Below are 107,517 nucleotides of genomic sequence, written 5' to 3' on the forward strand. Positions count from 1 at the left end.
GGCGATTTCAGCCATCAACCAGCAGAAACTCGCACCGCCTCGCTTTTCAGCCTTAACTAAACACCGCGGGAGGCGCTCGCCCGGACGCTGAAGGAGCGCTACGACGGCGTCGTCGTGTTGGAGGTGATGCCGCACGCGCAGGCCGACGCGCTCGCGCGCTTCGAGGCGGCTTAGCGCTCGACGACCCCGAGCCGGTAGTCGAAGCCCTCGACGAAACGGACGCGCTTCCCGAAGAGGGTGCGCGTGGCGTCGAGCGGGTGGCGTGTCGCGGCGTCCTCGACGTCGGCGCTGAGGAGGACGGACGCGGGACACGGTCCGAAGCGCTCGAGGCGTTCGCGGACCGGCCCGCCGTCGGGTTCGCAGAGGACGGCGTCCTGTCCGGGGAAAGCCGCGAGCGTGCCGAAGCGGTCGTCGTAGTCGCGCTCGGGCGCGGGGAGTCGATAGAGCCGAGTGAAGCGCTCGACGGCGGCCTCGAGGTCGTGGACGGCGAGGACGACGCGGCCGATGCCGGAGACGGGCGAGCCGTAGAGGGTGCTGTCGGGGACGCGGTACTCGCGGGGGGTACGGTCGGAGATGACGAACGGGAGGACGCTGTCGTCGCCGCCGAGGAAGCCGACGTCCCACTCGGCGGCGCCGTGCTCCGTCTCGCGGCGGCCGCGAACGGGTCCGTGAACGGTGACGTCGTGGCTGATGGCGCGCTGGAGTTCGCTGTGGACGCTCCCGGCGTCGACGCACCACGCGCAGGGGCCGGCGTCGGCGGCGAGGAACTCCGGCCAGTGGCCGGCCCGTGTGCCGGTATCGACGGGCGCGAGGAGTTCGAGGTAGGAGCCGTCCGGGAGGACGAGCATCGCCATCTCGGTGCCCATCGTCGGGTGCTTACCGCCGTATCGGGGCTCGAAGCCGGCGTTCTCGAAGCGCGTGACGAGCGTGTCGAGGTCGGAGCCGGCGACGGGGACGTGGTCGATGACCGGGCGCATACGTCGGGTTGCACGCGGAGGGTGATAGGCGGCGCGGCCGGGAGGATTCCGAAAGGGTACTTACGGCGGGGCGCCGCGTGTTCGGGTATGCCGACCACTTCGAGCGCTCCCGGGAAGGTCTACCTCTTCGGGGAGCACGCGGTCGTCTACGGCGAGCCGGCGGTGCCGTGCGCCATCGAGCGCCGGGCGTCGGTGACGGTCCGCGAGCGGGACGACGACCGACTGCGAGTGAGCGCGGACGACTTGACGCTGGACGGGTTCACGGTCGAGTACGGCGTCGACGGCGGGTCGCCGGACGTTGACGTCCCGACGCCGCTCATCGAGGCGGCGATGGGGTACGTGGACGCGTCGGTGGCGGCGGCGCGCGACGCGGCGGGTCGCCCGCAGGCGGGCTTCGACGTCGAGATCGAGAGCGACATCCCGCTGGGCGCGGGCCTCGGCTCGTCGGCGGCGGTCGTGGTCGCGGCCGTGGACGCGGCGACGCGCGAACTCGGCGTGGAGCTCGCGCCGGAGGAGGTCGCCGAGTACGCCTACGAGGTGGAGTACGAGGTGCAGGAGGGGGAGGCCTCGCGCGCGGACACGTTCTGCTCGGCGATGGGCGGGGCGGTCCGCGTGGAGGGCGACGCCTGCGAGACGCTGGACGCGCCCGACCTCCCGTTCGTCGTGGGGTACGACGGCGCGAGTCACGACACGGGCGCGCTCGTCGCGGGGGTGCGCGCGCTGAAGGACGAGTACGACTTCGCCGAAGACACCGTTGAGGCGATCGGCGATCTGGTGCGGCAGGGCGAGGACGCGCTCGCCGAGGGCGACGTCGCGGAGCTGGGGCGGCTGATGGACTTCAATCACGGGCTGCTGTCGGCGCTCGGCGTCTCCGCGCGCTCGCTGGACGAGATGGTGTGGGCGGCGCGGGACGCGGGCGCGAGCGGCGCGAAGCTGACGGGCGCGGGCGGTGGCGGCTGTATCGTCGCGCTCGACGCGGGCGATTCGACGGAGACCGCGCTCTCGCTGACGCCGACGTGCGCGGAGGCGTTCCGCGCGTCGCTCGCCCACGAGGGGGTGCGTGCGGAATGATGCACGCTGAACACGTCCGTCGACGGGGGTGCCGGGCGTGACGACCGTTCTGAAGCTCGGCGGGAGCGTCGTTACGGCGAAGGACGAGCCGGAGACGGTGGACGCGGACGCGCTCGCGGCGGCGGCGGACGCGCTCGCGGACGCGACGGACGCCTCGAACGACGCGGACGTCGTGCTCGTGCACGGCGGCGGGTCGTTCGGGCACCCGCACGCGGCCGAGCACGGCGTTTCGCCGACCGCGGGGACGCACGACGCGGGCGCGGTGCGGGAGATTCACGGCGCGATGCGGCGGCTGAACGAACGCGTGTGTGCGGCGCTCGGGGAGCGCGGCGTCCCGGCGGTCCCACATCACCCGCACTCGGCGGGATACGTCGACGGCGACGAGACGCTGGCGCTCCCGCCGGACGGCGTCGGCGCGAAGCTCGACGAGGGGTTCCTGCCGGTGTTGCACGGCGACGTCGTGACGCACGTCGGCGCGGGCGCGACGGTGGTGAGCGGGGACGACCTCGTGGTGACGCTCGCGCGCGGCCTCGACGCGGACCGCGTCGGCGTCTGCTCGACGGTTCCCGGCGTGCTGGACGACGGTGGCGACGTGATTCCCGAGATAACGGCGTACGCGGACGTCGCGGACGTCCTCGGTGGGAGCGATTCGACGGACGTCACCGGGGGGATGGCGGGGAAGGTCCGCGCGCTCCTCGCGCTCGACGCGCCCGTCTCGCTCTTCGGCCCGGACGCGCTCGCGGCGTTCCTCGCGGGCGATGAACCGGGGACGCTCGTCGACTGAGCCGCCAAAACACTTGCAACGGTGGGGGGTGGCCGAGAGCGCCTGAGTACGAAGCTTTAACTAGGAATCGTTGATCCACCAGACCATGCCACGACAGGACTCGCGGACGGGGCGGCGGGCGTTCCTCGGGACGCTCGGGGCGGGGATCGGTGTCGCTCTCGCCGGTTGCGGTGGTTCCGGTACGGGGGCCGATGGCCCCTACTTCAGAGATGGGTTCGAGGACGGGACCGACGCGTGGACGGCCGTCGAGGACGGCTGGGGGCGAAGCGACGAATACGCCCACGAGGGCAACTACGCCGCGAGTATCGATGCCGACGGGACCACGGAGGTTATCGCACGGGCCACGCTCGCGGAGCCGCGACAGCCGAGCGAGTTCGAGTACGCGTGGCGCGAGACCGCGGGTAGCTACGGCGGCGGCGTTCGGCTCGTGAACGAGAGCGGCGACGTCGAACTCGCGTTCGCGACCGATAACCCACAGTGGGTGGTCGGCGACGCGAACTCGACGACGCAGGTCGCGGAGGGTGTCGGCTACGAGACGTGGGTCCGGACGGCCGCGTCGTTCGACTGGAGGGCGGGGGACGCCGAGGTGACGTTTCAGGACGCGTCGTCGGAGGCGTCGTACTCGGGGCGTCACTCCCTCGCCAGCGTGGAGAACATCGCGGCGATCGAACTGTACGCCTACACGAGCGAGAACAACTGGATGAACACGTCCTGCGAGATGTGGTGGGACGATATCGTCGTGCACCGCTAGCCCGGCGTCGAGTGCGGTGTGCGTCCCACTACGACGACGCCGTGGGGGTTAGACGTCGTCGAGGGTGGCGCGCTCCTCGTCCGTGAGGTCGATGCCGCTCGCGGCGACGTTCGCCTCGAGGTGCTCGACGCTCGAGGTGCCCGGAATCGGGAGCGTGACGTCGCTGTGGTCGAGGAGCCACGCGAGCGCGATCTGGTAGACGGAGGCGTCGTGGGCGTCCGCGACGGATTCGACTGCCTCGCGCGTCTCGCCCTCGAAGCCGCTGCCCCAGCCGACGGGCGCGTAGGGGATGAAGCCGATGTCGTGTTCCTCGCAGGCCTCGAGCACGTCCTCGTGCTCGCGGTTGCCGACGTTGTACTCGTTCTGGACGGTCGCGACCTCGACGTGCTCGCGTGCGGTCTCGAGCTCCTCGACGGTGACGTTCGAGAGGCCGACGTGCTCCACGAGGCCGTCGTCCTTCAGCTCGGCGAACGCCTGCACGGACGCCTCGAACTCGGTGTCCGGGTCGGGTCGGTGGAACTGGTAGAGGTCGATCGTCTCGACGCCGAGGCGGTCGCGGCTCGCGAGCACCTGATTGCGGATGTAGTCGGGGTCGCCGTGCGCGATCCAGTCGCTCTCGCGGTTCCGGAGGAGGCCGGCCTTCGTGGCGACGACGAGGTCGTCGCGGGACGCATCAAGCGCCTCGCCGATGAGGCGCTCGGAGACGCCGGGGCCGTAGGAGTCGGCGGTGTCGATGAAGTCGACGCCGACGTCGTCCGCGCACTGGAGGACGTCGCGGGCGTTCGCCTCGTCCTCGGGCGGGCCGATGATGTCGGGGCCGCAGAGGCGCATCGCGCCGAAGCCGAGTCGGTGGACGGTCAACTCGCCGCCGATGTCGAAGGTGTCGCTCTGGTTGCTGACCATACCGCTGCTTGTAGCGGCCGCCGGTAAGTCGCTGGGAAGGCGGCAGGCCGGGCGGGCTTTCGTCACCCGCGCCGGTACTTTCCTCGGAGGCGCCACCGTTCGCGACGGCGAGGCGGAGAATCCAAACGAATTTCCTCGTACCCCGGCTATTCTCCCCTAATGGACGAGGACCTCCGCAAGCGGATCCGCCGGGAGGCCGAGGCGAACGCGCTGTTCAACGCGCTGAAACACGAGAGCGACGCCCAGGTCGGCGCGATCCTCGGGCCGCTGATGGGCGAGAACCCCGAGTTCCGCGAGCACGGCGACGAGGTCTCAGGCGTCGTCGCGCCCGTCGTGAACGAGGTGAACGGTCTCGACGAGGCGGAGAAACGCGCGCGCCTCGAGGAAATCGCGCCCGAGCGCCTCGAAGAGCTCGACGCCGAGGACGAGGGCGAGGACCACCCGCTGCCCGACCTCCCGAACGCCGAGGAGTACGAGGAGGTACGGATGCGCTGTGCGCCGAACCCGAACGGCCCGTGGCACCTCGGACACGCGCGGATGCCCTCGGTCATCGGGACGTACAAGGAGCGCTACGACGGCTGGATGCTGGTGCGCTTCGACGACACCGACCCGGAGACGAAGCGCCCCGACCTCGAGGCCTACGACGCCATCCTCGACGACATCGACTACCTCGGCTTCGAGCCGGACGAAGTGGTCACGGCCTCCGAGCGGATGGAGACCTACTACGAGCACGCCCGCGAGCTCATCGAGTTGGGCGGGGCCTACACGTGTAGCTGTTCGGGTGAGGCGTTCTCCGAGCTGAAGAACGACGGTGAGGCGTGCCCGCACCGCGAGAAGGACGTCGACACCGTCCGCGCGGAGTTCGCGGAGATGGTTGAGGGCGAGTACGAGTCCGGCGAGATGGTGCTGCGCGTGAAGACGGACATCGAGCACAAGAACCCCGCGCTGCGCGACTTCGTGGCGTTCCGCATGGTGGACACGCCGCATCCGCGCGAGGCGGCGAGCGACTATCGGTGTTGGCCGATGCTCGACTTCCAGTCCGGCATCGACGACCATCTCCTCGGTATCACGCACATCATCCGCGGCATCGACCTGCAGGACTCCGCGAAGCGCCAGCAGTTCGTCTACGACTACTTCGACTGGGAGTATCCCGAAGTGGTTCACTGGGGCCACGTCCAAGTGGACGCCTACGACGTGAAGATGAGCACGTCGACCATCAAGGAGCGAATCGACGCCGGCGACCTCGACGGCTGGGACGACCCGCGGGCGCCCACCCTGCAGTCCGTCCGCCGGCGCGGCATCCGGGGGGACGCCATCGTGGACGCGATGGTCGAACTCGGCACCTCGACGTCGGACGTCGACCTCGCGATGTCGAGCATCTACGCGAACAACCGCGACATCGTGGACGAGGAGACCCCGCGAGCGTTCCTCGTCCGCGACGGCTTCGACGCCCGCGACCCCGACGCCGAGACGGCGTACGAGGCCACCGAGGTGCCGGTCGCCGGCGGCCCTGACAGCGCGCATCCGCCCGTCCACCCGAACCACGAGGAGCGCGGGACGCGCGACATCCCCGTCGGCGACGCGGTACTCGTCGAGTCCCGCGACCTCCCCGCCGAGGGCGAGCGCGTCTGGCTGAAGGGGTACGGCCCCGTCCGCTACGACGGCGAGGGGTTCAGCTACACGGACGACGGCATCGACGTCGTTCGCGAGGAGGGCGTCGACGTCGTTCACTGGGTGCCCGCCGACGACAACGTGCCCGTCCGGATGCGCCGCATGGACGGCGACGTCCACGGCTACGCCGAACCCGGCTACGCGGCGTACGAACCCGACGACCTCGTGCAGTTCGTCCGCGTCGGCTTCGCGCGCTATGACCGCGAGAACGAGGCGGAGACGGTCGCGTACTTCGCGCACGAGTAGTCGCGGACTTGAGCGCCACGACGCACGTTCACGCGTAGTGGACGAGGAGGAGCGCGCCGAAGACGACGCCCGTGCAGAGGAGCTGGACGAGCGCGGACACGAGGATACCGGCGCTCGCCGTGAGCGCCGCCCGAACGCTCTTCTCGCCGTCGCCGTGACGGCGGTACTCGCAGACGACGATGGTGCCGACGACGCCGATGGCGATCCCGATGGGGCCGCCGAGCGGGAGCAGGAGGAGGCCGACGACGCCGGCGAGCACGGTGGTCCGCGTCGAAGCGCCGCCCGCGTAGCCGGCGAGCGCGCCACCGAACCAGTCGACGGCGGTCGCGACGACGCAGAGGGCGACGAGTACCGCGAGGACGAGCGCGCCCGGGTCGCCGGTCTGCCACCAGTAGACGGCGACGCCGGCGAGCGAGACGAGGCCGCTCGGGAGGAGCGGGAGGACGCTCCCGACCATCCCGAGCGCGAGCAGGCCGAACGCGAGGATGACGAGCGCGTCCATCAGCGGTGGCGCTCGCGCTCGCGTTCGGCGACATCGCCGCCCCACGCGTCACAGAGCGGTTGCAGCGCGTCGCCGAACGCCCGCATCGCCTGCCCCGTCGAGTGATAGCCGAGCTCCTCGGCGACGTCGTCCCACGGCCGACACTGGAGGAGCTTCAGGACGAGGAGGCGCTCGCGGCGCACGGCGTCGCGCCCCTCGGCGGCGAGCGCCGGTGCGTCCTCGCGGACGAGCGCGCAAACGGCGAGACGCCGGAAGGGTTCGGGGTCGACGCTGTACATCGCGGAGCCGTACGCGGAGCCGGCGACGACGCGCCACCGGTCGTCGGAGAGGCCGGGTTCGGGGGTGGCGTCGCAGGCGGCGAGCGCGGCGCGCGCGACGTCCGCGTCGAGGTCGGTGAGGCTGTCCGCGAGCACGCCGGCGATGCGCTCCGTGAACCACGCCTCGTGGCGCGCGGCGAGCGCCTCCCCGCGCTCGCTCAGTGGGTCGAGCATGATCGCGGAGTACTCGCCGCTCGTGTCGTTTCGCGTGGTGGAGAGGTGGACGGTCGAGAACCCGTTTCGCGCCCAGAAGGAGAGCAGGTCGGGCGTCGCGCCGTAGCCGACGCCGAGCCAGTCCGCCTCCCGGAACTCCTCTCGAACGCCGTCGAGGAGCGCGGAGCCCAGTCCCCGGGAGCGCGCGGCGTGGTGAGTGGCGATGCGGACGATGCGGTGGCCGACGGGCGCGGCGGCCGCCTCGTCGCGGAGTTGGCTCGTGAGGACGTCCGGGAGCATGTTCCCCTTCACGCGGCTCCCGGTGTACATCGCCTCGCGCGTCTCGGCGTCGAGGCCGCCCTCGCGGGCGAGGAGGCAGACGGCGACGACGTGGCCGTCGTGGCACAGCGCGCGGACGCGGAGGTTCGGCGCGTCGAGGAGGCGGGCGAGGTCGTCGGGTTCGGTCCGGTAGTGCGCGGCGACGAGCAGGCCGAACGCCTCGCGGAGTAGGTGTTCGTCGTCGGCGAGCGTCGCCTGCTCGAGGGCGACGTACTCGCAGGCTTCGGGGTCGGCGTCCGCGACGAGCGGGTCCACGGGCGGGCGGGCGTCCAGGAGGAGCGCGCGGAACGCCCACACCTCGACGGGGTCGCCGACGGCGTATCGGATGGGGTCGTCGAGCCGAACGTCCGCCACGTCGAGGTCGCTCCCCGCGAGCGTCTCCCGGAAGCGCACGTCGAAGCCGCGTCCGGCGCCCTCGTAGCCGTGGACGGTCGTGGTGAACGCGACGCGGGGGGCGTCGAGGAACGCCTCGAGGAGGCGGACGGGGAGCGCGGCGGCCTCGTCGACGAGGGCGACGTCCGGGTCGCCGGGTAGGTCGGCGGCCGCCGGCGGCTTGGCGAAGCGGACGCGGCCGCCGTCCGCGAGGGCGAGTCGCGTCGTCTCCGAGCGGTCGTACTCAGCGTCGAGGCGGTCGCAGACGTCCTCCGCGCGCGCGTAGAGTTCGCGGACGCTCCGGAACGCCGGGGCGGTGACGAGGACGTCCAGCCCCTCTTCCGCGAGGCAGGCCGCCGCGATGCCGGCCGCGCTCGACTTCCCGCGCCCGCGGTCGGCCTCCGCGACGACCGCCGATCCCGGGTCGCGGAGCGCCTCGAAGGCGTGGACCGCGTCGACCTGATCGGGAGTACGGCAGGCCTCGTAGGCCGCCCGCGGGAAGGCGTGCTCGTCGGGCGGCGACGGCTCACGGCGGGCGAGACGCGGCGCCGGATATGTGAGGCCGTCGTCCGCGACGGTTCCGGTGTCGACGTCGACGATGGCGACGCCACGGTGCGCGCGCAGCGTGGCGACGAGGCGGGCGCGAAAGCGGCCCGCGACGTCGTCGCGGTCGAACGGCGGGACGGCCATCCCCTCGTCGAAGCGGTCGCGTCGCGCCGACCATTCGTCGAGCGGCGGCGTGACGAGCACGAGGAGGCCGCCGCCGTCGACGGCACCGGTCACGCGCCCGAGGGCGTTCGGCCGGCACTCCTCGCGCGCGTCGTAGACGACGGCCTCGCGCGTGGTCCCGAGGAGGGCGCCCGCATCGCGCGGCGTCACGTGCTCGCAGGCGAGCGCGTCGCGGTGGCCGACGAGCGTCGCGTCCGCCATCGCGACGTCGGCGGCGTCCAGCGCCTCGCGCGCGGCGTCGAGGCCCGCGTCACCGGCCCCCGAGAGGACGAGCAGGCGCCGCTCGTTCGTCGCGCGGGCCTCCGCGCGGAGTCGACTGGCGACGTCCCTGACGGTCATCACGCGGGGTTGGCGCGCGAGGAGGAAGGGCGTTGCCCTCCGGGCCGCGACGCGGGCATCGTGACCGCGTCCGGTCCGTGCCTCGCGTTCGCACTCCGGCGGGCTTTGAAAGCGTTTTTAACCGAGGGGTTCGGAATACGGGGTACAGCCTTCGGGGGGTCATGATGCTCCTAGTCGCCACGGGACTTCGGTCGGCGGCGGAGCGCAAGCCCGCCCGAGGGAGTAGGTGAACGTAAAAATGCCAGTATACGTTGATTACGACGTCCCGGCCGACCTGCAGGAGCGAGCGCTCGAAGCGCTCGAGGTTGCCCGCGACACCGGTAGTGTCAAGAAAGGTACGAACGAGACGACCAAGGCCGTCGAGCGCGGCAACGCGGACCTCGTCCTCGTCGCCGAGGACGTCTCCCCCGAGGAGATCGTCCTCCACCTCCCCGAGCTCGCCGACGAGAAGGGCATCCCCTACATCTTCGTCGAGACGCAGGACGAACTCGGCGTCGCCGCCGGTCTCGAAGTCGGTTCCGCCGCCGCCGCCGTCGTCGACGCCGGCGACGCGGAGGACGACGTCGAGGACATCGGCGCGAAGATCGAGGAGCTGAAGTAACCCCATGAGTGCCGAGGAATCGGAAACCCAGGATTCCACGTCCGCCGAAGTCATCGAGGTCGTCGGCAAGACCGGGATGCACGGCGAGGCGATGCAGGTGAAGTGCCGACTTCAGGAAGGCTCCAACCAGGGCCGCATCATCACGCGGAACGTCCTCGGCCCGACGCGGGTCGGCGACGTCCTCCAGCTGCGTGAGACGGCCCGCGAAGCCGACTCCATCGGAGGTCAGTAATGCCCCAGACCCGAGAGTGTGACTACTGTGGGGCGGACATCGAGCCCGGGACGGGTACGATGTTCGTCTACAACGACGGACGCACCGTGCACTTCTGCTCGTCGAAGTGCGAGAAGAACGCCGACCTCGGCCGCGAACCCCGCGAGCTCGAGTGGACCGACGAGGGCCACGCGCAGGCCGGCGAGGGCGAATAGATGAGCCACCACGACGAGCGGACGTTCGTGATGGTCAAGCCCGACGGCGTCCAGCGCGGTCTCATCGGCGAGATCGTCGGCCGCCTCGAAGACAAGGGCCTGAAGATGGTCGGCGGGAAGTTCATGCAGATCGACGAGGAGCTCGCCCACGAGCACTACGGCGAGCACGAGGGCAAGCCCTTCTTCGAGGGCCTCGTCGAGTTCATCACCTCCGGACCGGTCTTCGCGATGGTCTGGGAGGGCGCGGACGCGACGCGACAGGTTCGCCAGATGATGGGCGCGACGGACGCGCAGGAGGCCGCTCCCGGCACCATCCGTGGTGACTTCGGGAACGACCTCGGACACAACGTCATCCACGGAAGCGACCACGAGGACGAGGGCGCGAACGAGCGCGAGATCGCCCTCTTCTTCGACGAGGACGAACTCGTCGACTGGGACGCCAACGAGGCGACCTGGGTCTACGAGGACGCGGGCGACCACTAACGGTCTCTCCTCTCCGTTCTCTCACGCCCGAGTAGCGACGCGTGGCGACACGCCGGCGCGTCATCGTCGCACGCGCTCGGGTCGACCGGCGTGCGTAAATAGTCACGAGAAGTATCTAGCCGCCGTGACGAGACGTGACGAACCGGTCGCTTTCGAGGCGGACGGTGACCGCCTTGACGTCCACGATACGGTGATGGACGCGACGTGCACCTTCACGGCGAGCGGGCCGCTCGACCCGGTCCGTGTCTCGACGGATCGGTTCCTCTTCCCCGTCGACGCCGCCGTCTCCGTGGAGACGGACGAACTCACGCTCCCGGCGCACGCGGGTCTGCGCGTCCGCTCGGAGGCCGGCGACGTCGTGGCGTCCGTCCCGGGCGAGCGCAAGTCCTTCACGCGAGGGGTCTACTACATCGAAGTGTCGTTGGGCTGTAAGCTCTATCTGAAGATGTTCGACGCCGCGTTCACGCTTCGCGGCGAACCGACGGACGGGCCGACCCCGACGACGGTCGAGTTCGAGGAGACGGCGCGCGTCGCGGTGGGTGCGCGCTCGCTCCACGAGCGGCCGGCGGCGACGATAACGATGCCGGACGAGCCGAGCGCGCTCCGGGAGGCGTTGCCGTATCTGGCGTCGGGGATAAAGGAGTGGTCGTGCGAGCGGTCGTGGCCGACGCTGCGCGGGCACCCGCCACGGCTCGAACGCGGGGACGCGCTCGCCATTCCCGACGCGCTCTCGAGGCCGGAGACGGGAGTGACGATCGCGGTGCCCGAGACGTACGCCGCGCTCTACACGGTCGCGCCCCTCGCCTACTACCTCGGTGCCGACATCGTTCCCGCCACCGACCCCGAACTCCGACTCGACAACGGATACACCGAGGCGTTCGCACAGCACGGAGAGTCGCTCGGGGAGGCCACGCGGGCGCTCCTTCGACACTGTTTCTTCCTGGACTCGCTGGTGCGCGTCGGTGGCTACTACACGATGGAGCGACAGGAGTACGAGGCCGTCGCGGGCGACCTCCCGTTCTACCCACCGAATCTCTACGAGGCTTCCATCCCCGAACAGCTGATGGAGTACCTCGAAGTCAAGGCAGAGCTCCTCTCACCCTATCTCCCGATGCATCAGTACGAGGCGACGCTTCGCGCGGCACCTACGGACGTCGAACTCCTCCCGTTCCTCCTCGACGACTTCGTGCCCGTCCGCGTCTCCGGGGCGCGACGAGCGAGCGCGAGCGACGCGCTCTACTCGGCCTACAGCACGGACCCGGTCCCGGAGGGAGCGACGAAGCTCTCCGTCGCGGGCTTCGAACACGGCCTCGACGCACCACCCCGGTCGGTCGAATCGGAACGCATCGCACTCCTCGGCGTCGGGGGTGACGTGATGGACGCGCTCGCCGCCGTCTTCATCGACCACGATGACGGGTCGTCGTACGAGGCGGCGACCATCGACCGCGCGAAGCCGACGGTGGCTGCCGTCGAGGACGCGCTCTCCTCCGACTACGACTTCGTCCACGTCGAGGCGCCCATCACCGCCGACGGAATCGAGTGCGTCGACGGCGTCCTCGATCCGGCGACACTCGATAACGTCTCGGCAGGGATCGCCTCGGTCGTCGGCCCGCTGTCCGAGGCGGGCACGGCTCTCGACGCGCTCGTCGAGCGTGGTGCGACCATGGGTGTCGCCTCCGAATCCATCACGAGCCGTGCGCTCGGCCACGTGCTCGGCCGCCTCCTCTCCGGCGCGCCGTTCGCGCAGTCCGTCGTCTGGGCCGACCACGACGGTGCGTACCGATTCGCGGGGGACGTCGTGGCGTGTCCGATAGTGCGCGAGGACGGGTCGACGCTCCCGGAGTACGTGCTTCGGTCGACGGCGCCGGACAGCCACCGGGTCTGGGTCGGGGCGTGGTCGGGGTTCGGCGGCGACAGCGGAACGGCCGTCGGGTTGGTGTCGGAGCACGTCGTCCAGCCACAGCGCCTCGCCGGAACGCTCCTCGAACAGCCTGCGTCGCTGTCGAGCGAGGAAGTCGCCGACCTCATCGAGGAGCGCGACAGCGTCTACGTACTGAACGGGGAGACCATCCAGCACGACCACGCACTCACGCCCGCCGACGTCCGCGACTCCGCGCGCCGCGCGCTCGACGACGGCGAGGCCGGGGTACGGAGTGGGTCCGAGACGACTGACCGCGAAGCGTAAATAGGCGAGCGGATTACCAGGAGGCGTGACGACGCAGGGGGAGACGCTCGTCGAGTTCGACGCTGACGGCCGGACGCTCACCGTCCGCGACGTGGTGATGGAGGCCTCGTGTACGTTCACGGCGAGCGACCCGACCGATCCGATTCGCGTATCGACCGACCGATTCCTCTTTCCGGTCGACGCAGCCGTCTCCTTCGAGACGGCATCGCTCTCCCTTCCCGCACACGCCGGCGTGTACGTCCGCGATGAGGAAGGACAGGTGCTCGGTCATCCGACCGAAACATCGACGGAGTACCTACCCGGGACGTACTACGTCGGCATCACGTCGTACTGCAAGCTCTACGTGAAGGTGTTCGACGCCGCCCTCGAAACCTCGATGGACCTTCACAACGGCACCGGCGCAGTCGACCTCGAGTTTGGCGAGCCCACTCGGGTAGCGGTGGGTGCGCGCTCGCTCCACGAGCGGCCGGCGGCGACGATAACGGTACCGGACGAGCCGAGCGCGCTCCGGGAGGCGCTGCCGTATCTGGCGTCGGGGATAAAGGAGTGGTCGTGCGAGCGGTCGTGGCCGACGCTGCGTGGGCACCCGCCACGGCTCGAACGCGGGGGCGCACTCGCCATTCCCGACGCGCTCTCGAGGCCGGAGACGGGGGTGACGATCGCGGTGCCCGAGACGTACGCCGCGCTCTACACGGTCGCGCCCCTCGTCTACTATCTCGGCGCCGACGTCGTTCCCGCCACCGACCCCGAAATCCGCCTCAAAAACGGCTATACGGAGCCACTCGGCGCTCCCGATGGCGCGCTTACGCGCCGGGTGCGTTCGCTGCTCGGTCGATGCCTCTTCTTGGATTCGCTCGTTCGAACCGCCGGGTATCACTCGGTCGATCGACAGGAGTACGAGGCCGTCGCGGGCAACCTCCCGTTCTACCCGCCGGAACTCTACGATGCCGCTATTCCCGAACAGCTGATGGAGTACCTCGAAGTCGAGGCGGAACTCCTCGAACGCTACGTCCCGGCGTGGTCCTACGATGTCGTCCTCGATGCTGAGCCAGCAGACGCCAAGCTCCTCCCGCACGTCCTCAACTCGGTCTCGCCGGTCCGGATGCGGGAAGTCGGGACGGGTGTGGAGTCGATTTGCGACGGGTACGGGTCGTCTCCTGTTCCGACTGGAGCGACGCACCTCTCTGTCGCGGGCTTCGAACACAACCTCGATGCACCGCCGCGAGAAGTGGCGTCGGAACGCGTTGCGCTCGTCGGCGTCGACGCCGAGAGCGACGCGATGGACGCGCTCTCGGCGACACTCACGGGAACGGAGCACCGCGAGGTCGAGAAACCGTTCGACGTGAAAACGGTGGAGGCGACACGCGAGGGCGTTCGAACGGCTCTCGAAACGGAGGCGTACGGGTTCGTCCACATCGGCGTCCCGCTGACCGACGCGGGGTTCGTCTGCGCGGACGGCGTGCTGCGTCCCGAAGATGTCGAGGAGGTGGCAGCACGCGTAGTGTCGGTCGTCGGCGATCTGTCTGTCACCGGGTCCGCGGTCGACGCGTTCGTCGAGCGTGGCGCGTGCCTCGCGTTCGCGACGACGGCGCTGCCGAGCCACCTCCTCGGGCACCTGCTCGGGAGACTGCTCTCGGGCGCGCCGTTCGCGAAGGCGGTGGAGTGGGGCGGCTTCGACGGGATCCGCTATCGGTTCGCCGGGGATGTGGCATCGCGTCTCGTGGCACGCGAAGGGGGGACGTGGATCCCGGAGTACGCCGTCGAGTCGATGACACCGGACGAGCACCGGCTATCGGTCATCACGTGGGGTGGTGATGTGGGGGCGGTGAGCGCCATCGAGTCGCCGTATATCGATTCCGGGCACTGGTTGGCTGGACAGCGATGCGAGCAGCCCGGGACGTTGACGAGCGAGGAGGTCGTCGATCTCGTCGACGACCAGGATGGGGTCTACGTGCTGAACGGCGAGGTCGTTCAGCGCGACGGCGTGACTGTGACGGCCGTCCGCGACTCCGCGCGCCGCGCGCTCGACGACGTCGCGTCGTCGGAGACCACCGAGTGACGTCCACTTCTGGGATGCAATCCAAAACCGATAAGCAATGGGGGCGACGAGGGTGACGTACTCGTGACGAACGCCCAGATCACTCTCGTCCAACTCGACAACTACGGACCGTGGACGGTGACGCCGGAGCCCCGCCGCGAGGCCGACCTCCAGACGATGCAGTCGCGTCTCTTCGCGGACCTCTCGCAGTTCTTCGGCACCCGCGACGGCTACGTCTTCTTCACGCGCTTCGACAACATGATCGCGGTGACGAACGGCGCCGACCTCGAGGACCACGCGCGGGTGCAGGAGTCCATCCGGAACCGCTATCCCGTCACCGTGAGCCTCGGCATCGGGACGGGCGCGAGCCCGACGGACGCGCTCGTCGACGCGACCGCACACCTCCAGGCCGCCGGGAGCGCGCAGGACGCGGAGCGCCGCGAGGTGTTGGGCGGCCAGCCGCTCGCCGACGACGAACGCGCGGACGACGACGTCCACATCGCACACTTCGACGTGAATGACGCCACCGGGAAGTACACGGACGAACTCGACGCGTTCTCGACGTTCGTCCGCATCGAACAGGGGTACGCGTCGCTGATGCGCGTCCTCCACGACGAGTACGGTGGCCTCGGGTTCTTCGTCGGCGGCGACAACGTCGTCGCGATCGTTCCCGAACTCGACCGCGCGGCGTACGAGGCGGTCATCGAGCACGTCCGCGCGGAAGCCGACATGTCGCTGAAAGTCGGTGTCGGGAGCGGCCACACCGCGACCGACGCGGGGTTGGCGGCGAAGCACGCGCTCGAACGCTGCCGCGAGGACGGGACCATCGTCGAGGGCGACGTCTGAATTAACTCAGAGCGTACTCCCTAATTTTGTACTCGTTCGGTACTCACACCACGCTTTTACTTCCCGCGCCCGTCGTCTCCGATGATGTCAATCGACGTCCCGAACACCCTGGCTACGGCGCTCGAGGAGTCCTCCGACGACGAGATCGAACGCGCGCTCTGGGACCTCGTCTACGAGCAGGGCCGCGACGCGGACCTCTAAGGCGAAGCTATTCCCTCGTCCGACCCGTAGCCTGATGTATGGCGACGGGCGAGCGACTGCCGGGCGCTCCCGACCCCACCGAGCGCATCGTCCTGCACGTGGACATGGACTGTTTTTACGCCTCCTGTGAGCGCAAGCGAGAGGCGGCGCTCCGGGGCGAACCCGTCGTCGTCGGCATGGGCTACGAGGCCGGCGAGACGGTGGGTGCGGTCGCGACGGCGAGCTACGAGGCCCGCGAGTACGGCGTCGAGAGCGCGCAAGCCATCTCGAGTGCGCTCGAGCGCCTCCCCCGTCGCGCAGCCCATCCGAACGACCCCGAGAGCGCGTTCTATCGGCCGGTCGACCTCGACTACTACGAGGACGTCGCGGCGGACGTGAAGGCCATCCTGCACGACCTCGCCGACACGGTCCGCGAAGTGAGCATCGACGAGGCCTACCTCGACGTCACCGAGCGCACCGACTGGTCGGTCGCGGAGGGGTTCGCCCGGCACGTCAAACAGCGCATCGATCGGGAGGTCGGCGTGCCCGCGAGCGTGGGCGTCGCGCCGAACATGAGCACCGCGAAGATCGCGAGCGACCACGACAAACCGGACGGTCTCGTCGTCGTCCCGCCGGAGTCGGTCGCGGCATTCCTCGCGCCGCTCGACGTCGCGGCCGTCCACGGCGTCGGGCCGATTCGGGCGCGCGAGCTCGCCGAGATGGGGATCGAGACGGCGGGCGACCTCGCGGATGCCGACCCCTACGCGCTCGTCGACCGCTTCGGCGAGCGCGGCCGCGAACTCCACGAGCGGGCGAGCGGGCGCGACGACCGCCCGGTCGAGCCGAAAGGCGACCCGAAGAGCTTCAGCCGCGAGTCCGCGTTCGATGGCGCCGTCGAGGACCACGACAGCGTCGTCGAGCGGGCGCTCGCGCTCGCGGACGCCGTCGCGGAGCGGGCGACGCACGAGAACGCCCTCTATCGGACCATCGGCGTGAAGGTCGTCGTCCCACCGTACGACATCAACACGCGTGCCCGTTCGCTCCCCGGGCCGGTGGACGAACCCGACCTCGTGCGCGACGTCGCAGCAGAACTCCTCGCGGAGTTCGACGGCGCCCCCGTTCGGAAGGTCGGCGTCCGCGTCTCCAACCTCTCCTTCACCGCGAACGAGCAGGCGAAGCTCGGCGGGTTCGCGGACGCGACGGCACGCGATGGGACCGGGAACGAGAGTGCGGACGGGGCGAGCGACGGCGGCGGGCCGGAGGACGGTGACGGCGACGCGCAGGCGTCTCTCGGCGACTTCTAGCTCGAGCGGTCGAGGACGCGCTCGCACTCGACGACGAACCCAGCGAGGCTCTGTGCGGCCTCGCGCTCGAGCGAGAGGACGACGCCGGCCGTCGCGGACTCCTTGATGACGACGAAGACGCCGTGCTCGTAGAGTTCGACGCAGGATTCGAAGTCGCCGAACGGGCTGTCGGGTTCGCGAAGCGGCTCGCGCTCGCGCGTCCGCTGGACGATATCGGCCGACCGGCGCCGCGAGCGGTCGTTCGGCAGGTCGTCGCGACGATAGATGACCGCCCAGTCGTCGGCGGTAAATCGGACGGCCGTTCGGAAGTTCTGCCGTGTTCGCTCCGCGACGAATCGCACGAGTCGCTGGTGGCGTCGCTCGACCATGAGTCCGCGTACAGCGCACGCGTTCATACGCCAACCGGAAGCGGGGGCGTGCCGACGCTCCCCTATCCATAAGTCGACAGGGCCGCCTAGGTGCGCCCATGGCCGAGAAGTACGAGCGACTCGTCCGGCTGGTCGAGAACCGAGCGGGCGACGCCTTTCGCGGCGCGATCCGCTATCACGACGGCGGCCACACAATCCTCTACTTGCGCGACGACGTCGCGACGGACGCCTTCCGTGACGCCGTCGACGGCCTCATCGAGCGAGCGCGCGCGTACGAGCCGCTGAGTCACCCGGAGAGCTACCCGAACCTCGGGGCGACGCAGGCGAGCGTCGAACTCTACGAGGTCGCGGCGGTCATCCACTTCCGCGAGGGCCCGAACACGGGCGTCCTCGTCTCGCTCGACCGGGACGTCGCACAGGGGCTCGGCGCGTTCGTCACGCGCTGTACGTCGGTGCTCGTCGAGGACGGCGGTATCGAGGGGTCCGACGGCGTCGAGTCGTCCGACTAGCGCAGCGGCGCGACGAGGTCCTCGAGGGCGGCTTTCGGGTCGTCGGCTTTCGCGACGCCGGACGCGAGGAGGACGCCGGACGCGCCGAGGTCGTCGGCGGCTGTGAGGTCGTCGCCCGTCGAGATGCCGGCGCCGCAGTAGACGTCGACGGCGTCGTCGACGGCTTCGGCGGCCGCGACGGCGTCCGTGACGATATCGGGGTCGGCGCTCGCGACGGAGACGTCGCCGCCGATGAGCTCCGGGGGTTCGACCGCCACGGAGTCGGGGCCGAGCGCGGCGACGGCGCCGATCTGTTCGGGGTTGTTCGCACAGACGCACGTCTCGAGGCCGGCGCGCTCGGCGGCCTCGACGGACGCGTCGATGTCCGCGAGCTTCATCCGGTTCTCCGAGTGGTTGAGCAGCGTCCCTTCCGCGCCCGCGGCGGCGGCGCGCTCGGCGAGCGTGCTCCCGGTGTGACTCCCGTAGCCGTTCGGGCTGACGTGCTGTGCCCACGTCTCGACGCCCGTGTCGGCGACGGCGGCGATGTCGGCGGCCTGCGGTGCGATGGCGATGCGGACGCCGGACTCCTCGGCGACGTCGTGAGCGGCTCTCGCGACCGCGACGGGGTCGCAGGGGTACGCCTTCAGGTTGACGAGAACGAACATACAGCCGGGTTTCGCCGCCGCCGCATTACCGGTTACGGAATCCGCAAAGAGAGAACTACAGGCGTAGAAAACGCTAGTCCTTGCGCTTGACCATGTCGCCGAGCGTCAGACCGCCCTCGCTGGAGCCGCTCTCCCACTCCTCGTCGCCGTCCGTGGCCTCGAGGAGGCTCACGCCGAGTTTCTTCTCGAGTTTCTTTCGGACGTCGTCGCTCGGGAGGATGTCGCCGCGCTCGAGTTTGCGCACGAGGCTCGCCTTCTCGTTGAGTTCGGAGGCGAGTTCCTCTTGGCTGAGGCCCGTGTTCTCGCGGGCCTTCCGGATGCGCTCGTCGTAGTCGCCCGCGAGCTCCTGCATCTCGTCGAACATGTCGCGGCGACGGCGCTTCGAGCCGCCCGAGGACCCCCCGGAGTTCGACCCCGAGGAGCCACCGGAGGAAGAGGAGGACGTCGAGTACTTCGTCGACGTCGAGGAGGAGGACTCCTCAGTGCGTACCTCCGTACCGAAGTCGGTACAGTCGGAACACACGTCGAGTTCTGCCCCCTCGACTTTGATGGTCTTGGGGTTCTCCGTCTCGGCCCCGCACATCTCGCACTGAACCATACCGTTGCTTACCGGGCCGCGTGTATAAAGCACACGCCGGAGGCGAGGCGGGCATACGCGCGAACGCGCGCGACGAACATGGTCGCCGTTCCGGGACGGCGCTACGCGTCTCGTAAATCCCCCCACGCGCCCCAGAAGCGCTGGAGTGCGGTGAGGTGACCGACGACAGCGAAGACGCCGAGGAGCCACGCGACGAGGCTGAACCCCCCGACGACGGGAAGTACGGCGGAGAGCACGCCGACGATCCCCACCAGAGCGAGGCGGTCCGCGCGTCCGAGCAAGCCCCCGTACTGGCGGCCGAGGCCGACCGCCTGAATCTGCGTCCCGAGGTAGGAGGTGAGGAGGACGCCCGTGACGGCGGCGAAGCCGAGGAGCCACGAGTCGATGCCGGCGGCGAGGCCGGCGAGGATAACGACGTCCGCGTAGCGGTCGAGGACGTGATCGAGGAGGTCGCCGCCCTCCGAGTCGACGCCGGTCTCGCGCGCGACCGCGCCGTCGAGGAGGTCGAACCAGCCGTTCAGGAAGACGAGGAGCGCGCCGACGACGTACCAGACGGCCGTCCCGAGGTAGAACGCGCCCGCCGCGCCGACGGCGAGGACGAACGCGAGGACGCTGATCGCGTCGGGCGTGAGGCCGAGGCGGACCGACACGGCGACGAACGGCCGGAGCAGTCGCGAGGCCAGCGGGCGGAACTGATCGAGCGTCACAGCAGGTACTCCGTGTAGTCCACCTCGCCCGCGCTCGGCTCGCGCTCGCCGCGCACGACGGCGTCGATCTCCGCCGCGACCGCCTCGGGCGTTCGGTCGGTGGTGTCGATCTCGTAGACGCGCTCCTCGCCGTGGCGACGAACCGCCTCAGAGAGGATGACGTCGAGCGCCTCGGACTCCGCGTTCTCGCGGGCCTTCGCCTCGGGCTCGCCACGCTCCGTGAGCCGCTCCTCGAGCGTCTCGGGCGCACAGCGCAACACGATCACCGCGTCGGCGTCGTCGAGGTGGTGGGCGAGGTGGCTCTCGACGAGCACGTCGTCGGCCTCGGCGTACTTCTCGACGAGCGCGTCGATGTCGGCGACGAGGCTGTCGCGCGCCTCGTCGCGCTCCGTGTACAGCTCCTCGTCTTTCACGACGTCGTTCAGGTGGACGACGTCGAGGTCGGTGTCGAGGTGCTCGCTCGCGGTGGTCTTGCCCGTTCCCGGGGTACCGGTGAGGACGACCCTCATTCGCCGATGACCTCGTTGAGCTCGCGGACGGCGCGCTTCGTCTCCGCCTTCGTCCCGCAGGTGATGCGGACGCACTCGGGGAGACCGAAGCTCGAGCAGTCTCGGACGATGACGCCGCGCTCGCGCATCGCCTCGGCGACGGCCGTCGCGTCCCCGACATCGACGAGCAGGAAGTTCCCGTGGCTCTCGTAGGTCGGCGCCGCGACGTGCTCGGCCATGTAGTCGCGACTCCAGCGCGCGGTGTCGACGGTCCGCTCGACGTGCGCGCCGTCCTCGAGCGCCGCGAGGCCCGCGCGACACGCGAGGAAGCTCGCCGCGAACGGCGTGTTCACGCGCGCGTAGGCGTCCGCCCACGCCTCGGGGACGAGCGCGTAGCCGAGGCGGAGGCCGGCGAGCCCGTACGCCTTCGAGAACGTCCGCAGGACGGCGACATCGTCACGCGGTGCGCGACTGGCCGACGAGTGTGACTCGTCGACGTCGTCGCGCTCCCCGAGGAGCGAGACGGCGCTCGGCGCCTCGGTGAACTCGCCGTACGCCTCGTCGACGACGACGAGCGTCTCCTCGGCCGTCTCGTCGGCGATGCGCTCGACGTCGTCGAGCGCGAAGCGCCCACCAGACGGGTTGTGCGGGCTCGTGAGGTAGACGACGCGCTCGCCGTCGTAGGCGTCGAGGACGCGCTCGTCGGAGAGCTCGAAGCCGTCCGGTTTCGAGACGTCGTACTCGCTCACGTCGCCGTGGTGGAAGCGCGCGCTCATCCCGTAGTAGGAGAAACCGGGCGTCGGGACGAGCACGTCGTCGCCGGGCTCGAGCGTCGCGCGGTGGAGGTAGTCGAGCGCGCCGTCGCCGCCGTTCGCGAGCCAGACCTGCTCGTCCGTGACGCCCCACTGCTCGGCGAGCGCCGCCGTGAGGTCCTGGTGGTCGGCGGTCGGGTAGTGGTGGACCTCGTCGGCGCTCGCCTCGATGGCTTCCGTGGCCGCCGGACTCGGCCCGAACATGTTCTCGTTCGACGCGAGTTTGACGAACTCCTCGGGGTCGCGGCCGAGTTCCCGCGCGACTTCCTCGATGCCGCGGCCCGCGCGGTACTCGACGTGGTCCGAGAGGTCCCGTGGTCGCATGTCCGGTGGAAGCCCCCGACGCGACTTAAACGGGCCGATGCACCGTGCGCCCGGCCATACCGAGACGGCGGGGCGAACCGTGCGAGCGCCCCGTTACCAGCCGTCCGGGGCGACGTCGTTCGCCGGCGCCTCGCCAGCGAACACGCGCGCGAGGTCGGCGGCGACCGTGGCGTTCGCCTCCCGTCTGGCTTCCTCGGAGTACCACCCCGAGTGCGGGGTCGCCACGACGTCGTCACGACCCGGGAGCGGCGAATCCGTCGGCGGTTCGTCCGCGAAGACGTCGAGGCCGGCGGCCGCGATGTCGCCCGCGTCCAGCGCCGCCCGGAGGTCGGCCTCGTCGACGACGCCGCCGCGACCGGTGTTGACGACGACGCCGCGCTCGGGGAGCGCGTCGAGCCACGCGGCGTCGACGAGCCCGCGCGTCTCCTCGGTGAGCGGCGCGTGCACGGAGAGGTGGTCGGCGGCCTCGCGGAGGCCGCCGGCGTCCGCCTTCTCCACGCCGTGCTCGGCCATCGTCTCGGCGTCCACGTACGGGTCGTAGGCGGCGACGTCCACGCCGAAGCCCCGGAGGCGCGCGGCCGTCTCGCGCGCGATGTCGCCGAAGGAGACGAGGCCGACGGTGTCCCCGCGGAGGCGGTGGAGCTCGCGGCCCGCCCACGGGTCCCACGTGCCGTCGGCGACCCGGTCGTCCTGCGCGGGGACGTCCCGGACGCACGCGAGGAGGAGGGACGCGGCGTGCGTCGCCACCTCGTCGACGCAGTAGTCGGGCGCTCGCAGGACGGTGATTCCCTCGTCCGCGGCCGCCGCGACGTCGACGTTGTCCACGCCGATGGACGTCTGGCCGAGCGCGACGAGCGAGTCGAGCCCCGCGAGGACGTCGCGCGTGACCGTGAGGCGGCCGTTCGTCACGACGGCGTCCGCTTCGCGCTCGCGGACCGCGTCGCGAAACCGCTCGACCGAGGGCATCGCGACGACGTCGACGTCGGCGTCGAGGCGGTCGCGGAAGACGGTGGGCGCGAGCTTCGGGTCGTCGTCGAGCAGGACGCGGCGCGTCATGTCGGGCGTTTCGCCCGGTCTGGACTTGGGGTTTCCGCCGGTCGGGCTCGCGGGGACCGCTACGCCTTAGGACCCACCGCCCACACGTCCACCCATGGCGACAGCACTGACGGCCGTTTACGCGATTCACCTCCTCGCCGGCGCGCTGTGGGCCGGGAGCGTCTGCTTCTTCACGTACAGCTACCTCCCGCTCGCGAAGGGCGGCGACGTCTCCGTGGACGTGCTGGCGTCCGCGACGAGCAAGCTCACGACCGTCTCGCGCGCCGGTGCCGTCCTCCAGCTCCTGACCGGCGGCTACCTCGCGAGCCCGATGGGCGTCGGGACGACGAGCGCGTACTGGTCGAGCACGAGCGGCTACCTCGTCATCGCGATGGTCGTCCTCTGGCTCCTGCTCGCGGCGTTCACCGAGATGGCGGCGTCGCGCCTCCGCGACGGCCTCGACGTCGATAAGGTCCGCACGCCCGCCCGCGAGGCGTCGGCGCTCCTCTACGCGGCGAGCGCCGTCGCCGTCCTCCTCCTCGTGGACGCCGGCCTCCTCCTCGCCTGAACCTGGCACGGTTTCGATACTTCGGCCCCGCTGTTTTTCGTCCTCCGCCGTCTCGGGGAGCACATGGCAAGTGCACTCGGCTCACTCATCCTGTTCGTCGTCAGCCTGCTCGTCGGCGGCCTCGGCATCTACGCCGGCGCGCGCGTCGTCGCCGGCGTCGAGGACTACTCGCACGCCCTCGTCACCGCCGTCATCGGCGCCGTCGCGTGGGCGGTGCTCTCGTGGGTCCCGCTCGTCGGCGGCCTCCTCGCGCTCGTCGCCTACGTCTGGGTGATCAACTGGCGCTACAAGGGCGGCTGGGTGAACGCGATACTCATCGCGCTCGTCGCATGGATCGCCACAACCGTCGTCGTCTTCGTCCTCGGCGCCCTCGGCGTCCCCGTCACCGGTATCGGCGTCGTCGGGGTCTAGTAGCAGACTTATTCCTGCTCCACGTCGACCGCGAGCGTCCCGACGCCCTCGACGTCGGCCTCGACGCGGTCGCCGTCCGCGAGCGGCCCGACGCCCTCCGGCGTCCCCGTGATGATGACGTCGCCCGCCTCGAGGGTCATGTACTGGGTGATTTCCGCGACGAGTTCGGGGACGCTGAAGATGAAGTGCCGGGTGTTCGACGACTGTCGCGTCTCGCCGTTGACGCGGAGTTCGACGTGGGCGTCGTCGGGGACGTGCTCGGGGTCGGCGGCGACGGGGCCGAGCGGGCACGACCCGTCGAAGGCCTTCCCGCGCACCCAGTTCTGCTCGCGGTCCTGATCGTCGCGGTTCGAGACGTCGATGGCGACGGTGTAACCGGCGATGACGTCCTCGGCGTCCGCCTCCGCGACGTTCCGGCACTGCTCGCCGATCACGACGCCGAGTTCCACCTCGTGCTCGACCGTCTCCTTCCCCTCCGGGAGCGAAATCGTGTCGCCGTGGCCCGCGACGGCGTTCGGCGGTTTCAGGAATAGCAGCGGCCGGTCCGGGACGTCCTCGCCGCGCTCGGCGGCGTGCTTCGCGTAGTTCCGACCGACGCAGACGACCTTGCTCGGCTCGCTCGGCGGCAGGACGTCGACCGCCGAGAGGTCGTAGTCGCGCCCACCGAAGGAGACGTGCTCGCCGTGGTGTTCGCCCTCGCGCACCGCGCCCGCCGGATCGCGGAACCTGACGTGTCGCATACGCCGGCGTTCGCCCGCCGGAGGCTAAGCGTTGGGGTTCGTCGGCGGATACCAGAAGCGAGAAACACTGACACGCCCTACTACTCCATACGACTATGGTCCGCCTCGCCACGTGGAACTGCAACATGGCGTTCCGGAAGAAGCAGGATGCAATCCTCGCGTGGGATCCCGACGTCCTCGTCGTCCCGGAGTGCGAGGACCCCGAACGGGTCGGCGAGTGGTCGGAGTTCACCGACTGGCGGTGGACCGGCGAGGACGAGCACAAGGGTCTCGCGGTGTTCACTCGGAACGATGTGACGATAGACGGCGTCGCATCCGGGCAAACAGAATCGCGGCACGTCCTCCCAGTCGAAATTGACGGCGCACCCGACATCTTCGCCATCTGGGCGATGAACGCCGAACACGACCCGAAGCGCCGCTACATTGCCCAACTGTACACGGCCCTCATCGAGTACGCGACATTCCTCGAAGGTGATACCGTCGTTGCCGGTGACTACAACTGGAACCACCAGTGGGACGACTCGCCGAACGGACCGCTCTATGGAACGCTCGAAGACGTCGTCGCTCGCCTCCACGACATGGGCCTCGAAAGCGCGTACCATCGGCTCCGCGACGTGACTTACGGCGCCGAGCCGGATCCGACGTTTTTCATGCACAAGAAACGCGACCGAGGCTATCACATCGACTACGTGTTCTCGAACCGGGGGCGCCTCAACGGGGCTGAAATACGGATCGGTGATTACGACGAGTGGGTCGATGCGAGCGACCACGTCCCACTGCTCGTCGATCTCGCGTAGTCCTTGCTACCAGCGGTGGTGGACGTACTCCTTCACGTACGCCTCGTAGACGTCGCGGGCCGCGCCGTGCTGGCGGTGGCTGAGCGGCGCGAGCTCGGCGGCGTCGACGTTCTCCGCGATGTGTTCCGGCGACGTGCTTCCGGGGATGACGGTCGACACCGCGTCGTGGTCGAGGATCCACCGGAGCGCGAACTGCGCGAGCGTCACGTCCGCGGGTGCGTACGCCTCGAGCTCGTCGGCCGCGTGCGCGCCCACGTCCTGCGGGACGCCCGCGAACGTCTCCCCGACGTCGAACGCCTCGCCCTCGCGGTTGTAGTTCCGGTGGTCGTCTTCGGGGAACGACGTCTCGGCGTCGACCGCGCCCGTCAGCAGCCCGGAGGCGAGCGGGACGCGCACGATGACGCCGACGTCCTCGCGTTTCGCCCGCTCGAAGAAGCGCTCCGCGGGGCGCTGGCGGAACGGGTTGAAGATGATCTGGACGGACTCGACGCCGTCGTACTCGATGGCCTTCAGCCCCTCCTCGACGCGCTCGACGGAGACGCCGTAGTGCGCGACGAGACCGTCGTCGACGAGCGCGTCGAGCGCCGCGAACGTCTCCGGCTCGTAGTAGACGTCCGTCGGCGGACAGTGCAGTTGGAGGAGGTCGAGCGTCTCGGTGTCGAGGTTCTCGCGCGAGCGCGCGACGAAGCGCCGCAGGTTCGCCTCCGTGTAGCCCTCGGCCTCGTGGGGGTCGAGGCGGCGGCCCGCCTTCGTCGCCACCACGGGGTCCGCCTCGCGCTCGTCGAGCACCTCCGCGATGAGGCGCTCCGAGCGGCCGTCGCCGTAGACGTCGGCCGTGTCGAGGAACGTGATCCCCTCGTCGAGCGCCGCGTGCACGGCGTCGCGCGCCTCCGCCTCGCCGACCTCGCCCCAGTCGCTCCCGATCTCCCACGTGCCGAGGCCGACCGGCGTCACGTCGAACCCGGTCGAGCCGAGCGTGCGTTCGTCCATACGCCCACTCCTCGCGCGTCGCCCCTAACCGTTCGGGTCGCGGACGCGCTCCCCCGCCGCCCCCACGGCATCCGCCCGGCCTCAAGGGTTTATACGCTCGCCGTGAGTAGCCGGTCCCGTCATGCAGATTACCTGGTACGGACACTCCACCTTCGGCATCGACGTCGACGGCGAATCGCTGCTCGTCGACCCCTTCTTCGACAACCCGAAGACCGACACCGACCCCGAAGAACTCGACCCCGACCACGTCCTCATCACGCACGGCCACGCCGACCACATCGGCGACGTCGACCGGTTCCGCGGCGCGCACTTCGTCTCCACGCCCGAGATCATCAGCTATCTCACCGACGAGTACGGCATCGAGGACGGCACCGGCATGAACCTCGGCGGCACCTTCGAGACCGAGGAGGCCTACGTCACGATGGTGCGCGCCGACCACTCGAACGGCCTCGACACCGACTACGGCGCCAGCGGCGGGATGCCCGCCGGCTACGTCGTCTCCGACACCAAGCCCACGCAGGTCGCGGACGAGGCGTCCCAGACCTTCTACCACGCCGGCGACACCAGCCTCCACACCGAGATCCGCGAGGTCATCGCGCCCTACCTCGAACCGGACGTCGCCGCCGTCCCCATCGGCGACCACTTCACCATGGGCCCGTGGCAGGCCGCCGTCGCCGCCGACTGGAGCGGTGCCGACTACGCCATCCCCATGCACTACGACTCCTTCCCCGTCATCGAGCAGGACACCGACGACTTCGTCCGCGAAGTCGACGCCGCCGGCGCGCAGGCCGACGTGGTGGTGCTCGACGGCGACGAGACCTTCGACCTCGGCGACGAACTCGGCTACTAACGGCCATTCTCTCGTTCTTTCGAGACTAGTGCGGCGATGTCGCTCGCCCAGCGGAGCAAACGCGTTAGAAAAATGAAGTGGACTCGCCGGGATTTGAACCCGGGGCCTCTCCCATGCCAAGGGAGTGATCTACCACTGATCTACGAGCCCTCGAACGCATCCTTCCGTATCCGGGGGACGTAATTGAACCCTTCGATTCGACCCCATCGAGAGTAGAAACCCTTTACCGGTCGAAGCCCACACTCACCCGTAGGGAACTGCACGGCCGCATATCTGACTCGCCGTCCGCTTGGGCGGCTCGGGAGTGTGGCAGTGCTCGGGCGTTTTCGCGCCCAGCGCCGCACAGCGGTTCGTGTCGTTCCAATTCACACTATGGCACGAATGCATACCCGCCGTCGCGGCTCGTCCGGTTCGGACAAGCCGGCGGCAGACGAACCCCCGGAGTGGAGCGACGTGGACGCGGACGCCGTCGAGGAGCGAGTCGTCGAACTGGCAGAGGAGGGCTACGACCCCAGCCAGATCGGCATGAAGCTCCGCGACGAGGGCGTCCAAGGGACGCCGATCCCCGACGTGAAGCTCGTGACGGACAAGAAGGTCACGACCATCCTCGAGGAGAACGACGCGAAGCCCGACCTCCCCGAGGACTTCCGTAACCTCCTCGAGCAGGCGGTCCGCCTCCGCGAGCACGTCGAGGAGAACGGTCAGGACCACCAGAACCGCCGCGCGCTCCAGAACACGGAGTCGAAGATCCGCCGTCTGGCGGACTACTACCGCGGCGACGAACTCGACGAGGACTTCACGTACTCCTACGACGTCGCCGCCGAACTCCTCGAGTAACACCGAATGTCCACTACGGGTCGCTCCGGGTCGTCCGCCGACGCCGCGACGCTGACGGACTGCCTCCGCGAGGGGGCGTTCGTCCGCGTCGTCGCGCGAGCGGGCGGTGACGCGCTCGCGGCCGCCGGCCTCCTCGGGCGCGCGTGCTCGGCGACGAACACGCCGTACCAGGTGAGCGTCGCGGCGACGCGCAGCGACGCGAGCGCCCGCCTCGACGGTCTCGCCGACTCGGACGCCGGGGTCGCGGTCGGCTTCGACGGCCTCGGCGACGCGTCGCTCAGCGGCGGCGTGCTCTCCGAGACGGCGCTCGACGCCGCCCGCGCCCTCGACGAGTCGCCGAGCGCGGCGCTCGCGCTCGCGGGCGTCCGCGCCGCCGACGAGGCCCCGTCGGGCGCGCTCGCCGACCTCGTGGCGCGCCGACCCGGCGTCGGCCTCCCGGTCGCGGACCTCTCGGACGGCCTCGCGCACACGACGCTCTGTCACGCACCGTGGTCGGGCGACGACCGGCGGACGGGCGCGCTGCTCGCCGAACTCGAGCTCCCAGCGGAACTTGAGGCCGACTCCCACCGGCGTCTCGCCTCGCGGGTCGCGCTCGACGCGACCGAGGACGCGGCGCCCGACGCCGTGGACGCGCTCGCGCGCGTCCTCCGACCGCACGTCCTCCCGGACGGGCCGTTCGAGACCGCCGAGGGGTACGGGGACGTCCTCGACTGCCTCGCGTACTCCCGGCCCGGCCTCGCGACGGCGCTCGCGCTCGGCGTCGCGGACCGCGCCGACGCGCTCGACGCGTGGCGCGAGCACGCGACGGCGACCCACAACGCCCTCCGGGCGAACGATCCGGCGCGCTACAGCGGCGTCGTCGTCTGCGAAGTCGACGCCCCCGCGTGGCCGCTCGCGCGCCTCGTGCGCGACGGGCGCTCCCCGGAGTCGCTGGCGCTCGTCGTCGGCGAGTCGGGCGCCGCGCTCGCGAGCACCTCCGACGGCCCGGACGCCAGCGCGGTGTTGGCGGCGGCCGTCGGCGACGGCGCGGTCTCTGGGAGCGCGACGCGCGCGCTGACGACCGAGACGGACACGGAGGCGCTCCGCGAGGGCGTCCAGGGGGCGCTCTCGACATGAGCGCCGACACCGGCGGCGACGCCGATGCCCCGCGTCGGGCGACGGTCCGAACGGAGCACGACGACCCCGCGCTCGTCGCGGCGAGCGTCCGCCCGGACAACACCGAGTCGATGCGCACCGAGGTCGCGGACGGCGCGGTCGTCACGACCATCGAGCGCGACGACACCGGCGGTCTGCGGGCGACGACGGACGACTACGTGGTGAACGTCACGGTGGCCGAGGAACTCGCACAGCTAGCCGAACGACACACGACACGAAACCAATGAGCGAACGATCAGTCTCCAAGCGAAACCAGCAGAAGCGATGGTACACCGTGCTCGCCCCCGAGCAGTTCGACCGGGCGGAACTCGGTGAGACCCTCGCGGACGAACCGGAACAGGTGCTCGACCGCACCATCGAAACCACCCTCGGCGACATCACTGACGCCCAGGGCGGTGAGAACAACCTCAAGCTCACCTTCCAGGTGACCGACGTCGGCAGCGACTCGGCGTACACCGAGTTCGTCGAGTCCACGCTCACGCGCGACTACCAGCGCAGCCTCGTCCGCCGGGGCTCCTCGAAGATCGGCGTCGTCCTGACGGTCCGGACGACGGACGACTACCGCGTGCGCCTCCAGCCGACCGCGTACACGACGAAGAGCGCGGACGACAGCCAGCAGAAGGCGATCCGTCGCCTCATGATCGACCTCGTCGAGGAGGCCGCCGAGGAGCGGACCTTCGAGGGCCTCATCGACTCCATCCTCGAGGGCCGCCTCTCCAGCGCCATCTACAGCGAGGCCAACACCATCTACCCGCTCCGCCGGGTCGAAGTCGAGAAGGCCACGCTCGAAGCGCACCCCGAGGAGGTCCACGAGGAAGAGGAGACGTCCGCCGTCGACGTCGAGGACGAGTCCTAACGCCTCCCCGCACCGGCCAGAAACTCCCGTTTTTCGCGACGCCACACGGCGAGCGGCGGCGCTCTCCCGCGTCCCTCGCCACCGATATAAACACGTAAGGACGCCCTCGTCGTTCGACCGCGTATGCCTTCCGGGTCCGACGAGGGACGCCGCGCCGGGTTCCGCCCGCGCTTCGCAGGTCGCCTCGGTATCGCGGACGTCGCCACGGCGACGAACGCCGGACTCGGGTTCTGCGCGGTCGCGGCGGCGGTGGTCTCGCCCGCGCTCGGCGCGCGCGTGCTCCTGCTCGCCGCGATCGCGGACGCCATCGACGGCATCCTCGCGCGTCGCTACGGCGGGACGGACGTCGGCCCGTATCTCGACTCGCTCGCGGACGTCGCGTCCTTCGGCGTCGCCCCTGCGGCGCTCGCTCTCGCCACCGCGCGCGCCGCGTGGGGCGAGGCCCCGCTCCCCGTCGGCCTCGCCGTCGCCGTGGGCGCCGCGTTCGTCGCGATGGCGGTCGTCCGACTCGGCTTCTACACCGCGAACGACGTCGGGAACGCACACACGGAGGGCGTGCCGACGACGCTCGCGGGCACGCTCCTCGCGGCGACGGTGCTCGCGGGTGTCACGTCCCCGGTGGTCGTCGTCGGCTTCACGGCGCTCCTCGCGCTCGCGATGGTGACGACGCTCCCCTATCCCGACCTGCTCGTGCGCGACGCGCTCGCGATGGGCGTCGTGCAGGCGCTCGCGCTCCTCGCGCCGGCCGCGTTCGGGCGGGCGTTCCCGCGCGTTCTGCTCGCGTTCGCGCTCGCGTACTTCCTCCTCGGGCCGTGGGTCTACTGGCGCGAGGCGGGCGAAGGGAAACGCTCATAGGCGCGCTGGCGGAAGGACGACGTATGAGTGACGGGGACGAAGAGCCGGCCGACTCCGAGGCGGCGGAGTCGCCGGCCCCCGACGAGACCGCGGCCGAAGCATCGGCGGACGAACCCGAGGAGGCGGCCGACACCGCAGACGCGTCCGAGGCCGAAGAGGCCACGGACACTGCGGAGAGCGCGGACGACGCGGATGCGGTGGACGCGGGCGACGCCGCCGAGGACGTCGAGAGCGACGCCGAAACACCCGAGGACGAAGCCGACGAAGAGGACGGCGAGGACGACGTTCGGGCGGCCGAGCGCGAGCGCTACGAGGGGCTCGTCGCCGACCTCGAAGCCGCCGAAGAGGCGCTCGAGGCCGCCGAGACCGAGGCCGACCTCGACGACGTCGAGGCCTCACTGGAGGAGATCGAGTCCGGAATCGAGGACGCGGCGTTCACCGACCCCGAGGAGTTCCAGCCGGACGAGGAGGAACTCGGGGAGGACGAGGAACCGGAGGAGCTCCTCGACTTCGAGGAGGAGCTGACGAACGAACTGCAGGACCTCCAAGACGAACTCGAGGAGCAACGCGGGCCGTACGGCGAGGACGTCGTCTCCGAGATCGAGAGCGCGACGTCGACCGTGGAGGGGACGCGCTGGACGGACACGGGCGACGAGCAGGTCGCGGCCGCCATCGAGTCCTTCCTCGCGGACGCCGCCGAGGTACTCGGTACCGACCTCACCGGCGACGACGTCGCGGCGCTCGAAGCCGCCGCCGAGGCGGTCACGGACGCCTCGCTCGACGCCGACGAGGACGAAGCCGAAATCGCCGCCCTCCTCGAGGCCACGGCCGACCTCCAGTCCGGCATCGACGACTCGCAGGCGTTCGCAGACCTCTCCTCCCGACAGAAGCTCCAGTACGAGGGGTTCTACGACGTCCTGAACAAGCACAAGGACTACCCGCCCGAGTGGTCGGCGGTCAAGGAGTGGACGAAGCGTGACAACGCCGAGATGGTCGCGCTCTGCATGGAGCACTTCACCTCCGGCTATATGGAGGAGCACTGCCTCGAGGCGTTCGTCCGCATGGGCAACCCCGACGCCATCGACGTGCTGAAGGAGAAGGCCCAGCGGCGCAACCTCACGGCCGTGAAGGCGCTCGGGAAGACCGGCCACCCGGACGCCGTCGAGGGCGTCGCGGACTACATCGACTCGGAGTCGAACCCGAAACTCCAGCGCGTCGCGCTGCGCGCCATCGGCGAACTCGGCGCGACCGAGTACACCGAGGACGTCGCGCAGTGGCTGGTCGCGGAGAACGAGGACGTCCGCAGTCAGGCCGCCCGCGCGCTCGGCCTCCTCGGTGACACGCGCGCCGTCGCCCCGCTCCGCGACGTCCTCGAGGACGACGACGAGACGGAGGGCGTGCGCGCGAGCGCCGCGTGGGCGCTCTACCAGATCGGGACCGCAGAAGCGCTCGCGGCCGCCGCCGAGCAGGCGGAGACGCGGTCCTTCCTCGTGCAGTCGGAGGCGGAGAAGGCGGCGGCGGCGCTGGACTAGAGGAAGTAGGCGAGGAACTGGACCGCGAACCCGGCGGCCGCGAGGAGCGCGCCGACGCGGCCGATCCACGTGTACTGACGCACGTCCTGCGGTGAGAGGTCGACGTTGTAGCTGTCGAAGTCGGGGTCGTAGTTGATGTAGCTCGGCTGCTGGAAGAACTCGAGGAAGACGAGGAGCGCGCCGAGCGTCGCGAGCGCGTATCCCGCCATTCGGACGGACTCGACGAGCGTGAACGCTACCATACGCCGGTCTGTGGGTCGGGGCGGCTAAAACGTGCCGACCGACGGTCGCGACGGGGCACGCCGCGTGCAGCGACGCGAGCCGAACCTTCTCGTACGATGACGGGGCCACCGCGTGCCGTGTCACGTCGCTTCGCCACGTCGTTCTGTCTCCTCCTCCTCGTCGGAACGCCCGCCGCGTCGCTCCCCGTCGCCGCGACTCCCGAACCGGGAGCGGCGACCGGCACGCCGACCATCGTCGCCGTCTACCCGAACCCCGTCGCCGAGCGCGACGCCGGCGAGTTCGTCACCGTCCGCTTCCCAGAGGAGACGGCGCTCGGGTCGTGCGCGCTCGCGGACGACGAGGGGAGCGTCGCGCTTCCCGAGCGCACCGTCGCGGGGACGGTGACGCTCAGTACCGCGCCGAATCGCACTCGAAGCCTCGTCACGGGGCGCGTGCTCGCCTCGGCGGTGCCGTCGCTCGCGAACGCGGGCGAGGACCTCGTCCTCCTCTGTGACGGTACCGTCGTCGACGCCGCGAGCTATCGGGACGCGCCCGAGGGCGAGGTGTCCCGCGGCGGCGCGTGGCGGGCGCTCGGTCGGACGGCGTTCGGGGTGTCGAGCGTCGCGAACGCGGACGCGACGGTGTTCGCGCTCCCGGACGCGCCCGAGGCCGTCCGCGAGTCGCTGCGCGGCGTGGACGAACGGCTCCTCGTCGGCGGCTACACCTTCACGTCCGAGCGCGTCGCCGCGATTCTCGCGAACGCGAGCGCGCGCGGTGTCGACGTTCGCGTCCTCGTTGAGGGCGGCCCCGTGGGCGGCGTCGCGGCGCGCGAGGCGCGCGTGCTCGACGGCCTCGTCGAGGCGGGGGTCGACGTGACGGTGCTCGACGGCCCGCACGCCCGCTACCCGTTCCACCACGCGAAATACGCCGTCGTGGACGACGCGGTGCTGGTCACCTCGGAGAACTGGAAGCCGAGCGGCATCGGCGGACGCGGGACGCGCGGGTGGGGCGCAGTCGTGCACGACCCGACGCTGGCGGACTCCCTCGCCGCCGTCCACCGCGCGGACAGCGAGTGGGTCGACGGCGTTCCGTGGCAGCTCTACCGAGCGAACGCGACGTTTCAGGAGTGCGAGCCGTCGAACGCGACGTATCCGCGCGTCTTCGCGCCGCTCGACGCGGACGTGGACCGCGTCTCGCTCGTCGTCTCCCCCGACACCTCCCGGGACGCGCTCCTCGGGTTCGTCCGGGATGCGAACGAGAGCCTGCTCGTCGAACAGATGGGCATCGGCACCGACACCGTCCTGCTGAACGCGACGATCGCCGCCGCGGAGCGCGGCGTCCGGGTTCGCGTGCTCGTGAGCGGCGCGTGGTACGCTCGCGAGGAGAACGCCGCGCTCGTCGAGCGCTTGAACGAGCGCGCGCGCCGCGACGGCCTCGACTTGCGCGCGAAACTCGCCGCGCCGCGCGGGCGCTACGGGACGTTGCACGTGAAGGGCGCGGTCGCGGACGGGGAGCACGTCCTCGTCGGGAGCGTGAACTGGAACGAGAACGCCGTGAACCGGAACCGGGAGACGGAGCTCGTCCTCGCCGACCCCGAGGTGGGTGCGTACTACGCGCGCCTCTTTCTGGCCGACTGGCGCGGCGGCGTCTGGACGCTCCCCGTGCTCGTCGCGGGCGTCGCGCTCGCGGGCGCCTTGCTCGCGGCGTGGTACCTGCGGCGAGAAATCGCGTTCGATCGCGCCGACGCGGCCGTCGGCTGGCGACCGTAGCGTCGCGGTCTAGCGCGTCAGCGTGCTGTGGAGCTCCTCGTCGATCTCGGCGTCCGCCATCTTCTCGACGAGCGCGTCGAGGACCTCCTCGCGCATCCCGTTCACGAAGCGGATGGAGCCGACGACGAGGTGCCCGCCCCCACTGACGCCGGCGCCGGGGAACTCGTCGTTGAGGTCGCTCACCATCTGCGGGATGTCCATGCGCACCCCATCACTGCGGAGGACGGCGAAGTCGGGGCCGTAGCCGATGGTGATGACGGGTTCGCCCGTCTCCTCGACCTTCCGGTCGTGTATCTCGCCCGTGGTCTTCCCGGGCGCGGGGTACGTGAATCGGTGGGCGTAGTTCTCGACGTCGACGCGGTAGAGGTGCGCGCCGGAGTCGACGGTCTCGTGCTCGACGTGTGGCATCGCGGCGTCGAGCTGGAGGTCGACGTCGCGCTGGGCTTTCTCGGCGAGCCACGGGACGAGCTCGCGGTGGCGTTCGGCGTCGCTCCCGACGTTCAGGACGTCGTTGATGAGGTCGCGGCCCGCGCTGTAGCGCAGCCAGAACGCCTCGTAGTCGAGGGCTTCGCTGACGTCGTGGAGGAACTCGTCGTCGTAGCCGGCCGACCGAGCGAGGTCGAGGTAGTCGCTCATCGCCTCGGCCTTCGAGCGGTCGCTGATGCCGGCGACGGCGGGAACGTGGTCGAGTTCGTCGTCGAGGCTCGGGTCGATCATGCGCGCGAGCTCGACGCACATCATGCCGGTGGTGACGCGGTAGTCCTCGCCGTGGAGGTAGGGGTTGACGTGCGCGTCGACGAGCGGGTCGACCGCCTCGGGGTCGGGGTGGTGGTGGTCGACGACGACGATGGGGATGTCGTAGTGGGTGAGCGTCTCGTAGGCGGGCGTGTCCTCCTCGGTGGAGCCGTTGTCGAGCATGAGGAGGAGCGGAAGCTTCTGCCCGTGGCGCGCCTGGTCCTCCAGGGCGAAGTTGAGGTCGCGGGTGGCGTCCTCCATCTCGTAGTAGGGCGCCTTGCTCGGGAGGCGCTTGAGGAGGTGGCGCTTCGCCTCGGCGTCCTCGTGGGTCTCGTCGATGAAGCGCTCGAGGGCGAGCTGGACGGGGACGCTCGCGCACATGCCGTCGCCGTCGGCGTGGTGGCGCATCCGGATGGGCCGGGACTCGAGGACGGTCCGTCGGAGCTGGCGGGCGACCTCGCGGAGGTCGGGGTAGAGCTCCTGCATCGCCGGCCACTCGACGAGCGGGTCGACGTCGGCGGGCTCGGAGCGCTCGGCGACGGCGGCGGCGAGACGCTCGCGAACGTGTGCGGCCTCGCCCTCGGAGAGCGCTTCGAGGGAGCTGATCTCGACTTGGAGCGCGCCCTCGCGTTCCTCGACTTCGCCGGTGACGTGGACGACGGCGTCGAGGTCGACGTCGGGGTAGGCCCGAACGCCCGCCTCCTCGAAGGCGGTGCAGGGGACGGCGCCGGTCTCGTCGCGCACGCGGAAGATGGTGGGGCCGCCGGTCTGCTTCACTTGGACGACTTCGCCCTCGAGGTGGACGGTCTCGCCGACGCGCCCGTCGAGGGCGCCGGCGGCGGCGCGCTCGTAGGAGAACGCACGCTCCTCGACCTCGTAGTCGTCGAGGTCCGCGACCTCGAACCCGAGGTCGCCGTTCTCACGGATCTCGGTGAGCTCGACGACGAGTTCGTCGCCGACGCCGTACTCGTCGTCGTAGTCCGACGGGAGGACGGACTCGTGGAGCAGTCCGGAGACGTGTTCGGAGAGGTCGACGAAGACGCCGTAGTCCACCACGCCGTTCACGGTCGCGGTGTAGCACTCGCCGGCCTCGATGTCCTCGACGGTACACTCGGCGGCGAGCTGGTAGACGACGGAGGTAACGCCTCCGTCGGAAGAACCGTCAGTCATGCTCCGTGATTCGGCGCCGGTGTGTTTAAGGCTTTATTGTCGCTCTCGCGGGTTTCGGGGCGTCTCGTCGCCGTCACCGGAACGCGGTGAGGTCGGGTCGGCTACCGAGAGCGTCGCTCTCGTGAACGTCGCGCGCCCCGTCGCGGCGCACGTCGCCGCGAGCGCGCCGACGGTGGCCTCGAAAGGTTTAGCACGCGCCGGCGACCACCTCGAAGTATGGCGTTTGGCTCGCGGCCGGTGCTCGGCATCGCGGCGGAGACCCTCGACTTCGCGCTCGAGGCGGCCGAGGACTCCCACCCGAACGAGTACCTCGGCGTCCTCCGAGGGACGCCGGCCGCCGAGTACGACCTCGACGGCGACGGTGACGGCGACCTGATCACGGACGTCCTCTTCATCCCGAAGACGACGTCGAGTCCCGTACAGGCGACCCTCCAGTCGGACCTCATCCCGAACGATAGCCACACCGTCGGGACGATACATTCCCATCCGAACGGCGTCCTGCGTCCGAGCGACGCGGACCGCCAGATGTTCGGGCGCGGCTCCGTGCACGTCATCCTCGGTGCGCCCTACGAGCGCGACTGCTGGCGGGCGTTCGACCGCGAGGGCGAGCCGACGACGCTCGACGTCTACGACGTGGCGCTCCCCGCGCCCGAGGACTTCTTCGACTTCACGCAGGCGGACATCGACGCCGAGCTCGAGGAGGAGGACCGACTATGACGGCGCGCGTCGTCGCGCAGGGCACCTTCGACTTGCTCCACCCGGGCCACGTGCATTATCTGGAGGAGGCGGCGGCGATGGGCGAGGCACTCCACGTCATCGTCGCGCGCCGCGACAACGTGACGCACAAGGAGTCACCCGTCCTCTCGAACCGCCAGCGTCGCGACATGGTCGCGGCGCTCGACGCCGTCGACGACGCGCGCGTCGGCCACCCCACGGACATCTTCGCACCCATCGAGGAGATCGAACCGGACGTGATCGCACTCGGCTACGACCAGCATCACGACGCGGACGCCATCGAGGCCGCGCTCCGCGAGCGCGGTCTCGACTGCGACGTCCGCCGGGCGTCCGCGCGCGACCCTGCGTACGAGGACGAACTCCTCTCGACGGGCGCGATCATCGACCGAATCCTCGCCGAGCGCGCTTAGTCCTCGACGACGGCCACGGCACGCACGGGCGCGCCGTCAGCTTCGACGCGGAGCGGATACGCCGTCAGGCGGAAGCGCGACGGGAGCGCGTCGAGGTCGCGGAGGTTCTCGAAGACGAGTCGGTCGGCCTCGAAGAGCGCGTGGTGTGCGGAATAGCCCTCGGGGTCGTCGTCGGTGTCGGCATCGCCCGCAGGCGGCGACGGGTCGGGGCTCGCGGCGTCGAGGGCGACGTGCTGGTCGCGTTCGGCGAGCTCGCGCGCCGTCGCGGGCGCGAGATACGGGTGGTCGCGGTAGCGCGGCGTCCCCCAGTGCGCGTCGAACCCCGTTCTGAAGACGACGACGTCCGCCGAGCCGTCGGCGGGGAGCGCGTCGGGCCGTATCGCCTCGCGCGGCCCGGCCTCGACGTCGACGAGGTGGGCGTCCATCGAGAACGTCCCGACATCGTACTCCGCGAGGCTCGGGCCGTCGGCGAGCAGGTGGCTCGGCGCGTCGACGTGCGTCCCGCTGTGCGTGGAGAGTGCGAGCTCGGTGACGCGGTACCCGTCGGCGGCCATCGTGGCGGCGGGCGAGACGGAGACGGTGGGGTCGCCCGGGTAGACGGGCATGCCGTCGGTGAGGGGGTGCGTGAGGTCGTGACGAGTCACGTCGAGGCGGAGGGGGCGGCGTCGAGAAAGCGCTCCGGTTCAGGTGGCCTCGTAGCGCTCGACGGCGTGCCCCCAGACCGCCATCGCGGAGGGCGTGACGATGACCGACATCAGGTAGGAAAGGAGGATGCTGAGGCCGGTGACGGCGCCGAACTGCCCGAGGATGGGCGTGATGGCGAGCACGAGCACGCCGATGCCGGTGACGGTGGTGAGCATGCTGCCGGTGAGCGACCCGCCGGTGCCGCGAACGGCGACCTCGATGGCGTCGTAGAGGTCGCGCTTGCGGTACTCGTCGCCGAAGCGGTGGACGATGTGCGCGGAGTAGTCGACGCCGAGGCCGATGCTGATGGAGAGGATGGTCGCGGTGAGGGCGTTCAGCGGGATGTCGAAGTAGCGCATCGTCGCCGCGATGAACGCGACCGTCAACACGATGGGGAAGAGGTTGACGAGGCCGAGCGTCGGCCGGCGCTCGAAGAGCCAGTAGCAGAAGAGCAAGAAGAGCGCGGTCAACAGGAGCGCGACGGCGAGGCTCGTCAGCGCCGAGTCGAGGATGCTGTCCGTGATGTACTCGAAGACGACGGCTTGGCCGGTCGCGGTCGCGGTGAGGCGATAGCGGTCCTCGACGACTTCGGCGTCCGCGACGACCTCCGCCTGCGTCGCGCTCGATTCGGCGGAGTAGACGACCTTCGCGCCGCGCTGGTCGTGCGAGATGTACTGGCGCGCCTGGTCGTGGTAGGGCGAGTCGAGCAGGCGGTCGTAGATGAGGCCGAGGTTGTCGTCGGGGACGCCGTCGTCGTCGATGTCGTTGCGCGCGACGAGTGCCCGGAATTCAGCGTTCTGGTCGGCGTAGCTGTCGATGACGCCGACGATGCTCTGGGTGTCGGCGTAGCGGCTGTCGTCCTCGGTGATGAACGAGCCCGGCGGGTCGTAGGCGGCGTGATGCATCGACTCCAAGGCGTAGTCTTGGCGTAACGGTCCTCTCACGTACATCGTCACGGAGCTCCCGCCGATGGAGTTGAAGTTGTCCTCGAGGTAGTTCAGCGTCCCCGTGACCTGGTACTCGTGGGGCGCGAACGGCTCGGGGAGGTCGTCGAGCCACGCGGGCGTGTCCTCGGGCGGGAGGAAGTCCTCCTGGTTGAACGAGGTGCTGACGCCGGTGCCGTAGCCGGCGACGACCGTCGTCGAGAGGACCATGACGATGAGGAAGACGTAGGGCGCCTTCCGCGCGATGAGGACGGGATAGCCGAGGAACTTCCCGGTGAGCGACCCCTCGCCGCCGAGGGGCTGGGTGCCGAACTGCCGGATGCCGTTGCGCTCGCGCCAGAGGTCCGTGTAGACCTTCGCGGCCGGGAGGAAGATGCCGAAGATGAGCACGGTGAACGTGATGCCGATGGCGGCGACGACGCCGAAGTCGCGAATCGGCCCGAGGCTGCTCGTGAGGTTCGCGAGGAACCCGAGGACGGTAGTCCCGGTGACGATGAAGAACGCGACGAGCAACTGGTCGGTCGCGATCTCCATGGACTCGACGACGCCGTGGCCCTCCGTGCGCTCCTCGCGATAGCGGTTGACGGCGTGGATGCCGAAGTCGATACCGACCGCGAGGAGGAGCGGCGGGACGGCGATGAGCATCTGGCTGAACGGGATGCCGGCGACGCCCATGAACCCGAACGTCCAGATTATCGCCATGACGAGCGAGACGACGCCGAGCAGGAGGTCGAAGGGGTCGCGATAGCTGAAGACGAGGAAGACGAGGATGAGCAGCGCGGCGGCGGGGACGACGATGAGCAGCGAGTCCATGATGACGTTCGCGAACTCGGCGGAGAGGATGCCGCTCCCGAAGACGGTGATGTCGCGCGCGCCCTGCCGGTCGAGCGTGGTCTCGACGCGCTGCTGGATGGTGGAGACCGGACTGGAGCCGCCGGACGTGCCGGCGGAGGAGCCTCCCGCGCCGGGCACCTGATGGGTGACGACGGCGACGGTGGCGCTCGCGCTCGCGGCCTGCGAGTTGAAGTCGTCGCTGAGCGAGGAGGCGAAGCCCGGGCTCTCGGCGGCCCGCCGGACGGCGGCGTCGATCTGCGCGGGCGTCGCGCCCTCGACGGCGTCGATCTTCTCCGCGTACGTGTCCGCCTGCGGGTCGATGAGGAGCGCGACCGTGTCGGCGACGCTGGACGCGCTCTGCACGCGGAGGCTCTCGCGCGACGCCAACTCCTCTTCGGCCCGGAGCAGCCGCAGGAGCGCGGGCTTGGCGAGGACGTTCTGGTCGCGCTGGATGAGCTGCGTGCTCGCGACGTCCTCGGAGAACGACTGCCCGAAGACGCGGTCGACGTCGTTCAGCGCCTCCTGAGCGGGGCTCCCGGATGTGAACTGGCTGGTTCCGGACTCCGTGGAGACGTTCCCGAGGCCGGCGGTGAGCAGCGCCGTGACGAGGAGGAACGCGATGATGACCGTTCCCGGTCGCTCCCCGACGAGATGATCGATCCGCTCGATGACGTCCTCGTAGCTAGCCATCACTGACGCCTGTAGTAGAGGTAGCCGCCAGCGACGACGACGATGAGAACGACGCCGCCGATGAGGGCGATGGGCGGCCCGCTACCCCCCTCGGGTGCCGTTACGGAGAGCGGGACCTGATAGTAGTTCGAGAGCTTCGTCTCCCCGCCGGTGTCGTACTGGAAGTCCATCGAGACGGGGTAGGTCTTCTCGAGCGCGGAGCCGGAGGCGGAGAGCGAGAACGTCACGTTCGTCGTCTCGCCGGCCTCGAGGTGGGAGACGAACGCTTGGTCGTCGCTGGCGGAGATCGGCGCGTCCGCGTACACCTTCGCGTCCACGTTCGTGACGGCGGTGTCGCCGTTGTTCGTGAGGCGGAAGGTGACGGTCTCGCCCGAGCCGGCCGCGAGCGTGCCGTCGACGGGTTCGACGACGAAGCGGTCGCGCTCGGGTGCGATGTCGACGGTCGCCGGGAGGTCGTCGCTCTGACGGGTGTCGCCAGCGTCGTTCCTGTAGCGGACGCCGAGGTCGAGTTGCCGCGGGCCGGCCTCGGCGCTATCGGTGACGTCGACCGGGAAGGAGACGCTGACGCTCTCGCCGGCGGCGACCGAGCCGACCGCGTATTCGTTCCGACCGGGGACGACGTTCGCGCTGGTCGAAGAGAGCGTGACGACGGCGTTCGAGACGGCCGTCGGGCCGGTGTTCGTGACGGTCGCGTTCAGCGTCCCTTCCTCGCCGGCGCGGAGGGTGCTCGAGACGTCGCCGAGCTCGAACGTCTGCTCGGGGAGCGGCTTGACGGCGGCGAGGAGGCTGTCGGACCGCTCGGTGTTGCCGTTCTCGTTCGCGTACGTGACCTGTGCGTCTAGCGTGTAATTCTGCGCGTCCGCGTCGGCGGCGACGGAACTCGAGACGGAGACGGTGCGGTTCTGGCCGACGGCCCACGAGCCGACGTAGGCGGTGACGGGGCTGCCGTCGCCGACGACGAACTGGGAGCCCTGCGGGCTGACGGTGACGCGGGCGTCATCGGCGGGCTGGGAGCCGACGTTCTGGAGGGTGAGCCGCGTCGTGCCCGTGTCGCCGACGGAAGCGTTCGTGGACGTGTCGACGACTTCGAAGCGCGGTTCGTCCTTCACTTCGAGGGTCACGTCGAGCGACTGGGTTACCTTCTTGTCGTCCCGGACGCCGCCGTCGTAGACGGAGTAGATGTACGTCACTTCGACCGGGACGGTGTACGTGCCGGGCTCGGCGCTCCGGTCGACGGCGACGCGGAAGGAGGTGGGAAGCGCCGCGCCCTCGGTGAGCTGTGATTGGCCGTTCGCCCGGAGGACCTGCGTCCCCGTCTTCACGTCGATGGGGGCGCTGCCGTCCTCCATCGTCACGCGGACGTTACGGGCCGTCGTGGCCTGACTGAGCTCCGTGCCCGTGTACCCCGACGCGGAGACGTCCGGGGCGTTCGAGACGACGACCGTCAGGTCGGTCTCTTGACCGGGGGAGACGGTGTCGTCGGCCAGCGCGGCCGTGAGGTTGGGGGCTGGGGCGGCGGCGGCGATACCACTCGCGGCGACGACGCCGACGAGGAGACACACGAGGAGTGCGCGTTTCATGAGTTGACGAGTCTCTGCGCGCGACTTGTGTCGGGTGTCACATAAGCGGTCCCCAACGGCCAGAAACTCCGCGTCAGTTTGTCGTCAGTCTGTCGTCTCCGAGCGCGGCGAGCAGGCGGTCGACGAGCGCCCCGTCGTACGTCCAGACGCCGTAGAACGCCCCGGGCGTTCGCTCCTCGGCGACGAGCGCGGACTTCTGTTGAGGGTCGGGACCGCCGTCGTAGACGACGAACCACGTCTCGGTGACGTCCGGGGAGTCGTCGGCGTGAACGGTGACGCCGTCGATGCGGACGTCGGCATCGGGCGCGCCGTAGACGTGGACGTCGAGGTCGCGCGTCGCGAGGCGTGCGTAGGTCTCGCGCTGCTCTCGGACCGTGGAGAGACGCTGGAAGCCCGCGTGGAGGGTGCCGGAGCCGGCGCGCCACGCACGGTCCTCGACTTCGCGCGTCGCGTGGAGCGTCTGGCGGTGGTCGTAGGAGGCGAAGGTCGCGCCGTCGAGCGCTTCGAGGACCGGCTGATAGGGCGCGGGCTCGCCGACGCGCTTCGGTGGCGCATCGGGGTCGACGAGCGTCCGCAGGGCGGCGAGGCCGACGGCGGCCTCGAAGACGCCGTCGTGGGCGAGGACGGCGTGTTCGGCGGCGTCGGGGGGACAGCGACTGTAGCGGACGGCGACGTTCTGGGAGGCGAAGTAGTCGCGTAGCTCCGAGACGATGGCGTCGCGCTGGGCGTAGACGGTCAGCGTCTTCTCGTGACTGCGGACCGTCTCCAGGACGTCTCTGAGTCCCACGGTGGCCGTCTCTCTCACACACAGATATAGCTGTGGGGGCGGTCGGGGAGCGGTGACACTATGGGCCGGTCGGCCCTCCCTCCAGCTATGAGTACGCGACGCGACTATCTCGCGACGGCGGGCGCGCTCGGTGTCGGCCTCCTCGCGGGCTGTCTGGGCTCGGGCGGTGACGGGTCGAGCGTGGACGTCGAGGTGGTGGAGTCGATGCCGACGCCGGTCCGGGGCGACCCGGACGCGGACGTGACGGTGCAGGTCTTCGAGGACTACGCGTGCCCGCACTGCGCGACGTACGCGACGGAGGTCGCACCGCGCGTCTTCGAGGAGTACGCGACGCCGGGGACGATCCGCTACGAGCACCACGACTTCCCGATTCCGGTGAGCGAGACGTGGTCGTGGGCGGGCGCGAACGCGGCGCGCGCGGTCCAAGAGCAGGTCGACGTCGAGGCCTTCTTCGAGTACACGCACGACCTGTTCGCGAATCAGGGCGCGTACGTGGGGCAGGGCGACGCGGGCTACGACTTCCTCGGGTCGACGGCCGAGGAGTACGGCGCGGACGCGGATGCCGTGGTTCGGGCGGCGAAGGGCGGGAAGTACGACCCCGTCCTCCGGGCGGGCAAGCAGGCGGGTCGGGACATGGGCCTCGACGGCACGCCCGAGGTGTACGTGAACGGGTCGGCCACCGACGGCTACGAGTACGGGACGGTTCGCGACGCCATCGAGGCGGCCCGCCAGTCGTAGCGTCGGCGACGCCATCAGGAAGGAACGGACCGATACGACTTTTCTGTCGGCGTCACAACGTCCGATATGGACCGACGCAGCTACCTCGCGAGTGTCGGCGCGGCGGGTGTCGCCGCGCTCGCCGGTTGTGGCGGAAGCTCGGACTCCCAGACGTCGACGACGACGCTCCCGCCGGACACCGTCCAGTGTGACCTCGTCGACTACGCCTTCGAGCCCGGTACCGACTCCGCCCTCGAAATCGACGCCGGGACGACCGTCCGCTTCGTCTGGAAGACCGGCGGACACAACGTCGTCCCCGAGGAGAAGCCCGCCGATTCCGACTGGGAGGGCGAACCCGAGATCCTCGGCGAGGGCCACACCTACGACTACGAGTTCACCGTCCCGGGACGCTACCACATCGTCTGTGAACCCCACGTCAACATGGGGATGGTCGGCGACATCGTCGTCCGCGACACCGAGTCCACGACGGCCGCGACGAACGACTCCGCCTGAGCGACGCGGCCCGGGCCCGCCCCGGTGACGCGACGGGCGCGCGAGAAACACCGCCCGCGTCTCCGTGCGGCCGCGTCGCACGTCCACTCCTCACAACCGTGCGAAACCGGCACAAAACCAGTGAATCGTGCCGGAGAGCGCCCGTCCGACGCCGAGACGCCGAAAGAGTACTATGGGGGAATGGGCAAAGGGCTTAAATCTATCGTTGTTCTTGGTAAGGATACATGGTACGCCCCAGCCGCCAGCAGGAGCGAGACGTCGAGGCGGAGACGACAGACGCGGAGCAGGAGGGGACGCGCACGTGTCCGGAGTGTGAGTCGGAGAACCTCTCGGTGAGTGCGGATCAGGGGGAGCTCATCTGTGAGGACTGTGGCCTCGTTCTGGAGGAGGACAACGTCGACCGTGGACCGGAGTGGCGGGCGTTCAACCACTCCGAGCGCCAGCAGAAGAGTCGGGTGGGTGCGCCGACCACGCAGACGATGCACGACAAGGGTCTGACCACCCAAATCGACTGGAAGGACAAGGACGCCTACGGGCGCTCGATCTCCTCGAAGAAGCGCTCGCAGATGCACCGCCTGCGCAAGTGGCAGGAGCGCATCCGCACGAAGGACGCCGGCGAGCGCAACCTCCAGTTCGCGCTCTCCGAGATCGACCGCATGGCGTCGGCGCTCGGCGTTCCTCGGAGCGTGCGCGAGGTCGCCTCGGTCATCTATCGGCGCGCGCTCAAGGAGGACCTCATCCGCGGACGCTCCATCGAGGGCGTCGCGACCTCCTGCCTCTACGCGGCCTGCCGCAAGGAGGGCATTCCGCGCTCGCTCGAGGAAGTCGCGGAGGTCTCCCGCGTCGACCAGAAGGAGATCGGGCGTACGTATCGCTACGTCGCCCAAGAGCTCTCCCTCGAGATGGAGCCCGTGGACCCGAAGCAGTTCGTCCCGCGCTTCGCGAGCGAGCTCGGCCTGAACGAGGAGACCATCGCGAAGGCGAACGAGATCATCGACATCTCCGCCGAGCAGGGCCTCCTCTCCGGGAAGAGTCCCACCGGGTTCGCGGCGGCCGCGATCTACGCCGCGAGCCTCCTCTGCAACGAGAAGAAGACCCAGCGCGAGGTCGCGGACGTCGCGCAGGTCACCGAGGTCACCATCCGCAACCGCTATCAGGAGCAGATCGAAGCAATGGGGTTCGAGTAGGCCGGCCCGCAGGGGCCGAAAACGCGAGCGGGGAGCGCTAGCGACCCGCGCGCGCCATCGCGAACCGCTGGACGAACGCGCGACGGCCGAGCACTCCCGACTCTCTCCCGTTTCGACGCCACGAGCCGTCGTTGGGGCACGCGCGGCTCGCGGCGTCGGGCCGGGTCGGTTTCCGACGGGCTGACGCGAGTGGGTCGTCGTCCGGCATCAACGCTCTCTGAGCCGTCGAACCGGGCGTCGCTTCGCGCCGCTTGCTCGCCGCTCACGCGTCGAACCGGGCGTCACTCCACGCCGCTTGCTCGACGGCTCTACGAGCCGTCGAACTCGGCTTCGACGCGCACGACCTGCTTTCCGACGTTCTCGCCTTCGAAGAGGCCGACGAAGGCGTCCGGGGCGTTCTCGAGGCCGTCCGCGACGGTCTCGCGGAACTGGACGTCGCCGGACTGCACCCACTGTGCGAGGCGCTCGCTCGCCTCCTCGAAGCGCGGGGCGTAGTCGCCGACGAGGAAGCCCTCGACGCGGGCGCGGGTCTCGACGAGTCGTGGGAGTTTTCGCGGGCCCATCGTGACGCCCTCCTCGTTGTAGAGGGCGATCTGCCCGCAGACGGCGACACTCGCGCGGACGTTCAGGTGCGCGAAGACGGCGTCCGTGATGTCGCCGCCGACGTTGTCGAAGTAGGCGTCGACGCCTCGCGGGGCGGCCTCGGCGAGCGCGTCCGCGACGTCCGCGTCCGCGTAGTTGATGCCGGCGTCGAAGCCGAGGTCGTCCGTGAGGTACTCCACCTTGGCGTCGCTGCCGGCGATGCCGACGACGCGACAGCCGTTCAGTTTCGCGAGTTGGCCGACGACGCTCCCGACGGCGCCGGCGGCGGCGGAGACGACGACGGTGTCGCCGGGGTCGGGGTCGAGGACGTCCGTGACGCCGAAGTAGGCCGTTCGGCCCGGCATCCCGAGGACACCGAGCGCGACGGAGTCGCGGAGGTCACCGGTCTCGACGGCGACGACGTCGGCACCGTCGGCGACGGCGTAGTCCGCCCAGACGAGGTTGCCGGTGACGGTGTCGCCCGCCTCGTAGTCGGGGTGGTTCGACTCGACGACTTCGCCGACGACGGCACCGCGGAGGGCGTCGCCGACCGCCCACGGTTCCGCGTAGGACTCGCCCTCGCGCATCCGGTCGCGCATGTACGGGTCGACGCTGAGGTAGCGCGTGCGGACGAGCACCTCGCGCGGACCGGGCTCGGGAACGTCGGTTTCGACGAGGTCGAAGTCCTCGTCGTCGGGGACGCCGTCGGGGCGCTGTGCGAGAACGAACTGCCTGTTTGTCGCCATACGTTACCCGTGGGGCGGGAGCGTGACGTACGTTGTGGCGTCCGCGACGCTCGCTGAAACCGAACGCACGTTGTGCGCCGTTTACGCCGCGTCGGAGCGCGCCCTCGAACGGACGACCCCCCGCGCGGGCCGTCCCGCGTCAGGGGCGGACGCGCTCGCCGGTGGCGGCGGCCTCGTAGAGCGCGTCGATGACGCGCATGTTCGCGACCGCGGACTCGCCACCGGTCGCGGGCGTCTCGCCGGCCGCGACGCGGTCCGCGAAGTGCTCGACCTCGCGGGCGTACTGGTCGACGGGGTCGAAGGACTCGGTGACCTCGCGGCCGTCGACGGCGTAGCGGAGTTCGGCGGGCGCGTCGCGCGGGACGTTGAACGCGGGGTCGGGGACCTCGATCCAGCCGTCGGTCGTCTCGATGCGGTACTGCTGGCGCTCGGGGGCGTCGAACCACGAGCGGAGCGTGGCGCGCACGCCGTCGTCGTACTCGAACGTGCCGACGAGGCGCGTGTCGACGCCGCAGTCGCGGCTGTCGTACGTGCTCGCGGTGACGGCGTCGGGCTCGCCGAGATACGTCCGGAGCGCGTGGACGGGATAGCAGCCGACGTCCATGAGCGACCCGCCCGCGAGGTCGGGGTCGAGGCGGACGTCCTCGGGCGCCCCGTAGAGCGGGAAGCCGAACGTCGCCTCGGCGGAGACGACGTCGCCCATCTCGGCGAGCAGGTCGCGGACGCGCTCGGTTCGCGGGTGATAGCGGTACATGAACGCCTCCATGAGGGTGACGCCGGCGTCCGCGCAGTGGTCGGCGACGGCGCGGGCTTCGGCGGCGTCGCTCGCGAGCGGTTTCTCGCAGAGGACGTCGAGGCCGGCGTCGGCGGCGCGCGTCGTCCACTCGGCGTGGAGGCCGTTCGGGAGCGGGTTGTAGACGGCCTCGATGTCCGCATCGAGGAGCGCCGCGTAGCTCCCGTAGGACTCCGGGATGCCGTGGTCCGCGGCGACGGCGGCGGCGCGCTCGGCGTCGCGCGAGGCGATGGCGACGACGTCGTGGTCGGTGCGCGCGACGCCGGGGAGGAAGGATTTCAGGGCGATGTCGGCCGTGCTGATGACACCAAAGCGCATACGCCCCGGTTGGTCGGAGGCGGGGAAAAGCTACTCTTCCGTCGCGACGGGGCCGTCCCACGCGTCGATGCCGCCGGCGACGCTGTACACGTCGTCGGCGTCGCCGTAGCGCTCGACGAAGCGCGCGGCCTGCTGCGAGGACTTCCCGACGTAGCAGAGGAAGGCGACGGTGTCGTTCCACTCGCGCTCCTCGACGATTTGCTCGAGCTCCTCGAGCGTGAGGTTCTCCGCGCCGGGGACGTGGCCCTGCTCGTAGGCCTCGGGGTCGCGGATGTCCACGAGCGTGAAGTCCTCGTCGTCGAGTCGCGATTCGACGTCGTCGGGGTGGAGTTCGGGTGCCATGGGTCAGTTCTTGCGGAGGTAGATGCGGTAGACGCCGTCGCCGCTGCGCCAGACGCTCGCGTCGGCGTCGTCGCCGACGGCCTTCGGGACGTTCTCCGTGCAGGGGACGTGGTCGGTCTCCTGCACGAGGAGGTCGCCCGACTCGATCTCCTGGAGGCCCTTCTGGGCCTCGACCTGCGGGTACGGGCAGACCTCGCCCATCATGTCCTGCGTGAGGTCGGCGGCCTCGTAGAGGTCTTCGGCTGCTTCGTCGTCCAGTTCGTCCGGGGAGTCGATGACGTCGTCGATGGATGGCATTGGTGTGTCGTAGTCGATGGAGTGGTGTCTGTCTGGCGGTTCCCTTAGATGGCGCAGCCGACTTCGCGGTAGATCCAGTGCGTCATCACGTAGACGCCGGCGACGATACCGATGGTCGCGATGAACGAGTGGACGGAGAGCTCGGCGAGCCCGGAGTAGATGTTCCCGATGTTGCAGCCGGGCGCGAGGCGGGAGCCGGCGCCCATGGCGAAGCCGCCGAGGACGGCGTTGGGGAGGCGGCGCTTGCGCGGCATCCGGAGGGAGAAGTCCCCGCTCCAGTAGGCGGCGAGGCCGGCGCCGACGACGAGGAACGTGATCATCACCATGTCGACGGTGAGGCCGACGCCGGCGCCGCGGAAGAGGACCGAGCCCCAGTAGGTGAACGAGCCGGCGTCGACGCCGACGAGCGAGAGGAGGTAGCCGCTCCAGCGGGCTTCGGGGCCGGTGATGCCGACGATGGAGACGGAGGTGAACCAGAGGAGCGCGAAGACGGAGATGCCGAGCGCGGCGCTCCGGGGGTCCCACGGGCGCTTGCTCGCGGCGACCGGGTCGGCCCACGCGTCCCGAACGCCGGCGGCGTAGGCGCGCGTGCCGGCGGCGAGTCGCTGGAGGCCGACGATGGGCGTCCCGACGATGGTCGCGGGGCGGGCGGACGCGGCGGTCGCGCGCTCGGCGGTGTCGGCGTGCTCGCGGCCGAGGACGGTGGCGTAGACGAGCGTGGCGACGGCGGCGACGCCGATGGCGAGGAGGCCGGCGGGCACCGGGGAGATTTCGAAGAGCGAGACGCCCTCGCCGAACGTCAGGGAGGCGAAGTACGTGGACTGGAGCGTCGGGAACGCGGCGGTGAACGCGACGTAGCCGACGCCCATGAACAGGAGGGTGATCCAGTACTGGACGTAGCCCTCGCCGGCGCGGTAGAGCGTCCCGGAGGCGCAGCCCCCGGCGTACGTCATGCCGATGCCGAAGACGAACCCGCCGACGAGGCCGGTGAGACCCCAGCCGGGCGTCCAGAAGCCCTGATAGTAGCCGAGCTGATAGGCGGTACCCCAGAACACCATCGTCACGAGGACGGCGGCGATGACGCCCTTCGTGACGCGGGTGTCCTTGTACGCGAAGAGGTCGCGGAAGGCGTTGACGAAGCAGAACCGGCCCTTCTGGAGACAGGCGCCGATTCCGAGGCCAACGACGGCCGCGATGGCTAGCTGTGAAACCATCTGGTCGCGACCTATTCGATAGAGCGGTTTAACGGGCCGCATCGCAGGCGTTCGTGCTGGGAGTCGCGACGCCGCGTCGGACCTAACAGCAACGGTTGCCACCTCTCAGCCGTCTGCCTCGTCTCGCGGGAGGTCGATGCGGTCGTTCGCGCGGAGGTAGTCGTTCTCCCACTCGCGGCGCGCGCGGAGTTCGCGGCGGCCGCGACGGGTGACCGTGTAGTAGTTCGTGCGCTCGTCGAGTTGGCCCTTCTCGACGAGGCCCTTCTCGACGAGGGTGTCGAGGTTGGGGTAGAGGCGCCCGTGGTGGATCTCGGACTCGTAGTATTCCTCTAGCTCCTCTTTCACTTCGAGACCGTTCGGTTCCGCGAGGCCGGAGACGACGTAGAGGAGGTCGCGCTGGAACCCGGTGAGGTCGTGCATGCGCGGCCGTTCGTCGCCCCCGCACAAATATATTCAGGTATGGAGATGTCACGCGCCGGGGAGTGTGCCCACCGCTGACGCCGCGTACGCGAGTGACGGACCGTCCGCGGCCGGGTCGAGCGGCACCGTCTCTCGCCGCGACGCCGGGACGTGGCGCGTCGCCGTCGGCGCGGTCCGGATACCTCGCCGGAGAAAGTGTTAACTGGTAGCACACCACATAGTATGGTATGAGTGACGCGAGCGCTCCCGGCGGAGGGGAGTTGCGGAGCGCCGACCGAGCGATACTCGAGTTCCTCGTCGACGGCGCGCCGCAGTACGCCGCCGTCATCGCCCAGCGGACGGGTATCCACACGCCGTACGCGGAGCGGCGCTGCGAGGCGCTCGTGCGCACCGGCCACCTCGAACCCGTGACCGGCGAAGTCGTCTACCGCATCACCGCGCGCGGCGAGGAGGCCATCGGCCGCCTCCCCGACTGACCAGCCCCCGAGTGGCCACCGGAGTTAAGCGGGGAACGGCCATCCTCCCATCCAAGCGATGCACGACCTCACCGGGTTCCAGCGCGACCTCCTCTTCGTGACGGCCGGTCTCGAGGAACCGAACGGGCTCGACATCAAGGACGAGCTCGAGGAGTACTACGGGACCGCCATCAACCACGGGCGCCTCTACCCCAACCTCGACACCCTCGTCGAGAAGGGTCTCGTCGACAAGCGAAAGCAGGACGAGCGCACGAACGCCTACTCGCTGACGGGACGCGGCCGCCGGGAGGTCCTCGACCGGGAGAGCTGGGAGCACCAGTACATCGAGGAGCTCGTCGAGGAGGAAGCCGAGCGCGCCCGCTAGGGCTCGAAGCGCTCGACTGCCGCGTCGAACGCCGTCCGCGTGTTCAGGCTCTCGAACGACCCGGTCGTGGCGTGCACATCGATTTCTTCGGCCGTGACGGAGACGACGTCGAGACCGTCGAGGAGCGCGACTGCCCGGCGCTCGCCGCTGTCGAGCGCGCGCACTGCCGCGTCGGCGGCCGCGTCCGGTCGATAGACGGCGTGGAGGGCTTCGCGGTACTCGTCGGGTTTCGGGACGGCGGCCTCGTGTGCGGCCGCGCGGTCGAAGAGGTAGCGGACGAACGCGGGGTCGACGAACGGGACGTCGCAGGCGACGACGAACGCGCGGTCGGCGTCGGTCGCGCGGAGACCGCAGGCCAGTCCGGCGAGCGGGCCCTCGTCGGGTCGGTCGTCGAGCGCGTACGTCACGGGGAGGGGATAGTCGGCGAGCGCGTCCGCGATACGCTCGCGCTGGTCGGCCCGACAGTTCACGACGAGTTCGTCGACGGGGCCGGCGATGCGGTCGGCGACGCGTCGGATCATCGGGGTGCCCGCGAGCTCCGCGACGGCCTTGTCCGCGCCGTCGAAGCGGGTGGAGCGCCCGCCCGCGACGACGACTCCGGCGTGCATACCCTCCCTCGGTGCGCCCGCCCCAAGAGCGTCCCGCTCGCGACGCCGCGTCGCAGGTCGCGGCGACGCGCGCCGGCTCCGCGCCCGCCCCGATGAATGTTCATGGGTATTATCTCGACGTGCTTTAATGCGCGAGGGGCATACGCGGGGGACACGCATGCCCTCGCTGAACGTCGACCCGCGTCGCTACGAGGAGTTCGACCCCGAGCGTCGGCCGAGCCTCCGGTGGGCGCTCGTCCCCGTCCTCGCGCTCGTCGTCTTCCTCGGCGTCGGGTCGGGCTACCTCGGCCTCTCGCCGCACGCACCGCTCCTCTGGACCATCGTCCTCACCGGCCTCGTGGGGTACGCCGTCCTCGGCTTCTCGTGGGAGGAGCTCTACGAGGGCGTCGCCAGCAGCCTCCTCATGGGCCTGCAGGCCATCCTCATCATCTTCGTCGTCTACGCCGTCATCTCCACGTGGATCGCGGCGGGGACGATTCCCGCGATCATGTACTACGGCCTCGGCCTCCTCACCCCCGAGGTCTTCCTCCCGATTACCGCGCTCTTCGCGGGCGTCGTCGCGTTCGCCATCGGCTCCTCGTGGACCACGGTGGGGACGCTCGGCGTCGCGTTCATCGGCATCGGCCACGGCCTCGGCATCCCGTCCGCCATGACCGCCGGCGCCATCGTCTCGGGCGCGTACGCCGGCGACAAGCAGAGCCCGCTCTCCGACACCACCAACCTCGCCGCCGCCGTCACCAACACCGACCTCTACGACCACATCGAGCGGATGCGCGTCGGCACCGCCGTCGCCTTCGGCCTCGCCGTCGTCGCCTACGCCGTCCTCGGCCTCCGCGCCGGCGGCGCCATCCCCGCCGGCCAGCTCGAAGCCATCCGTGGCGCGCTCGCGTCCACGTACGACCTCTCCGTCCTCGCGTTCCTCCCGCTCGTCGTCACGTTCGCGCTCGCGCTTCGCGGCTACCCCGCGCTCCCCACGCTCGTCGCCGGCGTCTTCGCCGGCGTCCTCACCACCGTCGGCCTCCAGGGCGTCGGCTTCGTCGACGCGTGGGGCGTCTTCCTCAGCGGCACCGCCCCCGAGACCGGCATGGAGCTCGTGAACGGCCTGCTCGTCTCCGGCGGCCTCTCCGGGAGCGCGTGGACCATCACCGTCGTCGTCCTCGCGCTCACCCTCGGCGGCGTCCTCGAAGCCACCGGCGTCCTCGCCGTCCTCGCGCACCACCTGACGAAACTCGTCTGGAGCGCCGGCAGCCTCGTCGTCGGCACCGAAGCCGCCGCCATCACCGTCAACGCCCTCAGCGCCCAGCAGTACATGAGCATCGTCGTCCCCGGAATGACCCTCCGGAACGCCTACGACGACTTCGAGTTGGACTCCTCGAACCTCTCGCGCGCCATCGAAGCCGCCGGCACCCCCACCGGCGTCTTCTTCCCGTGGCACGCCGGCGCCGTCTTCATGGCGGGCGCGCTCAACTTCGAGACCTCGTGGGCGTTCGCTCCCTACTACTTCTTCGGGATGCTCAGCCCCCTCGTCCTCCTCGCGATGGCCGTCGTCGGCTACGACTTCGTCCCCAAGACCGACGCGGCCACCACGAGCGCCGACTAGGGGGTAACGTTAACCCCCCATCGGCCCCACGGTGAATGTATGAACGAGGAAGCCGAGTCGTTCGTGGCCGCGCTTCGCAAGGAGAACGTCGGCCGCATGCGACGCGCCGTCGCCTACGACGGCGAGGAGTACGACATCCTCTACACGCGCGAAGATGTCGAAGCGTCGATGACGGCCGAGGAGATCGACGAGACGACCAAGAACCTCATCCTCAAGGGGTTCGACGACGAACTCGACCAGCCCGAGTTCGCCCGCTTCGGCCACCTCGACATGAGCGTGCGCTGGTTCCACGGCGTCGTCGTCCTCCAAGTCCCCCTCGGCGACTGGAGCGGCATCATCGTCGCCTTCGACCGCGACACCGTCGTCGACACCGGCGCGTTCACGGATATCGCACTCGACTACATCGAGGACTCCGACACCGAGATGCGCGAGGCGGACATCGACGACGAGGACGACCTCGACGACGCCGTCGAAGAACAGTTCGGTTAGTACGGCACCCACGCCGTCGGCGACGACTCGACACCGACCACGCGGAGTTCGCGCTCGTCCGCGTCGTTCAGGCGCGTCTGTACCATCCCGTCGAAGAGCGGCGCGAAGCGCTCGAACGTCTCCTGATCGCCGAGTTCCGTGAGCGAGACGCCGAGCATCCCCGCCGACTGGACGCGGCCCGTGTAGACGTGGAGGAAGCGGAACACCCGCCGAGGCTCCGTGTACATCAGCATCGTCGGAATCGACACCAGCCCCGAGCGCACGCGCTCGACGTCGTGCTCGTCGAGCGCCTGAAACACCCCGGCCATCCGAATCCCGATTTCCGTCACGTCCCCCGGCGAGGACGCATAACGGACCCACTGCGAGTCACGGACGTCCTCGCCGCGCTCGCGCGTCACGCAGTCCACGACGCCCGCCCGCCCCTCCGAGACCGCGTTCGCCAGCGGCTCCGAGCGCGACAGCAGGCGGTTCGCGCCGTCGCGCGTCGACACGACGAGCGCACCCTCCTCGCGCCGGCACCCGCTCTCCACGAGCGAGAGCGCGAGCGACAGCTTCCCGGTCATCGGTGGCCCGCCGATCATCAAGTTCGTCCCCGCAGGAACGGCGTCCACCGGGAGGATATCGCCGACGTCGTAGGGTTCCGCCATCGGACACCGTGTTCGCCCGGCAGGGTGTAAAACGTACCGACCCCTCTCTCTCACCCACTCCGCACCCGCGGTCTCGCGGCGTCGCTCGTCTTTCGCGACGCCTCCTTAGTGGTTTCACCGCGCGCTCCTCGCGGCTCCGCCGCTCGCCGTTCCGCGACGCCTCCCTAGCGGTCGGCGTCGCGTTCCCCTCGAATCTCCGCCGCGAGCTGTTCGGTCGCCTTTCGGACGGCTTCGTCGCTCGACTGGCTCGGACGCCAGCCGAGCGCGTCGAGTTTCTCGATGCTGAGACGCATCTTCGGCACGTCGCCCGTCCAGCCGCGCGACCCGCCCGTGTACTCGTACGCCGGGTCGACGTCGAGGACGTCCGCGACGACGTCCGCGATGCGGTTCACGGACGTCGTCGTCTTCGTCCCGAGGTTGTACGTGTTCACGTCCGCGTCGGCGTTCTCGACGACGTACTCGATGGCCTCGACGCACTCCTCGACGTGCATGTAGGACTTCTGCTGGCGGCCGTCGCCGAGGATTTCGAGCGTCTCCGGGTCGTCGAGGAGTTTCTCGATGAAGTCCGGGATGACGGTGCCGCGCTGGCGCGGCCCGACGATGTTCGCGAACCGGAACGTCCACACCCGGAAGTCGTAGGAGTGCCCGTAGACGGAGAGCAGGCCCTCGTCGGCGAGTTTGCTCGCGCCGTAGATGCTGATGGGTTCGAGGGGCGCGTAGTCCTCCGGCGTCGGCATCGGCGCCTCACCGTACACCGTCGAGGAGGACGTGAACGCGATCTTCGAGGCGCCGACCGCCTCCATGCGTTCGAGGACGTTGTACGTCATCTCCTGGTTCTCCTCGAAAAGCGTGCGGTCGTCGTCGAAGTTCGTGTCCGTGTACGCCGCGAAGTGGAAGACGATATCGGTGTCCTCGGGGATGGCGTCCGCGACGGCGTCCTCGTCCAGCAGGTCCGCCTCGACGAACTCGACGCCGTCGGGAACGGCCTCGCGCGACCCCTTCGAGAGGTCGTCGACGCCGACGACGCGGTTCTCCCCGCGGAGGCGCGCCGCGAGGTGTGAACCGACGAGGCCGGCCACGCCCGTGACGACCACTGTCCTGTCTGTCAGGTCCATAGCGACTCGTGCGCGAGACGGCGCAAGTGTCTTTCCCTTCGGTGGACGAGCGGGCCGCGCCGGCCCGCGACGGCACGCATCGCGGGAGTCGTCCCACTCGCCACCATCGGTTCCGGTTCCTCCCGATTATTTACCTTCGACCGTCGTGGGTGTCGGCATGGAGGAAGTCCCCCTCGGAACGACCGGCGAGACCGTGAGCCCGCTCTGCCTCGGGACCATGTACTTCGGGAGCCGGACCGACCCGGAGACGTCGCGCGCGCTCCTCGACACCTACTACGAGGCCGGCGGGCGGTTCCTCGACACCGCCAACATCTACGCGACGTGGGTCGAGGGCTACGACGAGCCGGAGAGCGAACCCCTGCTCGGCGAGTGGATGACCGAGCGCGACAACCGCGACGACATCTTCCTCGCGACGAAGGTCGGCTTCGAGTACGGCGACGTCCCGAAGTCACTCGACCCGGACGTCATCGAGCGCGAGGTCGAGAAGAGCCTCGACCGACTCGACACCGACTACATCGACCTCCTGTACGCGCACGTCGACGACCGCGACACGCCGCTCGCGGAGACGATGGCGGCCTTCGACCGACTCGTCGAGTCCGGGAAAGTACGACACATCGGCGCGAGCAACTACTACGGGTGGCGGCTCGCGCGCGCCAACACCATCGCCGAGGAGCGCGGACTGACGCCGTTCAGTTGCGTCCAGCCCCGCTTCTCCTACCTCACTCCGCACCGCAACTCCGACTTCGAGCGCCAGCGTCCCGCGACCGACGAATCCGTCACCTACTGCGACGACAACGACCTCACGATGCTGCCCTACTCGCCGCTCCTCGGGGGGTGTTACGGCCGGGCGGACAAGCGCATCCCGGAGCGCTACGTCACCACCGAGAACCGCCTGAAGATGGACGCCGTCGCGGACGTCGCCGAGCGACACGACGTCTCCGGCAACCAGGTCGTCCTCGCGTGGCTCACCCAGCGCGACCCGCCGACCGTGCCCGTCGTCGGCTGTAGCACCGTCGAGCAACTCGAGGAGAACCTCGCCGCCCTCGACGTCGACCTCGACGAACGCGACTTCGAGCGCCTCGACGGCATCGAGACGCTCGGCGGCCTCCACTAATCAGGCGAACGACGGGCCGTCTATGTCCTCGCCCTCGGCGTCGCGCCACGAGTGGGTGGGCGTCCATCCGAGCATCGACTCGGCCTTCGACGTCGAGTACGCGGACTCGTCGCCCGCGAGTTCGACGCGCTCGGGGAGCGCGCCGTAGCCCGCCTCGACGGCCGTCGCGGTGTCGACGCCGAGGAAGTTGTCGGCGGCGAACGCGTTGAACACCTCGTGGCCGTCGAACGCCGCATCGAGCGCCGCCTCGACCAGCGAGACGACGTCGCGGATGTCGATGTACGACCAGAGGTTCCCGAAGCGCGGCGCGCTCTCCACGTCGAATGACTCCCGGAACGGCGTGATCTGATAGTCGCCGGGGTACTGAATCCACGAGGGCCGAATCGACGCGACGGAGACGCCGAACGCGTTCGTCACGCGCTCGGCCGCCGCCTCGCCCGCGAGCTTCGACGTCTCGTAGCCGTTCCACGGGCGCGTTTCGTGGGTCTCGTCGACCGGGAGATAGTCGGGGAGTCGCGGCTCCGGCCAGTGCGTCCCGTAGACCGTCTCGCTCGACGCCCAGACGACGTCCGCACCGGCCCGACCCGCCGCTTCGAGCGTGTGGAACGTGCTCAGCGCGTTGTTCTCGTAGACGCGGCCGCCCGCGTGGTCCTCCTCGTGCGGGATGTTTCCGAAGTGAACGACGTGCGACGGGTCGGCGTCGAGCACCGTCTCGAACACCTCGCCCTGCTCGGTGAGGTCCACCGCCCGGAAGTCCACGCCATCGACGTCCTGGTCGTCGGGGAGGCACCGGTCGAGCGCGACGACGGCGTACTCCGCACGGAGCGAATCGACGATCCAACTGCCGGAGCCACCGAGCGCACCGGTGACGACGACTGTCTCTGTCACACTCCGAGAACACGAAGGCGGGATATAACGGTTCAGCTCACCCACCCGGATCGCCGCCGCCGGGGACGGTGTACACACAGCGCATTCGGAGCGGGCGACGCACGCGCCACGCGTTCCGTAAGCCGTTACCCGGCGGGTCGCGAACGCCGACACATGCAGGGCGAACACGACGTCGTGGTCTGCCGGCTCGGCCACCGGCCCGGCCGCGACGAGCGCATGACGACTCACGTCGGACTGACGGCGCGCGCACTCGGCGCTGACCGCGTCGTCTTCCCGAAGAACGCCGGGCAGTCCCTCGAGACCGTTCGGGACATAACGACGAGATTCGGCGGCCCCTTCGAGGCCGAACTCGACGGCGAACAGGGGGCGCTCATCCGCGACTGGGAAGGCGCGGTCGTCCACCTCACGATGTACGGCGAGCGCGTCCAAGACGTCGAGGGCGAAGTGCGTGAGGCGCACGCCGGCGAACCGCTCCTGGTCGTCGTCGGCGGCGAGAAGGTCCCCTTCGAGGTGTACGACCACGCGGACTGGAACGTCGGCGTGACGAACCAGCCCCACTCGGAAGTCGCCGGCCTCGCCGTCTTCCTCGACCGCCTCTTCGACGGCCGCGAACTCGAGCGCGAGTGGGCGGACGCAGAGCAGGTCGTCCTCCCCGAGGAGACGGGCAAGACCGTCGTCTCGCCGGAGGAGCTAGAGGAGTCGGAACGGGACGAGTAACCGCGCGCCGAAGCGCGCCGGGACGTCGGCGAGCGCCGGCCGCCGTGCGCGCTCGGCGAGGCGGTAGCGGCCCGCCGACGCCCGCTCGACGACGCCGCGCTCGGTCAGTGCGTCGAGCGCGCGCCGGACGCGGGCGGGCGAGCGGTCGAGGTCGGCGGCGACGTTCGCGGGCCGCCGCGGTCCCGCGCGGAGTTCGCGGAGGAGTTCGCCGGAGAGGGCCGCCTCGACGCCGGCGGCGGTGTCGCGCTCGCTCGCGGCGTCGGCCCCAACGGCGTGCGCGACGGCGTCGAGCAGGAACCACGCGACACTCGGGAGCGCCACCGCGAGGAACCAGACGGCACCGGCGGCGATGGCGAGTCCCGCGAACGCGAGGAGCGCGCCGGCGAGCGCGAGCTGGCGGACCACCACCGGGTGGCCGTAGCGCTCCCCGGCGAGTTCGGCGGCGTTCACCCCGAGGACGACGAGTGAGACGGCGAGCCCGAGCGCGAGGTCGAACCCGACCACGTACGCGAACCCGCCGAGGACGACGGCCTCGGCGGCGCGCCACCCGAGCGTTCGCGTCGGCATCACGCGTCCTTCGGCGCGTCGAGCGAAAAGCCCGGCGGTCGCTCCGCGGCGCGACGCCCTCGCTAGCGCTCGGTTGCCGCGTGGCCCGTCACTCACGGGTCACTCCCGCTAGTCGTTCCCCGTTCGTGTGTCCCGATACCTCACTTCGCTCGGCTCACGGGTCGCTTCGCTCCCCGTTCGCTCTGAACGCGGCGACCTCGCTAGCGCTCGGTTGCCGCGTGGCTCGTACCCGATGGTATTAAGGGTCGTTCGGCCCCGAGTTTCACGTATCATGGCTTTCGAGGGGATGTTGGAGGACCCAGTCGTACAGAAATACCTCCACGAGCTTGTCGGCCCGAAGGGGATGCCGGTCGCGGCGGCGCCCCCGGACGGGGAGGTGACGGACGAGGAACTCGCGGAGCGATTGGACCTCGAGTTGAACGACGTGCGCCGGGCGCTGTTCATCCTCTACGAGAACGACCTCGCGACCTATCGGCGGGTGCGCGACGAGGACTCCGGGTGGCTCACCTACCTCTGGACGTTCCGCTACGAGAACATCCCGTCGAACCTCCACGACGAGATGAAGCGCCTCCACGAGGCACTCGAGGAGCGCCGCGAGTACGAGCGCGACAACGAGTTCTACCTCTGCGAGGTGGACTCCATTCGCTTCGAGTTCGGCGAGGCGATGGACTTCGGCTTCGAGTGTCCCGAGTGCGGGTCGCCGCTCGAGGCGATGGGGAACGACGAGATGCGCGAAGCGATCGACGAGCGCCTCGAGAACCTCGAGTCGGAACTGGGTATCGCCTGAATGGTCGTCCTCGCAACCAAGCTCTACGTCGAGGGCGACGCCCGCGAGCGCGCGCTCGACTCGCTGCGCTCGCTCGTCGGGAACGCGCTCGGCGACCTCGACGTCGACTTCGACGTCGGCCTCCGCGACGACGACTTCCCGTCCGTGACCGTCACCGGCGACGACGAGCGGGTGGCGCGCAACGTCCTCCGCGAGGAGTGGGGCGCGATCACGCCGACGTTCGATGACGGCGAGACCTACACCGGCACGCTCGAGGCGTGGGACGCTGAGGGCTTCGTTCTCGACGCCGGGGAGGACGTCCGGATCCCGGCGGACGGCCTCGGCCTCGGTCCGGGGTCGCCCGAGCAGGTACGCACGCGCTTCGGACTCGTCCAGCACATACCCTTAGAGTTCGTCTACGACGAGGAGTCGGGCCACGAACTCGCCGACGCGACGCGCGACCGGCTCTTCGAGTGGACGCGCGCGGAGACGGGGCGGGTGAACGTGAACTCGGCGACGCGGGCCGAAGTGCGTGCGACGGTGAACCGCGCGGGGCACGCCCGCGACATCGTCACCGTCGAGCGCCTCGGCCTCCTCGAGCAGAGCATCGTCTGCCGGGAGGAGACGGATCCGCCCGGCCTGCTCGCGAGCATCGGGCAGTACGTGCCGGCGGAACTGCTCTGCGTGGTCCCCTGAGCATGCGACGGCGCTGGCTCCTCGTCGCGCTCGCCGTCGTCGCGCTCGCGGCGGGCGCCGGCTGTCTCGGCTCGGGCACGGTGAGCGACCAGCAACTCGCGCAGAACGCGACCTACGACTGGAACGCCACCGAGGAGGCGAACGCGTCGGTCGTCGTGAACGCGACCGGCGGGAGCTATCAGGCGGTGCTGAACGTCACCGGGTCGAACGAGAGCGAACTGCGCTTCTCGCAGTCGAGCACGTTCACCGGCGACCAGCCCGTGCCGATCGCCGCCGTCCAGTTCCGCTACCCGAACGGGACGGTCGTGAACGCCTCCGCGATCAGCGTCTCCGAGGGGCGGGACGCCGTGACGGTGACGCCTCCGAGCGAGAACGGGACGTTCGCGTACACGGCGCCGATGGGGTCGCGCTCGCTCGGCGTGCCGGTCGTCCTCTCCGGGGCCTCCCACGAGGTCGTCCTTCCGGACGGGATGCGCGCGAACCTCCCCGTGTTCGGGCAGGTGAGTCCGAGCGGCTACGAGCGCACCGTCGTCGACGACCGCACGCGTCTCCGCTGGTCGTCGGTGGACGCGAACCAGCTCAGCGTCCGGTACTACCTCGAGCGTGACGTCTACCTCTTCGCGGGGCTCGTCGCGCTCGCGGCGCTGGTCGCGGTCGGCGGCGTCGTCTACTTCCGCCTCCAGATACGCCGCCTCGAACGCGAGCGCGAGGAGAGCGGCCTCGACGTGAACGAGTAACCGTCGCGCCACGCGCGACGACGGTGCGAGTGGCGCGTCGCCGTCGACGGCGATTTTTTGAGTGGGTGACGACTACGCACCCGTATGGACGTCGCAGTGTTGACGGTCGGTGACGAACTCCTCGCGGGCGACACCACGAACACGAACGCGGCGTGGCTCGGCCGCCGCCTCACGGAGCGCGGCGCGACGGTGCGCCGGACGGTCGTCGTCCCGGACGACGTCGAGGTCATCGCGGCGGACGTCCGCGAGCTCGCCGAGCGCTACGACGCCGTCCTCGTCACCGGCGGGTTGGGGCCGACGCACGACGACGTGACGATGGACGGTGTCGCGGCGGCGTTCGAGCGCGAGATGGGCGAGCATCCGGACGCGCTCACGTGGTTCGCCGAGCACGGGACCTACTCGCGCGCCGACCTCACCGAGGGGACGACCCACCTCCCCGAGGGCGCCCGATTGCTCCCGAACGACGAGGGCGTCGCGCCGGGCGCGGTGGTGGAGAACTGCTACGTGCTCCCGGGCGTGCCCGGGGAGATGAAGGCGATGTTCGAGCGCGTCGCCGGGGAGTTCGCGGGCGAGACGCGCCACGTCGAAGTCGTCCGCGCGGACGAGCCGGAGAGCGCGCTCGTCGAGCGGATCGAGGGCGTCCGCGAGCGCTTCGACGTCACTGTCGGGAGCTATCCCGGCGACGGCGTCCGACTCAAGCTACAGGGGTCGGACGCGGCGACGGTGCGCGAGGCCGCCGAGTGGTTGCGCGAGCGGGTCGAGCGCTAGCGGACGGCGTACGCCCACCAGGCGCCGGCGATGACGAGGCCGAGGACGAGGACGATCCAACTGTACGCGCCCGTCGAGAGGGGCGCTTCCGCGAGGGGTACGAACATACTCCCGGGTTCTGCGGGCGCGCCCTTAACCGTTACACATGTCCGCGCCGACGGTGGTGGTCGAACGGCCTATAGGCGGTGCGCGTGAACCCCCGACAGATGCGCACCATCGGCGTCGTCGTGAACCCGGTCGCGGGGATGGGCGGTCGTGTCGGTCTGAAGGGCACGGACGAGAAGGTCGCTGAGGCCCGCGAACGCGGCGCGGAACCGCGCGCGCCGGAGCGAGCGGTGGCGGCGCTGCGCGCGCTTCGCGCGGCCGCGGACGACTCGAACACCGACCTCACCCTCCTCGCGTACGGCGGCGTGATGGGGGCCGACGAGGCCCGCGAAGCGGGCTTCGACCCCGCCGTCGTCGGCGAACCGGACGGCGCGGAGACGACGGCGGACGACACCGTCGACGCCGTCCGGGCGTTCGTCGAGCGCGGCGTCGACCTGATCCTCTTCGTCGGCGGCGACGGGACGGCGGTGGACGTGGCGGGGGCGCTCGAGGAATCCGGGAGCGAGACGCCGATGCTCGGCGTGCCGGCGGGCGTGAAGGTCTACTCGTCGGTGTTCGCAGTGCGCCCGCGCGACGCGGGCCGGATCGCGGCGACGTTCGAGCGGACGGAGGCCCGCGAGGTGAACGACATCGACGAGGCGGCCTACCGCGACGGCGAGGTGCGCGCGCGCCTCCGCGCGGTGGCGACCGTCCCGGTCGCGGAGGCACTGCAGGCGAGCAAGCAACTCTCCTCGGGGAGCGTGGAGGCGCTCGCGGAGGGGTTCGCGGACTCGGTCGAGGACGGCGTGACGTACGTCCTCGGGCCCGGCGGCACGCTCGGAACGATCAAGCGCGAACTCGGCTTCGAGGGGTCGCCGCTCGGCGTGGACGTCTGGCGGGACGGCGAGGTGCTGGTGCGCGACGGGAGCGAGCGCGACATCCTCGACGCGCTCGGCGAGCGGAACGTCGTCGTCGTCTCGCCCATCGGCGGGCAGGGCTTCGTCCTCGGGCGCGGGAACCAACAGCTGAGCCCGGCGGTGCTCCGGCGCTGTGACCTCGAGGTCGTGGCGTCGCCGTCGAAACTGGAGGGAATCGGCGTCCTCCGCGTCGATACCGGCGACGACGCGCTCGACGCCGACCTCCGCGGGTGGGCGAAGGTCCGGACGGGCCGCTACGAGCGCCGGCTCGTGAAGGTAGAATAGTCAACTATCGGAGTATAAGGCCGTTCGTCAGGTTCGAGAGCCAGACCGAACCGTATAATGACCGTTCGTCCATCGAGGACGGCGTTAACGCGGATATCGATCCGTCCACGTGGGACTCGCCGTGTTGGGCGCGATTTAGTGAATATAATGTATCGAGCGCAAGTTTAAGGTAGTCGAGTTGCTAGCAGAGTCGCATGGAGAGTCGGAAGGTACAGCGTCTCGGTCCGTCGACGCTGGCCATGACACTACCGGCGGAGTGGGCGCGTGGGCAGAACGTCGAGAAGGGCGACGAGGTGACGGTCCGCGAGAGCGGGAAGGGGACGCTGACGGTGACGCCGGCGTCCGCGCGCGACGACGACAGCGAGGCGACGATTCACGCGGAGAACTTCGACGCCGCCGCCGTCGAGCGCGCCATCGTCGGCCAGTACGTCCTCGGGCGGCGCGTCATCCACGTCACCGACGAGAACACGCTCGACAGCGCGCACATCAACGCCGTCTACAAGGCCGAAACCCAACTCATGGGTCTCGGCGTCGTCGAGGAGACCCCCGAGCGAATCACCATCCGGTGTTCGGTGGACCCCGAGGATTTCACGCTCGACAACCTCCTCCGGCGCCTCGAGAACACCGGAAGCACGATGCGCGGCGAGGCCGTGAAGGCGCTCGCGCACGGAAACCCCGACCTCGCCCAGCGCGCGCTCAACCGCGAGCGGCAGGCGAACAAGATCTTCGTCCTCTGCCTGCGCCTCATCTTCACCGCCTACGAGAACCCGAACCTCGCGCGCGCCGTCGGCCTCGACGACGGCTTCCCCCTCATCGGCTACCGGAGCGTCGCGAAGAACCTCGAACTCACCGCCGACAACGCCGAGGACATCGCCGAAATCGTCCTCGAAGCCGACGGCCACACCCTCGACGTCGACTCCGCGACGATGCGCCGCATCCGCGAATTCACGGACCAAGTCAACGAACTCACCGCGCTCGCCGTCGAAGCCGTCGTCGAGCGCGACTACGACAAGCACGTCCAGTGTCGCGAACTCTTCGCGGACATCGGCGACCTCGAGGCGGAGATGCTGAACGACCTCACCGAGATGGAGAACACGCGCCTCCTGCGCATCCGCGACGTCCTCGTCAGCCTCCAGCAGACCGCGGAGTACGCGATGCGTAACGCGGAAATCGCCGCGAACCTCGCGCTCAACGAGCAGTCCGCACACACCACCATCGAGTAACTACACCGCCAGCAGGCCACCGTCGGCCGTCGTCGTGCTCCCGTTCTCGCTCGACGTGGTGGTCGTCGTGCGCTCGCTCGTGGGTGCGCTCGTCGTGGTCGAGCGGGCCGTCGTCTCGGTGGTGGGTTCGCCGTCCGTCGGCGACGATGACTCGCCGCTCGCCGTCGTTGGCGATCCCGTCGTCGTATCGTCCGCCGACCCGCCGTCGCTCGCCGTCCGGTTCGTCGCGTTCTTCGTCCCGAAGATGTCCGTCCGAATCGTCTCCTCGAACGTCAGCCCGCGCAGCGGGACGCGAACCGACTCACCGCCACCGAGCGAGAGCCGCGCGTAGAAGTCGATGCGGAGGTCGGTCGTCTGGTTCCGCTCGAGGTGCGTCACCCACCACTCGTCGAGTCGGTCGTTCTCGAGGACGGTGCTCGCGCGAACGGTGCGCGTCGCGCCGCCCGGGATGACGACCGCTTGCTCGCTCTCGCCCTCGCCGACGTCCACGCCGTTCATCGTGACGTCGTAGCCGATCGACCCGAACGTCACCGGCGTCGCCTTCGGGTTGTGGACGACGAACGCCGTTTCGAGCGGCGTCTCCGCCTCCGTCGTCGGCCCCCAGTGCGCGCGCGTCTCGCGGACGACGAGCACGGGGTCGGAGACGAGCGGGAGGCCGGCGTTTATCGGGCGGTTCTCGGTGGAGTTGAACTGGCCGCTGATGTTCGTCGAGACGGTGCGCGTCACCGGGACGACGTGCGCGCTCCGCCCGAGCGTCCCCGAGCGGACGTCCGCGGCCACCTGTACCGTCGTCTCTTCGCCGTTCCGGACGTGGCTCGCCCACCACGCCGGGATGCGTTCGTTCCGGAGGTAGCTCTCGAAGCGCAGCGTCGTGTTTCCCGTGCCGAGGCCGACGCCCGCCGTCCGCCCGTGCGCCATCGCGATGTCGTTCATCGACACGGTGTAGTTCACGCGCACGCCGCCGAAGCGGACGCCGACGGGGTTCGGGTTGTGCACCGTGACCGCCGTGTCGACCGTCGTCGTCGTCTCGTTCACGCCACCGAAGGCGTTCTCGGTCGCGACGACGGACGGGACGCCGAGCCAGCCGAGCGCGAATGCCCCGCCGGTCACGAGGGCGAGCGCGAGGACGACGGTGACGGCCGTCCGGAGCGTGCTCCCGAGCGCGAGTGCGCGAAGGTCCATGCGGAGAGTGGCGGCCGAGGACGGCGAAAGTCTTCCGACACTCACCTCATTCGCCACGCGGCGCGCGTCGGGGACGGCGCGGACCGCAGGCGATAAGGCACGGCCGCCGATAGGTCGTGGTATGGCTGAATCCACCACGGACGAAGGGGTCGGCATCGGACTGGCGTTCGGCGCCGTCGCGACGCTCGGCGCGCTCTACATGCTCGTCAGTCACGCGCAGATCGCGTCCTCGAACGGTTTCGCCGTCGCGATGATCGCGGGGATGCTCGCCGTCGCGGCGTTTCACGTCTTCGAGTGACGAGCGGAAACCGTTAAGCACGACTCGCACCTATAGAGAGTTATGACGGAGTACACCGAGGAAGAGCGCCGCATCCTCGAGTACCTCCACGAGAGCGTCGAGGCCGGCGAGCGCTACTTCCGCGCGAAGTCCATCGCCGGCCAGCTCGGCCTCACCGCGAAGCAGGTCGGCTCGCGCCTCCCGCGACTCGCCGAGAAGTCCGAGGACGTCGACATCGAGAAGTGGAGTCGCTCGAAGTCGACGACGTGGCGCGTCGAACCCGCCTGACGCGCGGGCGACGCGGACCGGCGGTTTTTTCCTCACCGCTCTCGACGTCCGCGTATGACCGTTCGGGTCGAACGAACCTTCGAGTTGGACGCGTCCGCCGAGGACGTCTGGGAGTTCATCGCCGACCCGACGAAGCGGGCGTCGGCCATCAGCGTCGTCACCGGCTACGAGGTGCGCGGTGACGTCACCGTCTGGTTCGTCGAGCTTCCGGTTCTCCGGCGCACCATCGAGGTGGAGACGCGTGACGTCGAGCGCCGCGACGGCGAGTACGTGAAGTTCGTCGGGAAGTCGAAGGTGCTCACCGTCACCGGCGAGCACGAACTCACGGCCACCGACGGTGGCTGTACGCTCACGAACACCTTCGTCGTCGAGGGCAAGTTCCCGGGCGTCGAGGGCTTCTTCGAGCGGAAGTTCGACGACGAGCTCGACAACCTCGAACGCGAACTCGAGGAGCGCGGCCACAGATAGATGCGCCTCGCGCTCGCCCAGTTCGAGTCCGCGATGGGCGACGTGTCGGCGAACGAGCGCGCCGCCCGCGACGCCATCGCGGACGCGGCCGCCGCGGGCGCGGACTGCGTCGCCCTCCCCGAACTCTGGGACGTCGGCTACTTCGCCTTCGACGCCTATCCGGAGGCCGCCGAATCGCTCGACGGCGCGCGCCTCGCGCGCATCGCCGACCTCGCCGCGGCACACGATGTCGCCGTCCTCGCGGGCAGCGTCGTCGAGGACCTCGCCGCGAGCGCGAGCGCCGGCTTCGAGACGCCCGCCGAATCGGGATACGCGAACACGAGCGTCCTCTTCGACGCGACGGGCGAGCGCCGCCTCGTCTACCGTAAACGCCACCTCTTCGGCTACGACTCCGCCGAGGCCGACCGTCTCGTTCCCGGCGAGCGCCTCGAAACCGCCGACCTCGGCGGGTTCACGGTCGCCGCGACGACGTGCTACGACCTCCGCTTCCCCGAGCTCTACCGCGCCCTCCTCGACCGGGGCGCGACGCTCGTCCTCGTCCCCTCCGCGTGGCCGTATCCGCGCGTCGAGCACTGGCGCACGCTCGCTCGCGCCCGCGCCGTCGAGAACCAGTGGTACCTCGGCGCCGTCAACGGCGTCGGCACGCAGGACGGGACGACGCTCCTCGGGCGCTCGACGGTCTACGACCCGTGGGGGACGCCGGTCGCGACGAGCGACGACGAGTCGACCGTCGTCTACGCGGACGTCGACCCGGAGCGCGTCTCCGAGGTCCGCGCGGAGTTCCCCGCGCTCGCGGATCGACGAGCCGGGCGCGACAGGGGGTGACGCGGCGTTCCCCCGTCGCACACTCGACGCGTGCATCGGTGAATACCTTTTTAAGTACGGAGACCGAACCTACGGGTGCCGACGCGAGACGCTTTTCTCGTCGCGTGTTGGCACAACAACGTCCGCACCTCGTCTCCACGCCGACCCCATCGTCGACCGGCCAGCCCGCACCGGTCGACCACCCCGGCCCCTCCGACCAGGAAGGGGCCACCCCCATCGCCTCCCGCCTTCACATGTCCGCACAGCGACGCGACTACCGGAACGGGCTCGGCGGCCGGGAGAGCGTCTGGCGGAGCGAGTTGAACTCCGACTCGGTGAGTTCGAGGGTCGCGCGGATGCGCTCGAGTTCCTGCTTCGTCACGACCTGATCGGTGACGTCGTCGACGAAGACGGAGAGGCCCTCCGCGTCGGGGTAGGCGAAGAGCTGGAACCAGCGCTCGCGCGGCTCGTAATACCCCTCGACGGACGTCGGCTGCTGGGTGTCCCGCGCGCGCCGGAGTTCCGTCTCGAAGACGGAGTCGGCGAGCCCGGGGACGGCGTCGAAGACGCTCGCGTCGAGGAGCGCGTCGGCCTCGACGTCGAGAACCTCGCTCGCGCGCTCGTTCGCGTACGTGACGGCGTAGTCGGCGTCGAGGCCGAGGAAGCCGGCGTCGATGCGTTCGTACACTTCGAGTTCGCGCGCGGTCGCGTCCGCGACCGCCTGCTCGGCGCGGCGCTTGAGAACGAGCGTGATGATGCGGTTGCCGAGGACGGTGAAGCGCGACGCGCTCGCTTCCTTGCGGACGTAGTCGGTGACGCCGGCGCGGATGGCCTCGCTCGCGATCTCCTCGGTGCCCTGCCCGGTGAAGAAGATGACGGGGAGCGACTCGTCGAGAGCGCGGACGCGTTCGAGGAAGGCGATGCCGTCCATCTCCGGCATCCGGTAGTCGAGGAGGACGCAATCGACGTCGTCGGCCTCGACGCGTTCGAGGGCGGCGCTCGCGCTCGTCTCGGAGGTGATGTGGAGCGACGGGAAGTCGCGCTCGATGGCGGCCTTCGTCAGTTCGAGGAAGTCCGCGTCGTCGTCCGCGTGCACGACGTGAATCGGCTCTCGGCCGTCCGCGTCGATGGCGTCGTCCATGCGGACGCTTCTCTCCACCTGCCGATAAACACTGTGCCGGTTTCGGCGCTCAGACCGGTTCGCCCTCGCTCGCCGCGCCCTCGAGTTCGCCCCGGAGGGCGGCGGCGTCGAAGTCGTGGTCGGGGCGGATCGCGACGAAGTCGAGGAACTCGCGGGCGGCGAGCAACTCGTTCGTATCGAAGTGCTCGCGGGCCGCGCGCACCGCCGCGTCCGCGCCGACGAGCGGTTCGAGGACGGCGAGCGCGCACGCGAGGTCGTAGGCCTGTGCGGGGCGCTCGACGCCAGCCGCCTCCGCGTCGGCTTCGCGGACTTTCGTCGCGTCGATGAAGTAGAGTTCGTCGCGGTAGACGAGGACGTTCTCCGCGCGGAGGTCGCCGTGCGCGAGGCCGTTGTCGTGCATCGTCTTCAGCGCGCCGAAGAGCTCCGGGGAGCGCGCCTCGATTTCGGCGGGCGAGAGGTCGTCCAGCGTCTCGAACTCCGGGAGGTACTCCATGACGAGCACGCCGAGACCGTCGACTTCGAACGTCTCGATGGGGGCGGGGGCGTTCAGGCCGGCGTCGCGCATCCGCCGCGTCGCCTCGAGTTCGTGTGCGGCCATCTCGACGGGGCCGTCGAACGGCTCGAAGAACCCCTCGGAGCCCGCGGAGAAGACGCCGAGGTTCCGCATGCCCGTGAACAGCGAGTGGACGAAAGCGTTCTGCGCGGAGACGACCTTGCAGAACCAGCGCTCGTTCACCACCATCGGCGTGGAGAACCAGTTGTCCGCCTCCAAGAACTCGACGTGGACCACGGGCTCGCCGTACCGGTCGGCGACTTCGCGGGCGACGGCTTCGAGAGCCGGCCACGGGACCGTCCCCCGGACGAACTGCCGGACGCTCATACCCTCGGAAGGCGTGCGCGACGTATAGTTCCTTCCGCCCGCCCGGTCAGGTATCGAGGCGGTCAGGGGACTTTTCCGTCTCCCGGACGCTAGCCTGTCCCCGGACGCCATGTCTGCACAGACGTCGGAGCCCGGCGCGGACGACGAGTGGGGGTCGAGCGCGATCGGGGACGCGTTCGAGACGCTCGACGACGAACTCGCGAGCGCCCAGCGCGAGGCGTCCGGCGCGCGCGAGATCGCGCTCTCGCGGTCGCGCGACCTGCTCGAGAAGGTCGAGCGCACCCTCAAGAAGACCGCGTAGCACGCGTACGCGGTCGGCCACCGTTTTCTTCACACCGCCGCGCCCACAGGCACGCGTCTCCCGGGGCGAGCGCGCCGGAGCGTGCTCCGATTCGGGCCGGGGCGGGACACGAAATGGGGTCCGGGCGCGATACGCCCGAAATGGGCCGGGGGGACCGTCGGTTTCCCGCCGGCGTTCAGGGCCAGTTCCCGTTGCCGGTGTAGGCGTCGACGACGCGCCGGATGCCGACGACGTAGGCGGCGACGCGGAAGCTGGGGAGGTCGAGGCTCTCTTTGGCGTCGACGAGGTCGTCGAAGGCGTCGACGATGACGGTCTCGAGTTCGTCGTTGACGCGCTCCTCGCTCCAGGAGAAGCGCTGGCGGTTCTGTACCCACTCGAAGTAGCTGACGGTGACGCCGCCGGCGTTCGCGAGGATGTCGGGAACGACGGTGACGTCGCGCTCTTGGAGGACGTCGTCGGCGTCGGGGGTGAGCGGGCCGTTGGCGGCCTCGACGATGGCGTCGGCGCGGACGTCGGTGGCGAGGTCGCCGTCGATGGCGTTCTCGAGGGCGGCGGGAACGAGGAGGTCGACGTCGAGGGTGAGGAGGTCCTCGTTGGTGATGGCGTCGGCGCCCTCGTAGTCGGAGACGGTGCCGGTCTCGGTCTTGAACTCCTTGACGGCGCGCGGGTCGAGGCCGTCCGCGTCGTGGATGCCGCCGGAGGAGTCGGAGACGGCGACGACGGTCGCGCCGAGGTCGGCGAGGAGGCGGGCGGCGATGCTGCCGGCGTTCCCGTAGCCCTGGACGGCGACGGTGGCGTCCTCGATGTCCTTTCCGAGGTAGTCGAAGACCTCACGGGCGGCGAGCATGACGGAGCGCCCGGTCGCCTCGACGCGGCCCTCGCTCCCGCCGTTCTCGATGGACTTCCCGGTGATGACGCCGGGCGCGGTGGTGTTCTCGAGTGTCTCGTAGGTGCTCTTGATCCAGTTCATCTCCCGCTGACCGGTGTTGACGTCGGGCGCGGGGATGTCCCGGTCCTCGCCGATGAGGGGGCGGAGTTCCGTTGCGAACGAGCGCGTGAGTCGCTCGAGCTCGTCGGCGCTGTACTCGCTCGGGTCGACGACGATGCCGCCTTTGCCGCCGCCGTAGGGGATGTCGACGACGGCGCACTTGTAGACCATCCACCCGGAGAGCGCCTTCACTTCGTCCCGGGTGACGCCCGGGTGATAGCGGATGCCGCCCTTGTAGGGCCCGCGGTCGCCGTTGAACTGCGAGCGGTAGGCGGTGAACGTTTCGAGGCCGCCGTCGTCCATGTCGACGGTGAGGTTCGTCTCGAGGACGCGCTCGGGGTTCTTGAGCCGCGTGAGGACGTCCGTGTTCACGCTGGAGGGCAGGTAGGAGGCTGCGTCGTCGATCTGCTCTTGGAGGTTCTCGAAGGGGTTCTCGTCGCTACTCATACGGTGACGGTGCATCCGGGGCGCCGATAAAGCTACGGTCGGACATGGTCGGGATGCACGTCACGCGTCGGCGCCGGCGCGCGGTGGCGGCGGGGCGAACGGGACGGCGACGCGGCTATCGGGTGGACTCGTCGGCGAGAAGCGGGGACGTCCGGGTGGTCGCGCGCCCGATGCGGCGTTCGGCGGAGGTGGGGTCAGGCGAGCGCGCGCTCGGCCTGCTGGATGAGTTCGTCGTTCCCGAGGAAGACGGGGGTGCGCGCGTGGAGGTCGCCGGGTTCGATTTCGAGGACGGAGTGGCTGCCGTCGGTGGACGCGCCGCCCGCGCACTCGACGATGTAGGCCATCGGTGCGGCCTCGAACTGCGCGCGGAGTTTGCCCTCGGGGCGTTCACGGAGGCCGGGGTAGGCGAAGACGCCGCCGTAGGTGAGCACTTGGTTGACGTCCGCGACCATCGCGCCGCCGTAGCGCAACTTGAGGTCGTCCTCGACGTCGTCGGCGTAGTCGGCGAACGACTCGGGCCACTCGGGGGTGCGGCCGCCGAAGCCGTAGACGGTCGGGTCGCTCGGGAGGTCGACGCACTCGGGGTTCTCGCGGCCGGCCTCGGTGACGGCGTAGCGCGTGACGTCGCCGTCGCGCGCGACGACCATCGTGGTGAGCGGGCCGTAGAGGACGTACGCGGCGGCGACGAGGTCGGTACCGGGGGCGGGGAGGGGCGCGTCGTAGACGCCGACGATGGTGCCGGTGGGGTTGTTCGCGGTGAGGTTCGAGGAGCCATCAAGCGGGTCGACGGACACCGAGAGCGGGCCGTCGCCGACGTCCTGCACGGTCTCGGCTTCCTCGCTCGCGTACTCGCCGACGGCGTCGAGACCGCCGAGGAAGTTCTGGAGGACGTCGTCGGCGTGCAGGTCGGCGTGAAGCTGCTGGTCGCCCGAGGCGTTCTGGCCGTCGGTCTTCTCGCGACGACCCGCGAAGCCCGCGCGGACTTCGAGGGCGGCCGCGGCGAGCGCGTCGAGCACGTCGTCAGCGTCGGACGTCGCCATCATCACGTACTGCTCGCTCGCCGACCTTAACCCTTTTCGAAATTCCACCGATTTCCGGGTTTACAGCCCCTCTAACCGAAGAATACAGAACTACAGTTCGAGTTAATCGTCGATGGGGTCGCGGCCGCCGGTGCGGTCCTCTATCGGCGCCGCGACACCACCGACGTGGTAACCGACGACGGCGCCGTCTCCTACGACGTCGACCGCCCTCCTACTTCGAGCCCGAGCGGTAGGGTCTACTCCCCGATTCCGAAGTCCCGACCGCTGTTCGCGACGACGAGGAGGCTGGACGCCGCCATCGCGATGGCGGCGAGCAGCGGGTCGACGAGGCCGAGCGCGGCCGCCGGGAGCGTGATGACGTTGTAGCCGAGCGCCCACCCGAAGTTCTGGCGGACGCGCGAGCGCGTCGTCTCCGCGACGTCGAAGAGCCGACGCACCGACCGGAGGCCGCCCTCGGTGACGGTGGCGTCCGCCGCTTCGGTCGCGAGCTCGGTGCCGGAGGCGAACGCCACCCCCAAGTCGGCGGCGGCGAGCGCGGGCGCGTCGTTCGTCCCGTCGCCCACCATCGCGACCGTTCCCTCCGCGCCCCGGAGGCGCTCGACGACGGCGGCTTTCGCCTGCGGGAGCACGCCCGCGAAGACGTCCTCGACGTCCGGGTGCGCCTCGAACGCCGCGGTCTCGGACTGATCGTCGCCGGTGACGACGACGATCGTCCGGCCGTCGGCGGCGAGGGCTTCGACGGTCTCCGCCCAGTCCTCGCGCGGCGTGTCGCGCGTCCCGAGCACGCCCCGCGCCGCGCCGTCCCAGCCGACGACGGTGGCGATGGCGCCCTCGCGCTGAACGGCGCCTATCGCCGACTCGACGCTCGCGGGGAGCGCCCAGTCGCCGCCCGCGAAGAGGTCGGGGTGGCCGACGAGCACGCGCGTCCCGTCGAGCGTCCCTTCGGCACCGCGCCGGTGCTCCTCGAAGTCGGCGACGGTCGCGGTCGAAGCGTCGCCGGTCCCGTCGCCCCCGTCCCCGGCGGTGGCGTCGACGTTGAGCGCGCCGCCGTCCGCGAGCGCGTGCCGGCCTTCGTTCCCGTCGGCGCGCGCGACGATGGCGTCCGCGACCGGGTGGTTCGCGTCGCGTTCGACGGCGGCGGCATACCGGAGCAGGGCACCCTCGTCGGTCTCGGGTGCGGCGACGTCCGTGACGCGCATCCGGCCCTCGGTGAGCGTCCCGGTCTTGTCGAAGGCGACGACGTCGACGTCCGCGAGCCCCTCGACGGCGGCCGTGTTCGTGACGATGACGCCCTCGTCGGCGGCGCGGCTCACGCCGGCGGCGACCGCGACGGGCGTCGCGAGGCCGAACGAGCACGGGCAGGAGACGACGAGGACGGAGACGCCGACGGTGACGGCTTCGCGGGCGGGCGCGCCGAGGGCGAGCCACGCGCCCGCGACGACGACGGCGAGGCCGAGGACGAACGGGACGAAGAGCGCGGCGATGGTGTCCGCGAGGCGCTGACTCCCGCCGCCCCCGGACTGGACGTTCCAGAGCTGTGCGAGCAGGCGGTCGTAGGTGCTCGTCGTCTCCTCGCCGACGCGGACGACGAGGCGGCCGTCCGTCGCGATGGAGCCGCCGATGACCGAATCGCCCGGTCCCTTCGTCTCCGGGACGGATTCGCCGGTGACGAGCGCCTCGTCGACGGCCGCCTCGCCCTCGACGACGGTGCCGTCGAGCGGGACGCGCGCGCCGCGCTTCACGACCGTCTCGTCGCCCGGTTCGAGGTCGGCGACGGCCACCTCGCGGGTGCCCGCGTCGTCGCGAACGAGCGCCTCGGTCACGCGGTCGAAGTCGAGGTCGCCGACGGAGCCGAGCGCGCGGCGCTTCACGCGGCGCTGGACGAAGTCCCCGAGCGTCACGACCGCGACGATGGCGACCGCGACGTCGAAGTAGATGACGACGCCGCCGGTGAGCACCTCGTAGAGCGAGTAGCTGTACGCGGCGAGCGCGCCGCCCGCGATGAGGACGTCCATGTTCGGTTCGCCCGCGCGCAGGCTGACGTACGCCGAGCGGAGGATGGGGTAGCCGACGAGGAAGACGACGAACGTCGAGATGAGGGGGATCGGGACGAACACCATCACGCTCGTCGCGGACTCGTGGAGGAAGGACTCGGGGTAGATACCGAGATACGCGGGATAGACGAAGAGGACGTAGATCATCATCACCGCCATCCCACCGAGGACGCCGAGGACGGTGCGGAGTTCGTCGCGCCCGAAGCGCTCCTCGGCCGCGACGGCCGTGCCGACCTCCGGGGCGTTCGCCCGGTAGCCGAGGCGGCTCACCGACTCGCCCACTTCCCCGGGGTCGGTGCGCTCGGGGTCGTAGGAGACCTTCAGCATCTCCGTCGCGTAGCTCGCCTCGACGCCGTAGACGCCGTCCACCTCGGACGCGGTCGACTCGAGGAAGGCCTCGCAGGCCGTGCAGTGCATGCCGTCGACCGCGAGGAACGCCGTCTCCGCGTCGTCGGGGACTTCGGCGTCGCGCTCGCCGTCGGCGTCGCCCCCGTCCGCCGACACCGCTTCGGGGTCGACGTCGCCCATCGTTCGATACACTTCGAGGCAGCCCCGACAGCAGAACGACCCCTCGACGTCGGGATCGGTGTGGGGCTCGCCGCGAACCGGTAGCTCGCAGAGGGTGCAGTCGTCGCTCATGGTGTGAGGGAGGGCGGGACGTAGTGGGGGACGTGGAGCATCGGGACGGGCACGCCGAGGAGACCGAGGCCGTGGAGGAGCGGGAGCAGCCCGAGGAAGACGAACGCGACGCCGAGGACGCGGTGGGCGGCCGCGCGCTTCGCCGCCGGCACGGAGCCGAGGACCGTGCCGTAGAGGAAGAGCGTCGGAATCGTCCCGACGCCGAGCGCCGCGAGGTTCAGCGCGCCCGCGACCGGCTCCCCGCTCCCGAGCGCGTAGACGAACGCCGGGTAGAGGAGGGGGCACGGGAGGAACGCGTGTATCGCGCCGAGGAGCGCGATTCGCGGGGAGTTCGCGTAGTCGTCGACGCGCGACGTGGCGACGCCGGCGACGCGCGAGAACAGCCCGCCACCGCCGAGAGAGCCCGGTGCGAGCGAGCCGACGCGCTCGCGGCCGAGGACGCGCCCGACGCCGACGGTGACGACGAGGGCGCCGACGAGGACGCCCGCGACGCCGCGAACGGCGTCACCGACGCCGCCGAGCGACGCGCCCGCGTAGACGGTCGCGCCGAGGAGGCCGAGGAGGCCGCCGACGAGCGCGTAGCTCGCCGTGCGGCCGAGGTTGAAGAGGGCGTGCTGGCGGAGCTCGAACCACGACGGCCCACGCGAGTCGGTGGGCATCCGGTCCGCGTACGTCGTGACGAGCGGGCCGCACATCCCGAGGCAGTGCGCGCCGCCGAGCAAGCCCACGACTGCGAACAGCGCGAGTTCCGTAGGGGCGACGGGCACGGCCATCGTGGCCGGGGGTAGGGCGGTCGGGCCTAAACCCTCACCGGGTTCGGTGTCGGCTTCGGGTCGGCCAGTGAGGTTTATCCGCCCCAGGTCCGCAGAGGCGAGTATGGACGCGCTCTGTGTCTACTGCGGGTCGAGTTCGGGCGAGCGCCCCGCGTACGCCGCGGCCGCCGCGGACCTCGGGACGGCGCTCGCCGAACGGGACGTCACGCTCGTCTACGGCGGCGGTCGCGTCGGGCTGATGGGCGCCGTCGCGGACGCGGCGCTCGCCGCCGGCGGCGACGTGCACGGCGTCATCCCGGAATCGCTCGAAGCGAAGGAGGTCGCGCACTCCGGGCTCACCGACCTCGACGTCGTGGCGTCGATGCACGAGCGGAAGGCGCGAATGGCCGAGCTCGCGGACGGCTTCGTCGCGCTCCCAGGCGGGTTCGGCACGCTCGAGGAGATCGTCGAGGTGCTCACGTGGGCGCAGCTCGGCTTCCACGAGAAGCCGTGTGGTCTCCTGAACGTCGCCGGCTACTACGACGACCTCGCGGCGTTCTTCGACCACCAGACCGAGGAGGGGTTCGTCGAGGAGACGCACCGCGAGATGGTGGTCGTCGAGGACTCCGTCGACGGCCTCCTCGATGCCTACGCGTCCTACGACTCCCCAGCCATCAAGTCCGTCCTCACGGACGCCGAGGAGACGTGAGGGACCGATAGTTTCGACTACCGGGCGCGAGAACGGCGGGTATGAGCGACGCCGACGCCGCCGAGGACGCCGACACCGCCGAAGCGAACGGCATCACCGCGCGCTACTACGAGACCGACGAGGAGCGCGTGCTCACCTTCGAGTCCGGGACCGGGAGCGCCGCCGTCGCGCAGAACCGCGAGGGCTACGCCATGCTCAAGGTGCGCCCGACCGCCGACGGTGACGAACTCGAGCGCTACTACGGCTTCGACATGGCGCTCGACCACGCCGCCGAACTCCTCGGCGTCTCGCCGACCGACCTCCCCGTGCCCGAGAGCGCCGCCGACATGGGGATGTAGTCCGCGAGTCCGTCAGACGTCGCCGGTGAGGATGTCGGCGACCCGCTGGCGCTCGAACAGCGTCAGCGACGCCTCCGCCAGCGTTTCGAGGCCGTTCCACGCGCCGAAGGCGTCGGGGTAGAACTGCCGCGCCGCGGCCTCGGTCTGGAACAGGTTGACGATCGGGCCCTGGTAGGAGCCGCCGCCCCGGTAGAGGCGGTCGTTCCGGACGGCGCGCAACTGCTTGCCGATCGGGTCCTCGCGCATCCGCTCGACCTTCGCCTCGAACTCCTCGGTCGAGACGTGCGTGAGGCCGTACTGGAACACGATGGCGTCGGGGTCGACCTTCAGCAGTTGCTCGTAGTCCCACTTGGCGTAGCTGCCGTCGATGTGGTCGTCGAAGGCGCCGCGCATCTCCAGGTCGCGGTACTGCTTGTGGTTGTTGCCCGACTGGACGGGGTAGGCCCAGAACGCGCCCTTCTCGAAGTCGGAGTTCACCGAGAGCACCCCGACCGTCGGGCGCTCGTCGGTCGGCGGGAGCGTCGACTGGATCGTCGCCTGCATCTCGTCGTGGACGGCCCGGTACGCCTCGTAGCGCTCCGCTTCGTCGAAGGCGTCGGCGACGATCTCGAAGGCGTCGTAGAGCGAGTAGTACGGGTAGTCGTGCCACTCGTCGCCGCGACGGCGGATGTAGTTCCCGAGGAAGGGGCCGACCGCGTCACCGATCTCCTCGGCGTCGGCCGCCGTCCAGTTGTCGGAGAGGACGCCGAGCCAGTTCGGGTCGACGAGGTGTAGGTCGCTGTCGAGCGCGTAGAAGACCTCTTTGTCGAACCCGCCGTCGCCGGCGATCGTCGCGACGTCGTCGAGGGACACGTCCACGCCCGGCAGGTAGTCGTAGAAGAAGGCGGGCACGTTCGAGGGGTCCCAGAGGCCTTGGAGGCCGTCGGCCTTCCCGAGGGCGATCCCCATGTCGCCGTACGTGCTGAGGAAGGACAGCCACGTCTCGGGAGCCTCCTCGAAGGTGACCTCGCCCATCGGCTCCATCGTCACCGAGTAGCTCGTGTCCGTCGCCGTCGTCGTCGCGGTCGTCCCGCTCGTGGTCGTTTCGGCGTCGCCGCCGCCGGTACAGCCCGCGAGCGCGCCGGCCGCCACGAGGCCGCCGCCGTATCTGATGTAGTCGCGCCGCGTCGGTGTGAGGGTGTCGCCAGCGTCGTCGGACATTATCTTTAGGCTGGCCTAAAAATATATGTCCGTTTCGGTTCGCGGCGGTCCCACCGCGCGCCCGACGACGGCCGTCAGCCGTCTCGCACGAGCGCCCCTCCCACGGACTCCCTACTCGAACATCCGCATGGGCTTGGCCTGACTCGACTCCTCCTCGCTGGCCTGCTGCATGCGCTCGGCGAGCTGCTGTTTCTGCTCGCGGATCTGCTCGGCCTGCTCGACGAGGGTGTCGGTCTCGACGTCGACGTCCGCGATGGGCTCGATGCCCTTGTCGAGGAGCTGCTTCGAGGCGGCGGGATCGGGGAACTGGGGGTCGGACTCGACGACGAGGCCGACGCCGGTGAGGTCGTTGACGTCCGCGCGGTTGACGAGCGCGCCGGTGGGGCCGCCGACGACGCCCTGCTCGGGTGGGGTATCGACGCCGTGCGCTTCGAGGATGGACGCCCCGTCGCCGGTCGCGACCCCGAACACCTCGGGGACGTGACTCGGGTCCTCGTTCTGCGTCGGGAAGCCGCTGAGATAGAGCGGCGTCGCGTCCGCGTCCACCACCCAGTCGGTGACGGAGTCGGCGAACTCGGCGGCGGCGACGCGGTTCACGGGGATGTCCGCTTGGAGGGCGAGCAGGTCGCGCTCCTCGTCCGCGTAGAGGCGGACGGGCGGGCGCGCGGTGTAGTCGTCCTCGTCGTAGATCGCGACCTCCGGGAGGCCGTCGCAGTCGACGCTCGCGACGTACGTCATATCGAACTCGTCGACGAGGTGGTCGGTCGCGATCTTCCCGACGAGGCCGACGCCGGGGAGTCCTTCCACGAGCACCGGTTCGTCGACGTCGAACTCGGCGCGCTCTCTGACGCGTGCCATACGCGTGGTGTCTCGCGGACGCGGTATAAACTCGGGGGCGGGGTCGCGCTCGAACGCAACCCACAAGCGGGCCCGCGTCCAGAGAGTAGACGAGAATGGACGCGCTCGAACGCTACGAGCCGATCATCGACGACTACGACGCCTTCCTCGCGGCCTGCGAGCGCCCGCTCCCGTCGGTGGTCCGGGTGAACGGCATCAAGGCCGACCCGGCGCGCGCGGTGGCGGCCCTCGAAGCCGAGGGCGTGGCGGTGACGCGCCGCGAGTGGAACGAATCCGTCCTCGAAGTGGACACGGACAAACCCGGCAACACGTGGCCGTACTTCCACGGCTGGATTCACGGCCAGGAGGAGGTGTCGGCGGTGCCCGCCGTCGCGCTCGACCCCGACCCCGGTGACGCGGTCTGGGACACGTGTGCGGCCCCCGGGTCGAAGACGACGCAGCTCGCCGCCCGCCTCGACGACTCGGGCCTCCTCGTCGCGAACGACGACAACCTCGGACGGCTCTCCGCGCTCCGCTCGAACGCCGAGCGCCTCGGCGCGACCTGCGTCGCCGTGACGAACGGGGACGCGCGGCGCTTCACCACCGACGGCTTCGGCGTCGACGCCTTCGATGCCGTGCTCGCGGACGTTCCCTGTACGTGCGAGGGGACGGTCCGCAAGAACGCGGACGCACTCGACGACGTCGGGCGCGAGGCGAGCCTGCACATCGCGAGCCTCCAAGAGGACATCCTGCGCCGCGCCGTCGAGCTGACGCGCGACGGCGGCCACGTCGTCTACTCGACGTGCACGTTCGCGCCCGAGGAGAACGAGGCCGTCGTCGACGCCGTCCTCGCTGCGGAACCCGTCGACCTCGTCGAGTTCGACGTCGGCCTCGAGCACTCGCCCGGCCTCACCGAATGGGACGGCGAGACCTACGACGAGTCGCTCGCGGACGCGAAGCGCTTCTACCCCCACCAGAACGACACGGGCGGGTTCTTCTGCGCGAAACTGGAGGTGGCGCGATGAGCGAGAACACGAGCTATCGCTTCGAGCGCCTGCCCGCGAACGACGCGGAGAAGACGGTCGAGGGCCGCCCCACCCGCGAGTCTGTCCTCGACTACTGGACGGAGCGATTCGGCGTCCCCCCCGAGGTGTTCGAGGACTACGCGTTCTGGGAGAAGGGCGCCGGCAAGATCTGGGTGTCGCCGAGCGCCGTCCCGGACGGCCTCGAAGTCGAGTCGCTCGGCATCACGTTCCTCCGCACGCGACAGGAGCACTGGAAGCCGACGACGAACGCCGCCCAGCGCTTCGGGCGCCACGCCACCGACTGCGTCGTCGACCTCACGCGCGAGGAGGCCGAACGCTTCGTCGCCGGCGAGGACCAAGAGATAGCGTGGGACGGCGACTGGGGCTACCTCATCGCCGCGCACGAACTCGTGGGCGAGCGCGAACCGCTCGGCGTCGGCCTCTACCTCCACGGCGAGCTCCGCTCGATGATTCCGAAGGGCCGCCAGCGCGACCTTTAGGCCTTCTCGCGGAGGACGCCGCCGCCGAGGCCCTCCCACTCGACGCGATAGCCGAGTCGGGAGAGCACCGCGCTCGTCTCCGTGAGGCCGCGCTCCTCGCAAATCTCCTCGACCTCGGAGAGCGCCATCCCCGCCGCGACGTCTGCGGCGAGCGCGTCCAGCACGGCGGGGCGAACGAGCGTCCGCCCGACCACCTCGTGCTCGGGGAACTCCCGGTCCTCGACGGCGTCGACGGGGACGCCGTACTCGTCGGCGAGCGCCTCGAGCGAGACGACGTCCACGTCGGGGACGAGGGCGGCCGGGAGGTCGGCGCTCGCGTCCGCTCGGAGGTCGGCCTCGAACTCCCGGAGGGCGTCCACGACGTCCTTCACGCGCACCGACCCCGTGTAGGGGATGGCGCGGTGGTCGCGCGTCGCGATCTCCTCGCCCACGCCGAGGGATTCGTCGACGGCGACGAGCAACTCGACGTCCGTCGCCTCGAGTTGGGCGAGTTTCTTCTCGACGTACGCGGGCGTCCAGAACCCCATGATCTCGAAGTAGACTCGATAGTCCGCGTAGCGGTAGTCGAAGGCGAAGTCCGGCACCATCAGGTGCTCGCCGGCGTCGAGCAGGTCGGGTTCGCGCACGAGGTCCCAGTCCAACTCGAGGGCCGCGAAGCGCGCCGCGAACTCGCGTTCGACGCCGCTGTCGTAGGACACCTCGGTGACGGGGTCGGCGTCCGGGACGGAGAGCGGGTCCGAGTCGTCGAGTACCATCGTGCGCTCGGTGCCCCGGTCGTCGATGGTGGCTTCGAGGCGCCACGTCTCGCGCCCGACGACGGCGCGGAGGACGCGCGCGAAGCGCGTACCATATCGCCGCGTGCGCGTGAAGAGCGCGTCCGGCCCGGTGAGGACGACCTCGCGCCCGACGTCGCCCTCGACCTCGTGGACCTCGTAGAGGAGGCCGAGGCGCTTGATCGCGAGGACGAGCGAGCGCGGGTCGTCGGTGCGGACGCGGACCTCCGTCGCGTCGAAGAGCGCGGTCTGCGCGAGCGAGAGGTTGTACTGCGCGAGCAGGTCGGCGGGCGTCCAGCGCGGGTCGAAGCCCGCGAGCACCTCGCGGGACTCCCGGTCGGCGTAGAGGCTCCGCGCGACGGCGTCGGCCGACGCGTCGAGGCGCTCGCCCGCCGCCTCGAGCGCGGCGTCGCGTTCGGCTTCGGTGACGACGCCGACGTCCTCGGCGGCGGCGAACGCAACGCGGCGCGCCGTCGCCGGGTCGACGGGTGCGCGCACCTCGAAGGTCGCGTCGCGTTCCGCGAGTTTCGCGAGCCCGCGAACGAGCTTGAAGTCGGGCGCGTCGCGCTCGACGGCGGAGAGGGCGTCGTCGAGCGCGCGCCGGTCGTCGCCGACGCGCTCGCGGTAGGTGTCGAGGACCCGTCGTGCGGCCTCGCGGTCGGCGTCTCCACCCGCGAACCGCGGGCGATAGCCGCCGCCGGCGCGCGACACGCGGAGCAGGTCCTTCGTGAGCACGAATCCGCGTTGGCGACCGGCGGATAAAAGGGGTGGGGAAGCGCATAGCCACCATGGATCGCCGGACGCTCCTCCGAGGGGCCGGGACGGTCGCGCTCGCCGCGCTCGCGGGCTGTGCGGGGACGGAGAGTGCGGAGTCGTCGCTCCTCGTCGCGAGCGAAGACTTCCACTTCGACGACGACGGCGCGCTCGTCGTGACCGCCGTCGTCTCGAACGTCGGCGACACCCGCCACGGCGCGACCGTCGTCTTCGCGCCCGAGGTGAACGGCGAGACGCGCGAGCGCCGCATCGACGTCGAACTCGCGGCCCACGAGACGCGCGCCGTCGAGACGACGTACGGCGACGTCGACGAAGCGGACGTGAGTAGCCTCGAGCTGGTCGTCTCGCTCGAGGACGTCCGATAGTTCAGCCACACTGCCGCCGAGTCGCGTCGCCTATCGTCGCCGGTTCGCGACGCGCTCCTCGGCGGTGTCGGCGCTCACGAGCTCGTAGAGCGTCGCCCGTGAGCCGTCGTCCTTCGGGCGGAGGACGCGCCCGAGGCGCTGGGTGAACTCGCGCTCACTCCCCGAGCCCGCGAAGACGACGGCGACGTTCGCGTCCGGGACGTCGACGCCCTCGTCGAGGACGTTCGCGGTCACGACGCGCGAGTAGGTGCCCTCGCGGAACTTCCGGAGGATTTCGCGGCGCTCGGCCGCGCCCGTCTCGTGCGTGATCGGCGGGATCAAGAAGCGCTCGGAGAGCCGGTAGACGAGGTCCGTCGAGGCCGTGAAGACGATGACTCTGTCCTCGCGGTGGCGCTCGAGGAGCGACTCGAGCTCGGCGACCTTCGCGTCCGACTCCTGAACGATGGTGCGCGCGCGCTGTTTCGCGAGGAGGGCCTCACGCGCCCGCGGGTCGTTCCCGGAGCGCTTCACGAGCTCCTGGTAGTCGCTCCCCGAGGTGAACGTGATGTTCGCCTGCCGGAGGTAGTCCGTGAAGGTGCTCTGGGCCTCCTCGTAGCGCTCGCGCTCCGCGTCGGTGAGCGGGACTTCGAGGCGCCGGACGTCGTAGGCGGCGAGGTGCTCGCCCGCGAGGTCGTCGACGTCGAGTCGGTACACCACGTCCCCGACGAGTTCTTCGAGGACTTCGTGTGCGCCGTCGGGGCGCTCGAACGTCGCGGTGAGGCCGAGGCGCGCGGGCGCGGCGAGCAGGCGCGCGATGTCGCGGTAGCCCTCGCCGCCGAGGTGGTGGACCTCGTCGAAGACGACGAGGCCGAAGCGGTCACCGAGTTCGTCCGCGCGCAGGTACGCGGAGTCGTACGTGGCGACGGTGACCGCCCCCACGGACTGCTCGCCGCCGCCGAGTTGGCCGACGTCGCAGTCGAACTCGCGCTCCAACTCCTCGCGCCACTGGTTGAGGAGGTCGATGGTGGGGACGACGACGAGCGCCGTCTCGCCCACGGCCTCGATGGCCTTCAGGGCGAGCACGGTCTTGCCCGCGCCGGTGGGGAGCTCGACGACGCCGCGCTCGTCGTTCTCGCGCCACGCGTCGAGCGCCGCGCGCTGGTAGTCCCGGAGGTCGTAGGTGGAGGCGACGTCGAGGCGCTCCCAGCGCGGCACCGCGTCCTCGACGGTGGTGCCGAGCGTCCGCAGGTGCGCGCGCAGCGGGCCGTACCGGTGGCCGGGCACCCGCCCCGAGTCGGTGCGGTCGTCGCGCTCGACGTACGGGAGTCGCCCGTAGACGTCGGCGTCGCCGCCGACACGCACCGTGCCGTCCTCGTAGTCGAGCGTGACCGTCATCGGCGGGGAGTAGCGCGTAGGGCCGTAAATCTCCGTCCCTCTCGCGTGCGTCTCGCGAGCGCGACGGGCGAGCGGTGCGTGCGGCGTGACGGGCGTTCTGAAACGCTTTTACGGCGGAAGGCGCTTCTCACACGCATGACCGAGGACGCCGACGGAGTCGAAGTCGAGATCGAGGACGGGGACGCCGACGCGGCCGAGGGCACGGATGCCGACGCCGACCCGTCCGAGGGCGAGGGCGCGGCGAGCGGGCCGACGCTCGCGGACCGCGTCGCCGAGCACGACGAGGAGCTCGCCGCGGAGGTCGCGGACGTCGTGGGCGACCGGAACGAACTCGCCGAGACCGTCGAGGACCTCGAAGCCGAGCTCGAGGAGACCGAGGAGCGCCTCCAGCGCGTGCAGGCGGACTTCCAGAACTACAAGAAGCGCGCGAAGCGCAAGCAGGAGGAGACCGAGGAGCGCGCGACCGAGGACCTCGTGACGAGCCTCCTCGACGTCCGTGACAACCTGAAGCGCGCGCTCGCCGAGGAGACGGGGGACACGGACTCCCTGCGCGAGGGCGTGGAGATGACGAAGCGCGAGCTCGACCGCGTCTTCGAGGACGAGGGCGTCGCGGAGATCGCGCCCGAGCCCGGCACCGAGACGGACCCGCACCGCCACGAGGTGATGCTCGAGGTGTCGAGCGACGAGCCCGAGGGGACGGTCGCGGAGGTCTACCGGCCGGGCTACGAGATGGCCGGGAAGGTCCTGCGCGCGGCGCAAGTGACCGTGAGCGACGGCTCGGGCGCCGACGGCGGGGAGTAGGCGCGAGGGGCGACGGCGCTCGCCTACCGGTTCATCATAAATCCAGCGCTCTACGGCGCGCAACGGGGCTGAAACTCCCGTTTTCGTGCTCGCTGGCGGCCGTGGGAACCATCCACACTAGCAAGCTTTAAACCGAAACAGCGGTTCATTCTCTCCCAAGATGGCTAGTCAGAAGATTCTCGGTATCGACCTCGGTACCACGAACAGCGCGTTCGCGGTCATGGAGGGTGGCGAGCCCGAGATAATCCCGAACAGCGAGGGCGACCGGACGACGCCCTCGGTGGTCGCGTGGGACGACGGCGAACTCCTCGTCGGCAAGCCCGCGAAGAACCAGGCCGTCCAGAACCCCGAGCACACCGTCCAGTCCATCAAGCGCCACATGGGCGAGGAGGACTACACGGTCGCGCTCGGCGACGACGAGTACACGCCCGAAGAGATCTCGGCGCGCATCCTCCAGAAGATCAAGCGCGACGCCGAGGACTACCTCGGTGACGACGTCGAGAAGGCGGTCATCACCGTCCCCGCGTACTTCAACGACAAGCAGCGCCAGGCGACGAAGAACGCCGGCCAGATCGCGGGCTTCGACGTCGAGCGCATCGTCAACGAGCCCACGGCCGCGTCGATGGCGTACGGTCTCGACGACGAGGGCGAGGGCACCGTCCTCGTCTACGACCTCGGTGGCGGGACGTTCGACGTCTCCGTCCTCGACATCGCCGAAGGCGCCTACGACGTCATCGCGACGAACGGCGACAACGACCTCGGTGGGGACGACTGGGACGAAGCCCTCATCGACCACCTCGCCGACGAGTTCGAGGCCGAGCACGGCATCGACCTCCGCGAGGACCGGCAGGCCCTCCAGCGCCTGAAGGACGCCGCCGAGGAGGCGAAGATCGAGCTGAGTAGCCGCAAGGAGACGACCGTCAACCTCCCGTTCATCACGGCGACCGACGACGGCCCCGTCCACCTCGAGCAGGACGTCACCCGCGCGACCTTCGAGAAGGTCACGAGCGACCTCATCGAGCGCACCGTCGGCCCGACGGAGCAGGCGCTCGCCGACGCCGGCCTCGACACCGACGACATCGACGACGTCGTTCTGGTGGGTGGCTCGACGCGGATGCCGCAGGTCCAGGAGAAGGTCGAGGAACTCGCCGGGCAGGAGCCCCGGAAGTCCGTCAACCCCGACGAAGCCGTCGCGCTCGGCGCGGCCGTGCAGGGCGGCGTTCTGAGTGGGGACGTCGACGACGTCGTCCTCCTCGACGTCACGCCCCTGAGTCTGGGTATCGAGGTGAAGGGCGGACTCTTCGAGCGCCTCGTCGAGAAGAACACCACGATCCCGACGGAGGCCTCGAAGGTGTTCACCACCGCCGCCGACAACCAGCAGTCCGTCCAGATCCGCGTCTTCCAGGGCGAGCGCGAAATCGCCGAGGAGAACGAGCTGCTCGGCGCGTTCCAGCTCACCGGCATCCCGCCCGCGCCCGCCGGCACCCCGCAGATCGAGGTGTCCTTCGACATCGACGCGGACGGCATCGTCAACGTCTCCGCCGAGGATCAAGGCTCGGGGAACGCCGAAGACATCACCATCGAGGGCGGCGCCGGCCTCAGCGACGAGGAGATCGAGCGCATGCAGGAGGAGGCCGAGCAGCACGCCGAGGAGGACGAGCAGCGCCGCGAGCGCATCGAGGCGCGCAACGAGGCCGAGACGACGATCCAGCGCGCGGAGACGCTCCTCGAGGAGAACGAGGAGATGGTCGACGACGAGACGCGCGAGACGATCGAGGCGTCCGTCGAGGACGTCGAGGCGGTCCTCGACGACGAGGACGCCGACACCGAGGAGATCGAAGCGGCCACCGAGGCGCTCAGCGAGGACCTCCAAGAGGTCGGTAAGCAGGCCTACCAGCAGCAGGCGCAGGCCGGCGCGGGCGGCGCCGGTGCCGGCGCCGGCATGGGCGGCATGGGCGGTATGGGTGACATGGGCGACATGGACCCCGAGGACGTCGACGCCGACGACTTCGTCGACGCCGACTTCGAAGATGTGGATGGGGACGACGAGTCCGACGACGCCGAGGAGAACTGAAGCCAACGCCTAACCGCCTCCGCACATTACCCTTCGCTAACGAACTTCGATGAGTCAGGACTTCTACGACGCGCTCGGGGTCAGTCGTGACGCCGACGAGAGCGAGATCAAGAAGGCGTATCGCGAGCAGGTCAAGCAGTACCATCCGGACGTGAGCGACGAGCCCGACGCCGAGGAGAAGTTCAAACGGATCCAGAAGGCGAAGGAGGTGCTCACGGACGAGGACAAGCGCGAGGCCTACGACCGACTCGGCCACGAACGCTACACGGAGGCCGAGAAGCACGGCGCCGACCCCGGCGGCGACGGCGGGATGGGCGGCGCCGGCGGCATGGGCGGCCAGGGCAACCCGTTCGGCGGCATGGGCGGCGGCGGTGCCGGCGGGATGAACGACATCTTCGAGCAGTTCTTCGGCGGCGGCGGTCGACAGGACCCGAACCGCCCCCGACAGGGTCAGGACCTCCGCACCCGCCTCAGCATCGACTTGCAGGAGGCCTACGACGGCGCCACGAAGCAGGTGACGGTGCGCCGACCCGAGGAGTGCGGGGAATGCGGCGGGAGCGGCCACCCCGCCGACGCGGACGTCCGCACCTGCCCCGAGTGCGACGGGCAGGGCCAGACGACGCGCGTCCAGCAGACGCCCTTGGGTCGCGTCCAGCAGCGTCAGGAGTGTCGGCGTTGTGGCGGCGAGGGCGAGATATACAGCGAGAACTGCGGCGAGTGCAGTGGCCAGGGCACCGTCCGCCGGGAGGCGACGCTCACCGTCGAGGTGCCGGCCGGCATCGCGGACGGCCAGACGCTCCGCATGGAGCGCGAGGGCGCGCCCGGCGAGAACGGCGGGCCGAAGGGCGACCTCCTGATCGAGGTGTCGGTCGCCGACCATCCGGAGTTCGAGCGCGACGGCGACGACCTCGAACACCGCCACGCAATCTCCTTCCCGCAGGCCGTCTTCGGCGCGAGCGTGGAGGTGCCGACGCTCGATGGCGCCGTCGAACTCGACGTCCCGCAGGGGACGCAGAGCGGCGAGCGCTTCCGCCTGCGCGGGAAGGGCATGCCGCGACTGCGCGGGCGCGGACAGGGCGACCTCTACGTCACCGTGCAGGTGGTGACGCCCGACTCCCTGAACGAGGAGCAGCGCGAGGCCCTCGAGCAATTCGCGGAAGCCGGCGGCGAGGAGGTCGACGTCGAGCAGGGCTTCTTCGAGAAGATCAAGAGCTCGCTGTGAGTCGAACCCGGTCCCTTTAATCGGGTCCGTGCCGCCCCTTCGCGTATGAGCGACTTCTCCCGACGCGTGGAGTCCATCGACATCAGCGGCATCCGGAAGGTGTTCGAGGCGGCGGACGAGGACGCGATCAATCTCGGCCTCGGCCAACCCGACTTCCCGACGCCCGAGCACGCCCGACGGGGCGCCATCGACGCCATCGAGGCGGGGAAGGCTGACGGCTACACGTCGAACAAGGGCACGCGGAGCCTTCGCGAGGCGGTCGCCGCGAAGCACGCGCGCGACAACGGCCTCGACGTCGATCCGGAAGATGTTATCGCGACCTCCGGCGGGAGCGAGGCGCTCCACCTCGCCATCGAGGCGCACGTCGACGCGGGCGAGGAAGTGCTCTTCCCCGACCCGGGCTTCGTCTCCTACGACGCGCTGACGAAGCTCGCGGACGGCGAGCCGGTGGGGCTGCCGCTGCGCGACGACCTGACGCTCGACCCGGCGACGGTCGAGGAGCACATCACGGAGGACACGGCGGCGTTCGTCGTGAACTCGCCCGCGAACCCGACGGGCGCGGTGGCTTCGCCCGAGGACATGCGCGAGTTCGCGCGCATCGCCGCCGAGTACGACGTGCTCTGCATCAGCGACGAGGTGTACGAGCACATCGTCTTCGAGGGCGAGCACCGCTCCCCGCTGGAGTTCGACGACGCGGGGAACGTCGTCGTCGTGAACGCCTGCTCGAAGACGTACTCGATGACCGGGTGGCGTCTCGGCTGGGTGACGGGGGCGACCGAGCGCGTCGAGCGGATGCTTCGCGTCCACCAGTACGCACAGGCGTGTGCTTCCGCGCCCGCGCAGTACGCCGCCGAAGCCGCGCTCACCGGCCCGCAGGACCCGGTCGACGAGATGGTGGCGGCGTTCGAGGAGCGCCGCGACGTCCTCCTCGACGGCCTCGAGGACATGGGGCTGGACGTGCCGACGCCGAGGGGCGCGTTCTACGCGATGCCGAAGGTCCCCGAGGGCTGGGTCGAGGAAGTGCTCGAACGCGGCGTCGTCGTCGTCCCCGGTGACGCGTTCGGCGAGCGCGGTGCGGGCTCCGCGCGCATCTCGTACGCGACGAGCATGGAGAACATCGAGGCGGCGCTCGACGCGATGCGCGACGCGACGGCCGCGACGCGCTAGTCGCGAGGCCGCCCGAGGGCGGGCGGCTCACTGACCGGAGTACTTTAACCGGCGACGCGCGAACTGCCTAGATATGACTGAGGGGAGACGCGTCGTCGAGAAGGCGTACGCGTACGTGACCCGATCCGATGGCGCGGAGCTGCTGGTCTTCGAGCCGCCGGACGGCGAGGGGCCGCAGGTGCCGAAGGGCGGCATCGAGGCCGGCGAGGACCCCGCCCACGCCGTCGTGCGCGAGCTGCGCGAGGAAACGGGGCTCGCCGACGCCGAACTCCTCGACGCCGTCGCCACCGACGAGTGGCGACATCCCTCGAAGCCGAAGACGTATCGCCGCCACTTCTTCCACGTCGCGGTCACGGACGCCCCCGACGAGTGGACCCACGAGGTGACGGGCGGCGGCGAGGACGACGGCCTCCGCTACGCCTGCCACTGGACGCGCGTCGAGGAGGCCGCGGACGCGCTCGTCCGCGAGCAGGGCGCCCACCTCGACGCGCTCGGCGACGCGGCCCACGAGGCTCAGAACGCCGGCAAGACGCGCTCCTCGTAGAAGTCGAAGAAAGCCTCCTGATTCGGCCCGACGTTGTGGACGTAGACGTGGTCGTAGCCCGCGTCCACGAACTCCTCGAGGGCGGCGACGTGCGCCGCCGGGTCGGGGTCAGTGAGCGTGTGCCCGTCCCGGATATCCGCGCGCGTCACGTCCTCGCAGGCGTGCTCGAAGTGCGCGGGCGTCGGAAGCTCCGAGCTCACCCCACCGGGGAGGTCGCCCGTCGGCCACCACTCGTAGGCGGTCTCGACGGCGTCTTCCTCCGTCTCCGCGTAGCAGACCGCGAGCTGGCCGTACGTCGGCCCGTCGCCGCCCGCGTCGCGATAGGTCTCGACGACGCGCTCCTGCGGGCCGACACAGACGAGGCCGTCGCCGATCTCGGCGGCCTTCCCAGCGGTGCGGTCGCCGTACGCGGAGACGTATATCGGCGGGTCATCCGCCGGGAGCGTGAACAGCTGGGCGTTCTCCACCGTGAAGTGCTCGCCGTCGTGACTCACCATCTCCCCGCGCCAGAGCTCGCGGATCACACCGACGGCTTCCTCGAGCATCGCGAGGCGCTCGTGGTGGGGCGGCCAGCGCTCGCCGGTGACGTGCTCGTTCAGGCGCTCGCCGGTGCCGACGCCGAAGAAGAACCGGCCGTCGAGCATCGACGCCGTGGTCGCCGTCGCCTGCGCGAGGGTCACCGGATGCTGGCGGTTGATCGGCGCCGTGACGCCCGTCCCCACCTCGAGGTCGTCGGTGGTCTCGGAGATGGCGCCGAGACTGCTCCACACGTACGGCGCCTCGCCCTGCTGGCGGATCCACGGGTGGTAGTGGTCCGAGATCGGCGCGAAGTCGAATCCCCGCCGCTCGGCCTCGGCGGCGAGCGCAGCGAGGTCGCTCCCGCCGTGCTCCTCGCTCGACAGCGCGTAGCCGAACTCCGTCATGTGTCGGGGGACGCACGCCGCGGTGTCGTGTTTTGGGGCCGTTACGTGCCGGCGCCACACCGCTTAATCGTCGTGCCCGCTTCTACTCCCGTATGGACGTCACACTCCTCACCGTCGGCGACGAGTTACTCGCCGGCGACACCGAGAACACGAACGCGACGTGGCTCGCCCGCCAGCTCTCCGCGCGCGGCGCGTCCGTCCGCCGCGTGCTCGTCGTGCCGGACGAGCACGAGACGATCGCCGACTACGTCCGGGAGTGGCGCGACGCCTACGACGCCGTCCTCGTCACCGGCGGCCTCGGTGGAACGCACGACGACGTGACGATGGACGCCGTCGCGGACGCGACCGACCGCGAGCTCCACGTGCCCGAGGCGTCGCGCGAGGCAGTCGAGCGCGCCGCCGCTGCCTACCGGGACGCGAACCCCGAGGAGGCCGAGCGCTTCGACCTCGACCTGGACGTGGAGGCGTGGGCGGCCGTCCCCGAGGACGCTCGCGTCCTCCCGAACGACCCCGGGCTCTCGCCCGGCACGAAGGTCCCCACCGAGGGCGACGCGGGCGCCGTCTACGTCTTCCCGGGCGTCCCCGACGAGGTGCACGCGATGTTCGACCGCGTCGCCGAGGACTTCGGCGGGAGCGTCGTCTCGGAGACGATATACACGGGCGCGCCCGAGGGCGCGCTCGGGCCGGCACTCGACGCCGTTCGGGGCGCGTTCGACGTCGCCGTCGGGAGCTACCCCTCCGGTGAGGGGCCGAACCGCCTGAAGGTCACGGGGGAGGACGAGGCCGAGGTCGCGGCGGCGCTCGCCGACCTCGAAGACCGCGTCGCCGACCTGACGGACTGACGCCGAGGCGGACACACCGCGTCTCCGGCACGTTCGCGGGGGATAGCTTTACGTTCCTCTACCAGAAAGTATATCACGGGGGATTCACCATGCCTGTACCCACGTATCCGAGCGACGAACCGGACCGTCGCGGTGGTGCCCCCGACATCGACGACCTCATCGGGCGCATCATCCGCGGGAACGACGACCGCGACAGCGCACCGACACCAACGTGCGGGGCCTGAGGCGCACGCGTCGAACCGCCTCGCCGACTATTTCGCCGTGCTCACGATCTTGATGACGTCGCCCTCTTCGAGTTCGTAGTCCTCGCCGACCTCCCGGGAGGTGCGGGCGTTCACCGCGTGGAGGTAGCCGTCGCCGATGTCCGAGTGGACGGCGTACGCGAGGTCGGGCGGCGTCGAGTCACGGGGGAGGAGGAAGGCGTCCGGGAGGACGGTCCCCGTCCCGTCCGTCCACTTCGAGGCGTCCTGTACCGGATAGGCGGTTATCCGGTCGAGCAGGTCGTAGACCGCGTGGTCGAGCGCGCGCTGGACGCCCGTCCCGCCGTACTCGGTCATCGTCTCGCGGAGCGCCGAGAGCAACGCCGCCTGCTCGTCGGGGAGGTCACCGACGACCGCGAAGGACTCGTCGCCCGGGTCGTAGTCGATGGCGCCCGCCTCCGCGCCCCGCCGCAGCGCGAGCTCGCCCTGTGCGGTCGCCGGGATCACGGGCTTGTCGAGGGCCATGAGGCGCTCTATGTTCTCCGCCGGCGCGACGTCGATCTTGTTCGCGACGACGACGATGGGTTTCGTCCGCGCGCGGAGGTCCCGCGCGAGCGCCTCCCGATCGGCGTCCGTCCACTGGATGGGGTCGTCGGGGTAGTCTATCTCCCGGAGGGTCGCCATCACCTCGTACTCGCTCGCGCCGAACCCCGTCAGGAGGTCGGTGAGCGCCTCCTCCATGTCGAAGCCGGGGCTTCGGGACTTGCGCTCGACGGACTCCCAGTTCCGGTTCACGATCCCCGCGAGCCAGAGGTCCATCTCCTCCTCCACGAAGTCGATGTCCTCCATCGGGTCGTGCGCTCCCACCTCGACGGGTTCGCCCTCCGGGCCCGTCCCTCCGGAGGCGTCCACGACGTTCAGGATGGCGTCCGCGTTCGTCAGCTCGTCGAGGAACTGGTTGCCGAGGCCGCGCCCCTCGTGGGCGCCCGGGACGAGGCCCGCGACGTCGAGCAGCTCGACGGGGACGTAGCGCTTCCCGTCGTGGCAGTTCTCGTTCCCACAGCGCTCCTCGCGGTCCACGCAGGGACACGTCGTGCGGACGTGCGTGACGCCCCGGTTCGCGTCGATGGTCGTGAACGGGTAGTTCGCCATCTGGACCTCCGCCATCGTCGCCGCCGTGTAGAAGGTGGACTTGCCGGCGTTCGGCTTCCCCGCGAGCGCCAGAGAGAGCATGCGCCCGAGTAGCAGACAGGGCGAGAAGGCCGTTTCGCTTCAGGCCTCCACGATCTCCACGAGGTTGTCGTCCGGGTCGCGCACGAAGAGGATGGTCGTCCCGCTCTCGGTCGTGCGCGGGCCGTCCGCGAGCGTCTCGACGTCCTCGGGAAGCGCGTCGTGGAACGCATCGAGGTCCGGCACGGAGAGGCCGAGGTGCTTCGCGCCCGCGTCGTTCACCATCCCGCCCCGAGCGTCCGCGCCCTCGGGCGTGTAGGAGACGAGTTCGACGCGCGCGCCGCCGGCGTCGAGGTGCGCGAACTCGGCGCTGGCGTTCTCGACGCCGACGCCCTCGGCGAACGCCTCGCCCGAGACTTCGAACTCACTCAGGACGTCGAGGCCCAGCGTGTCGCGGTAGAACGCGAGCGAGTCCTCGAGGTCCGCGACCGTGATTCCGTAGTGGTGCGCGCTCGGTGTCGCGTCGCCGTCGCTCATAGTCGCGTGTTCGTCGCGGCGCGCAAATAGCTGACTCACTCGCGCCGCCCGCGTTCGCGTGCCTCACTCACGGCTCGCTTCGCTCGCCGTTCGTGTGTCCGTCCGTTCCGTTGGAGCGGCCTACTCGGGGTCCCGCGTCGGGTCCCGGTCGAGCGTCATCTCGCCGCGCGCCCGGATGCCGCCGTCCACGTCCGCGTCCGGGTGGATGACGACGTTCTGGCCGGAGACGTCGCCGAGGACGAGCGCGCCCTCGCGGATGTAGACGTCGCCGCCGCGCGTCGTCACGTCCCCGTGGACCTTCGTCTCCTCGCCGACGACGACGTCGCCCTGCGCGCGCAGGCTGCCGAAGAGGTTCGACTCGCGGCCCACCTCGATGTCCGTCGCGCGGACGTTGCCGTGGAGGCGACACTCCGCGCCGACCTCCGCCGGCGTCGATACCCGCCACGCGTCGTCGCTGACGCGCGCCCCGCGCGGAATCGTTATCGGGTCGGCCTCCGTCTCCGCCGTCAGGTCGTCGATGAGCTCCTGGGCTTCGGCTTCCTCGCCGAGTCGGAGGAGCTGGGCGAGGTACGCCATGAAGAAGACCACCGTCGGCATCGGGTTCCGGATGACGATCCAGCCGTTCGCCTCGAAGCCCTCCTCGATGTCGACGTCGTCGCCGATGTCGAGGTCGCCTCCGACGACGAGGCGGCCCCCGACGTGCACGCGCTCGCCGAGGTAGGCGTCGCCGCCCGCGAGGACGTTCCCCTCGACGTCGCACCACATATCGAGGCGGCAGTCGCCCTCCGCCTCGATGTCGCCGCCGAAGCGCGCGCGCTCGCCCGCCACGAGGTTCTGCGCGCGGACCCCGAGTTCGACCGTGCTCTGCCCGCCGACGAGGACGTCGCCGTCGTTCACGACGTCGTGTTCTTCGACGGTCGTTCCGTCGGGGATCCGCAACCGGTCGAGGGGGTCCGAACCGAGCACGGCCGTACGGAACCGCCCCATCGGCATAAAGGACTCGTCGGTCGCCCGTCCGACGCGCCCCTTTTACGCGGCGACGACATAGCTCGGCATATGACCACGCTCTCCTTCAGCGAGGACGGCGTCGACGTCGTCTACGAGGGCACGGAGTTCCGCCTCGAACGCGACCTCGTCGAGGACGCCACGCAGAAGAACTACTTCGACGTCACCGACCACGAAGTCCTCAGGATAGTCGAGGACGACCCCCAAATCAGCGGCGAAGCCCGCCAGATCAGCGACATCGTCGACCGCTGAACGCCGGCGCGACCACCCTCTTCTCGCGACCCGCTCCACACATCTTCTCGCGACCCGCTCCACACACGTCGCGAGCGTCGCGACGGCCACGAGGCCGTGACACGCTACCAGTAATCATTTCCCGGCCGGGTCGGCAGGCTCGGCGAGTGCGGAGAGATGAGAGAGGAGAAAAACGGGATGCGGGCCGTCGAGTCCCGCTTACGCGAACGTCTGCGAGATGTCGGGCTCGTCGTCGTGGTCGAGCTTCTCCATCGCGCTCCGGAAGTCCGACATCCGGACTTCGGTGCGGTCGTCGCGGATGGCGTACATGCCGGCCTCCGTGGTGACGGCCTTCACGTCCGCGCCGGAGAGCTCCTCGCTCTCGCGGGCGAGAACGTCGAAGTCCACGTCGTCCGCGACGTTCATGTCGCGCGCGTGGATGGCGAAGATCTTCGCGCGACCGACCTCGTCGGGCTTGGGGACCTCGATGAGGCGGTCGAAGCGGCCCGGACGCAGGATGGCCCGATCGAGCATGTCGAAGCGGTTGGTGGCGGCGATGATGCGGATGTCTCCGCGCTCGTCGAAGCCGTCCATCTCGGAGAGGAGCTGCATCATCGTGCGCTGGACCTCCGCGTCACCCGACGTCTTCGAGTCCGTGCGCTTGGAGGCGATGGCGTCGATCTCGTCGATGAAGACGACGGCGGGCTCGTGGTCGCGCGCGACCTGGAAGAGGTCCCGAACGAGCTTCGCGCCCTCGCCGATGAACTTGTGGACGAGCTCGGAGCCGGCCATCTTGATGAACGTCGCGTCGGTCTGGGCGGCGACGGCCTTCGCCATCATCGTCTTCCCCGTCCCCGGCGGCCCGTGCAGGAGCACGCCGCTCGGCGGGTTGATGCCGACCGTATCGAAGAGCTCGGGGTCCTCCATCGGGAGCTCGACGGTCTCCCGAACTTCCCGAAGCTGCTCCTCGAGGCCACCGATGTCCTCGTAGCCGACGTCGGGGGACGTCTCGACCTGCATGACCTGCGCGCGGACGTCCGCCTCGTCGGAGAGGCGCTTCACGATGGAGAGGGAGTTGTTGACGGCGACGCGCGCGCCGGGCTCGAGGTCCTCGCGGAGCTCCTCGGTGACCTCGGTGAGCGCCTCCTGATTGTTCCCGTGCTGTTTGATGATGGCGCCCCGGTCGTTGAGCTCCTGGACCGTGGCGACGAACAGCGGGGACTGCTTGAGCTTCTTGTTCTCGTGGGTGAGTCGCTCGAGCTTCTGCTGGTACTTGTTGTTCTCGGCGTTCGCGTCGAGGAGCTTGTCCCGCATCTCCTCGTTCTGCTCCTCGAGGACGTCGAGGCGCTCCCGAAGAGCCTCGATCTTCTCCTGCTGAGGCGCCCCCTCCTCGTACGGGAGCTCGACGTCGTCGACGGTGTCAGTCATCGCTACTCGCTAGGGCGCAGATTCTTAAGAGGCTTCGGGTGGTCCACGTTCTCCACGACTACCTGACCGGTGGATGCTCCACAGTAATACAGAAGAAGCACAAATATTATCTTAGAGTATCGCATCGTCTCCGGTAATGAGCGCGATACAGGCCGCGGACGAGGAGACGCTCGAGCGGGTTCGGGACCTCCCGCCGAGCGCGAAGCTGGTGGCGAAGGTGCTGGAGTACAACGACACGCTCACGCAGAGCGAGCTCGCCGAGGAGACGCTGCTGCCGCCGCGTACCGTCCGCTACGCGCTGAATCGCCTCGAAGAGGAGGACGTCGTCGAGTCCCGGTTCTCCTTCACCGACGCCCGCAAGCGCCTCTACACGCTCTCCCTCGACGCCTGACGCGCGCCGCGAAACGGCCGCCGGTCGGCGCTGCATACTTATGACCGAACGGCCAACTCCGGTACATGACGAAGGTCATCCACACGGGGGACACCCACCTCGGGTACCGCCAGTACCACTCCCCCGTCCGCCGGCAGGATTTCCTCGACGCCTTCCGGCGGGTCGTCGAGGACGCCATCGCGGACGACGTCGACGCCGTCGTCCACGCCGGTGACCTCTACCACGACCGCACGCCCGGCCTCGAGGACCTCATGGGGACCATCGACGTCCTCCGACCGCTCGCCGAGGCCGACATCCCCTTCCTCGCCGTCGTCGGCAACCACGAGGGCACCCGCCACGCCCAGTGGCTCGACCTCTTCGAGACGCTCGGCCTCGCCGAACGCCTCGATAGCGAGGGCCGCCGCGTCGGCGACACCGTCTTTTACGGGATGGACCACGTCCCGAAGTCCAAGCGCGACGACCTCGACTACGAGTTCGCCGCCCGCGACGCCGCGCACACCGCGCTCGTCTCGCACGGCCTCTTCGCGCCGTTCCCCCACGGCGACTGGGACTTGGAGGAGGTCCTCGAGGAGGCGACCGTCGCGTTCGACGCCGTCCTCCTCGGCGACGACCACACCGCCGACACCGTCCGGGTGGACGGCACGTGGGCGACCTACTGCGGGTCCACCGAGCGCGCGAGCGCGAGCGAACGCGACCCGCGCGGCTACAACGTCGTCGAGTTTGCAGACGACGAGCGCAGCGAGGCGGCGTCGGACGACCGATCGGGGAACGAAACGCGGCGCGAAGCGCCGCGAACGACGAGCGGCGGAGCCGCGAGCGATGAGAGCGGGGAGCGCGCCGAGAAGGGCGACGCCGGCGAGACGGGCGCGGGCGTCCACGTCCGGCGACGCGGCATCGACACCCGCGAGTTCGTCTTCGTCGACCTCGAGCTCGCCGAGGGCGAGGACGGCGAGCGCGTCCGGCAGCGCCTCCGCGAGGAGTCCCTCGAGGACGCCGTCGTCATCGTCACCATCGAGGGCGACGGCGGCGAGGTGACGCCGGCGGACGTCGAGCGCTTCGGCGACGAGCAGGGCGCGCTCGTCACGCGCGTGAACGACCGCCGCGAGGTGTCCGTCGAGGCAGACTACGAGGTGTCGTTCGCCGACCCTGACGAGGCCGTCCGCGAGCGCGTCCGGGACCTCGGGTTGAGCGAGGCCGCGCGCGGCATCGACGACACCGTCCGGCAGGGCGACGTCGCGGACTCGAACGTCCGGGACGCCGTCGCCGAGCGCGTCCGTGACCTCGTCGACGCGGGCGACCTCGCGGCCTTCGAGGCGGCCGACGACGGCCGCGACGGCGAATCCAGGACCGAGCCCGCGGACGACCGCGAGACCGAGGGCGCGGCCGACGCGCGCGAGGACGAACCGACGACCACCACCGTGGAGGACTACCTGTGAGGATCGACCGCGTTCGCCTCTCGAACTTCAAGTGCTACGCCGACGCGGACGCCTCGCTCGACTCGGGCGTCACCGTCATCCACGGCCTGAACGGGAGCGGGAAGTCCTCGCTCCTCGAGGCGTGTTTCTTCGCGCTCTACGGCGCGACGCCGCTCGACCGAACCCTCGACGAGATCGTCACCATCGGCGCCGAGGAGGCCGAGGTCGACCTCTGGTTCACGCACGCCGGCGCGTCCTTCCACCTCCACCGGCGCGTGCGGGACACCGGCGAGCGCGCGACGACCGCCGACTGCACGCTCGAGACGCCGACCGACACCATCGAGGGCGCACGCGACGTCCGCGACTACGTCGTCGACCTCCTGCGGATGGACGCGGACGCCTTCGTCAACTGCGCGTACGTTCGGCAGGGCGAGGTGAACAAGCTCATCAACGCCAGCCCGCAGGAGCGCCAGGACATGATCGACGACCTCCTCCAGCTCGGCAAGCTCGAGGACTACCGCCAGCGCGCCGAGCAGGCCCGTCGGGGCGTGCAGTCCGTCCGCGACCGCCAGCGCGAGCGCCTCGCGGACCTCGACGAGCGAGTCGCGGAGTACGAGGAGCGCGACCTGCACGCCGAGCTGAACGAGCGCGAGACGGAGCTCGCGGAGATTGAGGACGAGATCGAGGACTTCGAGGCGAACCGCGAGCAGGCTCAGCAGACGAAGGAGGAGGCCGAGCGCATCGTCGAGCAGTACGCCGAGAAGCGCGCGGAGCTCGAGGACCTCGCGGAAACGGTCGACGAGTTGAAGGAGGCCATCGCGGAGACGGAGCGCGAGCGCGAGGCACTCGGGGAGACCGTCACCGACGCCCGTGAACGCGTCGAGGCGCTGGACGAACGCGTCGCCGACCTGCTCACCGAGGCCGACCTCGACGCCGACGCGGACGCCGTAGCCGTCGAAGTAGTGCGCGAGCGACGCGCCGAGGCCGCCGACGAGCGCGACGACGTGCAGGAGGCGCACGGCGACTGCCGGACGGCCATCCAGTCGCACGCGAGCGAGGCGGAGGCGAAACGCGAGCGCGCCACCGACCTCGCGGAGCGCGCCGAGGACGCCCGCGAACGCGCCGCCGAACTCGAGGGCGAGGCGCGCGAGGCCGCCGAGAAGGTCGCCGAGGCCGACGAGCGCATCGCGGACATCGAGGACGCCATCGAGGCGAAGCGCGAGGCGTTCGCGGACGCACCCGTCGACGTCGGCGACGCGGCGGACTACCGCGAGTCGCTCCGCGAGGACCTCGAGGCCGTCCGCGAGCGCGAGTCCGAGATCCGCGGCGACCTACAGGCCGCGCGCTCGGCCGTCGAGGAGGCCGAAGCCCTCCGCAAGGCCGGGAAGTGCCCGGAGTGCGGCCAGCCGGTCGAGGGCTCCCCGCACGTCGACGCGCTCGAAGAGCGCCGCGCCGAGGTCGAATCGCTCGAAGCGGACCTCGCGGCCGTCCGCGAGGAGAAAGCCGACGTCGAGGAGCGCCTCGAGCGCGCGGACGCGCTCGTGGACGCGGAGAGCGAGGTCGAACGCCTCGCCTCCCGGAAGCGGGACGTCGTGGAACTCCGGGACGGCCACGCGGACGCCGTGGAGTCGGCGCGCGCCGACGCCGACTCGAAGCGCGAGGAGGCCGCCGACCTCGAAGAGCGCGCCGACGACGCTCGGGAGGCCGCCACGGATGCCGAGGAGCGCGCGGACGAGGCGCGCGATCGACTCGGCGCGCTGAACGGCCGCCTCGCCGAGCTGAAGTCGCGCGTGGCGACGCTGGACGACCTCGCGGACGCGCTCGCGGACCGCGAGAGCGCGACGAACGACCTCGAGAGCGCCCGCGAACGCCGCGAGAACCTCGCGGACGTGAACGACGAGCGCCGTGAGCGCCTCGCGGAGAAACGCGAGCGCAAGCGCGAGCTCGAAGCGGAGTTCGACGAGGAGCGCCTCGAGGACGCGCACGCGGAGCGCGAGCGCGCCGCTGACTATCTCGAGAAAGTCACCGAGAAACTCGACGAGCTGGGCGAGCGACGCGACGACGTGCGCGACCGGATCACCGTCCTGCAGAAGGAGATCGCGGACCTCGAGGACCTCCGGGAGGAGCGCGACGCCGCACAGGAGCGCGTCGACGCCGTCGAGTCGCTCGTCGGTGAGTCCGAGGAGCTGGAGGCCATGTACGGCACCCTCCGGACCGAGCTCCGCCAGCGGAACGTCGAGAAGCTCGAGCGCCTGTTGAACGAGACGTTCGACCTCGTCTACGGCAACGACTCCTACGCGCGCCTCGAACTCGACGGCGACTACGAGCTCACGGTCTACCAGAAGGACGGCGAGACGCTCGAGCCCGACCAGCTCTCCGGGGGCGAGCGCGCGCTGTTCAACCTCTCGCTACGCTGTGCGGTCTACCGGTTGCTCGCGGAGGGCATCGAGGGCTCGGCGCCGCTCCCGCCGCTCATCCTCGACGAACCCACGGTCTTCCTCGACGCCGGGCACGTCTCGCGGCTCGTCGACCTCGTGGAGTCGATGCGCGAACTCGGCGTCGAGCAGATCCTCGTGGTGAGCCACGACGACGAACTCGTCGGCGCGGCGGACGACCTCCTGCACGTCGAGAAGGACGCGACGTCGAATCGCTCGCACGTCACCGAGGGGATCGAGGCGGAGAGCGCGGCGACCCTCGACTAGTCGCGGAGGGCATCGACACCGGCCTCGCCGGCGTCGGTGAGTTCGTAGCCGCGCTCGCCGTACACCTCGGCCTCGGCGACGAGACCGGCGGCGCGGAACTCCGTGAAGAGGCCGTGGACGTCGCTCTCGCAGAGGTCGTACTCGGCGAGGACGGTGCGCACGGGGAGGGCGCCGCGCTCGCGGAGTTCGCAGAGGAGGCCGAGCGCGCGCTCGGTCCGCGCGACGGTGAGGACGCGCCGCGTCGGCTCGGGGACGGCGCGCGCGGCGGCCTCGAGCGGGTCGGTACCGCCCGCTGATTCGAGTTCGTCGTTCGGGAGATGGGTCTCCGCGCCGGTCTCGGGGTCGCGGACGAGGCTGCTCTCCGTGGACTCCTTCACGAGCAGGTAGGTGTGGCCGTCGGCGTCGCGAACGGTCCGCATCGCTCGAACTGTGGGTCGGCGTGGGGTTAGGCGTGTCGCCTCACGCGGACTCGTCCGCGTCCGTCTCCTCGGGGGCGTCGTGGACGCCGGCGTCGATCTCGCGCTGGACGCCGCGATAGGTGTAGAGGCCGTAGGCGAGTCCGGCGAACCCGAAGAGCGCGACGCCGCCGCCGAGGAGGAGTTGGCCACGGAAGTAGAGGAGCATGAGGCCGACGGCGGCGGCGAGGACGGCGACGTTGAAGACGACGACGAGGTAGACGAACTGGCGCTGGAGCGGGTCGCTGAGGTCGACGTTCGACTCCTCTGCGTCCTGCTCGTCGTCGGCCGCCTCGCTGGCGGGCGTCAGCGGGTTCTTCACGAGCGAAAGAAGGAACGGGGCGCGTTAAGAGCGTTGCTAGTTAGCGCTGATCACCGAGGGGGACCGCGTGCGTCGCCTTCAGCCACGCGAGGGGGTTCTCCGAGTCGTAGAGCACGACCCCATCACCGGTCTCGTACGTCTCGATGCCTTCTCTGGGGTCGTCGCCTTCGGGGAGCTGGGGAACGTGATTCCCGTGCTCGTCGTCCTGCGTGGCATTATCGGACACGTCTTTCACCTCTGGCCTATGCTATGTGTTACCATATTATATACCTTTCCCCAAATGACGCCCGCAAGACGCGGCGCCGTCTGCCAGTTTGCCGGCGGGGCGGACGTCACGGCCGCGCGCGTCGGCGGCGAAGGCGCGGGCTTTTAGGACCGTAGACGCTACGAGACGGTAATGACGAACGCCAGCCTCACGGACTTCTCGGCCGGCGGCGACGGCGGCGACGCAGACGGCGACGCCGCCGCCCGCCCCGAGGAGGAGGCGCGATACGTCGCCGGCGACGACGACCCCGTCGTCAGCGAGGTGTTCGACGCCGAATCCGGCGCGCTCCCCGATGTCGACGCCACGCTCGAGTTGATGGTGACGCAGGTCGACTACACCGTCGAGGGCTCCGGCGAGCGCGAGCGCCCCGTGATCCACGTCTTCGGTCGGACGAGCGAGAACACGGTCGAGCACGTCCGCGTCCACGGCTTCCGCCCGTACTTCTACGCGCCCACCGACTCCCTCACCGAGGACGATCTCGCGAAGGACGTCATCACCGGCCACGAGGGGGGCTACGAGTCGATCCGCGGCGACGACCTCACGAAGATATTCGGGCGAACCCCGCGCGACGTCGGGAACATCCGCGACGAGTACGACCACTACGAGGCGGACATCCTCTTCCCGAACCGCTTCCTCATCGACAAGGACGTCAACAGCGGGATCCGCGTGCCCGCCCGCCGCGCCGAGAGCGACGGCGCACTCGTCGTCCGCCACGACGAAGTCGAGGCCGTCGAGGCGTCCGCCGACCTCCGCGTGAACACCTTCGACATCGAGGTCGACGACCGCAACGGCTTCCCCGAGGAGGGCGAAGAACCCATCGTCTGCCTCACCAGCCACGACAGCTACCGCGACGAGTACGTCGCGTGGCTCCAGACGGCGAACGAGGGCGACGCGCCCGCGCCCGACGACCTCGACGACTACGACCTCCTCGACGCCGAGGCCGGCGCCACCGTCGACGTCCGTGTCTTCGAGACGGAGGAGGCGATGCTCGAGGCCTTCCTCACCTACCTCACGGAGACCGACCCCGACGTCCTCACCGGATGGAACTTCTCGGACTTCGACGCGCCCTACTTCATCGACCGCCTCGAGGAACTCGACGCGGGCACCGACCACGACCTCTCCTACCACCGCCTCTCGCGCGTGAACGAAGTGTGGCGCTCGGACTGGCAGGGCCCGAACATCAAGGGGCGAGTGGTCTTCGACCTCCTCTACGCCTACCAGCGCACCCAGTTCTCCGAACTCGACTCCTACCGGCTCGACGCCGTCGCCGAGACGGAACTCGGCGTCGGGAAGGAGCGCTACGCGGGCGACATCGGCGACCTCTGGGAGGACGACCCCGAGCGCCTCCTGGAGTACAACGTCAGGGACGTCGAGCTCTGCGTCGAGATCGACAGCAAACAGGACGTCGTCTCCTTCTGGGAGGAGGTCTCGACGTTCGTCGGCTGTAAGCTCGAGGACGCGACGACGCCGGGCGACGCGGTGGACGTCTACGTCCTCCACAAGGCCCACGGACGCTTCGCGCTCCCCTCGAAGGGGCGCCAGGAGTCCGAGGACTACGAGGGGGGCGCCGTCTTCGACCCGATCACGGGCGTGAAGGAGAACGTGACGGTGCTCGACCTGAAGAGCCTCTACCCGATGTCGATGATGACCATCAACGCCTCCCCGGAGACGAAGGTCGACCCCGACGAGTACGCGGGCGACACCTTCCGCGCGCCCAACGGGACGCACTTCCGGGAGGAGCCCGACGGCATCATCCGCGAGATCATCGACGAGACGCTCTCGGAGCGCGAGGAGAAGAAGGGGCTCCGCAACGACCACGACCCCGGAACGAACGAGTACGAGCGCTACGACCGCCAGCAGGCCGCCGTGAAGGTCATCATGAACTCGCTCTACGGCGTGCTGGGCTGGGAGCGCTTCCGCCTCTACGACAAGGAGATGGGCGCCGCCGTCACCGCGACGGGTCGCGACGTCATCGAGTTCACCGCCGACGCCGCGGGCGAACTCGACTACGAGATCGCCTACGGGGACACGGACTCCGTGATGCTCGAACTCGGCGGCGACGTCGAGACCGAGGAGGCCATCGGGCAGTCCTTCGAGATAGAGGAGTACATCAACGGCCGCTACGACGAGTTCGCGCGCGAGGAACTCGACGCCGAGGAGCACTTCTTCGAGATCGAGTTCGAGAAGCTATATAGACGGTTCTTCCAGGCGGGCAAGAAGAAGCGCTACGCCGGCCACATCGTCTGGAAGGAGGGCAAGCACGTCGACGACATCGACATCACGGGCTTCGAGTACAAGCGAAGCGATATCGCGCCCATCACGAAGGACGTCCAGAAGCAGGTCATCGACATGATCGTCCACGGGGAGGAGGCGGACGCCGTGAAGGAGCACGTCCACGGCGTCATCGAGGAGTTCCGCGACGGCGACGTCGACCTCGACGACGTCGGGATTCCGGGGGGGATCGGGAAGCGCCTCGACAACTACGACACCGACACCGCGCAGGTCCGGGGCGCGAAGTACGCGAACCTCCTCCTCGGGACGAACTTCCAGCGCGGGTCGAAGCCGAAGCGCCTCTACCTGCAGAAGGTGCATCCGGAGTTCTTCCGCGAACTCGAGGCCGACCGCCCGGAGTTGCAGGACGACCCGCTCTACATCGAGTTCAAGCGCGACCCGGACGTCATCTGCTACGAGTACGCCGACCAGATACCGGACGCCTTCGAGGTGGACTGGGAGACGATGCTGGAGAAGACGCTGAAGGGCCCCATCGAGCGCATCACGGAAGCGCTCGGCGTCACGTGGGACGAGGTCGAGTCGGGACAGACCCAGACCGGCCTCGGCTCCTACATGTAGGCGGGCGAACGACTAAGCCGGCGCGGCGCCTACGCTCGTGTGGGTGACACCCATGGGAAAGAAACTCCTGATGGTCGTCGGTGACTTCGGCGAGGACTACGAGATCATGGTGCCGTTTCAGGCGCTTCAGGCAGTCGGCCACGAGGTCGACGCCGTCTGCCCCGAGAAGGCGGCCGGGGACGCCGTGAAGACGGCGATTCACGACTTCCGGGGCGACCAGACCTACCTCGAGGAGCGCGGCCACGACTTCCAGCTGAACGCGACGATGAGCGACGTCGACCCCGCCGACTACGACGGCCTCGTCGTGCCGGGCGGGCGCGCCCCCGAGTACTTGCGGACGCACGAGATCGTCCTCGACACCGTCCGGCACTTCTTCGAGACGGAGAAGCCGGTGGCGGCGCTCTGCCACGGCCCGCAGATCCTCGCGGCCGCGGGCGTCCTCGAGGGCTACGAGATGACGAGCTATCCGGCGGTCCGTCCGGAGTGCGAGGCCGCCGGCTGCTCGTGGGTGGACGAGGTGACGACGGACGGTAACCTCGTGACGGGGCAGGCGTGGCCGGACCACCCGGAGTGGATCGCGCAGTACCTCGACCTGCTCGGCGACGACGAACCGCGCGACTGAGGCAGGGGTTTCCAGAACCGAAAAACGTTTTTTCTCTCTGCGAACTCAAGGGGGTAGAATGCGTAACCTTAATCCCGCGCGCGGGCGTTGTTGAGAACGACATAACCAATGGCTACGATCGAACTCAAGAACGTCCACGCGGAAGTCGCCGAGGGGGACGAACAGATCCTTCACGGCGTCGACCTAGAGGTCTCCTCCGGCGAGATCCACGCCCTGATGGGGCCGAACGGGAGCGGGAAGTCCACCACGTCGAAGGTCATCGCCGGCCACCCCGCCTACGAGGTCACGGAGGGCGAGATCCTCCTCCACCTCGAGGAGGGCGACTTCGACGACGTCGAGGCGGTCCCCGAGGACGCCCGCACGTGGAACCTCCTCGAACTCGAACCGAACGAGCGCGCCGCGCTCGGCGTCTTCCTCGCCTTCCAGTATCCCGCAGAGATCGAGGGCGTCACGATGACGAACTTCCTCCGCACCGCGCTGAACGCGAAGGTCGAGGAGCGCGAGGAGCTGCTCTTCGGCGAGGACGAGGAGGAGGACGAAGAAGAGGACGCGGGCTACGAGACCTCCCCGATGGAGGGGCCCGCCGACGAGGGCGAGATCGGCGTCGCCGAGTTCCAGCAGAAGCTCAAGGAGACGATGGAGCTCCTCGACATGGACGAGAAGTTCGCCCACCGATACCTCAACGCCGGCTTCTCCGGCGGTGAGAAGAAACAGAACGAGGTCCTGCAGGCGGCCCTGCTCGAGCCCACCATCGCGGTGCTCGACGAGATCGACAGCGGTCTCGACATCGACCGCCTTCAGGACGTCGCGAACGGCATCAACGCCCTTCGCGACGAGCAGGGCACCGGCGTCCTGCAGATCACGCACTACCAGCGCATCCTCGACTACGTCGAACCCGACACCGTCCACATCATGCTCGACGGCGAAATCGCCATGGAGGGCGGTCCGGAACTCGCCGAGAAGCTCGAGGACAAGGGGTACGACTGGGTGCGCGAGCAGGTCTACAACGCGGCTTAAGATACAATCATGAGTTCAGAAGAGAACCTACAAGAGACCGACACCGAGGCGCGCTTCGAGTTCAAGAAGGAGCAGCATTCGGCCTTCCAGTCCGAGAAGGGACTGACCGAGGAGACCATCCGACTCATCTCCGAGGACAAGGACGAACCCGACTGGATGCTCGAGCGCCGCCTCCGCGCGCTCAAGCAGTACAAGAAGATGCCGATGCCGACGGATTGGCCGGGCCAGCCCGACCTCTCCGAACTCGACGTCGAGGAGATCGTCCCGTACATCCGCCCCGACGTCGAGACGCGCGGCGGCGCGGAGAACTGGGAGGACCTCCCGGACGAGATTCAGGACACCTTCGAGAAACTCGGTATCCCGGAGGCCGAGCGCGAGGCGCTCAGCGGCGTCGGCGCGCAGTACGAGTCCGAGGTCGTCTACCAGAACATGCAGGAGCGCTGGGAGGAGAAGGGCGTGGTCTTCTGCAACATGGACGAGGCCGTCCAGGAGCACGAGGAACTCGTCAAGGAGCACTTCATGACGAAGTGCGTCCCCGCCAGCGACAACAAGTTCGCGGCGCTCCACGGCGCGGTCTGGAGCGGTGGCTCGTTCGTCTACATCCCCGAGGACGTCACGGTGAACATGCCCGTGCAGGCCTACTTCCGGATGAACTCGGAGGGGATGGGTCAGTTCGAGCACACGCTCATCATCGCCGAAGAGGGCTCCGAGGTCCACTACATCGAGGGCTGTAGCGCGCCGAAGTACGGCACGCACAACCTCCACAGTGGCGGGGTCGAAGTCTTCGTGAAGGAGGACGCCCACGTGCAGTACTCGACCGTGCAGAACTGGTCGAAGAACACGTTCAACCTCAACACGAAGCGCGCCATCGTCGAGGAGAACGGCACGATGGAGTGGGTCTCGGGCAGTATGGGCTCGAAGGCCACGATGCTCTACCCGTGTACCATCCTCAAGGGTCGTGGCGCGACGGACAACCACATCACCATCGCCTTCGCGGGCGAGGGGCAGGACATCGACACCGGCGCGAAGGTCTACCACAACGCGCCCGACACGAAGTCCACCATCGAGTCCAAGTCCATCAGCAAGGACGGCGGCCGCACGAACTACCGTGGCCTCGTCCACATCGCGGACGGTGCCGAGGACTCCTCGACGTCCGTCGAGTGCGACGCGCTGATGTTCGACAACGAGTCGACCAGCGACACCATGCCGTACATGGAGATCAACGAGTCCAAAGTCGACGTCGCCCACGAGGCGACGGTCGGGAAGATCGGCGACGAGGACGTCTTCTACCTCCAGAGCCGCGGCCTCGACGACGACGACGCGAAGCAGATGATCGTCGCCGGCTTCATCGAGCCGATCACGGAAGAACTGCCCATCGAGTACGCCGTCGAGCTCAACCGCCTCATCGAGCTCGAGATGGAGGGGAGCCTCGGGTAACATGAGCGGAGCGAAACAGTTCCACGCCGGCATCGACGTGGAGACGGTCGAGCGGATCGCCGAGGAGCGCAACGAGCCGAAGTGGCTCCGCGCGAAGCGCCTCGACGCCCTCGAAGCCCTCTCCGACCTCGACTACCCGGACGTCATCCAGACGCCGGGCCGGACGTGGACGAACCTCGCGGACCTCGACTTCGAGGCGCTCGTCGAGCCGTTCGACCAGACCGAGGAGAAGGACTGGGTCGCGGACGACCAGGCGACCGTGGTGCCGTTCCACGAGGCGCTGAACGACGCGGACCTCGAAGAGCTCGTCAAGGAGCACTTCGGGAGCGTCGTCGACCCCGAGGAGAACCGCCTCACGGCGCTCTCCACCGCGCTCTTCACGACCGGGACGGTCATCTACGTCCCCTCGAACGTCGACGCCGAGGACGTGAAGATCCGGACGACGATGAACGGGACGTCCCTGTTCAACTACACGCTCGTCGTCACCGACCAGAACGCCTCCGTCACCATCCTCGAGCGACAGGAGACGGGGAACGAGGCGAACGACTCCGACGAGCGCTACTACTCAGGCATCGTCGAAGTCGCCGCCGGCGAGAACGCCTACGTCCAGTACGGCTCGCTCCAGGACTTCGATCAGTCCACGTACAACTACACGCTGAAGCGCGGCGTCACCGACACGTACTCGACGCTGAACTGGA

The 107,517-nt window shown here is 69.9% G+C and carries 116 protein-coding genes and 1 tRNA gene (1 of these 117 only partly in view); 67 read left to right on the forward strand and 50 right to left on the reverse strand.

The window, feature by feature from the left end:
- Nucleotides 1-170 precede the first annotated feature (170 nt).
- The gene (locus IEY12_RS14115) at nt 171-977 is read right to left on the reverse strand and encodes a VOC family protein (RefSeq protein WP_188884309.1); all 807 of its coding nucleotides are present in this window, start codon (nt 975-977) and stop codon (nt 171-173) included.
- An 87-nt stretch (nt 978-1,064) separates the two neighbouring features.
- On the opposite strand from IEY12_RS14115, the gene mvk reads away from it, so the two are divergent.
- The 3 genes from mvk (at nt 1,065) to IEY12_RS14130 (ending at nt 3,583) form a co-directional block, all read left to right on the forward strand.
- Nucleotides 1,065-2,048, forward strand: a complete 984-nt coding sequence (mvk, locus tag IEY12_RS14120; RefSeq protein WP_188884310.1) for a mevalonate kinase — start codon at nt 1,065-1,067, stop codon at nt 2,046-2,048.
- 37 nt (nt 2,049-2,085) lie between these two features.
- Nucleotides 2,086-2,832 (forward strand): isopentenyl phosphate kinase, encoded by a 747-nt coding sequence (locus IEY12_RS14125; RefSeq protein WP_188884311.1) that lies wholly within the window; start codon nt 2,086-2,088, stop codon nt 2,830-2,832.
- Nucleotides 2,833-2,917: 85 nt separating this feature from the next.
- Nucleotides 2,918-3,583, forward strand: coding sequence for a hypothetical protein (locus tag IEY12_RS14130; protein ID WP_188884312.1), 666 nt, complete (start codon nt 2,918-2,920; stop codon nt 3,581-3,583).
- Nucleotides 3,584-3,631: 48 nt separating this feature from the next.
- Here IEY12_RS14130 and IEY12_RS14135 read toward each other — a convergent pair whose 3' ends face one another.
- On the reverse strand, nt 3,632-4,486 hold the full coding sequence (locus IEY12_RS14135) for an aldo/keto reductase (protein ID WP_188884313.1): 855 nt from the start codon (nt 4,484-4,486) through the stop codon (nt 3,632-3,634).
- A gap of 159 nt (nt 4,487-4,645) precedes the next feature.
- On the opposite strand from IEY12_RS14135, the gene IEY12_RS14140 reads away from it, so the two are divergent.
- Nucleotides 4,646-6,403 (forward strand): glutamate--tRNA ligase, encoded by a 1,758-nt coding sequence (locus tag IEY12_RS14140; RefSeq protein WP_188884314.1) that lies wholly within the window; start codon nt 4,646-4,648, stop codon nt 6,401-6,403.
- A gap of 28 nt (nt 6,404-6,431) precedes the next feature.
- Here the strand turns inward: IEY12_RS14140 and IEY12_RS14145 are convergent, their stop codons facing one another.
- Both IEY12_RS14145 and tmcA read right to left on the reverse strand, forming a co-directional pair.
- Nucleotides 6,432-6,905, reverse strand: a complete 474-nt coding sequence (locus tag IEY12_RS14145) for a DUF456 family protein (RefSeq protein ID WP_188884315.1) — start codon at nt 6,903-6,905, stop codon at nt 6,432-6,434.
- Complete coding sequence (gene tmcA / locus IEY12_RS14150) at nt 6,905-9,154, reverse strand: tRNA(Met) cytidine acetyltransferase TmcA (protein ID WP_188884316.1); 2,250 nt, start codon at nt 9,152-9,154, stop codon at nt 6,905-6,907. Before tmcA ends, IEY12_RS14145 begins: the two co-directional genes overlap by 1 nt.
- Nucleotides 9,155-9,392: 238 nt before the next feature.
- Here tmcA and rpl7ae point away from each other — a divergent pair, with 238 nt between their 5' ends.
- The 8 genes from rpl7ae (at nt 9,393) to dinB (ending at nt 17,217) form a co-directional block, all read left to right on the forward strand.
- Nucleotides 9,393-9,755: a 50S ribosomal protein L7Ae gene (gene rpl7ae, locus IEY12_RS14155; RefSeq protein ID WP_123076749.1), complete on the forward strand. Its 363-nt coding sequence runs from the start codon at nt 9,393-9,395 to the stop codon at nt 9,753-9,755.
- Between the two features lie 4 nt (nt 9,756-9,759).
- On the forward strand, nt 9,760-9,987 hold the full coding sequence (locus IEY12_RS14160) for a 30S ribosomal protein S28e (protein WP_123076751.1): 228 nt from the start codon (nt 9,760-9,762) through the stop codon (nt 9,985-9,987).
- A complete protein-coding gene (locus IEY12_RS14165) occupies nt 9,987-10,181 on the forward strand; it encodes a 50S ribosomal protein L24e (protein WP_123076753.1) in 195 nt (64 codons plus the stop codon). The genes IEY12_RS14160 and IEY12_RS14165 overlap by 1 nt, the downstream gene beginning before the upstream one ends.
- A complete protein-coding gene (gene ndk, locus IEY12_RS14170) occupies nt 10,182-10,664 on the forward strand; it encodes a nucleoside-diphosphate kinase (RefSeq protein ID WP_188884317.1) in 483 nt (160 codons plus the stop codon).
- Nucleotides 10,665-10,788: 124 nt separating this feature from the next.
- Nucleotides 10,789-12,849, forward strand: coding sequence for a hypothetical protein (locus tag IEY12_RS14175; RefSeq protein WP_188884318.1), 2,061 nt, complete (start codon nt 10,789-10,791; stop codon nt 12,847-12,849).
- 25 nt (nt 12,850-12,874) lie between these two features.
- The gene (locus IEY12_RS14180; protein ID WP_188884319.1) at nt 12,875-14,908 is read left to right on the forward strand and encodes a hypothetical protein; all 2,034 of its coding nucleotides are present in this window, start codon (nt 12,875-12,877) and stop codon (nt 14,906-14,908) included.
- 63 nt (nt 14,909-14,971) lie between these two features.
- Nucleotides 14,972-15,733, forward strand: coding sequence for a GTP cyclohydrolase III (locus IEY12_RS14185; protein WP_188884320.1), 762 nt, complete (start codon nt 14,972-14,974; stop codon nt 15,731-15,733).
- Between the two features lie 239 nt (nt 15,734-15,972).
- Nucleotides 15,973-17,217, forward strand: coding sequence for a DNA polymerase IV (gene dinB, locus IEY12_RS14190; RefSeq protein WP_188884321.1), 1,245 nt, complete (start codon nt 15,973-15,975; stop codon nt 17,215-17,217).
- Here the strand turns inward: dinB and IEY12_RS14195 are convergent.
- Nucleotides 17,214-17,585, reverse strand: a complete 372-nt coding sequence (locus IEY12_RS14195) for a DUF7522 family protein (protein ID WP_188884322.1) — start codon at nt 17,583-17,585, stop codon at nt 17,214-17,216. The two genes, dinB and IEY12_RS14195, sit on opposite strands and share 4 nt — an antisense overlap.
- Before the next feature lie 98 nt (nt 17,586-17,683).
- Here IEY12_RS14195 and IEY12_RS14200 point away from each other — a divergent pair, with 98 nt between their 5' ends.
- The gene (locus IEY12_RS14200; RefSeq protein WP_188884323.1) at nt 17,684-18,094 is read left to right on the forward strand and encodes a DUF7522 family protein; all 411 of its coding nucleotides are present in this window, start codon (nt 17,684-17,686) and stop codon (nt 18,092-18,094) included.
- On the opposite strand, the gene tpiA is transcribed toward IEY12_RS14200, so the two are convergent.
- From tpiA to IEY12_RS14230, 6 genes are all read right to left on the reverse strand, one after another.
- A complete protein-coding gene (gene tpiA, locus IEY12_RS14205) occupies nt 18,091-18,738 on the reverse strand; it encodes a triose-phosphate isomerase (RefSeq protein ID WP_188884324.1) in 648 nt (215 codons plus the stop codon). The genes IEY12_RS14200 and tpiA overlap by 4 nt on opposite strands.
- A 73-nt stretch (nt 18,739-18,811) precedes the next feature.
- Nucleotides 18,812-19,336 (reverse strand): multiprotein bridging factor aMBF1, encoded by a 525-nt coding sequence (locus tag IEY12_RS14210; RefSeq protein ID WP_188884325.1) that lies wholly within the window; start codon nt 19,334-19,336, stop codon nt 18,812-18,814.
- Nucleotides 19,337-19,437: 101 nt separating this feature from the next.
- Entirely contained in the window at nt 19,438-20,043 is a 606-nt protein-coding gene (locus IEY12_RS14215; protein WP_188884326.1) for a CDP-alcohol phosphatidyltransferase family protein, read from the reverse strand.
- Complete coding sequence (locus tag IEY12_RS14220) at nt 20,040-20,552, reverse strand: adenylate kinase family protein (RefSeq protein WP_188884327.1); 513 nt, start codon at nt 20,550-20,552, stop codon at nt 20,040-20,042. The genes IEY12_RS14215 and IEY12_RS14220 overlap by 4 nt, the downstream gene beginning before the upstream one ends.
- Nucleotides 20,549-21,667 carry a histidinol-phosphate transaminase gene (gene hisC / locus IEY12_RS14225; RefSeq protein ID WP_188884328.1) on the reverse strand — a complete coding sequence of 373 codons (1,119 nt, stop codon included), beginning with the start codon at nt 21,665-21,667 and terminating at the stop codon, nt 20,549-20,551. Before hisC ends, IEY12_RS14220 begins: the two co-directional genes overlap by 4 nt.
- Before the next feature lie 93 nt (nt 21,668-21,760).
- Nucleotides 21,761-22,723, reverse strand: coding sequence for a C-terminal binding protein (locus IEY12_RS14230; protein ID WP_188884329.1), 963 nt, complete (start codon nt 22,721-22,723; stop codon nt 21,761-21,763).
- Nucleotides 22,724-22,817: 94 nt separating this feature from the next.
- On the opposite strand from IEY12_RS14230, the gene IEY12_RS14235 reads away from it, so the two are divergent.
- Both IEY12_RS14235 and IEY12_RS14240 read left to right on the forward strand, forming a co-directional pair.
- Nucleotides 22,818-23,270: a transporter gene (locus tag IEY12_RS14235; protein WP_188884330.1), complete on the forward strand. Its 453-nt coding sequence runs from the start codon at nt 22,818-22,820 to the stop codon at nt 23,268-23,270.
- Between the two features lie 63 nt (nt 23,271-23,333).
- Nucleotides 23,334-23,681, forward strand: a complete 348-nt coding sequence (locus IEY12_RS14240) for a hypothetical protein (RefSeq protein ID WP_188884331.1) — start codon at nt 23,334-23,336, stop codon at nt 23,679-23,681.
- A gap of 8 nt (nt 23,682-23,689) precedes the next feature.
- Here the strand turns inward: IEY12_RS14240 and IEY12_RS14245 are convergent, their stop codons facing one another.
- A complete protein-coding gene (locus IEY12_RS14245; protein WP_188884332.1) occupies nt 23,690-24,421 on the reverse strand; it encodes a fumarylacetoacetate hydrolase family protein in 732 nt (243 codons plus the stop codon).
- 95 nt (nt 24,422-24,516) lie between these two features.
- On the opposite strand from IEY12_RS14245, the gene IEY12_RS14250 reads away from it, so the two are divergent.
- Nucleotides 24,517-25,218: an endonuclease/exonuclease/phosphatase family protein gene (locus IEY12_RS14250; RefSeq protein WP_326838478.1), complete on the forward strand. Its 702-nt coding sequence runs from the start codon at nt 24,517-24,519 to the stop codon at nt 25,216-25,218.
- A gap of 6 nt (nt 25,219-25,224) precedes the next feature.
- Here the strand turns inward: IEY12_RS14250 and IEY12_RS14255 are convergent, their stop codons facing one another.
- Nucleotides 25,225-26,208: an aldo/keto reductase gene (locus IEY12_RS14255; RefSeq protein ID WP_188884334.1), complete on the reverse strand. Its 984-nt coding sequence runs from the start codon at nt 26,206-26,208 to the stop codon at nt 25,225-25,227.
- Nucleotides 26,209-26,329: 121 nt separating this feature from the next.
- On the opposite strand from IEY12_RS14255, the gene IEY12_RS14260 reads away from it, so the two are divergent.
- On the forward strand, nt 26,330-27,058 hold the full coding sequence (locus tag IEY12_RS14260; RefSeq protein ID WP_188884335.1) for a metal-dependent hydrolase: 729 nt from the start codon (nt 26,330-26,332) through the stop codon (nt 27,056-27,058).
- 78 nt (nt 27,059-27,136) lie between these two features.
- Here IEY12_RS14260 and IEY12_RS14265 read toward each other — a convergent pair.
- Nucleotides 27,137-27,208: transfer RNA gene (locus IEY12_RS14265), tRNA-Ala, on the reverse strand.
- Nucleotides 27,209-27,430: 222 nt separating this feature from the next.
- Here IEY12_RS14265 and IEY12_RS14270 point away from each other — a divergent pair.
- The 6 genes from IEY12_RS14270 (at nt 27,431) to IEY12_RS14295 (ending at nt 32,293) form a co-directional block, all read left to right on the forward strand.
- On the forward strand, nt 27,431-27,895 hold the full coding sequence (locus IEY12_RS14270) for a 30S ribosomal protein S15 (RefSeq protein ID WP_123076780.1): 465 nt from the start codon (nt 27,431-27,433) through the stop codon (nt 27,893-27,895).
- Between the two features lie 6 nt (nt 27,896-27,901).
- Nucleotides 27,902-29,011 carry a hypothetical protein gene (locus IEY12_RS14275; RefSeq protein WP_188884336.1) on the forward strand — a complete coding sequence of 370 codons (1,110 nt, stop codon included), beginning with the start codon at nt 27,902-27,904 and terminating at the stop codon, nt 29,009-29,011.
- On the forward strand, nt 29,008-29,277 hold the full coding sequence (locus IEY12_RS14280) for a KEOPS complex subunit Pcc1 (RefSeq protein WP_188884337.1): 270 nt from the start codon (nt 29,008-29,010) through the stop codon (nt 29,275-29,277). Before IEY12_RS14275 ends, IEY12_RS14280 begins: the two co-directional genes overlap by 4 nt.
- Nucleotides 29,274-29,906: a 30S ribosomal protein S3ae gene (locus tag IEY12_RS14285; RefSeq protein ID WP_123076786.1), complete on the forward strand. Its 633-nt coding sequence runs from the start codon at nt 29,274-29,276 to the stop codon at nt 29,904-29,906. The genes IEY12_RS14280 and IEY12_RS14285 overlap by 4 nt, the downstream gene beginning before the upstream one ends.
- Before the next feature lie 123 nt (nt 29,907-30,029).
- Nucleotides 30,030-30,761, forward strand: a complete 732-nt coding sequence (locus tag IEY12_RS14290) for a protein sorting system archaetidylserine synthase (RefSeq protein WP_188884338.1) — start codon at nt 30,030-30,032, stop codon at nt 30,759-30,761.
- A 23-nt stretch (nt 30,762-30,784) separates the two neighbouring features.
- Nucleotides 30,785-32,293 carry a HEAT repeat domain-containing protein gene (locus tag IEY12_RS14295; protein WP_188884339.1) on the forward strand — a complete coding sequence of 503 codons (1,509 nt, stop codon included), beginning with the start codon at nt 30,785-30,787 and terminating at the stop codon, nt 32,291-32,293.
- Here IEY12_RS14295 and IEY12_RS14300 read toward each other — a convergent pair.
- Nucleotides 32,290-32,535 (reverse strand): hypothetical protein, encoded by a 246-nt coding sequence (locus IEY12_RS14300; RefSeq protein WP_188884340.1) that lies wholly within the window; start codon nt 32,533-32,535, stop codon nt 32,290-32,292. The genes IEY12_RS14295 and IEY12_RS14300 overlap by 4 nt on opposite strands.
- Before the next feature lie 117 nt (nt 32,536-32,652).
- Here IEY12_RS14300 and IEY12_RS14305 point away from each other — a divergent pair, with 117 nt between their 5' ends.
- Nucleotides 32,653-34,284 (forward strand): phospholipase D-like domain-containing protein, encoded by a 1,632-nt coding sequence (locus IEY12_RS14305; RefSeq protein WP_229871402.1) that lies wholly within the window; start codon nt 32,653-32,655, stop codon nt 34,282-34,284.
- Between the two features lie 9 nt (nt 34,285-34,293).
- On the opposite strand, the gene han is transcribed toward IEY12_RS14305, so the two are convergent.
- A complete protein-coding gene (gene han / locus IEY12_RS14310; protein WP_188884342.1) occupies nt 34,294-36,189 on the reverse strand; it encodes a Hef-associated nuclease in 1,896 nt (631 codons plus the stop codon).
- Nucleotides 36,190-36,405: 216 nt separating this feature from the next.
- On the opposite strand from han, the gene IEY12_RS14315 reads away from it, so the two are divergent.
- Entirely contained in the window at nt 36,406-36,906 is a 501-nt protein-coding gene (locus tag IEY12_RS14315; protein WP_188884343.1) for a Mov34/MPN/PAD-1 family protein, read from the forward strand.
- A complete protein-coding gene (locus IEY12_RS14320) occupies nt 36,903-37,334 on the forward strand; it encodes an FAD synthase family protein (RefSeq protein ID WP_188884344.1) in 432 nt (143 codons plus the stop codon). The genes IEY12_RS14315 and IEY12_RS14320 overlap by 4 nt, the downstream gene beginning before the upstream one ends.
- Here IEY12_RS14320 and IEY12_RS14325 read toward each other — a convergent pair.
- The 4 genes from IEY12_RS14325 to IEY12_RS14340 all read right to left on the reverse strand — a co-directional run bounded on the left by IEY12_RS14325 (nt 37,331) and on the right by IEY12_RS14340 (nt 42,853).
- Entirely contained in the window at nt 37,331-37,978 is a 648-nt protein-coding gene (locus IEY12_RS14325; protein WP_188884345.1) for a cyclase family protein, read from the reverse strand. The genes IEY12_RS14320 and IEY12_RS14325 overlap by 4 nt on opposite strands.
- A 39-nt stretch (nt 37,979-38,017) precedes the next feature.
- Nucleotides 38,018-40,486: an efflux RND transporter permease subunit gene (locus IEY12_RS14330; RefSeq protein WP_188884346.1), complete on the reverse strand. Its 2,469-nt coding sequence runs from the start codon at nt 40,484-40,486 to the stop codon at nt 38,018-38,020.
- Nucleotides 40,486-42,066, reverse strand: coding sequence for a COG1361 S-layer family protein (locus tag IEY12_RS14335; RefSeq protein WP_188884347.1), 1,581 nt, complete (start codon nt 42,064-42,066; stop codon nt 40,486-40,488). The genes IEY12_RS14330 and IEY12_RS14335 overlap by 1 nt, the downstream gene beginning before the upstream one ends.
- A 73-nt stretch (nt 42,067-42,139) precedes the next feature.
- On the reverse strand, nt 42,140-42,853 hold the full coding sequence (locus IEY12_RS14340; protein ID WP_188884348.1) for a DICT sensory domain-containing protein: 714 nt from the start codon (nt 42,851-42,853) through the stop codon (nt 42,140-42,142).
- 87 nt (nt 42,854-42,940) lie between these two features.
- On the opposite strand from IEY12_RS14340, the gene IEY12_RS14345 reads away from it, so the two are divergent.
- The 3 genes from IEY12_RS14345 (at nt 42,941) to IEY12_RS14355 (ending at nt 45,270) form a co-directional block, all read left to right on the forward strand.
- The gene (locus IEY12_RS14345; RefSeq protein ID WP_188884349.1) at nt 42,941-43,591 is read left to right on the forward strand and encodes a DsbA family protein; all 651 of its coding nucleotides are present in this window, start codon (nt 42,941-42,943) and stop codon (nt 43,589-43,591) included.
- Nucleotides 43,592-43,657: 66 nt separating this feature from the next.
- Entirely contained in the window at nt 43,658-44,083 is a 426-nt protein-coding gene (locus IEY12_RS14350) for a plastocyanin/azurin family copper-binding protein (protein ID WP_188884350.1), read from the forward strand.
- Between the two features lie 224 nt (nt 44,084-44,307).
- A complete protein-coding gene (locus tag IEY12_RS14355) occupies nt 44,308-45,270 on the forward strand; it encodes a transcription initiation factor IIB (protein ID WP_123076814.1) in 963 nt (320 codons plus the stop codon).
- 308 nt (nt 45,271-45,578) lie between these two features.
- On the opposite strand, the gene IEY12_RS14360 is transcribed toward IEY12_RS14355, so the two are convergent.
- From IEY12_RS14360 to IEY12_RS14385, 6 genes are all read right to left on the reverse strand, one after another.
- Nucleotides 45,579-46,598, reverse strand: coding sequence for an NADP-dependent oxidoreductase (locus IEY12_RS14360; protein WP_188884351.1), 1,020 nt, complete (start codon nt 46,596-46,598; stop codon nt 45,579-45,581).
- 139 nt (nt 46,599-46,737) lie between these two features.
- Nucleotides 46,738-47,709: a Gfo/Idh/MocA family protein gene (locus tag IEY12_RS14365; RefSeq protein ID WP_188884352.1), complete on the reverse strand. Its 972-nt coding sequence runs from the start codon at nt 47,707-47,709 to the stop codon at nt 46,738-46,740.
- Nucleotides 47,710-47,739: 30 nt separating this feature from the next.
- On the reverse strand, nt 47,740-48,051 hold the full coding sequence (locus tag IEY12_RS14370; protein WP_123076820.1) for a rhodanese-like domain-containing protein: 312 nt from the start codon (nt 48,049-48,051) through the stop codon (nt 47,740-47,742).
- A 3-nt stretch (nt 48,052-48,054) separates the two neighbouring features.
- Complete coding sequence (locus IEY12_RS14375; protein WP_188884353.1) at nt 48,055-48,348, reverse strand: sulfurtransferase TusA family protein; 294 nt, start codon at nt 48,346-48,348, stop codon at nt 48,055-48,057.
- Nucleotides 48,349-48,392: 44 nt separating this feature from the next.
- Nucleotides 48,393-49,562, reverse strand: a complete 1,170-nt coding sequence (locus IEY12_RS14380; RefSeq protein WP_188884354.1) for a YeeE/YedE family protein — start codon at nt 49,560-49,562, stop codon at nt 48,393-48,395.
- Between the two features lie 105 nt (nt 49,563-49,667).
- On the reverse strand, nt 49,668-49,982 hold the full coding sequence (locus IEY12_RS14385; protein ID WP_188884355.1) for a helix-turn-helix transcriptional regulator: 315 nt from the start codon (nt 49,980-49,982) through the stop codon (nt 49,668-49,670).
- Nucleotides 49,983-50,209: 227 nt separating this feature from the next.
- Here IEY12_RS14385 and IEY12_RS14390 point away from each other — a divergent pair, with 227 nt between their 5' ends.
- Together IEY12_RS14390 and IEY12_RS14395 are read left to right on the forward strand one after the other, a co-directional pair.
- Nucleotides 50,210-50,458, forward strand: a complete 249-nt coding sequence (locus IEY12_RS14390) for a helix-turn-helix domain-containing protein (RefSeq protein WP_188884356.1) — start codon at nt 50,210-50,212, stop codon at nt 50,456-50,458.
- 58 nt (nt 50,459-50,516) lie between these two features.
- Nucleotides 50,517-50,822, forward strand: coding sequence for a helix-turn-helix transcriptional regulator (locus IEY12_RS14395; RefSeq protein ID WP_188884357.1), 306 nt, complete (start codon nt 50,517-50,519; stop codon nt 50,820-50,822).
- On the opposite strand, the gene mobA is transcribed toward IEY12_RS14395, so the two are convergent.
- Nucleotides 50,819-51,430 (reverse strand): molybdenum cofactor guanylyltransferase, encoded by a 612-nt coding sequence (mobA, locus tag IEY12_RS14400; protein ID WP_188884358.1) that lies wholly within the window; start codon nt 51,428-51,430, stop codon nt 50,819-50,821. The genes IEY12_RS14395 and mobA overlap by 4 nt on opposite strands.
- Before the next feature lie 157 nt (nt 51,431-51,587).
- On the opposite strand from mobA, the gene arcD reads away from it, so the two are divergent.
- Nucleotides 51,588-53,030: an arginine/ornithine antiporter ArcD gene (gene arcD / locus IEY12_RS14405; RefSeq protein ID WP_188884425.1), complete on the forward strand. Its 1,443-nt coding sequence runs from the start codon at nt 51,588-51,590 to the stop codon at nt 53,028-53,030.
- A gap of 39 nt (nt 53,031-53,069) precedes the next feature.
- Nucleotides 53,070-53,519: a DUF7522 family protein gene (locus tag IEY12_RS14410; RefSeq protein ID WP_188884359.1), complete on the forward strand. Its 450-nt coding sequence runs from the start codon at nt 53,070-53,072 to the stop codon at nt 53,517-53,519.
- On the opposite strand, the gene IEY12_RS14415 is transcribed toward IEY12_RS14410, so the two are convergent.
- Nucleotides 53,516-54,166, reverse strand: a complete 651-nt coding sequence (locus IEY12_RS14415) for an RAD55 family ATPase (protein ID WP_188884360.1) — start codon at nt 54,164-54,166, stop codon at nt 53,516-53,518. The genes IEY12_RS14410 and IEY12_RS14415 overlap by 4 nt on opposite strands.
- 164 nt (nt 54,167-54,330) lie before the next feature.
- On the reverse strand, nt 54,331-55,281 hold the full coding sequence (locus IEY12_RS14420) for an NAD-dependent epimerase/dehydratase family protein (RefSeq protein WP_188884361.1): 951 nt from the start codon (nt 55,279-55,281) through the stop codon (nt 54,331-54,333).
- Nucleotides 55,282-55,438: 157 nt separating this feature from the next.
- On the opposite strand from IEY12_RS14420, the gene IEY12_RS14425 reads away from it, so the two are divergent.
- Nucleotides 55,439-56,395: an aldo/keto reductase gene (locus tag IEY12_RS14425; protein WP_188884362.1), complete on the forward strand. Its 957-nt coding sequence runs from the start codon at nt 55,439-55,441 to the stop codon at nt 56,393-56,395.
- Here the strand turns inward: IEY12_RS14425 and IEY12_RS14430 are convergent, their stop codons facing one another.
- The gene (locus IEY12_RS14430) at nt 56,396-57,283 is read right to left on the reverse strand and encodes an NAD-dependent epimerase/dehydratase family protein (RefSeq protein ID WP_188884363.1); all 888 of its coding nucleotides are present in this window, start codon (nt 57,281-57,283) and stop codon (nt 56,396-56,398) included.
- 153 nt (nt 57,284-57,436) lie between these two features.
- Here IEY12_RS14430 and IEY12_RS14435 point away from each other — a divergent pair, with 153 nt between their 5' ends.
- The gene (locus IEY12_RS14435; RefSeq protein ID WP_188884364.1) at nt 57,437-58,000 is read left to right on the forward strand and encodes a tRNA (cytidine(56)-2'-O)-methyltransferase; all 564 of its coding nucleotides are present in this window, start codon (nt 57,437-57,439) and stop codon (nt 57,998-58,000) included.
- Here the strand turns inward: IEY12_RS14435 and IEY12_RS14440 are convergent.
- Complete coding sequence (locus IEY12_RS14440; protein ID WP_188884365.1) at nt 57,974-58,567, reverse strand: helix-turn-helix domain-containing protein; 594 nt, start codon at nt 58,565-58,567, stop codon at nt 57,974-57,976. The genes IEY12_RS14435 and IEY12_RS14440 overlap by 27 nt on opposite strands.
- A 271-nt stretch (nt 58,568-58,838) precedes the next feature.
- On the opposite strand from IEY12_RS14440, the gene IEY12_RS14445 reads away from it, so the two are divergent.
- The 6 genes from IEY12_RS14445 (at nt 58,839) to IEY12_RS14470 (ending at nt 64,043) form a co-directional block, all read left to right on the forward strand.
- Nucleotides 58,839-59,354, forward strand: a complete 516-nt coding sequence (locus tag IEY12_RS14445; RefSeq protein ID WP_188884366.1) for a transcription factor — start codon at nt 58,839-58,841, stop codon at nt 59,352-59,354.
- Nucleotides 59,355-60,029 carry a DUF2110 family protein gene (locus IEY12_RS14450; RefSeq protein WP_188884367.1) on the forward strand — a complete coding sequence of 225 codons (675 nt, stop codon included), beginning with the start codon at nt 59,355-59,357 and terminating at the stop codon, nt 60,027-60,029.
- Between the two features lie 2 nt (nt 60,030-60,031).
- On the forward strand, nt 60,032-60,766 hold the full coding sequence (locus IEY12_RS14455) for a DUF5803 family protein (protein WP_188884368.1): 735 nt from the start codon (nt 60,032-60,034) through the stop codon (nt 60,764-60,766).
- 84 nt (nt 60,767-60,850) lie between these two features.
- Entirely contained in the window at nt 60,851-61,534 is a 684-nt protein-coding gene (locus IEY12_RS14460) for a competence/damage-inducible protein A (RefSeq protein WP_188884369.1), read from the forward strand.
- Nucleotides 61,535-61,740: 206 nt separating this feature from the next.
- On the forward strand, nt 61,741-62,820 hold the full coding sequence (locus IEY12_RS14465; protein ID WP_188884370.1) for an ATP-NAD kinase family protein: 1,080 nt from the start codon (nt 61,741-61,743) through the stop codon (nt 62,818-62,820).
- Nucleotides 62,821-63,014: 194 nt separating this feature from the next.
- Nucleotides 63,015-64,043, forward strand: coding sequence for a phosphate signaling complex PhoU family protein (locus IEY12_RS14470; protein ID WP_188884371.1), 1,029 nt, complete (start codon nt 63,015-63,017; stop codon nt 64,041-64,043).
- Here the strand turns inward: IEY12_RS14470 and IEY12_RS14475 are convergent, their stop codons facing one another.
- A complete protein-coding gene (locus tag IEY12_RS14475) occupies nt 64,044-65,225 on the reverse strand; it encodes an LEA/WHy family protein (protein WP_188884372.1) in 1,182 nt (393 codons plus the stop codon).
- 121 nt (nt 65,226-65,346) lie between these two features.
- Between IEY12_RS14475 and IEY12_RS14480 the strand changes: the two genes are divergently transcribed.
- From IEY12_RS14480 to IEY12_RS14495, 4 genes are read left to right on the forward strand one after another with little or no spacing between them, the layout of a single operon-like run.
- Entirely contained in the window at nt 65,347-65,523 is a 177-nt protein-coding gene (locus tag IEY12_RS14480; RefSeq protein ID WP_188884373.1) for a DUF7525 family protein, read from the forward strand.
- Nucleotides 65,524-65,565: 42 nt separating this feature from the next.
- A complete protein-coding gene (locus IEY12_RS14485; protein WP_123076866.1) occupies nt 65,566-65,790 on the forward strand; it encodes a DUF7123 family protein in 225 nt (74 codons plus the stop codon).
- 54 nt (nt 65,791-65,844) lie between these two features.
- Nucleotides 65,845-66,258: an SRPBCC family protein gene (locus IEY12_RS14490; protein ID WP_188884374.1), complete on the forward strand. Its 414-nt coding sequence runs from the start codon at nt 65,845-65,847 to the stop codon at nt 66,256-66,258.
- Nucleotides 66,259-67,083 (forward strand): nitrilase-related carbon-nitrogen hydrolase, encoded by an 825-nt coding sequence (locus IEY12_RS14495; protein ID WP_188884375.1) that lies wholly within the window; start codon nt 66,259-66,261, stop codon nt 67,081-67,083.
- A gap of 253 nt (nt 67,084-67,336) precedes the next feature.
- Here IEY12_RS14495 and IEY12_RS14500 read toward each other — a convergent pair whose 3' ends face one another.
- Nucleotides 67,337-68,203: a response regulator gene (locus IEY12_RS14500; RefSeq protein ID WP_188884376.1), complete on the reverse strand. Its 867-nt coding sequence runs from the start codon at nt 68,201-68,203 to the stop codon at nt 67,337-67,339.
- A gap of 49 nt (nt 68,204-68,252) precedes the next feature.
- Nucleotides 68,253-69,083, reverse strand: a complete 831-nt coding sequence (locus tag IEY12_RS14505) for an RIO1 family regulatory kinase/ATPase domain-containing protein (RefSeq protein WP_188884377.1) — start codon at nt 69,081-69,083, stop codon at nt 68,253-68,255.
- A gap of 109 nt (nt 69,084-69,192) precedes the next feature.
- Between IEY12_RS14505 and IEY12_RS14510 the strand changes: the two genes are divergently transcribed.
- On the forward strand, nt 69,193-69,384 hold the full coding sequence (locus IEY12_RS14510) for a hypothetical protein (RefSeq protein WP_188884378.1): 192 nt from the start codon (nt 69,193-69,195) through the stop codon (nt 69,382-69,384).
- A gap of 175 nt (nt 69,385-69,559) precedes the next feature.
- On the opposite strand, the gene IEY12_RS14515 is transcribed toward IEY12_RS14510, so the two are convergent.
- The 4 genes from IEY12_RS14515 to IEY12_RS14530 all read right to left on the reverse strand — a co-directional run bounded on the left by IEY12_RS14515 (nt 69,560) and on the right by IEY12_RS14530 (nt 75,325).
- Nucleotides 69,560-70,819, reverse strand: coding sequence for a Glu/Leu/Phe/Val family dehydrogenase (locus tag IEY12_RS14515; RefSeq protein WP_188884379.1), 1,260 nt, complete (start codon nt 70,817-70,819; stop codon nt 69,560-69,562).
- Nucleotides 70,820-71,013: 194 nt separating this feature from the next.
- Nucleotides 71,014-71,862 (reverse strand): class 1 fructose-bisphosphatase, encoded by an 849-nt coding sequence (locus IEY12_RS14520; RefSeq protein ID WP_425433173.1) that lies wholly within the window; start codon nt 71,860-71,862, stop codon nt 71,014-71,016.
- A 233-nt stretch (nt 71,863-72,095) separates the two neighbouring features.
- Nucleotides 72,096-74,552 carry a heavy metal translocating P-type ATPase gene (locus IEY12_RS14525; RefSeq protein WP_188884381.1) on the reverse strand — a complete coding sequence of 819 codons (2,457 nt, stop codon included), beginning with the start codon at nt 74,550-74,552 and terminating at the stop codon, nt 72,096-72,098.
- Nucleotides 74,549-75,325: a sulfite exporter TauE/SafE family protein gene (locus IEY12_RS14530; RefSeq protein WP_188884382.1), complete on the reverse strand. Its 777-nt coding sequence runs from the start codon at nt 75,323-75,325 to the stop codon at nt 74,549-74,551. The genes IEY12_RS14525 and IEY12_RS14530 overlap by 4 nt, the downstream gene beginning before the upstream one ends.
- Nucleotides 75,326-75,428: 103 nt before the next feature.
- Between IEY12_RS14530 and IEY12_RS14535 the strand changes: the two genes are divergently transcribed.
- Nucleotides 75,429-76,013 (forward strand): LOG family protein, encoded by a 585-nt coding sequence (locus IEY12_RS14535; protein ID WP_188884383.1) that lies wholly within the window; start codon nt 75,429-75,431, stop codon nt 76,011-76,013.
- A 41-nt stretch (nt 76,014-76,054) separates the two neighbouring features.
- Nucleotides 76,055-76,351: a DUF7111 family protein gene (locus tag IEY12_RS14540; protein WP_123076890.1), complete on the forward strand. Its 297-nt coding sequence runs from the start codon at nt 76,055-76,057 to the stop codon at nt 76,349-76,351.
- 12 nt (nt 76,352-76,363) lie between these two features.
- On the opposite strand, the gene IEY12_RS14545 is transcribed toward IEY12_RS14540, so the two are convergent.
- Entirely contained in the window at nt 76,364-77,551 is a 1,188-nt protein-coding gene (locus IEY12_RS14545; RefSeq protein WP_188884384.1) for an ABC transporter substrate-binding protein, read from the reverse strand.
- Nucleotides 77,552-77,662: 111 nt separating this feature from the next.
- Entirely contained in the window at nt 77,663-78,409 is a 747-nt protein-coding gene (locus tag IEY12_RS14550) for a proteasome assembly chaperone family protein (RefSeq protein ID WP_188884385.1), read from the reverse strand.
- Nucleotides 78,410-78,504: 95 nt separating this feature from the next.
- Between IEY12_RS14550 and IEY12_RS14555 the strand changes: the two genes are divergently transcribed.
- On the forward strand, nt 78,505-79,413 hold the full coding sequence (locus IEY12_RS14555; protein ID WP_188884386.1) for an RsmB/NOP family class I SAM-dependent RNA methyltransferase: 909 nt from the start codon (nt 78,505-78,507) through the stop codon (nt 79,411-79,413).
- Entirely contained in the window at nt 79,410-79,913 is a 504-nt protein-coding gene (locus IEY12_RS14560; RefSeq protein WP_188884387.1) for a DUF7122 family protein, read from the forward strand. Before IEY12_RS14555 ends, IEY12_RS14560 begins: the two co-directional genes overlap by 4 nt.
- On the opposite strand, the gene IEY12_RS14565 is transcribed toward IEY12_RS14560, so the two are convergent.
- The gene (locus IEY12_RS14565; RefSeq protein WP_188884388.1) at nt 79,910-81,421 is read right to left on the reverse strand and encodes a DUF790 family protein; all 1,512 of its coding nucleotides are present in this window, start codon (nt 81,419-81,421) and stop codon (nt 79,910-79,912) included. The two genes, IEY12_RS14560 and IEY12_RS14565, sit on opposite strands and share 4 nt — an antisense overlap.
- Before the next feature lie 53 nt (nt 81,422-81,474).
- Here IEY12_RS14565 and IEY12_RS14570 point away from each other — a divergent pair, with 53 nt between their 5' ends.
- Complete coding sequence (locus IEY12_RS14570) at nt 81,475-81,825, forward strand: hypothetical protein (protein WP_188884389.1); 351 nt, start codon at nt 81,475-81,477, stop codon at nt 81,823-81,825.
- A gap of 30 nt (nt 81,826-81,855) precedes the next feature.
- Here IEY12_RS14570 and IEY12_RS14575 read toward each other — a convergent pair whose 3' ends face one another.
- Nucleotides 81,856-83,199 (reverse strand): DEAD/DEAH box helicase family protein, encoded by a 1,344-nt coding sequence (locus IEY12_RS14575; RefSeq protein ID WP_188884390.1) that lies wholly within the window; start codon nt 83,197-83,199, stop codon nt 81,856-81,858.
- A 135-nt stretch (nt 83,200-83,334) separates the two neighbouring features.
- Between IEY12_RS14575 and IEY12_RS14580 the strand changes: the two genes are divergently transcribed.
- From IEY12_RS14580 to IEY12_RS14600, 5 genes are all read left to right on the forward strand, one after another.
- On the forward strand, nt 83,335-84,000 hold the full coding sequence (locus tag IEY12_RS14580; protein ID WP_188884391.1) for a nucleotide exchange factor GrpE: 666 nt from the start codon (nt 83,335-83,337) through the stop codon (nt 83,998-84,000).
- A gap of 160 nt (nt 84,001-84,160) precedes the next feature.
- The gene (gene dnaK / locus IEY12_RS14585) at nt 84,161-86,074 is read left to right on the forward strand and encodes a molecular chaperone DnaK (RefSeq protein ID WP_188884392.1); all 1,914 of its coding nucleotides are present in this window, start codon (nt 84,161-84,163) and stop codon (nt 86,072-86,074) included.
- 49 nt (nt 86,075-86,123) lie between these two features.
- Nucleotides 86,124-87,296 carry a molecular chaperone DnaJ gene (gene dnaJ / locus IEY12_RS14590; RefSeq protein WP_188884393.1) on the forward strand — a complete coding sequence of 391 codons (1,173 nt, stop codon included), beginning with the start codon at nt 86,124-86,126 and terminating at the stop codon, nt 87,294-87,296.
- Between the two features lie 45 nt (nt 87,297-87,341).
- Complete coding sequence (locus tag IEY12_RS14595; RefSeq protein ID WP_188884394.1) at nt 87,342-88,463, forward strand: pyridoxal phosphate-dependent aminotransferase; 1,122 nt, start codon at nt 87,342-87,344, stop codon at nt 88,461-88,463.
- A 73-nt stretch (nt 88,464-88,536) separates the two neighbouring features.
- The gene (locus IEY12_RS14600) at nt 88,537-89,007 is read left to right on the forward strand and encodes an NUDIX hydrolase (RefSeq protein ID WP_188884395.1); all 471 of its coding nucleotides are present in this window, start codon (nt 88,537-88,539) and stop codon (nt 89,005-89,007) included.
- Here IEY12_RS14600 and IEY12_RS14605 read toward each other — a convergent pair.
- A complete protein-coding gene (locus tag IEY12_RS14605) occupies nt 88,977-89,930 on the reverse strand; it encodes a TIGR03557 family F420-dependent LLM class oxidoreductase (RefSeq protein WP_188884396.1) in 954 nt (317 codons plus the stop codon). The genes IEY12_RS14600 and IEY12_RS14605 overlap by 31 nt on opposite strands.
- Nucleotides 89,931-90,022: 92 nt before the next feature.
- On the opposite strand from IEY12_RS14605, the gene IEY12_RS14610 reads away from it, so the two are divergent.
- Nucleotides 90,023-90,772 carry a competence/damage-inducible protein A gene (locus IEY12_RS14610; protein WP_188884397.1) on the forward strand — a complete coding sequence of 250 codons (750 nt, stop codon included), beginning with the start codon at nt 90,023-90,025 and terminating at the stop codon, nt 90,770-90,772.
- An 89-nt stretch (nt 90,773-90,861) separates the two neighbouring features.
- Nucleotides 90,862-90,996 (forward strand): hypothetical protein, encoded by a 135-nt coding sequence (locus tag IEY12_RS15905; protein WP_255494050.1) that lies wholly within the window; start codon nt 90,862-90,864, stop codon nt 90,994-90,996.
- 27 nt (nt 90,997-91,023) lie between these two features.
- Here the strand turns inward: IEY12_RS15905 and IEY12_RS14615 are convergent, their stop codons facing one another.
- The 3 genes from IEY12_RS14615 to IEY12_RS14625 all read right to left on the reverse strand — a co-directional run bounded on the left by IEY12_RS14615 (nt 91,024) and on the right by IEY12_RS14625 (nt 93,672).
- Nucleotides 91,024-92,205: a redox-regulated ATPase YchF gene (locus IEY12_RS14615; protein ID WP_188884398.1), complete on the reverse strand. Its 1,182-nt coding sequence runs from the start codon at nt 92,203-92,205 to the stop codon at nt 91,024-91,026.
- Nucleotides 92,206-92,244: 39 nt separating this feature from the next.
- A complete protein-coding gene (locus IEY12_RS14620; protein WP_188884399.1) occupies nt 92,245-92,679 on the reverse strand; it encodes a VOC family protein in 435 nt (144 codons plus the stop codon).
- Nucleotides 92,680-92,799: 120 nt separating this feature from the next.
- Nucleotides 92,800-93,672 (reverse strand): polymer-forming cytoskeletal protein, encoded by an 873-nt coding sequence (locus tag IEY12_RS14625; RefSeq protein ID WP_188884400.1) that lies wholly within the window; start codon nt 93,670-93,672, stop codon nt 92,800-92,802.
- A 63-nt stretch (nt 93,673-93,735) separates the two neighbouring features.
- On the opposite strand from IEY12_RS14625, the gene IEY12_RS14630 reads away from it, so the two are divergent.
- Nucleotides 93,736-93,936, forward strand: coding sequence for a DUF5800 family protein (locus IEY12_RS14630; protein WP_188884401.1), 201 nt, complete (start codon nt 93,736-93,738; stop codon nt 93,934-93,936).
- Between the two features lie 198 nt (nt 93,937-94,134).
- Here the strand turns inward: IEY12_RS14630 and pan1 are convergent, their stop codons facing one another.
- The gene (gene pan1, locus IEY12_RS14635) at nt 94,135-95,343 is read right to left on the reverse strand and encodes a proteasome-activating nucleotidase Pan1 (RefSeq protein ID WP_188884402.1); all 1,209 of its coding nucleotides are present in this window, start codon (nt 95,341-95,343) and stop codon (nt 94,135-94,137) included.
- Between the two features lie 136 nt (nt 95,344-95,479).
- Between pan1 and IEY12_RS14640 the strand changes: the two genes are divergently transcribed.
- The 3 genes from IEY12_RS14640 (at nt 95,480) to rad50 (ending at nt 99,851) form a co-directional block, all read left to right on the forward strand.
- Nucleotides 95,480-95,734 (forward strand): MarR family transcriptional regulator, encoded by a 255-nt coding sequence (locus IEY12_RS14640; RefSeq protein WP_123076928.1) that lies wholly within the window; start codon nt 95,480-95,482, stop codon nt 95,732-95,734.
- A 65-nt stretch (nt 95,735-95,799) separates the two neighbouring features.
- Nucleotides 95,800-97,170, forward strand: coding sequence for a metallophosphoesterase family protein (locus IEY12_RS14645; RefSeq protein ID WP_188884403.1), 1,371 nt, complete (start codon nt 95,800-95,802; stop codon nt 97,168-97,170).
- Entirely contained in the window at nt 97,167-99,851 is a 2,685-nt protein-coding gene (rad50, locus tag IEY12_RS14650) for a DNA double-strand break repair ATPase Rad50 (protein WP_188884404.1), read from the forward strand. Before IEY12_RS14645 ends, rad50 begins: the two co-directional genes overlap by 4 nt.
- On the opposite strand, the gene IEY12_RS14655 is transcribed toward rad50, so the two are convergent.
- Genes IEY12_RS14655 through IEY12_RS14665 form a run of 3 tightly spaced genes read right to left on the reverse strand, consistent with a single transcriptional unit; the run spans nt 99,848 to nt 100,863 of the window.
- Nucleotides 99,848-100,270, reverse strand: coding sequence for a DUF7346 family protein (locus IEY12_RS14655; protein WP_188884405.1), 423 nt, complete (start codon nt 100,268-100,270; stop codon nt 99,848-99,850). The two genes, rad50 and IEY12_RS14655, sit on opposite strands and share 4 nt — an antisense overlap.
- A 40-nt stretch (nt 100,271-100,310) precedes the next feature.
- The gene (locus tag IEY12_RS14660) at nt 100,311-100,628 is read right to left on the reverse strand and encodes a DUF7322 domain-containing protein (RefSeq protein ID WP_188884406.1); all 318 of its coding nucleotides are present in this window, start codon (nt 100,626-100,628) and stop codon (nt 100,311-100,313) included.
- A 40-nt stretch (nt 100,629-100,668) separates the two neighbouring features.
- The gene (locus IEY12_RS14665; protein WP_188884407.1) at nt 100,669-100,863 is read right to left on the reverse strand and encodes a DUF7331 family protein; all 195 of its coding nucleotides are present in this window, start codon (nt 100,861-100,863) and stop codon (nt 100,669-100,671) included.
- Nucleotides 100,864-101,025: 162 nt separating this feature from the next.
- Here IEY12_RS14665 and IEY12_RS14670 point away from each other — a divergent pair, with 162 nt between their 5' ends.
- The 5 genes from IEY12_RS14670 to sufD all read left to right on the forward strand — a co-directional run.
- The gene (locus IEY12_RS14670) at nt 101,026-103,743 is read left to right on the forward strand and encodes a DNA-directed DNA polymerase (RefSeq protein WP_188884408.1); all 2,718 of its coding nucleotides are present in this window, start codon (nt 101,026-101,028) and stop codon (nt 103,741-103,743) included.
- A gap of 52 nt (nt 103,744-103,795) precedes the next feature.
- Nucleotides 103,796-104,365, forward strand: a complete 570-nt coding sequence (locus tag IEY12_RS14675) for a DJ-1/PfpI family protein (RefSeq protein ID WP_188884409.1) — start codon at nt 103,796-103,798, stop codon at nt 104,363-104,365.
- A gap of 108 nt (nt 104,366-104,473) precedes the next feature.
- Nucleotides 104,474-105,382: an ABC transporter ATP-binding protein gene (locus IEY12_RS14680; protein ID WP_188884410.1), complete on the forward strand. Its 909-nt coding sequence runs from the start codon at nt 104,474-104,476 to the stop codon at nt 105,380-105,382.
- 9 nt (nt 105,383-105,391) lie between these two features.
- Complete coding sequence (gene sufB / locus IEY12_RS14685) at nt 105,392-106,819, forward strand: Fe-S cluster assembly protein SufB (RefSeq protein WP_370529245.1); 1,428 nt, start codon at nt 105,392-105,394, stop codon at nt 106,817-106,819.
- 1 nt (nt 106,820) lies between these two features.
- Nucleotides 106,821-107,517, forward strand: partial view of a Fe-S cluster assembly protein SufD gene (sufD, locus tag IEY12_RS14690; RefSeq protein ID WP_188884411.1) — the 5' portion only. 533 nt of this gene lie beyond the right edge of the window; 697 of the gene's 1,230 nt are visible here — the first part of the coding sequence; its start codon is at nt 106,821-106,823; the stop codon falls past the right edge of the window.

The sequence above is a fragment of the Halarchaeum grantii genome, assembly GCF_014647455.2.
Classification (GTDB): domain Archaea; phylum Halobacteriota; class Halobacteria; order Halobacteriales; family Halobacteriaceae; genus Halarchaeum; species Halarchaeum grantii.

What these genes read in the sequence shown, in the direction of transcription:
- IEY12_RS14115 (WP_188884309.1), bottom strand. Translation starts at nt 977, where the DNA reads ATGCGCCCGGTCATCGACCACGTCCCCGTCGCCGGCTCCGACCTCGAC.
- mvk (WP_188884310.1), top strand. Translation starts at nt 1,065, where the DNA reads ATGCCGACCACTTCGAGCGCTCCCGGGAAGGTCTACCTCTTCGGGGAG.
- IEY12_RS14130 (WP_188884312.1), top strand. Translation starts at nt 2,918, where the DNA reads ATGCCACGACAGGACTCGCGGACGGGGCGGCGGGCGTTCCTCGGGACG.
- IEY12_RS14135 (WP_188884313.1), bottom strand. Translation starts at nt 4,486, where the DNA reads ATGGTCAGCAACCAGAGCGACACCTTCGACATCGGCGGCGAGTTGACC.
- IEY12_RS14140 (WP_188884314.1), top strand. Translation starts at nt 4,646, where the DNA reads ATGGACGAGGACCTCCGCAAGCGGATCCGCCGGGAGGCCGAGGCGAAC.
- IEY12_RS14145 (WP_188884315.1), bottom strand. Translation starts at nt 6,905, where the DNA reads ATGGACGCGCTCGTCATCCTCGCGTTCGGCCTGCTCGCGCTCGGGATG.
- tmcA (WP_188884316.1), bottom strand. Translation starts at nt 9,154, where the DNA reads ATGACCGTCAGGGACGTCGCCAGTCGACTCCGCGCGGAGGCCCGCGCG.
- rpl7ae (WP_123076749.1), top strand. Translation starts at nt 9,393, where the DNA reads ATGCCAGTATACGTTGATTACGACGTCCCGGCCGACCTGCAGGAGCGA.
- IEY12_RS14160 (WP_123076751.1), top strand. Translation starts at nt 9,760, where the DNA reads ATGAGTGCCGAGGAATCGGAAACCCAGGATTCCACGTCCGCCGAAGTC.
- IEY12_RS14165 (WP_123076753.1), top strand. Translation starts at nt 9,987, where the DNA reads ATGCCCCAGACCCGAGAGTGTGACTACTGTGGGGCGGACATCGAGCCC.
- ndk (WP_188884317.1), top strand. Translation starts at nt 10,182, where the DNA reads ATGAGCCACCACGACGAGCGGACGTTCGTGATGGTCAAGCCCGACGGC.
- dinB (WP_188884321.1), top strand. Translation starts at nt 15,973, where the DNA reads ATGGCGACGGGCGAGCGACTGCCGGGCGCTCCCGACCCCACCGAGCGC.
- IEY12_RS14195 (WP_188884322.1), bottom strand. Translation starts at nt 17,585, where the DNA reads ATGGTCGAGCGACGCCACCAGCGACTCGTGCGATTCGTCGCGGAGCGA.
- IEY12_RS14200 (WP_188884323.1), top strand. Translation starts at nt 17,684, where the DNA reads ATGGCCGAGAAGTACGAGCGACTCGTCCGGCTGGTCGAGAACCGAGCG.
- tpiA (WP_188884324.1), bottom strand. Translation starts at nt 18,738, where the DNA reads ATGTTCGTTCTCGTCAACCTGAAGGCGTACCCCTGCGACCCCGTCGCG.
- IEY12_RS14210 (WP_188884325.1), bottom strand. Translation starts at nt 19,336, where the DNA reads ATGGTTCAGTGCGAGATGTGCGGGGCCGAGACGGAGAACCCCAAGACC.
- IEY12_RS14220 (WP_188884327.1), bottom strand. Translation starts at nt 20,552, where the DNA reads ATGAGGGTCGTCCTCACCGGTACCCCGGGAACGGGCAAGACCACCGCG.
- hisC (WP_188884328.1), bottom strand. Translation starts at nt 21,667, where the DNA reads ATGCGACCACGGGACCTCTCGGACCACGTCGAGTACCGCGCGGGCCGC.
- IEY12_RS14230 (WP_188884329.1), bottom strand. Translation starts at nt 22,723, where the DNA reads ATGACGCGCCGCGTCCTGCTCGACGACGACCCGAAGCTCGCGCCCACC.
- IEY12_RS14235 (WP_188884330.1), top strand. Translation starts at nt 22,818, where the DNA reads ATGGCGACAGCACTGACGGCCGTTTACGCGATTCACCTCCTCGCCGGC.
- IEY12_RS14240 (WP_188884331.1), top strand. Translation starts at nt 23,334, where the DNA reads ATGGCAAGTGCACTCGGCTCACTCATCCTGTTCGTCGTCAGCCTGCTC.
- IEY12_RS14245 (WP_188884332.1), bottom strand. Translation starts at nt 24,421, where the DNA reads ATGCGACACGTCAGGTTCCGCGATCCGGCGGGCGCGGTGCGCGAGGGC.
- IEY12_RS14250 (WP_326838478.1), top strand. Translation starts at nt 24,517, where the DNA reads ATGGTCCGCCTCGCCACGTGGAACTGCAACATGGCGTTCCGGAAGAAG.
- IEY12_RS14255 (WP_188884334.1), bottom strand. Translation starts at nt 26,208, where the DNA reads ATGGACGAACGCACGCTCGGCTCGACCGGGTTCGACGTGACGCCGGTC.
- IEY12_RS14260 (WP_188884335.1), top strand. Translation starts at nt 26,330, where the DNA reads ATGCAGATTACCTGGTACGGACACTCCACCTTCGGCATCGACGTCGAC.
- IEY12_RS14270 (WP_123076780.1), top strand. Translation starts at nt 27,431, where the DNA reads ATGGCACGAATGCATACCCGCCGTCGCGGCTCGTCCGGTTCGGACAAG.
- IEY12_RS14275 (WP_188884336.1), top strand. Translation starts at nt 27,902, where the DNA reads ATGTCCACTACGGGTCGCTCCGGGTCGTCCGCCGACGCCGCGACGCTG.
- IEY12_RS14280 (WP_188884337.1), top strand. Translation starts at nt 29,008, where the DNA reads ATGAGCGCCGACACCGGCGGCGACGCCGATGCCCCGCGTCGGGCGACG.
- IEY12_RS14285 (WP_123076786.1), top strand. Translation starts at nt 29,274, where the DNA reads ATGAGCGAACGATCAGTCTCCAAGCGAAACCAGCAGAAGCGATGGTAC.
- IEY12_RS14290 (WP_188884338.1), top strand. Translation starts at nt 30,030, where the DNA reads ATGCCTTCCGGGTCCGACGAGGGACGCCGCGCCGGGTTCCGCCCGCGC.
- IEY12_RS14295 (WP_188884339.1), top strand. Translation starts at nt 30,785, where the DNA reads ATGAGTGACGGGGACGAAGAGCCGGCCGACTCCGAGGCGGCGGAGTCG.
- IEY12_RS14300 (WP_188884340.1), bottom strand. Translation starts at nt 32,535, where the DNA reads ATGGTAGCGTTCACGCTCGTCGAGTCCGTCCGAATGGCGGGATACGCG.
- han (WP_188884342.1), bottom strand. Translation starts at nt 36,189, where the DNA reads ATGACTGACGGTTCTTCCGACGGAGGCGTTACCTCCGTCGTCTACCAG.
- IEY12_RS14315 (WP_188884343.1), top strand. Translation starts at nt 36,406, where the DNA reads ATGGCGTTTGGCTCGCGGCCGGTGCTCGGCATCGCGGCGGAGACCCTC.
- IEY12_RS14320 (WP_188884344.1), top strand. Translation starts at nt 36,903, where the DNA reads ATGACGGCGCGCGTCGTCGCGCAGGGCACCTTCGACTTGCTCCACCCG.
- IEY12_RS14330 (WP_188884346.1), bottom strand. Translation starts at nt 40,486, where the DNA reads ATGGCTAGCTACGAGGACGTCATCGAGCGGATCGATCATCTCGTCGGG.
- IEY12_RS14335 (WP_188884347.1), bottom strand. Translation starts at nt 42,066, where the DNA reads ATGAAACGCGCACTCCTCGTGTGTCTCCTCGTCGGCGTCGTCGCCGCG.
- IEY12_RS14345 (WP_188884349.1), top strand. Translation starts at nt 42,941, where the DNA reads ATGAGTACGCGACGCGACTATCTCGCGACGGCGGGCGCGCTCGGTGTC.
- IEY12_RS14350 (WP_188884350.1), top strand. Translation starts at nt 43,658, where the DNA reads ATGGACCGACGCAGCTACCTCGCGAGTGTCGGCGCGGCGGGTGTCGCC.
- IEY12_RS14355 (WP_123076814.1), top strand. Translation starts at nt 44,308, where the DNA reads ATGGTACGCCCCAGCCGCCAGCAGGAGCGAGACGTCGAGGCGGAGACG.
- IEY12_RS14360 (WP_188884351.1), bottom strand. Translation starts at nt 46,598, where the DNA reads ATGGCGACAAACAGGCAGTTCGTTCTCGCACAGCGCCCCGACGGCGTC.
- IEY12_RS14365 (WP_188884352.1), bottom strand. Translation starts at nt 47,709, where the DNA reads ATGCGCTTTGGTGTCATCAGCACGGCCGACATCGCCCTGAAATCCTTC.
- IEY12_RS14370 (WP_123076820.1), bottom strand. Translation starts at nt 48,051, where the DNA reads ATGGCACCCGAACTCCACCCCGACGACGTCGAATCGCGACTCGACGAC.
- IEY12_RS14375 (WP_188884353.1), bottom strand. Translation starts at nt 48,348, where the DNA reads ATGCCATCCATCGACGACGTCATCGACTCCCCGGACGAACTGGACGAC.
- IEY12_RS14380 (WP_188884354.1), bottom strand. Translation starts at nt 49,562, where the DNA reads ATGGTTTCACAGCTAGCCATCGCGGCCGTCGTTGGCCTCGGAATCGGC.
- IEY12_RS14385 (WP_188884355.1), bottom strand. Translation starts at nt 49,982, where the DNA reads ATGCACGACCTCACCGGGTTCCAGCGCGACCTCCTCTACGTCGTCTCC.
- IEY12_RS14390 (WP_188884356.1), top strand. Translation starts at nt 50,210, where the DNA reads ATGAGTGACGCGAGCGCTCCCGGCGGAGGGGAGTTGCGGAGCGCCGAC.
- IEY12_RS14395 (WP_188884357.1), top strand. Translation starts at nt 50,517, where the DNA reads ATGCACGACCTCACCGGGTTCCAGCGCGACCTCCTCTTCGTGACGGCC.
- mobA (WP_188884358.1), bottom strand. Translation starts at nt 51,430, where the DNA reads ATGCACGCCGGAGTCGTCGTCGCGGGCGGGCGCTCCACCCGCTTCGAC.
- arcD (WP_188884425.1), top strand. Translation starts at nt 51,588, where the DNA reads ATGCCCTCGCTGAACGTCGACCCGCGTCGCTACGAGGAGTTCGACCCC.
- IEY12_RS14410 (WP_188884359.1), top strand. Translation starts at nt 53,070, where the DNA reads ATGAACGAGGAAGCCGAGTCGTTCGTGGCCGCGCTTCGCAAGGAGAAC.
- IEY12_RS14415 (WP_188884360.1), bottom strand. Translation starts at nt 54,166, where the DNA reads ATGGCGGAACCCTACGACGTCGGCGATATCCTCCCGGTGGACGCCGTT.
- IEY12_RS14420 (WP_188884361.1), bottom strand. Translation starts at nt 55,281, where the DNA reads ATGGACCTGACAGACAGGACAGTGGTCGTCACGGGCGTGGCCGGCCTC.
- IEY12_RS14425 (WP_188884362.1), top strand. Translation starts at nt 55,439, where the DNA reads ATGGAGGAAGTCCCCCTCGGAACGACCGGCGAGACCGTGAGCCCGCTC.
- IEY12_RS14435 (WP_188884364.1), top strand. Translation starts at nt 57,437, where the DNA reads ATGCAGGGCGAACACGACGTCGTGGTCTGCCGGCTCGGCCACCGGCCC.
- IEY12_RS14440 (WP_188884365.1), bottom strand. Translation starts at nt 58,567, where the DNA reads ATGCCGACGCGAACGCTCGGGTGGCGCGCCGCCGAGGCCGTCGTCCTC.
- IEY12_RS14445 (WP_188884366.1), top strand. Translation starts at nt 58,839, where the DNA reads ATGGCTTTCGAGGGGATGTTGGAGGACCCAGTCGTACAGAAATACCTC.
- IEY12_RS14450 (WP_188884367.1), top strand. Translation starts at nt 59,355, where the DNA reads ATGGTCGTCCTCGCAACCAAGCTCTACGTCGAGGGCGACGCCCGCGAG.
- IEY12_RS14455 (WP_188884368.1), top strand. Translation starts at nt 60,032, where the DNA reads ATGCGACGGCGCTGGCTCCTCGTCGCGCTCGCCGTCGTCGCGCTCGCG.
- IEY12_RS14460 (WP_188884369.1), top strand. Translation starts at nt 60,851, where the DNA reads ATGGACGTCGCAGTGTTGACGGTCGGTGACGAACTCCTCGCGGGCGAC.
- IEY12_RS14465 (WP_188884370.1), top strand. Translation starts at nt 61,741, where the DNA reads ATGCGCACCATCGGCGTCGTCGTGAACCCGGTCGCGGGGATGGGCGGT.
- IEY12_RS14470 (WP_188884371.1), top strand. Translation starts at nt 63,015, where the DNA reads ATGGAGAGTCGGAAGGTACAGCGTCTCGGTCCGTCGACGCTGGCCATG.
- IEY12_RS14475 (WP_188884372.1), bottom strand. Translation starts at nt 65,225, where the DNA reads ATGGACCTTCGCGCACTCGCGCTCGGGAGCACGCTCCGGACGGCCGTC.
- IEY12_RS14480 (WP_188884373.1), top strand. Translation starts at nt 65,347, where the DNA reads ATGGCTGAATCCACCACGGACGAAGGGGTCGGCATCGGACTGGCGTTC.
- IEY12_RS14485 (WP_123076866.1), top strand. Translation starts at nt 65,566, where the DNA reads ATGACGGAGTACACCGAGGAAGAGCGCCGCATCCTCGAGTACCTCCAC.
- IEY12_RS14490 (WP_188884374.1), top strand. Translation starts at nt 65,845, where the DNA reads ATGACCGTTCGGGTCGAACGAACCTTCGAGTTGGACGCGTCCGCCGAG.
- IEY12_RS14495 (WP_188884375.1), top strand. Translation starts at nt 66,259, where the DNA reads ATGCGCCTCGCGCTCGCCCAGTTCGAGTCCGCGATGGGCGACGTGTCG.
- IEY12_RS14500 (WP_188884376.1), bottom strand. Translation starts at nt 68,203, where the DNA reads ATGGACGACGCCATCGACGCGGACGGCCGAGAGCCGATTCACGTCGTG.
- IEY12_RS14505 (WP_188884377.1), bottom strand. Translation starts at nt 69,083, where the DNA reads ATGAGCGTCCGGCAGTTCGTCCGGGGGACGGTCCCGTGGCCGGCTCTC.
- IEY12_RS14510 (WP_188884378.1), top strand. Translation starts at nt 69,193, where the DNA reads ATGTCTGCACAGACGTCGGAGCCCGGCGCGGACGACGAGTGGGGGTCG.
- IEY12_RS14515 (WP_188884379.1), bottom strand. Translation starts at nt 70,819, where the DNA reads ATGAGTAGCGACGAGAACCCCTTCGAGAACCTCCAAGAGCAGATCGAC.
- IEY12_RS14520 (WP_425433173.1), bottom strand. Translation starts at nt 71,862, where the DNA reads ATGATGGCGACGTCCGACGCTGACGACGTGCTCGACGCGCTCGCCGCG.
- IEY12_RS14525 (WP_188884381.1), bottom strand. Translation starts at nt 74,552, where the DNA reads ATGAGCGACGACTGCACCCTCTGCGAGCTACCGGTTCGCGGCGAGCCC.
- IEY12_RS14530 (WP_188884382.1), bottom strand. Translation starts at nt 75,325, where the DNA reads ATGGCCGTGCCCGTCGCCCCTACGGAACTCGCGCTGTTCGCAGTCGTG.
- IEY12_RS14535 (WP_188884383.1), top strand. Translation starts at nt 75,429, where the DNA reads ATGGACGCGCTCTGTGTCTACTGCGGGTCGAGTTCGGGCGAGCGCCCC.
- IEY12_RS14540 (WP_123076890.1), top strand. Translation starts at nt 76,055, where the DNA reads ATGAGCGACGCCGACGCCGCCGAGGACGCCGACACCGCCGAAGCGAAC.
- IEY12_RS14545 (WP_188884384.1), bottom strand. Translation starts at nt 77,551, where the DNA reads ATGTCCGACGACGCTGGCGACACCCTCACACCGACGCGGCGCGACTAC.
- IEY12_RS14550 (WP_188884385.1), bottom strand. Translation starts at nt 78,409, where the DNA reads ATGGCACGCGTCAGAGAGCGCGCCGAGTTCGACGTCGACGAACCGGTG.
- IEY12_RS14555 (WP_188884386.1), top strand. Translation starts at nt 78,505, where the DNA reads ATGGACGCGCTCGAACGCTACGAGCCGATCATCGACGACTACGACGCC.
- IEY12_RS14560 (WP_188884387.1), top strand. Translation starts at nt 79,410, where the DNA reads ATGAGCGAGAACACGAGCTATCGCTTCGAGCGCCTGCCCGCGAACGAC.
- IEY12_RS14570 (WP_188884389.1), top strand. Translation starts at nt 81,475, where the DNA reads ATGGATCGCCGGACGCTCCTCCGAGGGGCCGGGACGGTCGCGCTCGCC.
- IEY12_RS14575 (WP_188884390.1), bottom strand. Translation starts at nt 83,199, where the DNA reads ATGACGGTCACGCTCGACTACGAGGACGGCACGGTGCGTGTCGGCGGC.
- IEY12_RS14580 (WP_188884391.1), top strand. Translation starts at nt 83,335, where the DNA reads ATGACCGAGGACGCCGACGGAGTCGAAGTCGAGATCGAGGACGGGGAC.
- dnaK (WP_188884392.1), top strand. Translation starts at nt 84,161, where the DNA reads ATGGCTAGTCAGAAGATTCTCGGTATCGACCTCGGTACCACGAACAGC.
- dnaJ (WP_188884393.1), top strand. Translation starts at nt 86,124, where the DNA reads ATGAGTCAGGACTTCTACGACGCGCTCGGGGTCAGTCGTGACGCCGAC.
- IEY12_RS14595 (WP_188884394.1), top strand. Translation starts at nt 87,342, where the DNA reads ATGAGCGACTTCTCCCGACGCGTGGAGTCCATCGACATCAGCGGCATC.
- IEY12_RS14600 (WP_188884395.1), top strand. Translation starts at nt 88,537, where the DNA reads ATGACTGAGGGGAGACGCGTCGTCGAGAAGGCGTACGCGTACGTGACC.
- IEY12_RS14605 (WP_188884396.1), bottom strand. Translation starts at nt 89,930, where the DNA reads ATGACGGAGTTCGGCTACGCGCTGTCGAGCGAGGAGCACGGCGGGAGC.
- IEY12_RS14610 (WP_188884397.1), top strand. Translation starts at nt 90,023, where the DNA reads ATGGACGTCACACTCCTCACCGTCGGCGACGAGTTACTCGCCGGCGAC.
- IEY12_RS15905 (WP_255494050.1), top strand. Translation starts at nt 90,862, where the DNA reads ATGCCTGTACCCACGTATCCGAGCGACGAACCGGACCGTCGCGGTGGT.
- IEY12_RS14615 (WP_188884398.1), bottom strand. Translation starts at nt 92,205, where the DNA reads ATGCTCTCTCTGGCGCTCGCGGGGAAGCCGAACGCCGGCAAGTCCACC.
- IEY12_RS14620 (WP_188884399.1), bottom strand. Translation starts at nt 92,679, where the DNA reads ATGAGCGACGGCGACGCGACACCGAGCGCGCACCACTACGGAATCACG.
- IEY12_RS14625 (WP_188884400.1), bottom strand. Translation starts at nt 93,672, where the DNA reads ATGCCGATGGGGCGGTTCCGTACGGCCGTGCTCGGTTCGGACCCCCTC.
- IEY12_RS14630 (WP_188884401.1), top strand. Translation starts at nt 93,736, where the DNA reads ATGACCACGCTCTCCTTCAGCGAGGACGGCGTCGACGTCGTCTACGAG.
- pan1 (WP_188884402.1), bottom strand. Translation starts at nt 95,343, where the DNA reads ATGACTGACACCGTCGACGACGTCGAGCTCCCGTACGAGGAGGGGGCG.
- IEY12_RS14640 (WP_123076928.1), top strand. Translation starts at nt 95,480, where the DNA reads ATGAGCGCGATACAGGCCGCGGACGAGGAGACGCTCGAGCGGGTTCGG.
- IEY12_RS14645 (WP_188884403.1), top strand. Translation starts at nt 95,800, where the DNA reads ATGACGAAGGTCATCCACACGGGGGACACCCACCTCGGGTACCGCCAG.
- IEY12_RS14655 (WP_188884405.1), bottom strand. Translation starts at nt 100,270, where the DNA reads ATGCGGACCGTTCGCGACGCCGACGGCCACACCTACCTGCTCGTGAAG.
- IEY12_RS14670 (WP_188884408.1), top strand. Translation starts at nt 101,026, where the DNA reads ATGACGAACGCCAGCCTCACGGACTTCTCGGCCGGCGGCGACGGCGGC.
- IEY12_RS14675 (WP_188884409.1), top strand. Translation starts at nt 103,796, where the DNA reads ATGGGAAAGAAACTCCTGATGGTCGTCGGTGACTTCGGCGAGGACTAC.
- IEY12_RS14680 (WP_188884410.1), top strand. Translation starts at nt 104,474, where the DNA reads ATGGCTACGATCGAACTCAAGAACGTCCACGCGGAAGTCGCCGAGGGG.
- sufB (WP_370529245.1), top strand. Translation starts at nt 105,392, where the DNA reads ATGAGTTCAGAAGAGAACCTACAAGAGACCGACACCGAGGCGCGCTTC.